Here is a 113,919-nt window from a genome sequence, read left to right on the forward strand (position 1 = left end):
CTCGGCGCGGGCCCGGGCGCGCAGCTCGAGGTGGAGCCGCTCGCCGAGCGGGCCGCCGCCGCCCGGCAGGAGCAGGGTGCGGTACAGGGCCCCGTGCGCGGCGGCGTCGGCGAGGAAGCCGGCCAGTGCGGCCGGGGGCCGGGCCGGGGCCCGCGTCCCGGGCTCCGTCTGCCAGGCGTGCAGGGCGTCGACCGCCGCGTGCACCACGTCGGCGCAGGCGTCGACGGCCAGCGCCGGGAGGTCCTCGTAGTGCAGGTAGAACGTGGCTCGGCCGACCCCGGCCCGGCGCACCACCGCCGAGACGCTGACCTCCCCGAGCGGCCGGTCCGCGCACTCGGCGAGGAGGCTCTCGCGCAGTCGCGCCTTGGTGCGGGCGGTGCGCGGGTCCTCGGGGCTCATGCGTTCTCCAGGCTCACCCGCGAGAGCCTATGCGGTCCTCGCGCTCGGACCCGCGCGGTCCGCGGGCTCATCGGGGCCCGGGCCCGCGGACCCACCGGCCCCCGGCTTCACGCGGCCAGCAGCGCCGCGCCCAGGGCGAGGGCGCCGGGCAGGGCCTGCGCGACGAGGATGCGGCGGTTGGCGGTCGCGCCCCCGTACAGCCCGGCGACGATCACGCAGACGAGGAAGAAGACCTGCGTGGCGAGCGAGTCGATGACCAGCGACCAGACCAGACCGGCTGCCAGGAAGCCGTTGTACAGGCCCTGGTTGGCGGCGAGCGGTGCGGTGCGGCGGGCGAGGTCCTCGTCGAAGCCCGACAGGGCCCGTCCGGGCGGCCGCTGCCACAGGAACATCTCCAGGACCAGGATGTACGCGTGCAGCGCGGCGACGACACCGATGAGGACCTGAGCGACCGTATGCACGACAACCTCCAGTTGACCCGATTTCCTGGACAACTGTACAGGAAATCGCCGTCGGGCCCAGGGTCAGCGCGCGGCTAGGCTGACCGCATGACTGTGCTCGTGTACGAAGACTTCGGAACCGGACGCCATCGCGAGGCCTCCCTGATCCGCCACGCCCTGGGCAGCGCCCACGACGAGGAGCTGATCGCGGGCCTGGCCGGCGGGATCGGCTTCATGTACTTCGTGTTCGAGTACGCCGGCCGGGCGCCCATCGCGACGATCGTCGCGCAGGCTCACCCCGAGCCCTGGGTACAGGTCGCGCTGCGGCGCCTGCACATCCCCTACGACGCCACGCGCGCCACCAAACCCCGCTGGGGCCGGGTGCGCGCCGCGCTCGACGGCGGCCAGCCCGCCTTCTGCGTCGTCGACCGCTCGTCGCTGCCCTGGCACGAGGCCGACGCCGACGCCGAGATGATCGGCGCCGACCCGTACACCGTCGTCATCGCCGGATACGACGGCGACGACCTGCTGATCGAGGACGGGGCCGAGTCCCCTTACCGGATCGACCGCGAGGAGTTCGGCGCCGCCTGGACCGCGCACCGAAAGGGCCGCCACCAGCTCGTCGTGCCCACCGGGCCGGCCGAGGGCGAGCCGGACGTCGAGGGGGCCATCGCGGCGACCGTCACCCGCCTCACCGGGCCGGTGCTCGGCAACCAGTTCGACGTCAACTTCGGTTTCTCCGGCATGGAGAAGCTGGCCGCGCAGCTGCGCGACCGGACCACGAAGACGGGCTGGGAGCGGCGGTTCGGCAGCCCGGAGGCCTTCCGGGCGGGCACCGCGCGGCTGTACGCCTGCCTGGAGGAGGAGTGGACCGCCCCCGGTGCCACCCGGCCGCTGTACGCCGACTTCCTCGACCTCGCCGGGCGGCCGGAGGCGGCCGCGCTCCTGCGGGATTCCGCCGGGCACTGGTCGCGGCTGGCGGCCCTGGCCCGTACGGCCGAGCCGGACTCCGACGCCGCCGCGCGGCGGGCCCTGTTCGACGAGTGCGCCGAACTCGTGGACCGCTCGCTGGAGCTGGAGCGCCGGGCCGTGGCCCTGCTCTGAGCCGTACGGGCTCGCGGGGACCCGCTCCTTGCGGTGGGGCGGTCACTCCTCCCTGATGCTGATGGCGGCGACCGGGCAGGCGCGGGCGGCCTCGCGGAGCAGCGGGCTGCCGTTGCCGTCCTCACGGCCCGGGAGCACCTGGCTGAAGCCGTCGTCGTCCTGGGTGAACACGTCCGGCGCGGTCAGGGCGCACTGTCCGGCGCCGATGCAGATGTCCGTCTTGATGTCGATGCGCTGTGGCGACATGTTCCTCACCATGCCACGGGGAGTTCGATCATGCCCTGAATGGTGTCGCCGGGTCGGAACGGGATCCGGTCCGGCTCGGCCGCCAGCCGGAGCCCGGGCAGCCGCGCGAACAGCGTCCCCAGGGCGATCTCCATCTCGGCGCGGGCCAGGTTCTGCCCGAGGCACTGGTGGACGCCGAAGCCGAACGCGACGTGGTGCCGGGCGGAGCGGTGCCAGTCCAGCGCGTCCGGCTGCTCGAACACGGCCGCGTCCCGGTTGATGACCGAGGTGGAGAAGATCACCCCGTCGTCCGGACGGATCGTCACCCCGCCGATCTCGATGTCCTCGACGGCCACCCGCAGCATTCCGTCGGCGATGGACAGGAAGCGCATCAGCTCCTCCACGGCCACCGAGATGAGTGCCGGGTCGGCGCGCAGCTCCGCCAGCTGCTCGGGATGGCTCAGCAGGGTGAACGTACCGAGCGAGATCATGTTCGCCGTGGTCTCGTGGCCCGCGACCAGCAGGATCGCGGCCAGTGCGACCAGCTCCTCGACGTCGGTCTCGCCGGTCTCCAGGCGGGTCGCGACGAGCTCGTCGAGCAGCCCTTCGCCCGGGTCGGTCCGCTTGCGCTCGATCAGATCGGCCAGGTAGCCGTTGATCTGGTCCCGCGCGGCCTCCACGTCGGAGAGCTCGGGGCCGCGCAGGAGCCGCCGGGACGCCCCCTCGAAGAACTCGTGGTCCCGGTACGGGACTCCGAGCAGGGCGCAGATCACCATCGAGGGCACCGGCAGGGCGAAGTCGTTGACGAGTTCGGCCGACGGGCCCCTGGCGACCATCGCGTCGATCAGCCGGTCCACGGTCTCCTGGATGGCGGGCCGCAGCGCCGCGGTCCGTTTCAGGGTGAAGCTCGGGATGAGCATGCGGCGCTGGGTGTTGTGCTCGGGGTCGTCGACGCCGAGCAGGGCCGTGCGGCGGTTCTGGAGCCCCTTGAACCGCTTCGTGGGAGAGGGGAAGGCCTCGTTGCTCCGGTCGGCGGAGAGCCGCCCGTCGGAGAGCAGTGCGCGCGCTTCGGCGTGCCCGGTGACCACCCAGACCGAGCGGCCGTCGAAGAGGGTGACGCGGGAGAGCGGCCGGCCCCCGCGCAGGGGGTCGTACGCGGTCGGCGGGTGGTAGGGGCAGGTTCGGTCCTGGGGAAAGGCAACGGTCTCTGACATGCAGCACCTCGTAAGCATGGTTCCGTGGGTCCGTCTCGCCGGAATCCATTACATGCCCTAGGCACCTATCTGACCTATGCCACTTTCGGCCAGATAGCCCACTTTGGCCCGCCCGGGCCCACGGCAGCCGGGACGCTCAGAGGTGGGCGTCCAGGAAGGCCCGGAGCTCGGCGCCGCTCATCGCTCCGCCGTGGCTCGCCACGGCCTCCCCGCCCTTGACGAGGACGACCGTGGGGGCGCTGGTGACGGCGAAACGCCTGGTCGGCTCGGGGCAGCGGGTCATGTCGGTGCGCACGGCCGTCAGGCGCGTGCCGTACTCCTCGGCCACCTCGGACACGAGTGCGTCCATCGCCCGGCAGGCCTCCAGGGCCTTGGGCCAGGTCCCGATGAAGTAGGCGAGAACCGGCCCCTCGGTCATGCCGAGGATGAAGTCGAACTCCTGGTTCTCCAGCGGCTGGTGTACCCGACGTGCCATGGGTGGTGCTCCTGCTCCGTGTGACGGGTGATGCGTGGGCGGGCCCATCATCGCCCTCCGGGTCCGCCGCGCCCGAATTCCCGTCCGGAACGGGTGTTTCCGCCAAGGGGCCGGTTCACCAGCGCCGAGGGCGACCAGGAGCACACGTACGCGGGCGCGCCGCTGTACGAGGTGCTGAAGAGGGCGGAGCCGCGCTCCGACCAGAGCAAGAAGAACGGCCAGCTGCACGGGATGGTCGCGGCGACTACCGCGCCGTCTTCGCCCGGGCCGAACTCGACCCCGGGTTCGCCAAGAGCCGGATCCCGCTCGCGGTCTCCGAGGACGGCGTGCCGTTCGACGACACCGGAACCTGATGGGCCAGCCCGACGCCACCGCCAACCCGGCCCGGCCGAGGACCCCGCGCAGCGGGCCCGCACCGCGCGCACCCCGGTGGACCTGGACGCCGTCCGGCCGGACGGGATCCCGGTTCGCGACCAACGCCCACGTCCGGCTGGCCGCGCCGCGCGGCAACGCCGGCGCGACGCTGCTGAGGCGCGGATGGTCGTACGGCGACGGCCTGCGCCCCGGCGGCACACCGGACGCGGGGCTGCTCCTCGTCGCCTGGCAGGCGGATCCCCGTACGGGTTTCGCCCCCGTCCAGCAGCGGCTGGCCCGGGGCGACGCCCTCGCGCGGTACACGGGGCACGAGGCGTCCGCCCTGTTCGCCGTGGCGCGCCCGGCCGTGCCGGGGGAGTACGTCGGGCAGGGGCTGCTCGAAGGCCGAGCGGCCCCGGGGCCCGTTGTCAGTGGCGGCTGTGAAGCTGGGCCCATGGACGACAGGATGCTCAGGCGCCGGGTCTACGGCGCCGACCACGACGACCCCGACCCCGGACCGCGCCCCGGCCGCCTCTACGGCGAACTCGTGGGCGGCCCGCTGGACGGGCTCCTCCTGGACATCACGGGCTGGAGTCCGCGCCAACTCGCCGAAGAGGCCCGCCTCCCCACCGAGATAGGGCGCTACGGAGCCGGCGGCCGCGCCCACTACCGGCGCCGCGCGGCCGATCCGGGGCACTGGGACTGGTCGGGCGACAGCCCCTGATCCGGGTGGGTGCGAGCCGTCAGCCGGCGGCGCCCCGGCTGACGTTCCGCGCCCACAGGACCAGCGGGACCTGCAGGGGCAGCCGGGCGAGGGTCACGGCCCGGGTGGCGGGGGAGCTCCGTCTCGCGTCGACGGCCATCTTCACGTTCGCGGGGAACACGCCGACGAAGAAGGCCGCCGCGGCCAGTGCCGCCACTCGACGGGTCCGCGGGTGGGCGACCCCGGCCGCCAGCACCAGCTCGGCCGCGCCGCTCGCGTACGTCCACTGCCGGGCGGTGCCGGGCAGGGCGCTCGGGACGATCGCGTCGAACTGCTTCGGCGCGACCGCGTGCGCGACGCCCGCGGTCGCCAGCAGGCCGGCGAGGAGCACGGGGGAAGAAGGAGTGCGTGGCATCGGAAGGAAGGTCCTCTCGGAGGGGCCGGAGCCCGCGATCCTACTCGCCGGTAGCGCTCTTCGGCCCGGAAGATTCTTATGTGAAGAAATCTCCGGGGAGCTGTCGATCCGGGCGCCTCCCGTTCGACGAAGCAGTGAGAGGCGGGGAAAGCCCCCGCCCGTCCGGCCGAGGAGAGACCATGCCGCGCTTCCTTTCCATGATCCGTATCGACGAGCAGGCCCTGCCCGCCAACACCGAGTTCCCGCCGGAGTTCGGGGAGCGCATGGGCGCGCTGATGGAGGAGATCACCAAGGCCGGGGTCATGCTCGACACCGCAGGACTGCTCCCCACCTCCGAGGGGACCCGGGTGACCTGGTCCGGAGGCAAGCTGAGCTACACCGACGGACCCTTCACCGAAACCAAGGAGGTCGTCGGCGGCTACGCCATCCTCCAGGCCAAGGACAAGGCCGAGGCGCTGGAGTGGACCAAGCGGTTCCTGGAGATCCACCCCGAGGAGTGGACGGTCGGCGCCGAGCTGCGCCAGATCGACGGGGGCTGACCGCGCCGGGATCCGCGCCGCGATCCGCATCGTGTTTGCCCTGCCTCGTCACGGCTGCTCTGATGGGTGGCCGTGACGGCAGTGAGTGCGACCCAGGCGGTCGAGACGGTGTTCCGGATCGAATCGGCGCGGATCATCGCCGCAGTCGCGCGCATCGTGCGCGACGTCGGCATCGCCGAGGAGATCGCCCAGGACGCGCTGGTCGCCGCCCTGGAACAGTGGCCGGAGTCGGGTGTCCCGGACAAGCCGGGCGCCTGGCTCACGGCCACCGCGAAACACCGCGCGATCGACCTCGTGCGCCGCAAGGAGACGTACGCCCGCAAGCTCGCCGAGGTCGGCCGGACTCTGGAGGACGTACCGCCGCCCGCCGAGCCGGCGGCCCCGGACGACATCGGCGACGACCTGCTGCGGCTGATCTTCACCGCCTGCCATCCCGTCCTGGCCACCGAGGCCCGGATCGCACTCACCCTGCGCCTGATGGGCGGGCTGACCACCCAGGAGATCGCCCGGGCCTTCCTCGCCCCGGAGCCCACCGTCGCCCAGCGCATCGTCCGGGCGAAGCGGGCCCTGGCCAAGGCGGGCGTTCCCTTCGAAGTCCCCTACGGAGCTGACCGCGAGCAGCGGCTCGCCTCGGTCCTGGAGGTCATCTACCTCGTCTTCAACGAGGGCTACTCGGCGACCGCCGGCGACGACCTCGTCCGCCCCGCCCTGTGCGAGGACGCCCTCCGGCTGGCCCGGGTCCTGGCCGGCCTGATGCCCAAGGAGCCCGAGGTGCACGGGCTGGCGGCGCTGCTGGAGTTCCAGGCCTCCCGGATCTCCGCCCGTACGGGCCCCGACGGCGAGCCGGTGCTGCTCGCCGACCAGAACCGGTCGAAGTGGAACCGGATGCTGATCCGCCGGGGCGCCCTGGCCATGCGGGACGCGGGGAGCGGCCCCTACTCCGTACAGGCCGCGATCGCCGGCTGCCACGCGGAGGCGGTCCGCTACGAGGACACGGACTGGGCGACGATCGCCACCCTCTACGGACGGCTCGTCGAGCTCGTCCCGTCACCGGTCGTGGAGCTCAACCGGGCGGTCGCCGTATCGATGGCCGAGGGCCCCGAAGCCGCGCTCCCGCTGGTCGACGCGCTCGCCGACGAGCCGGCCCTGCGCGCCTACCACCTGCTGCCGAGCGTACGGGGCGACCTGCTGGAGCGGCTGGGCCGCGGCGAGGAGGCCCGGGCGGAGTTCGAACGCGCCGCCTCGCTCACGCGCAACGCGCGGGAACGGGCCCTGCTGCTGGGGCGTGCCGCCCGCGCGTGACCACGGGCGGCCGGCACCGTCAGGAGCGGCGGAGGGCGGACGGCGCGTACGGGGCCGCGTCGTTCCGGGACGCGCCGAGCGGGCGGCGCGGCGCGGTCAGGGCCACCGGTCGCCGGAAGGAACCGTGCCGGGCGATCTCCCGGACCGTCGAACGCAGCGCTTCCTGGAAGTCGTCCATGGTGCGGCGCGCGGCGGCGGTGTCCACGTAGATCGAGTTCATGTGCAGACCGTCGGCGTCCCGCTGGAACCAGGAACAGGCGCCGTTGGCCCGGGCCGACCACACGTGCGAGGTCGGCCGCCAGTCCTCGTGCCGCTCGGCGCCGGGACACTTGCGGATGTCGATGTACGAGAAGAAGTTCACCGGGTAGGGCCAGGAGCGCGCGGCGAACTCGGCGGGCGCCAGCAGCTGCCAGGCCCGTACGAACGGCACGTCGATGTGCTCCATCATCTCGCCGAAGCCGGCCCGCACCGCCGCCATCACCTGGGTGAAGTCCCGGCCCGGCGACGCGTCGAACTCGATGGGCATGGTGTTGACGAACCAGCCCACCGAGTTCGCCCAGCCGGCCCGCCCGCGCTCGCTGACCGGCATGAAACCCCGGTACACGCCGGGTCCGCCCGCCTCGCGCAGGCAGACCGCGACGGCCGCGAGGACCCCCATGAACGGCTTGCCGTCCACCACACGGCAGGCCTTCTCGAACACCTCGGCCTCGGCCGCGTCCAGCAGCGGCGAGGCCTCGTTGACGATCGGGTACATCCGGTCCGGCTCCACGCCGAGCTCGAGCGGGAACCGGGGGAAGAACTCGCCGCCGCCGCGGGCCATGAAGGACTTCCAGTAGCCGAGGCGTTCGTCGTCGTCGGCGATGGAGAGGTAGCGGCGGCGCTGCTCCTCGGCGAAGTCCAGGTAGCTCGGCGCGGGCGGCAGATCGATCTCCTCGCCGCGGCACAGCGCCTCGTACCCGTTCTGCACCTCGTGCACGACGATCGGCATCGACAGGCCGTCGCAGACGATGTGGTCGAAGGCCAGGTAGACGGTCGTGGAGTCCTCGCGCAGCACGGCGCCCATGGTGAACAGCGGCCAGGACAGGGTGTCGATGCTGCGCTTGAACCGGTCGACGAGGAAGCCGCGCAGGGCCTCGGACGAATCGAAGTCGGCCACGGGTACGACGTCGAGGGCGAGTTCGGCGGCGGCGATCGGTTCGCACGCCAACTCTCCCGCGAGTCGGCGGAATTCACACCGCAGTACCTCGTGCCGGCGTACGAAGGCCAGCAGGGAACGCGTCAGGGCCCGCTCGTCCAGCACGCCCTTGACCTCGAAGGTGACCGCGATCCACGACGCGACGGGATCGTCGGCGCCGCGGCTCTCCTCGGCGACGGTGAAGTGCTTGTCCTGGTTGAACGAAGCCCTCCTGCCCGCCGCATCGGCCGGCACACCGCGTGGCGCATCACCCGTGCCGCCGGTGTCCGGCGCCGCCGGCCCGGCCGTGGACCGCAACCGCCACTCGACGACCCGTCCCGGTGCCATCTGGTGCATCTCCAGAGGAAACTGCCGCATTCCGTCATCCCTTCGCCCCCAGAGTCAACCCCGAGGCCCTAACGACACCCGCCCCACGGAAGTGACGCCCACCAGTTCGTTCACCGGTCGTGGCATCGCGCGTGCCGGGGCTCCCCGGGCCGGGGGTCACTCCGGTGACCCGTACGGCGGCTCAGGCGCGCCGGTCGTCGGGGTCCTCCGCGGTGTCGGGGCGGACCTCGATGTGGTCCGCGGCCAGGTCGACCGCGACGCGGTGTTCCATGCCGAGGGCCTCCAGGAACTTGTGCGGGAGCTGGACACGGCCCGTCCGGTCCAGCATCACGTACTCGCGCTCGCTCACCGACTCCGCGCCGTGCTCGTCCGTGACCGTGCGGCGCAGCACCTCGCTGCTGGTACGGCCGTCGCGGATCGCCACCGTACGGCGGACCTCGCCCGCGACGAGCGGGTCGTGCGTCACGATGACCACGGTGGCGCCGAGCTCCCGGTTGACGGTGCGGAACGCCTCGAAGATGGCGGCTCCCGTCTCGGAGTCGAGCTCGCCGGTGGGCTCGTCGGCCAGCAGGACCGCCGGGTCGTTGGCCATGGCCACGGCGATGGCCACCCGCTGCTGCTGGCCGCCGGAGAGCTCGGCGGGACGCCGGTCCGCGAGATCGGCGATCTCCAGCGCCTCCAGGAGACGGGTGACCCGGTCCGCCTGGCGGGCCGCCGCGCCGCCGCGACCGCGCCGCCCCTTCAACTGCATCGGCAGGGCGATGTTCTGAGCTGCCGTCAGGAACGGCAGGAGGTTGCGGGCGGTCTGCTGCCAAACGAAGCCCACCGCCTCGCGCCGGTAGCGGAGCCGGTCCTTCGCCGACATCCCGAGCAGGTCGAAGCCCTCGACCGTGGCCGAACCGGCCGTGGGGACGTCCAGCCCGGCCAGGATGTTCAGCAGGGTGGACTTGCCGCTGCCGGAAGCGCCGACCAGCGCGACCAGGTCGCCCCGCTGGACGGTCAGCTCCAGGCCCTGCAGCGCCTGCACCTCGACCCCGTCGGCGCTGAAGATGCGGACCAGGCGGTCGCAGGCGATGGCGGTGTCGGCCCGACCGGTGCGCGGTGCGGCGGCGGCCAGGGCCTGCCGGCGCAGGTCCTCGTACGTCGGCTGGTCGCTGTTCAACGCTGGTCTCCCGCTCTCAACTCGGTGGTGATCTGGCGCCGCCCGGATATCGCCGCCTCGGCGAGCACGGCCACGGTGACCAGGAAGGCCAGTCCCAGTGCCTGGGTCAGCAGGGGCGGTGCCGTCAGGCGCAGCCCCGTCGGCACCGTCGAGCCGACGAGGGCGGACAGGTCCATGGCCGGGCCCAGCAGGGCGACGGCCGCGGCGGCGACGAGTGCCCCGCCGAGGGTGGCGGCCAGCGCCTGGGGCAGCGCCTCCGTCAGGATCAGCCGGATGCCGTCGCGGGGACGGAGCCCCATGGTGCGCAACCGCGCCAGCAGCGCGGCGCGTTCGGGCGCCGCCCGTACCAGCGTGAGCAGGACGGCCAGCAGCGCGAAGCCCGCGGCCCCGGCCACCGATGCCCAGAACAGCCGGCCCGCCGACCGCTGGAGCGGGTCGCTGCCCAGCTCGGCGGCGGTGTCGGCACTGGTACGGACGGTGAACCGCGCGGCGGTCCCCGCCGGGGCGGTCGCCCGGACGGCCTCGCGCAGCCGGTCCCCGTCGACTGCTCCGGTCGCGAGCCACCGGTCCGGATGCCCGGTCTTGGGCAGGCGTGCGGTGGTCGGCCCGGCGGGCAGGACGACCACGGCGCCGCCCGTCCCGGGGCGTACCGGGGTCCCCTCGACCACGCCGACGGAACCGATCTGCAGCTCGCCGCCGTCGCCGAACGACAGCCGGTAGGTGCCGGCCTCCGCCAGCTTGGCCAGGTCGCTGCTGAACAGCGCCGGCAGGGGGGCGCCGGCGCCCGGGTCCTTGGCGAGCAGCGCGGGGTCGAACCGGCCTCGTCCGATGGTCCCGGCCAGCTCCGCGTACGCCACCGGATCGGCGACGACCACCGTGACCTGGGTGGAGCCCTGGACGGTGCCGAACACGAACGCCTTGTCGTCCGTCCACACGCCGACCGACGTCCGTACGCCGGGCAGCGCGGCGGCGGCCTCGGTCATCGCCGGGGGCAGGGTGCCCCCGTACGGCGCCGAGATCTGGACGTCCCCGCCGACGGCGAGGCGGGCCACTCGAAGCCGGCCGGTGTCCACCGCGTCGAGCACCGTGGCCCCGAACCCGCCCGTGGTGACGGCCAGCAGCAGGGCGATCAGCGGCAGCACCGAGGGGCGCGCCCGGCCGCCGGTGCCCCGGGCGGCGCGGGCCAGGCCGAGGAAGCCGATCAGGCCGGGCCGCCGCCCGGCCGCCCGGGCCAGTACCCCGACCAGGACGGGCTGGAGCCGGGCCAAGGCCAGGCCGCCGCACAGCGCGAGCAGCAGCGGGGCGGCGACCAGCAGCGGATCCAGGCCCTCGCCGGCGGGCGCGACCCCGCGGCTGCGGACTTCGAACACGGCCGCCGCGGTGGCGGCGACGGCCAGCAGCTCGGCCACCAGCCGGCGCCGCGGGGCCGGCCCGCGCCGCCGTGCGGACAGCAGTACGGCGGCCCGTACGGGGAAGGCCAGCAGCGCCAGCAGGGTGACGGCGGCGGCCGCGAGCAGGGACGCGGTCCCGCGCGGCGTCGGCAGCAGCCACAGCGCGAGGGCGGTCGCCAGGGCGGCGGCGGGCAGTACGGTCACCGCGCCCTCGCCGAGCAGCCGGCCGACGATCCCGCGGGGCGAGCCGCCGCGGGCCAGCAGCAGCCGCAGCTCCGACTCCCGCCGGTCCCCGGTCAGCGCGGCGGCCAGGCAGAACACCACGGCCGCCACCCCGGCGACCCCCGCCGGGCCGATCGCGGCGAGCGGCGCGACCGCCTGCTGCCGGGCCTCGGCCTGCTTGAACAGCTCCGGAAGCCGGGAGGTGATCCGCAGGTCGCTCCGCCGGGTGCTGCCGCGCAGGGCGGAGGCGGTCGGGCCGCCCACGTACGAGGCGATCTCCCGGGCGACGTCGGGCAGCAGGTCGGCGCGGAGCCGGCCGGTGTCCACCGGGAGCCGCCAGAAGTCCTCGGCGCCCTCGCCCCACAGCGCGAGCCGGTCGAGCCGGTCGGGCCCGACCAGGGCGGCGGTCTGCCAGTACCGCTGCGGCGGCACGCTGGGGGTGTTGGCCTGGCAGGCGCGGGTGAGGCAGGGCAGCCCGGCCCAGAAGACGTCGTCCTCGTCGGTGGCCCGGTAGAGGCCGACGATCTCGGCGCTCATCGGTTCGGAGTTGCTGGCGAAGGACTCCAGCACGGTGCCGACCCGGACGCCGAGGGTCTGCGCGGCCTGCCGGGACAGTGCGATCGGCACGGGCCCGTCCGGGGCGCCGCCGCTCGGCCAGCGCCCCTCCACCAGCTCGGTGTGTGCGGCGGCGTCCCGCAGGTACAGCAGGTCCATCCGCGGCGGGACGCCGTCGGGGCTGGGCAGTCCGGGGTTGGCGAGGTCGCGCTGCTTGGACGCCTGGGTGCCGTGGACGACCCCCGAGGGGGCGATGGCGAAGCCGGCGCCGGTACGGGCGAGCAGCGCGTTCCGTACCGAGTCCAGGTTCTCGGTTGACTGGTCCCCGTACCGGGCGGTGGAGGTGGCGAGCAGGCTCGTCGCGACGGGACCGCGGTCGTGGAGGAAGGAGCGCAGGGCCTGATCGGCGCCCCGGTCCACGGCGCGCGGCAGGGAGGCCGCCAGCAGTACGGCGACGAAGGCGAGGGCCGTGGCGAGCAGGGCGCTCGACGGCGCCGTCCGCAGCCGGGTCCGCACCCACGGCGCCGGCCGTACGGCGGACGGAGCTCCGGTCCGTGCCCCGGAGGGGGCCGTCGGCCGTGCCCCGGGCCCTCGGGCGGGACCGGACGCCGGAGCGTGGTCCGGCGGGCCGTCCGGTGCGCCGTGCCGCGCGCTGTCCGGGGTGTCTGCGGGCCTGGTCACAGCTCCTCCACGTGCCGCAGCCGGGCGGCCGCGTTCGAGACGTTCCGGTCGCGGCGGCCGCCGAGCACCGCCGACAGCAGCGGCACCGCCGCGATCGCGACGGTCAGCAGCAGGGTCGTGCCGTTCGGCAGGTCGACGATCACCTGCGGCACCGGGCGGCGCGCGGCGGGCGTCAGCACCACCAGCGGCACCACCAGATGGACGATCGCGGCGCCCAGCCCGACCCCGACGGCGCAGCCGAGCCCGACCAGCAGGCAGCTCTCGGCGGCCGCGGTCCGGGCCAGGGTCCGTCCGGGCGAACCGAGCGCCAGCAGGACCGCCGACTCCCGGGCCCGCTCGCGGGCGCCCGCCGCCGCGGAGGCGGCGAAGCCGATCGCCGCCAGTACCGCGCAGGCGGCGGCGAGGGCGGCCAGCGCGCTCTGCGGGCCGGCGCTCAGCGGGTCGTCCAGCAGCCCGGCGGCCACCTCCTCGCGCAGCCGCACCTGCTGCACCCCGGCGCCGGCCCGCAGTTCGGCGGCGGCGCGTGCCGGAGCGGTGTCGTCGGCGGACTTCGCGGGCAGCCACCACTCGGTGGGCGCGGGCAGTTCCCGTGCCCCGCCCGCCGCCAACAGGCGCCCCACGGTGCCCAGATCGACGGCGAGAGCGGTGTCCCCGGCCACGGGCAGCGAGCCGATCGCGGCGGTGATCCGCACCGGCACCGAGACGCCGCCCAGCGGTACGGGGATCAGGTCGCCGACGGCCCCGCCGACCCCGGCGAGGTAGGCGCGGGTGGCGATCCCCGGCACCTCGGCGGCGCCCCGCGTACCGGGCGGGGTCAGCGCCAGCTGGATTCCGCCCTTGGCTTCGTGGCCGCCCCGGTAGCGCAGTTTCATCAGCTCCGAGCCGTCCTGCGGGCCCGGCAGCAGCTCCGCGGCGGGGGAGCCGTCGGTGAGCGCGGGTGCGGACAGCGTCCAGCCGGCCGCGGCCGCCACCGGTTCGGCCCGTCCGGCCGAGGTGTCGGACGCGGCCAGCCGGCGTACGGTCAACTCCGCTGAGCCGGGACCGGATTCACCCGAACCGAAGTCCGAGCCCTCCTCGCCCGAGCCGTACGACACCGCGATGCCGGCCAGGGTCAGCGGAGCCGCGGCGGAACCGAGCGGGGCGCCGGTCAGCGCGCCGAGGTCCACCGAGGCGGTGGCGTCGCCGGTCCCGGGCAGCTGGACCATCGAGGTCCGGTAGGTCAGCCCGAACCGGTCGCGCACCAGCAGCCCGATCCCGGGACGACCGCTGCCCCGGCCGGACACCCGCAGCTCCACGTCGAGGTCGATGCGCTCAGGCTTCCCGGGCAGGGCGATGCCGCCCGCGCCGGAGGCGCCCGCCGCCGACAGGGGCGCGAAGAGCTCCCGCATCCCGCGTCCGTCGCGCAGGTCGGCGCGCAGCGGCACCCGTTCGGCCACGGCCGAGGCGTCCAGCGCGAGCACCTGCGCGGCCCGCCCGCCCGGCAGTTCCTGGGGCCCCCGGATCACCGGGATCACGCCCTCGCCGCCGGGCAGCGCCGCGTACCGGCCGCCCTGGCCCATCGCGGGCAGGTCGCTGCCGGAGACCCGCAGCCCCCCGGCGGTGGCGAACTCGGCCTGGTCGCGCTGGGAAGCGGACCAGGCCGTGTGCTGGCCGAGGGCCAGGACTCCGCTGGAGACGGCGAGTACGAGCAGCAGGACGGGCCCCGTGGCCCGCCCGGGCCGGCGGGCGAGCTGCCAGCCCACGAGCGCCGGGCCGAGTCCGCGGCCCCGGGCGGCGATCCGCCCGCCCAGCCGCGCGGCGAACGGCAGCAGCCGCAGCACCAGCAGGGTGCCCGCGCACAGGGCCAGCGTCGGCGCGGCCACCAGCACCGGGTCCACGCCGATCGGTCCGCCGCCGGCCGCCGGGCCGGCCGTGAGCCCGTCGCCGCTGTGCTGCGACAGCTGCTGGTAGGCGAGCGCGGCGAAGGCCACGAGAGCCAGGTCGGCGCCCGAGCGGGCGGCTCCGGCGACCAGGGCCTGACGGCGTCCGCTGCGGCGCAGGGCGGCTGCCGCCACCCCGCGCAGTACGGCGGGCAGCGCGGCCAGCAGCACGCAGGCCAGGGCGCAGCCGGCCGCGACGGGCCACAGCAGCCAGCTGCCGGAGGTGTCGAACGGCACCCGCGCGAGCGGGCCGAACCCGCCGAGCAGGCGCAGCAGCGGCGGGGTGAGCAGCGGCGCGAGGACGGCGGCGGGCAGGGCGAGCAGCAGCGCCTCGGCCGCGCTGAGCGCGCCGAGGCGGCGGCGGGAGGCGCCGCGGGCGGCGAGCAGCACGCGCTCGCCCTCCTGGCGCTCCGTCAGGAGGTGTGCGACGAGCAGCAGGGCGGCTCCGGCGAGGACGGCCAGCTGCAGCGCGCCGATGAGCAGGGTGGAGCGGGCGACCAGTTGGGCGGAAGCCAGTTCGCCGAGGAATTCGGGCAGTTCGGTCCTGGCCTGGAGGGACTTGGTGCGCTTCAACGCTTCGGAGGCCGCGGCCGTACGGCCGCGGATCGCCTCCGCCTCGGAGCTGCCGGTGCTGGCGAGGTCAGGGGTGAGCAGCGAGCCGCGGTTGTTCTGCACCAGCCCGCCCGCGGTGAAGGCCGTGTCGTCCACGAGCAGCGGGCCGTACGTGGTGAAACTGCCGACCTGGAGTTCCCGGCCGCCGAGCGGGTCGAGCCGCCAGTAGGGTGCTTCGGGGTCGGCCGCCCGGTAGACGCCGGTGACCAGCACGGTCAGCGGGGCGCCGCCGTACCGGTCGTCGAGCCGTACCTCGGCGGGCAGTGCCTGCGGGCTCAGCCCGAGCCGGGTCAGTGCCGCCCGGGGGACGGCCACCGGTGTCCGGCCGCCCGGGGCGCCGACGGCCTCGGGCCACTGGCCCGCCAGCAGCTTCACGTTCTTGTGGTCGAGGGCGGCGAGCAGCGTGAGGTCGGCGTCCCGGCCGGGAGTGCGCGCGCCGGGGAGCCCGTACGAACGGCTGCGCGCCATGCTCTCGACGGCGACGGGCAGCCGGCCGAACAGCTCGCCGGCGAAGGCCCGTACGGCCTCGTCGTCCTTGGAGCGGTCGGCCGTGGTGTGCTCGCCGGTCACCAGGACGGTGGTCCGGGCCCGGTCGGGCCCCTGCAGGGCCTGGCGCAGCCCGGCCTCGCCCACGCCGCGGGTGAACGCGGACAGTGCGGTCAGCACGGTCGTGGTGATCAGTACGGTCAGCAGCACGGCGGCCGCGAGCGGCACTCGCCCGCGCAGCCGACGCACGACGAAGCCGAGCATGTGCCGTTTTCCTCCCCCATCCGGACCGCTGGCACCGGATAGCGGACGATGCTGTCAGATTCGAACGCGCGACGGAAGGGGCTTGCGCGAAGGGTGGGGCGGATGAACAAATTCGAAACGAAGCGATTGAGGGCGATTGAGGCGGTTGCGTTGGCCGTCGCGGCGATCGTCGGCAGATTCCAGGGGGAGTCCACACCATGACGGAGAACCAGGTCGACACGGCGCAGCCGCCCATGGTCGTGGCGCACGGCCTCCAGCGCAGTTTCGGCAGCGGCGAGCGCGAGGTGCACGCCCTGCGCGGGGTGTCGTTCGAGGTCGAACGCGGCCGGCTCACCGCCCTCAAGGGCCGCTCCGGCTCCGGCAAGACGACCTTGCTGAACCTGGTCGGCGGCCTCGACACCCCGACCGGCGGCAGCGTCGTGCTCGACGGCACCGATCTCGCCGGACTGGACGAGGAAGGCCTGCTCGCGCTGCGCCGCGACCGGATCGGCTTCGTGTTCCAGTCCTTCGGGCTGATCCCCGTCCTGACCGCGGTCGAGAACGTCGGCGTCCCGATGCGGATGCGGAAGATCCCGGCGAAGCAGCGCGAGGAACGCGCCCGTACCCTGCTCGCGCTGGTCGGCCTCGCCGACCACGCCGAGCAGCGGCCCGGCGAGCTCTCCGGCGGCCAGCAGCAGCGGGTCGCCGTGGCCCGCGCCCTGGCCAACGAGCCGGCCCTGATCGTCGCCGACGAGCCCACCGGGCAGCTCGACTCCGAGACGGGCCGCTCGATCATGCAGCTGCTGCGCGCGGTGGTCCGCAGCGAGGGAGTGACCGCCCTGGTGGCCACCCACGACCCGGCGCTGATCGAACTCGCGGACCGCGTGGTGGAACTGCGCGACGGCCGCATCGTCGACACTTCGGGCACCTCGGACGTCTGACCGGGCCCCGGTCACGGACCGCCCGTGAGCAGCCCCGCCATCACGCCGACCGGCAGCGCGGGGTTGGCGGCCGCCGCCCGTGCCACCTCGTGATCGTCATCCGTGAGCAGGCCGACGAGGACCTCCGGTGCCATCGCCGGGTGCAGGGCGGCGAGCGGGCGGGCCCTGCGGTCGTCGAGGCAGGCGAGCAGCGCCGCGGCCGTCGCGTGCGGGTGGACGGCGATCGCGCGGAACGCGCGCCGCACCGGCGGATCGTGGCGGGCCAGCTCCTCCAGAAGGGCCGGCGGCGCGTCCGGGTTGGTCGCCACCCGCGCGAGGACCCGTACGCCGTGCCGCGCGACCATGGCGCGCAACAGCGCGTCGGGCAGACCCGGATGCGGGGCGACGGCGTTGACCACCGAAGCGTCCGGGTCGGCGGCCAGGGCGTCGCGCAACTCCGGTGCAAGATCACGGCGTTCGGCCACGAGCCGGCGTACGCGCGCGTCGGCCGACGCGGCCGCGTCCGCGAGCTCGGCGGGCGATGCGGACGCGATCCGCGGGAGCAGGACCGGACCGAGCCGCGTCACCGCGGCCAGGTGCGCGAGTACGTCGAGGGGCACCCGCGGGTTGCGTGCCAGATCGGCCGCGGTCCCGTCCGCGCCCCCGGCCGCGAGGGCGCGGATCAGGGGCTCGCCGATCGCCGGATTCCCGGCCACCTCCGAGCGCACCGCCGGTACCGGGTCCGCGGCGAGCCGCGCGTACAACTCCTGCGAGAGATCAACTCGTTCGGCCAGCGCCCAGCGGATCAGCATGGACGGATGGCCGGCGAGGGAGGCCGCGGCCGCCACCGGCGTGGCCGGGTTCCGGGCGGCCTGCTGCAGGATCTCGTGCAGGGTGGACTCGTGCCCGCCCGCGCACGCCGCGCCGCCGCGCAGGTCGCAGTCCGTCAGGGAGCAGTACGGATCGTGGGTGAAGGGGATCTCCTCGTGCTCGCAGACCAGGCAGGAAACCGCCGGAGCGATCCCCTCGCCGGTGATCAGCGCGGCGAGCGCGGTGGGCGGGGTCGCCTCGTTGGAGGCGGCCCCCCTGCGGACCTCGGCATGTGGATGCGCGGCGAGGCGGGCGGCGACGGACGGCTCGGTGGTCCACAGCGCCAGCTCGGCGACCACCTCGACGTCCGGATCGGCGGCGAGCCGTTCCACCACGTCGAGCGGCAGGCCGGGGCCGGAGGCCAGCCGCCGGCGGATCGCCCGATCCGGACGGGCCGCCAGCAGGCGGGCCCAGGCGGGCGGTCCGAGCCCCTCGCCCAGCAGGGCGAGGGCCACCGCGGGCCGGGCCGCCGGGTCCACCTCGGCGGCGTCGAGCAGGCCCGCGTAGGCGAGTTGCAGCGCGGCTCCCTCGTCGCACGCGGCGAGCGCGGCCCTCCGGGCGGGCCCGAGATCGGTGCGTTCGCTCAGGGCCGGCCCGAGCTCCTCGTCGTCCTCGTCCTCGTCCGGGCCCGTGGCCGGGGCGGCGCCCTGCTGAGAGGACGCGCGCGCGAGCGGCCCGTCCGCCAGCCGGCCGATCAGCCGGTCGAGCAGCTCGTCGGGCAGGGCCGGGTTGGCGGCGAGCCCCCGGAGCAGGTGCGCGCTCACCGTTCCACCGCCCCTGCCAGCGCCGACGCCAGAGCCCGCGCGTACGGGTGCGGGCGGCGCCGGCGGGGGGTGACCACCCCGATGTGGCGGGCGGGGCGCGGGTGGCCGATCCGCACCAGGGCCACGGCAGCGTCCGGGGCCAGGGACACCTGCGGGATCAGCGCGACCCCGACGCCCGCCGCGACCAGGGTCTGCGCGAAGAAGTAGTCGGTGGTGGAGGCGGCCACCCGCAGGTCGAAGCTCGCGCGCTCCGCGTACCGGCGCAGATGGGCCTCCGTCTTGAGGCAGCCCGACACCCAGCGTTCGGCGGCCAGTTCCGCCAGGTCGAGCGAGTCCCGGCCGGCGAGCCGGTGTTCGCGCGGCAGGGCCAGCCACAGCGGATCGTCCATCAGCGGCGTCCAGTCGAGCCCGGCCCGCAGGGGCAGCGGTCCGTCGAAGTGGTAGGCCAGTGCGAGGTCGGCGGAGCCCGTGCGCACCATCGGGACCGCCGTCTCCGGCTCGGCCTCCCGTACGGTCAGCTCCACATCGGGGTGGACGGCCACGAACCGGGCCAGCGCCGCGGGCAGCAGCCGGCGGCCGCCGCTGGTGAACGTGGCCACCGTCAGCCGGGGCCGGTCCGCCGTCAGCCGGTCGATCTCGTGGCGGACCTGATCCAGCTCGGCGGAGATCGTCTCCGCGGCCTCCACCAGCAGCCGCCCCGGCTCGGTCAGGGTGACCCCGCGCGTGCTGCGCACCGCCACCGGGTGGCCCAGGCTCCGCTCCAGCGAGGCGATGTGCTGCGACACGGCGGAGGGGGTCAGCAGCAGGGCGGCGGCCGCCCTGTTGAAGCTGCCGTGCTCGGCGACGGCCCGCAGGATGCGCAGCCGCTGCACGTCGATCATCAGTTTTCCTTCATACCGGTACAGCAGGTGATCGGTTCTGCTGGGGACGATACAGCGGCACAGTCGAGCCCATGCAGAAGATTCTCGTCATCGGCGGAAGCCGGTACTTCGGAAAGCACCTGGTCACCCTCCTGCGCGATGCGGGCGACGAGGTCACCGTCCTCAACCGCGGCTCCGCGGCCCCGCCGCCCGGCGTCGGCCACCTCGTCGCCGACCGCGACGACGAAGGGAGGCTGCGCGCCGTCCTGGGCGGCCGCACCTTCGACACCGTCGTCGACCAGGTCTGCTACACGCCTCGGCAGGCCGCCGTCGCCCGCCGGGTGTTCGCCGGCCGGACGGCGCGGTACGTGATGACCTCGACGATGGAGGTCTACGACCCGGCGCCGCCCACGCCCGAGGCCCGGGCCTACGCCGAGGGCAAGCGGCAGGCGGAGGCCGTCCTGCGCGAGCCGGGGCAGGGCGGCGGCCCGTTCGCCTTCGCCGCCGTACGGACCGCGCACGTACTCGGCGGCGGCCGCGAGGAGTTCACCGGACGCCTCGCGCACTACGTCGGGCGGATCGCCGCCGGAACCCCGGTGGACGTCCACGAAGCCCCGTACGCCACCTCGTTCATCCACCACCACGAGATCGCCCGGTTCCTGCAGTGGACGGCCGGGCAGTCCTTCACCGGCGCGGTCGACGCCGCCTCGCACGGGGCGCTCGACGCCCTGGACCTGTGCGCGCTCGTCGCCGGGCGGGTCGGCCGCCCCGCGGTCCTGCGGACCGTCGAACCCGGCGCCACCGCCTCGCCGTTCTCCTTCGACCGTGACTACGCCCTCGACAACGGCCGGGCGGAAGACCTCGGTTACCGCTTCCGCCGGGTCGCGGACTGGCTGCCGGGAGCGATCGACGAAGAGGCCGGAGCCTCCCTCTGATCGCTCGGACCCCTCATCCCTCGCCCGTACGGCGCTCCAGGGGAGTGGTTACCGCCGAGTTGCTCACACTGAACGTGACGCTGCCTGCGCGGTAGCGGTCGTCGGTCCACTCGATCGGGCGACCGGTGGCGGTGGCCGAGACGTGTCGCTGGCGCAGCAGCGGGCTCCCGCGCCGGATCTCCAGCAGCCGTGCGTCCTCGCTGCCCGCCCCGAGCGCGTCGATGAGGTGCTCGCCGTAGTGGGCGACGATCCCGGATTCGTTCGCGAGGCTGTCCATCACCGAGCGGACGTCGTCGGGCAGGGCCTCGACCGCGGCCGCGACCCAGTCGGCGTACGCGGTCCGCTCCACCATGGTGGGTTCCCCGTCGAGCAGCCGCAGCCGGACCACGGCCAGGATCCCGGTGTCCGGCGCGAGCGCGAGCCGCTCCGCCTCCTCGGCGGTGGCCGGCCGGCGGACCCGGGAGAGGAAGCGGCTGGTGACCTCCTGACCGAGCCCCTCGGCCCACTGGGCGAAGCTGTTCAGTTCGCCGAAACTGTGCCGCCGCTCGTGGCGCAGGACGATCCTGCGGGCACCCTGTCTTGAGCCGATCAGCCCCTCCGCGGCGAGCGTGGCGACGGCCTGCCGGACGGTTCCGCGCGAGGCGGACCAGCGGGTGGCCAGATCGCTCTCCGAGGGCAGCTGGGCGCCCACCGCGTACTCGCCGGCGAGGATCGCCGCGCGCAGCGCGTCGGCGATCTCCAGATACCGGATCGTGCCCATGCCGTACTCCGCCCCCACGCTGTCGAACGGGTGTCACCTGACGCGGTCGACCGTAACCCGACGCGTCCGCCGACCAGGGTGTTGAAGATCATTACACCCTCTCTGTCACGGCTTCTTTCGGTCAATCTCGTCTCTTCCTCGACTCGTGCCCCGCGGTCCAGCCCCCGTTCATCTCCCGTATAGCGGGGCCCGGCGAACTGGAGCCAACTTGTTCAGACAAGTCGACCCCCGTCAGGAACCCGTCTCCGGGAGAGACCGTGCTCAGTTCCTCCGCTCGCCGTGGTGCAGCCGTACTGCTCAGCGCCGCCGTCCTCACCACGCTCAGCGCGTGTGGCGCCGCTCCGGACAAGGCCACCGGTGCCGCCGGCGACGGCAAGTCCAAGGTCCAGCCGGGCGCCGCCGCCTCGGCGGCCGACTTCGGCGGCCTGGACGCCCTCGTCGCGGCCGCCCAGAAGGAAGGCCAGCTCAACGTCATCGCGCTGCCGCCGGACTGGGCGAACTACGGCGAGATCATCAAGGCCTTCGAAGCCAAGTACAAGATCAAGGTCAACAGCGAGAACCCGGACGCCTCCAGCGCCGACGAGATCGCCGCCGTCAAGTCCCGCAAGGGCCAGAAGCGCGCCCCCGACGTCATGGACCTGGGCATCGCCTTCGCGCGCAGCGGCGCCGACGAGAACCTCTTCGCCCCGTACAAGGTCACCGCCTGGGACAAGATCCCGGCCGGCCAGAAGGACGCCGACGGCCGCTGGTACAACGACTACGGCGGCTACGTCTCCATCGGCTGCGACGCGGCCAAGATCCCGAACTGCCCGACGACCTTCGCGGACCTGCTGAAGCCCGAGTACAAGGGCAAGGTCGCCCTCAACGGCAACCCGACCAAGTCCGGCTCCGCCTTCGGCGGCGTCTACGCGGCCGCCCTCGCCAACAAGGGCTCCTTCGCCGACATCCAGCCCGGCATCGACTTCTTCGGTCAGCTGCGCAAGAGCGGCAACTTCATCCCGGTCGAGTCCACCCCGGCCACCGTCGAGAAGGGCGAGACGCCCATCTCCATCGACTGGGACTACCTGAACGCCGGCTACGCCGAGCAGTTCAAGGGCAAGGGCGTCGACTGGAAGGTCGCCGTCCCCACCGACGGCGTCTACGCCCAGTACTACTCGCAGGCCGTCAACAAGGAGGCCCCGAACCCGGCGGCCGCCCGCCTGTGGATGGAGTTCCTGTACAGCGCCGAGGGCCAGAACCTGTACCTCAAGGGCCACGCCCGCGCGGTCCTGCTCCCGGTCCTGACCCAGGACGGCACCGTCGACAAGGACGCCGCCGCCAAGCTCCCGCAGATCCAGGGCACCCCTGCCTTCCCCGCCTCCGCGGAGCTGGACAAGGCCAAGGCCACCCTCGCCGAGAAGTGGGACAAGGCCCTCTCCTGATGTCCCCCTCCACCCCCGCCTCCCACCCGGAGGGGACCGCCGGCGGCAGCACCACCAGCCGCCGCCGGCGGCGCGGCCCGCGCACCTGGCTGGCCGCCCTCCCGCTCCTCGCCTTCACCGGGCTCTGCTTCGGCATCCCGCTCGGCGCCATCGCGTTCGGCGCGGTCACCCGCACCGACCCCTCGTCCGGCGCCACCCGGCTGACCGGCGAGCACCTCTCGCGCTCGCTCCAGGGCCCGTACCTCGACTCGCTGATCGGCAGCGTGCAGCTCTCCGCCCTCACCGCCCTGATCGGCGGCGTGCTCGGGGTCCTGATCGCGCAGGCCGTGGTCACCTCCCGGTCGCAGGCGCTGCGCAGCGCCGCGCTGACCGCGTCCGGAGTCCTCGCCAACTTCGGCGGCGTGCCGCTCGCGTTCGCGTTCATCGCCACCGTCGGCATCTCCGGAGTCGTCACCCAGCTCGCCGACCTCACCGGATTCGGCTGGAACCTGTACTCCTTCACCGGCCTGACCGTGGTCTACCTGTACTTCCTGATCCCGCTCATGGTGCTCGTGATCGCCCCGGCGCTCGACGGACTGCGCCCGCAGTGGCGCGAAGCCGCCCAGAACAACGGGGCCACGGGACGGCAGTTCTGGCGCCACGTCGGACTGCCGGTGCTCGCGCCCTCCCTGCTCGGCGGGTTCGTGCTCCTCTTCGGCACCGCCTTCGCCGCGCACGCCACGGCCGCGGCCCTGGTCGGCGGCTCCGTACCGCTGGTCACGCTCAAGATCGCCGACGCGCTGTCCGGCAACGTGCTGACCGGACAGGAGAACGTGGCCCTCGCCCTCGGCCTCGACATGATCCTGATCGCCGGCCTCGTCATGGCGGTCTACCTGCCCCTCCAGCGACGGAGCGCCCGATGGCTGCGATGACCCCGACGCCCGCGCCGACCGCCTCCGACGCCGCGGACACCGCCCCCGGCTCCGGGGCGGCGCCGGCCGGCGCCACGGCGCGGACCAGGGCCCCGCGCCGCCGCCCCCGTCCCCGCGTCTGGCGCGGAGCCGTACTCCTGCTGGCGGGCGCGTACTTCCTCGTCCCGCTCCTGGCCTCCTTCGTGTTCACCGTGCACGTGCCCGGCCAGGGCATCGACTTCGAGGCGTACACCGAGCTGCTCGCCGCCGACGGGTTCACCGAGAGCATGCTGCTCTCCCTCGGGCTCGCCGCCGCCACCATCGCCACGTCGCTGCTGCTCGCGGTGCCCGCGCTGGTCGCCGTACGCCTCGGCTCGCCGCGGCTGCGCCCGGTCGTGGAGGTGATGTGCATGCTGCCGCTGGTGGTACCGCCCATCGCGCTGGTCACCGGTATCACCACCGTGCTGCGCTGGGGCCCCGAGCACCTGTCGCGGACCCCGCTCTACCAGACCTTCCTGGCCGTGCAGGACGAGCGGTTCCCCGTCGTCCTGGTCCTCGCGTACACCGTGCTGGCGCTGCCCTTCGTCTACCGCTCGCTCGACGCCGGCCTGCGCGCCGTCGACGTGCCGACGCTGGTCGAGGCCGCCCGCAGCTGCGGCGCGAGCTGGCCGTACGTGGTCCTGCGCGTGCTGCTGCCCAACCTGCGGGCCTCGCTCGCCGGAGCGGCCTTCCTCACCCTGGCGCTGGTCCTCGGCGAGTTCACCATCGCCTCCCTGCTGGGCTTCAGGCCCTTCGCCGTGTGGATCGTCACCATCTCCGGAGCACACGCCCGGATGTCGGTCGCCGTCTCCATCCTCAGCCTGCTCATCACCTGGCTGCTGCTGCTCCTCCTCTCACGGGCCGGGACCAACCCCGCCACGGTGTCCTCCGCCCCCCGTACGTCCCCCACCTCCCGCAAGGAGTCCTGACCTCCATGTCCACCACCCTTCCCGCGGCCGGGAAGTCCGAGCGGTCCGCGGACCCCGCGCCGGGCGCACGCGTCGAATTCCGCGGCCTGCGGCGGGCGTTCGGCTCCACCGTCGCCCTCGACGGGCTCGACCTGACCATCGAGCCGGGCGAACTCGTCGCCCTGCTCGGCCCGTCGGGCTGCGGAAAGACCACCGCACTGCGGGTGGTCGCGGGCTTCGAGCAGCCCGACTCCGGTGAAGTCCTGGTCGACGGACAGGACATCACCCGCGTACCGGCCAACCGCCGCGACGCCGGGATGGTCTTCCAGTCGTACAGCCTCTTCCCGAACCTCAGCGCACGCGACAACGTGGCCTTCGGCCTGCGGGTGCGCAAGGTCGGCTCGGCCGAGCGCCGCGAGCGCGCCGCCGAACTCCTCGACCTGGTCGGCCTGCCCGACCACGGGGACCGCTACCCGCACCAGATGTCGGGCGGCCAGCAGCAGCGCGTGGCCCTCGCCCGCGCCCTGGCCCTGCGCCCCCGCGTCCTGCTGCTCGACGAGCCGCTCTCCGCGCTCGACGCCAAGGTACGGGCCAACCTGCGCGACGAGATCCGCCGGCTCCAGCTCTCCCTCGGCATCACCACCGTGTTCGTCACGCACGACCAGGAGGAGGCGCTGTCGATGGCCGACCGGGTCGCCGTCCTGAACGCCGGCCGCCTGGAGCAGTGCGCGGCCCCCGCCGAGCTGTACGAGCGCCCCGCGACGCCGTTCGTCGCCGAGTTCGTCGGCACCATGAACCGGCTGCCCGGACGGCTGACCGACTCCGGCCAGGTGGAGGTGGCCGGCGCCCGGCTGCCCGTCGACGGCCCGGTCCCGACGGCGACGCGGGAGGTGGAGGTGCTGGTCCGGCCCGAGAACGTCACCGCGACCGCCGACCCCCAGGGCACGGCCACCGTGGTCTCCGCTTCCTTCTTCGGCGCCGTGACCCGGCTCCACCTCGATCTGCCCGGCGGCACCTCCGTCAAGGCGGACCTGCCCTCGCGGGACGCGGGAGAGCTGGCGCCGGGCGCGCGGGCCGCCGTGGGCCTGGCCGAACGCCCGGTGCTCGTCGTGGCCCGGTCCGCATGAGCGGCCTCGCCGCCGTCCTGTTCGACATGGACGGCACCCTGGTCGACACCGAGGTGCTGTGGTGGCGGTCCACCGAGCGCGTCGCACAGGGCCTCGGCCACGCACTCACCGACGCCGACGCCCCCGAGGTCGTCGGGCGCGCCGTCGAGGACACCGCCGCACACCTCGTACGGGTCTCCGGAGGGGGAGACCCGTACGAGGTGGCGCGGGCCCTGACCGCGGACTTCTTCGACCGGGTCGAGGCCGGGGCGCCGATGCGCCCCGGCGCCCAGCGGCTGCTGACCGCGCTCGAAGCGCAGGGCGTGCCCTTCGCCCTGGTCAGTGCCTCGCCGCGGCTGGTCGTCGACTCGGTCGTCGGTGGTTCGCTGGCCCATGTCCCGTTCGCGTTCACCCTGTCCGCCGACGACACGGACCGGACGAAGCCGCACCCGGATCCCTACCGGAGCGCCGCCGAGCGGTTCGGCGCCGACGTACGGGACTGCGTGGCGGTGGAGGACTCGCCGGACGGCGCGGCCTCCGCGGAAGCCGCCGGATGCGGAGTGCTGGTGGTGCCGTCGCTGCTGGAGGTGCCGGCCTCGCCCGTACGCACCTTCGCGCGGTCCCTTGAGGAGGTCACCCCGGAGCTGCTGCGCGGCTGCCTCGGCGCCGTCACGGGTGTTCCGCGGCAGGACCGGCAGGACCGGCAGGACCGGCAGGACCGGCAGGACCGGCAGGACCGGCAGGACCGGCAGGACCGGTTTGACCGGTCGGACCGTCAGGAGACCAGGCCGAGCAACTCCACCACGCCGTCCACGTAGGCGGCCGTCGGGGAGCCCGGAGCGGCGGCCGCCGCGTGGCGCAGCGAGGGCAGACCGGCGCGGACGAACGCCGCGCACTGCCCGTACAGCCCGGCCTCGTGCGAGGACCCGTCGTCCTCGGTGCCGAGCAGGGACAGCAGGGTCCACAGCAGCGCCTCGCGGGTGGCCAGCCGCGGGGGGCCCGCCGACCAGACGGCCATCAGCACCCCGCACACCGCGGGCGCGGGCGGGTGCAGGCGGCCGGACAGGAAGGCGTGCCCCTCCAGGGCGCGGAAGGCGGCCGGATGTCCCTCGGCCGCCGCCCACAGGGTGTCCACGAGATGCCCCGCGCCCCGGCCGCAGCCGCAGGTGACGCCCTCCCAGTCGTGCCGGCCGATCTCCGCCCCCACCGCGTCGGGCACCAGGGGGCTGCTGCGCGGCGTGTTGTCCGTCCCTCTCATGCGAGCAGTATGGGGATAGGGAACCGGCCTGACCAGGGGGTTCCGCGAGTCGGAACAGCCCTGTGACCGCCCGGCCGGAACCGGATCACAGGGGCCTTCGTCTGAGAGCCCGTGTGGATGAAACGAAGAATCGCCGCCCTGCTGCTGGTCCTGCTCGCGACGCAGCTGGGATCCCTGATCAGCCCGGCGTACGCGTGCGGCTGCGGGGCGATGATCCCCGAGGGCTACGCCCGGATCGGCGTCGAACGCGAGACCTCCGTCGTGCGCTTCGACGGCCGTACGGAACAGATCGTGATGCGGTTCGTCGTCCGCGGGGACGCTCCGCGGGCGGCCTGGATCATGCCGGTGCCGGGGCGCGCCACGGTGGAGCTGGGCGACGGTGAGATGTTCCGGCAGCTGACCTGGCTGACCCGGCCCGAGTTCAAGACCCGCGGCTACTTCTGGCCGCGCGACCGGGACTGGCCGTTCTCCTCCACGACGGGCGACTCCGTGGGAGCCGCGCTGCCCGGCTCGGGGGATCCCGCGGTCGGCGTCGTGGGCCGCGAGCGGCTCGGCGACTTCGACGTGGCGCGCCTGACCGCGACCGACCCCGACGCCCTGCGCACGTGGCTGGAGGCCAACGGCTTCAAGCTGCCCGACGGGCTCTCCGCCGAGCTGAAGCCGTACGTGGACCAGAAGTGGGAGTACGTCGCCGTACGCCTCGCCCCCCGCGAGGCGGGCAAGCCACTGAAGGGCACCCTCGACCCGCTGAAGATCCGCTTCGACAGCGACCGGCTGGTCTACCCGATGCGGCTGTCCCGGCTGGCCAAGACCCCGCAGTCGCTGGGCCTGTACATCCTGGCCGACCACCGGATGGAGCCCGCCTCCGCGATCGGCGGTGCCAAGCCGAAGGTCACCTTCGCCGGCACGGTCACCCCGCAGGACGGCCTCGCCGCGCTCACCGGCGGCAAGCCGGCGTTCCTGACGGCGATCGACCAGGAGTTCCCGGAGCCGGCCCGCATCGACGGCGACCACGAACTGCGCGCCACCGCCGCCGATACCCCCTACCGCAAGGTGATCTACCACGGAGAACTGCTCACCGTCGGCGGGGTCCCGGCCTGGCTGCTGACGGTGGCGGGCGTACTCGCCGCCCTCGTGGCGGCCGTGTTCACCCTCCGCCGCCGCAAGTCCCGTACCGACAGCGTCTGAAGTCCGCCCGTCGGGGAGCCGGGACGGCTTCCGGATCTTTGTGCGTTCTGCCCGTACGGGGGTCCGCCGGGCTTCGGTGAGACTGCCGCCCATGACGAACCACGGGGAGAGCGGAACGATGGGCGGACAGCAGTACGACGGCATCGGTGAGGCGTTCGAGGGGTTCAAGTCCCTCCCGATGATGCGGTACGGGGAGGTGCCGAGCTTCCTGGGCCTGGTCGGGGACGTGAGCGGCAAGTCGGTCCTCGACGTGGCGTGCGGCACCGGCTTCTACAGCAGGGAGTTCAAGCGGCGCGGAGCCGCTGACGTCTTCGGCGTCGACATCTCCGTCGAGATGATCGCCGCCGCGCGGGACATCGAAGCACGCGGCCCGCTGGGCGTGCGCTACGAGGTCGGCGACGTGGCCGAACTGCCGTCCCTCGAAAAGCGCTTCGACGTCGCGGTGGGCGTGCAGTGCCTCAACTACGCCGAAGACATAGCGACGATGGAGCGGATGTGCCGCAACATCCACCGGAGCCTGGTGCCGGGCGGGGAGTTCTTCGTCCTCTCGCAGAACCCCGACTACCGGTTCGACTGCCCGTCCCTGGAGGCGTACGGCTTCCGCTGCGAGCCGACCGGCGAGGAGATCGAGACGGGCCCGCGCGTACGGGTCACGGCCCTCCTCGACCCGCAGCCGATCAGCATCGTCTCCACGGCCCCGCGCCGCGAGGTGTACGAGGCATGTCTGCGGGCGGCCGGATTCGCCGAGCCGACCTGGGTCCCGCTGGAGGTGTCCGAAGCGGGCATCCGCGCCTTCGGCAAGGAATTCTGGGCGGACCTCCTCGCGTACCCGCCACTGGAAATGCTGCGCTGCCGGGCCTGACCGTGCCACACGCCGGGTGCGGCGGGCTCCCGGACGGGCGTGGTGATCGGTGTGATCCTGAAGGGCGAACCGGAGTATTCCGTGACGAGCCATGGCAGGAGAACCCGATCATGACGAACCAGCCCGTACTCGAGCCCGCCGCCCAGGCGTTCGCCAACGCCACCGCAAAGCCGCCGTTCCTGTACGAGCTCCCGGTCGAGGACGCCCGCAAGGCTCTGGACGACCTCCAGAGCGGCGACGGCGTCACCCTGCCCGCCGTCGACGAGGAGTGGGTCACCGTACCGGGCGGCCCGACCGGCGAGGTCCGGGCCCGCGTCCTGCGCCCGAGCGGAGCCGCCGGCCCGCTCCCCGTGGTGCTGTACATCCACGGCGCGGGCTGGGTCTTCGGCGACGCCCGGACCCACGACCGGCTCGTGCGCGAGCTGACCGTGGGCACCGGCGCGGCCGTGGTCTTCCCCGAGTACGACCTGTCGCCCGAGGCCCGCTACCCCGTCGCCATCGAGCAGAACTACGCCGTCGCCCGGTGGATCGTCCGCGAGGGCGGCGGCAAGGACCTCGACGGCAGCCGCCTCGCCGTCGCGGGCGACTCCGTCGGCGGCAACATGAGCGCCGCCCTCACCCTGATGGCCCAACAGCGCGGCGACGTCCGCCTCCGTCACCAGGTGCTCTTCTACCCGGTCACCGACGCCGCCTTCGACACCGACTCCTACCGGCAGTTCGCCACCGACCACTACCTCCGCCGCGAGGGCATGCAGTGGTTCTGGGACCAGTACACGACCGACGCGGCGCAGCGCGCCGAGATCACCGCCTCCCCACTGCGCGCCACGACCGAGCAGCTCACCGGGCTGCCGCCGGCCCTCGTCATCACCGCCGAGGCCGACGTCCTGCGCGACGAGGGCGAGGCGTACGCCGCCAAGCTGCGCGGGGCCGGGGTCCCGGTCACCGCCCTGCGCGTCCAGGGGACCATCCACGACTTCGTCATGCTGAACGCGCTGCGCGGGACCCGGGCCGCGGAGCTCGCCATCGGCCTCGCGATCGACACGCTGCGCACGGCCCTGGCCCGCCCCTGACCGCTCACGGCGATGCGGCCGCGCCCCGGGATCGCGGAGATCCCGGGGCGCGGCCGCGGCCGGCCGGTCAGAGCGGCCTGGGCGGCCGGGACCGCCAGAACGCGCACTGGTGGTCCGCCCCGAACGAGGTGCCCGTCCGCGTCGCCGCCGGGTTCAGGGTGAGGACAGTGGCCCCGGACCCGGTCGGCGGCCATGCCGTCTGACCCGGCACCACGGGGGCCCCGTAGCGCGCGAACGCACCCCAGTAGCGCTTCATTCGCGTCGCGAGCGCGATCTGATCGGCCGTCAGCGGGCGCTGGCCCATGGTGAAGTCGTGCAGGTACGCCAGCTCCGCGCTGTGCGCGTTCGACTCGTCGAGGCCGGGCACCTGCGCCCCGTACAGGGTCGGCGAGTTCGGATCGTCGAACTCGTAGACGTACGTGGGGACTTGGGCGGCGAACAGCTGCGCCGTCCAGCCCGTCTGGCACGCGAACGTCGAGTCCGTCGTGAGCGCCGCCAGCGCCAGGTACGGGGATCCGTACGCCGACACCGGATACCGGGCGAGCACCTCCGGTCCGGCGGCCCCGTACCCCGCCAGGACCTGCGCGGTGTACTGCTCCTGCGTCAGGTACGGCTGCGTCAGCGCCACGAACAGGCGCGCCTCCGACCGCGTGCTCCCGATCATCACCGGCACCTTGTTCCAGTTCCCGCTCCCGATGGCCGTCGCCGGATCGACCGGCAGCAGCCCGTCACCGGACGCCGGACCCGAGGTGGGCACCGTACGGGCCGCCTCGACCAGCGCCGTACCGGAAGCGGCGCGCAGGCATGCCGCCAGTGCGGCCGGATCCGTACAGCCCGCGCCCGCGGCGAAGGCCCGCGCCTCGGACTCGGCCCGCGCGCCGTCCGGCGGACGCAGCAGGGTGCACGGGCCGCTCTGCAGCACGGCCCGGTGGAACAGGCCGGCCGCGGAGGGCGCGGCGAGCAGCGCGCAGACGGAACCGCTGCCCGCCGACTGCCCCGAGACCGTGACGTTCCCGGGGTTCCCGCCGAAGGCGGCGATGTTCTCCCGCGTCCAGCGCAGCGCGGCCATCTGGTCCATCAGCCCGAAGGAGCCGGAGCGTTGCGCGTTCTGGCCGGTGATCTCGGGCAGTCCGAGGTAACCGAGCTGTCCCAGCCGGTAGTTGATGCTGACGACGACGCTGCCGGTGAGATCGGCCATGGTGCCGCCGCCGAACTGCGTACCCGTGCCCTGGCTGTACGCACCCCCGTGCAGCCACACGATCACCGGCAGCCGGGCTCCGGGCCGGGCCGTGCGGGGCCGGTACACGTCGAGGTACAGGCAGTCCTCGCTGACGGCCGCCGGATCGCGCAGCCCGAACGGCGAGAACTGAAGGCAGGCCGGGGCCTGGACGACGGCCTCGCGGACCCCGGTCCAGCGCCGCGGCGCCTGCGGCGGGCGCAGCCGGGCGGCCCCGACGGGGGGAGCGGCGTAGGGGACGCCGAGGAACTCCTGCGCGTCGGCCCCCTCGACGGGCCGCCCCCGCAGCGCGCCCTGCGCGACGGTGACCTGCGGCCGAGGGGATCCGCCGGACGGAGTCCCCGCGGCCGCCGCGGCGGGCGGCGCCGAGGTGATCAGGGCCGCCGCCGCGCAGGCGGCGGCGAGCAGCGACCGTACCGCGCCCGTGCGCGGTCGGCTCACGGGCGGAGCCCCGCCAGCAGGGCCGCGGTGACGGCGAACTCGGCCGGTCCGGCGTTCCAGTCGGCGTTCATCGGGCTGATGGCGATCTTGTTCGCGTTCACGGCCTCCACGTCACCGCCCTTGGCGGCCGGCTGCGGGCGGAACCGCACGTCCACCTTCCAGGTGCCGTCCCCGGAGTCGGTGAAGTCCGGCTGGAGCGGAGCCTGCGGGTCCTGGAAGGTCGCGGCCACACCGGCGGCGGTGCCCTTGCCGTCCGCGCCGACGACCGGGTGGTTGACGTTCAGGCCGACGCCCTTGGGCAGCAGCGGTCCGGACCTCGCCCGTGTGCGCAGGCGGTCGATCAGCTTGACCGCGAAGTCCATGGTGGGGCCCATCGCGTTGACCGTCGTGGTGGGGTCGGGGACGGCCAGGCCGCCGGTGCTCAGGGCGATGGCCGGGACGCCGCCCTCCAGCGCGGCGACGGCGCCGCCGACCGTGCCGGAGTGGGTGGCGAGACCGGCGACGTTCGGGCCGAAGTTGGTGCCCGAGACGACCAGATCGGGGGCGTGGCCCTCGAAGAGCTCGGAGAGGCCGAACAGCACGGAATCGCCGGGGGTGCCGTCGACGGCCCACACCTTCGGCTCGGGGTGCTTCACCGCGATGGTGGGCGCACTCATCGTCTTCGTGCCGGTGCCGCTCTGGTTGGTGAGCGGCGCCACGATGGTGACGTCGTACCCGGCGGCGGTCAGCCGCTCGAACGCCTTGCGGATGCCGGGCGCGTTGTACCCGTCGTCGTTCGTGAGCAGGATGCGCAGCGGGGCCGCGGGAGTTGCCGCGGCCGGCGCCGGCGCGGGCGCGTTCAGTGGCGAGGCGACCGCGGGGGCCGTGCCCGCGAGGGCGGCCGTGCACAGGATGAGCACGGTCGGCGGCAGGACTCGCTTGCGTCTCACAGAGGGCTCCTTGGGAAAGGGAGGGAAGGAGGCGAAATGCGCTGTGGTGCGGTGAGGGTGCGGTGGGTGGGGACCGGCGGGCGCACGACCCTCGGCATGCGCCCGCCGGAGCTTGGGGCCGGGCCGCCGCGGTGCGGTGGGCGGCGGCCCGGACGGGGGAGGGGCGGGTGGCCGGCGGGGGACCGGAGGCCGGTCAGCGCACGCTGCGGATCGGGAGGATCGCGAGGGCGCCGATCAGCGAGAGGGCTCCGCCGACGAGGAAGAGCGGGGTGTACCCGCCGAGGGTGGTCACGACGGCAGAGGCGACGAACGGGGCGATGATCTGCGGCCCGGCGTTCGCGATGTTGAGGACGCCCATGTCGCGGGCGGCGTCCTCGGCCCGGGGCAGGACCAGCGTGACGAGCGCGGTGTCGACGGCCATGAAGCAGCCGAACGCCAGCCCGTTGAGCGCGCTGAAGACGAGCATGCCGGTCCAGGTGGGGCTGATCACGGGGACCACCATGACGAGCCCGGCGAGCGCGGCCGAGACGCCGACGAACACCTTCCGGCGGTCCCACCGGTCGGACAGCATCCCGCCCACCACGGTCGAGAGGGCCATCGCGACCATCGACACGGGCGTCAGCACCGCCATCGCGCCGGGCGGGGTCAGCCCGTCGGGCAGGCTGATGTGGTCGTCCAGGATGTACAGCTGGTAGCCGACGACGGAGAAGTAGCCGAGGACCATCAGCGCCCGGCCGATGAACGCCCACCGGAAGTCGTGGTTCGCCAACGCCGAGAGGAACGCCGCCAGTTGGGCCCGCTTCGAGACGGCGGCCGGGGCGGGGCCCGTGCGCGGCACGTCCCGGCACAGGGTGGTGAGCAGCAGTGCGGAGACGGCGACGATCGCGCCGAAGACCAGGTACCCGGTGGTGAGGTGCTCAGCGGTCGCGGAGGCGATCAGCACCCCGACCGTGCCGCCGATCGGCAGGCCCAGCCCGACCAGCGCGGAGGCGGTGCCGCGGCGGGCGACGGGCACCCGGTCGGGGACGATCGCGGTGACCGCGGCCTGGTAGACGTTCATGGTCGCCTGTACGAGGCACCAGCCGATGCCGACGATCAGCGCGGTGGTTGCGTAGCCGAGGAAGGCCAGCGCGGCGAGGGAGGCGAAGGCGCCTCCGAGGACCCAGGGGTTGCGACGGCCGCTGCGGTCGGAGAGGGCGCCGGCGATCGGGTTGAAGGCGGTCGCGAAGACCGCGCTGATCCCGCCGATCACGCCGAGTACGGCGACCTTGTGGGCGGGATCGATCTGCGCGACCTGGGTGGGCAGCAGGATCGACCCGACGCCCATGTAGACCGCCAGCAGGGCGGAGTTCGCGACCAGCAGCAGGGGCAGGAGCGCACGCTGGCGGGGAGGTTCCCCCTCCGCCTGGGCGGGCGGGTCGATGGTTTCGTTCTGGGCCATGACGACTCCTCGGGGGACGGAGCGAGAAGGGGGAGCGGAGGTGCGGCGCGGGGGAGGGGCGCAACCTGCGGGTGTGGCGGGTGTGGCGGCGTCCCGGGGTGGCCCGGGGATGGCCCAGGGGTGGCCCCGGAGGGCGATCGCAGTTCGTTCACGTGATGTTGTTACACGTGTCACCTTCGGCGCTTGGACACTGTGTAGCACCCATTCCGGAGCCCCGCTAGAGGCTGTGGCGATGTGGTGTGCTGATCGTGATCGAGGCGAGGTTCTTGGCGCGAGGACGTGTAACCATCCCCTCAAGGCCACTGAGCAGGCCCGTTGCGTCCGAAATCCCTCTTGCGCTTGTGGCGATGGTCACGGATCCGCAATACTCCGTGCCGCGTCGCGTCGACTTCCCGCGCCGCTCACGGCAACCCCCCGTGGCCGACAGCCCGGTACCCCGAAGTCCCGGCCGTCGGCACCACCCCCCGGCCCGCCGGTCCGCCGCCCCTCCCGGGCCCGCACCCCTGGCCCGGATCCCCGCCTCCCGCTTCGGGGGCGTTGGTCCCCGATCCCCGCTTCCCGGGGGCCCGGATCCCCGCCTCCCGTGTCCCGGGCCCGGATCCCCGCTCCCTCGTGGGTCCCGGGGCCCAGATCCCCGCCCCCGCGTCCCGGGCGCTGATTCCCGATCCCCGCGTCCCGGGCGCTGATTCCCGATCCCCGCTTCCCGGGCCGTGGTCCCCGATCCCCGCGTCCCGGGCCGTGGTCCGCGATCCCCGCTTCCCGGGACCTGGTCCGCGGCCCCGTCGCTCGGGGCATGGTCCGGCATCCCACCTCCCGGACCCGGTCCCCGCCCGCGTCCCCGCAAATCCTCCACCCGGCTCCGTCCCCGCCCTCGTCCCTGCGAGGCCTCCACCCGCTCCGCCCCGCCCTCGTCCCTGCGAGGCCTCCACCCGCTCCGCCCCGCCCTCGTCCCCGCGAGGCCTCCACCCCGCTCCGTGCCTGCCTGCTCCCCGCTTGCCCCCACCGTCCGGGGAGACCACCGTGAAAGGCCCGTCATGTCACGTCCCTCCGCCGTGCCCCCGCCCGCGCACCGCGTGCCCCGCTCCCTGATCCCCGCTCCCCGGCACCACCTCCCGGCGGCCCCGCCCCGCCATGCGGTCGCCGTCGGGTCCGCCCTCCTCCTCGGCGCGCTGTTGATCGGCCTCGTGATCGCCGTCTCCGAACGTCCCTCCTTCCAGGGGCTCGACGATCGCTGGGCCGCGTCCCTGCACAGCTCGCGCGGCGGCTCGTTCACCGGCTTCGCGGGCGTCCTCGACCGGCTCGGCGGCCCGCTCGGCACGGTCCTCCCGCTCGGCCTGACCGGCTGCCTCTGCGTCTACGGGCGCTGGCGGTCGGGGCTGTTCGCCTTCAGCGCCGCCCTCGTGACGAACGTCCTCGTCGTGCTCCCGCTCAAGCAGTCCGTCGACCGTCCCCGCCCGCCGCACCCGTGGGTCCTGGTCACCGACGGCTCGTTCCCCTCGGGGCAGGTGTTCAGCGCCGTGACGCTGGTCTTCGTGGCCGGTGTGCTGGTGTTCCCCCCGCGGGCCCGGCGCTGGTGGTGGCTCTTCGCCGCGCTGTACGTCGTCGCGATGATGTTCAGCCGGACCTGGCTGCACGCCCAGTGGCTCAGCGACACCGTCGCCGGGGCGCTGGCCGGCGCCGGCAGCTGCATGCTGCTGTGGAGGGCGTTCGAGCCGCTGCTGAGGATCGAGGGCGAGCGGACGGCTGCCGACAGCCTGTGGCTGTGAGCGTTGCGGGCTCCACGAAATATCGAGAATCATTGACGGTCGTCCAATATTCGCCAAACCTCGTGACCGGGGCCGGTGTGCGTCCACCGCGCCCGCCGGCCCCCGGAACGACGAAGGAAGGGCCCCATGGCACACACCGAGCACCGCACTCCGCCGCCCGCCGTCGAAGTCGACCTCCCCGCAGGGCGACTGCGCGGGGCGCTCGAAGACGGGCTCTCCGTCTTCCGGGCCGTCCCGTACGCCGCGCCCCCGGTCGGTGACCTGCGCTGGCGGCCCGCCCGCCCCCACCCCGGCTGGAGCGGTACCCGCGACGCGAGCGCCGACGGCCCCAGCGCCCCGCAGATGTACGTGGAAGGCGGGGACCCGGTCCTCGGCGGCCACGGCTCACCCCCCTTCGACGAGGACTGCCTCACGCTCAACGTCTGGACGCCCGGGACGGACGACGCCCGCCGTCCGGTGCTGCTGTGGATCCACGGCGGCGGCTTCGTCTCCGGATCCGGCTCGCTGCCCGGCTACGGCGGCGAGACCTTCGCGCGCGACGGCGATCTGGTGTTCGTCGGCATCAACTACCGGATCGGGCCGCTCGGTTACTTCTCCCCGGACGAGGACGGCGAGGCGGCCAACCCCTGGCTCTCCGACCAGCTCGCCGCCCTGCACTGGGTACGGGAGAACATCGCCGCTCTCGGCGGCGACCCCGACGACATCACGGTCGCCGGCCAGTCCGGCGGCGCCGTCTCCACCGCCGCCCTCGCCGGACACCCCCGGGCGGCGGGACTGATCCGCCGGGTGATCCTGCAGAGCCCGCCCTTCGGGCTGGACCTCCCCGACCCCGACGCCTACCGGGAGCGCACCGCCGCCTTCCGGGAGCTGGCCGGCGCCGAGACCGCGCAGGAGCTGCGCGCCCTGCCCTGGCAGGCCCTGATCGGCGCGACCGGCGGCCTGTTCGCCCGCACGACGCGCTGGGGCTACTGGCCGACGCCCTTCCTGCCCGTCGTCGACGGGGTCACCCTCGGGCGCCACCCGGTCGAGGCCCTGCTGCACGGGGCCGCGGCCGACGTCGACGTCATGATCGGCTGGACCCGCGAGGAGGCCAACTTCGGCTTCGGCCTCGACGAGGGGTACGCCGCCGCCACCAGGGAGCGGGTGACCGACCGGATCGCCGAGACCTTCGGGGCCGAGGCCGCACCGGCGGTCTACGCCGCGTACGAGGCGGCCCGCGCCGGCGCCCGCCCGGCCGACGTCCTCATGGACCTGATCACGGACGAACTCTTCCGCGTCCCCTCCGTCGGACTGGCCGAGACCCGCGCCGACTCGGAGCACCCCGTGTGGGCCTACCAGTTCGACCTCCAGGCGGCGGCGTACGAGGGCCGGCTCGGCGCCGCGCACTGCCTCGAACTCCCCTTCGTCTTCGACAACTTCGAGCAGTGGTCGCACGCGCCCTTCCTCGCCGGGATCACCCCCGCGGTACGCGACGGCCTCGCCCGCACCATGCGCGGGGCGTGGATCGCGTTCGTCCGCACCGGGGACCCGAACCACCCGGGCATGCCGCAGTGGCGGCAGTACGACGCGAAGACGCGGACCACGATGCGCTTCGACTCGGCCGTCACCGCCCTCGACGACCTCGCCGGAGCCTCGCGCCGCCTGCACGAATCCCGCCGGGCCCCATGATCTAACTCGTGTAACCTGGGGAGGAAGGCGGACGGTCTACCCGAGGAGCGCCGAGGACCATGCCCAGGGAGCCCAAGGCCAGTGTGACGAGCAGCCCCGCGTCACCCGTGTCGATCACCAGCGCGGACGTGGCCCGGCTGGCCGGGGTGTCACGCGCCACCGTGTCGTTCGTGCTGAACGACACCCCCGGCCACCGCGTCAGCGCCGCCACCCGTACGCGGGTACTCGACGCCGCCCGGCAGCTCGGCTACGTACCGCACGCCGCGGCCCGGTCCCTGCGCGCCGGGCGGAGCAACCTCGTCCTGATGCCCGCCTCGGTCTCCGCGATCGGCCGGCTCGTCAGCGACTGGGTCGACGACCTGCACAGCGAGCTGGACCGGCACGGCTACACGGCCGTCCTGCACGCGGGCCGCTTCACCGACCCCCTCGACGCGGCCCGCGCCTGGGCCGAGCTGCGCCCGGCCGCCGTCATCGCCCTCGACGGCGACCGCTTCACCGCCCAGGCCGCCGAACTGCTGAGCCGCGCCGGGGTGCGCGGGCTCCTCGCGTTCGCCGCCCGGCCGGTGGCGGGCGTCCACACCATCGGTTTCGACCACGCCGACATCGGCGCCACCGCCGCCGAGCACCTCATCGCCCGGGGCCGCAAGCGGATCGGCGTGGTCCTGCCCCAGGAGCGCGGTCTCGGCACCCTCGCCCGCCCGCGCCTCGCCGGGGCCGAATCGGTCGCCGCCCGGCACATGGCGACGGTGACGCCGGTGGAGCTCGCGTACACCCGGGAGTCCGCCACCGCCCTCGCCCGGCGCTGGCCGGGCCTGGGTCTGGACGCCGTCTTCGCCTACAACGACGAGTACGCGACGCTGCTGCTGCACGCCCTCCAGGCCGAGGGCATCGCGGTACCGGACGAGGTCGCGATCGTCGGCTCCGACGACCTGGTCCTCTCCGCCCTCCAGCAGCCGGCCCTCACCACGATCCGCCTGGACCTGCCTTCGCCGGCCCGCGTCGCCGATGCCCTGCACGAGCTGATCGAGACGGGGACGACGCCCCCGGTCCCCGCCGTCGAGGCGCTCCTCGTCCACCGCGACACCTCCTGACGCACCCGCGTCACGTCCGGCCTCCCCGCGGCACGGGACGCCGACGGGGCGGGCTCCGGATGATGCCGCCCAGGGGGTGTCTTGCCGATCAGGCCGGGCTCGCGGTGGCGGGCCCTGATCCGGCCCCATCGGCAAGACGCCCCTAGTCTCCTAGTGAACCGGTTTTGAGGTCTGGGCTCGCCTCGTGAGTCGTGTTCTGTTTCAGATCTTGGGTTTTGCCTGACGTGACCGGCTTGCGGGGGCTCGAGGCCCGGCCCTTCAAGTGGACCAAGACCGCCGACCAGATCCTCGACCGCATCTGCCGCTACTGCGACAGGATCTCCAAACCAGGTCACTAGCTAGGCCGTCCCGGCGCGGGCGGGGCCGTCTCAGGGCGTGTATCGCCCGCCGCGCCCGGACCCGCTGCCACCCTCGTGGTCCATGGATGTCAGTACCTTCTACGCCCTCTTCTCCGCCACCTGCTTCACCCTGGTCGGCCTGTGGTGGAACGTCGTCCAGAGCCATGCGGCCTGGATGGGCGACCCCGCCCTGCGGCGCGTGGTCGGCGGGATCTACCTCTCGTTCCTGCTGCCCGCCCTGATGGGTCTCTTCGCCCAGGTCGGCGGCACCGAGCAGCCGCAGGTCTGGCGGGCGGCCTTCGTCGCCCTCTCCGTGGTCGGCTGCGCGTGCACCCTGCGGCTGCTGGCCCGCGCCCGGGGCGACCGGTTCGTCACCTGGCAGCAGGCCGGAGCCGCACTGCTCTACGCCCTCATCGCCGTCGTCGGTGCCCGTCCCGAACTCGCCCGCCACCTCGGCCTGCGGCCCATCCAGGCCGAAGCCCTGCTGCTGATCGGACTGATCGTCCTGGGGCACGCCCTGGTCTGGCGGTTCATGGCCGGAGAAGGGCGCGCCGAGAGCGAGACGGCCTGAGGGCCCGATGGCTCGGGGGCCTCCGCCGGATCAGGGCCGGGGCCGCGGCAGGCGGCCGCGTTCCCGGGCGAGGGCGGGGGAGAAGGCCCACCACGCCAGCAGTGCGGCCCCGGCGCCGGCCGCCGCTCCCGCCACCGTGTCGCTGAGCCAGTGGGCGTGCAGCCAGGTGCGGCTCCACATCATGGCCAGCGTGAACACCGTGCCGCCGACCCACCAGGCCCGCCGCCGGGCGGCCGGGACCAGCAGGACGCCGACCAGGACGACGAGCAGGGCCGCCCCCGCCGCATGGCCCGACGGGAACGAGCCGTGGTCGACGCGGACCATCGGATCCGCCGGGCGCGGGCGGTCCACCAGGTGCTTGAGCCCCTGCACCACCAGCATGTTGCCCACCAGGTAGACCCCGAGCAGGAACCCCGCAGAGACCCAGCGCCCGCGGACGAGCAGGAAGACCAGCAGCGAGAGCGGTACGGCGACGCCCAGCGGGCCGCCGAACCAGTTGAGGAAGGTCGCGACGGCCGCGGGGAACCCCTCGTGGGGGCCGCCCATCCAGTCCAGCCACCGCTCGTCGGCGCCCTGGAACGGCGGGCTCACGACGTCCGCGCGGACGGTGAGGGCCAGTGCCGCGGCCGAGCCGAGCAACAGCACGGCCAGGAGCAGGGTGCCGGGCGGGCGGCGCGGGTCCGCCGCCCGCGGCCCGGCCGCGGCGGCCCGCGGCGGAGTGAGTGTGTGCCGGGACATGACTGCCTTTCGACGTGCGCGTGGGGGCGCGGCCGGGCCGCACCCCCACGAGGGACGGCTGCGGGCCGGGGGTGGTGCTCAGGCCCCCGCACCCAGGTGGCGGACCAGGAACGCCACGCTCTGCGCGACGATCGCGGGGATGTCGGGGGAGCCGAGGAAGATGTGGTCGGCGCCCGCCACCGGCTGCAGCGTCACCGCGCCCCCCGCGCCCGTCAGCGCCTGCGCCAGGGTCTCGCTCTGGCTGTACGGGACGAGCCCGTCCGCGGTCCCGTGCACCAGCAGGAACGGCGGGGGGTTCGAGCCGGGGACGGCGTACGTGACCGGGCTCGCGACCCGGGCCGGCTCCGCCTGCTCGGCCGCGGGAACGCCCAGCAGGGCGTCGTACGGGTTCGGGAACTCGACGCCGGTCGGCATCGGCAGCGGGTGCGCGGCCAGGGCGGGCAGGTCATGGACCCCGTACCAGTCGACGACGGCCAGGACGCCGGTGTCGCCGGAGCCGACCCCGTGGGAGCCCTCCAGCGCCGCCAGGGTCTCGGCGTCGGCGGAGCCGGGGCGGACGAGGCCGGCGAGCGCGGCCAGGTGACCGCCCGCCGACTCGCCCCAGACGCCGATCCGTTCCGGGTCGATGCCGAGGGTCGGGGCGAACTGCCGCACGTAGCGGATCGCGGCCTTCACGTCGTGCAGCTGCGCCGGGAAGGGGGCTTCGAGGCTGTGCCGGTAGTCGATGGAGACGAGGGCCAGCCCGGCGCCGAGGACCGCTCCGTGCAGCAGGGCGGCGGGCACGGTCGGCGGCGGGTAGCGCCGGTCGCCGTCCAGCCAGCCGCCGCCGTGGATCCAGACGACCGCCGGGAAGGGGCCCTCGCCCGCCGGGAGCTGTACGTCGAGGAGGCGCGGGCGGTAGCCGGGGGTGGTCGCGTACGTGATCCCGTCGAAGCGGCGCACGCCGTCCGCGCCGGTCACGGGAGGGACGGGCCGCTGGTACGCCGGGGGCGGCCAGGTCATGTCGGCGATGTCGAACTCGGCCGGGGGAGATTGCGTCATTGAGCTCTTCCCAATTCGGTGTGCGGCCTCGTCGGCCGGCGGGTCCGGTGCGGGCTGCCCAGGCTTCGTAACGTTTTGTCCGAAATGCTTGCGCAGGCACCGGGGGAGGCTTAGCGTGTTACACGTGTAATCACGACTCTAGCGACGCGTTTCCGCTGACCACAAGCCCACGGGGCATCTGAGTTCCCGTGGAGTTACACGAGATACCCGGCGGCGTCGCCTTCCCCCTCCGGGAGCACGTCATGTCCACCACCGCCACCCTCCCCGCCGGGGCGAGCGCCGCGGACGCCCCCGCGAGTGCGCCGGCTTCCGACGCCCCGGCGGGCGTCCCGGCCGCACCCCGCGTCCGAGGCTTCGCCTACTGGCTGGCGGAGCCCGCCCCGGCCGCCGTCCCGCTGCTGCGAAAGCGCGTGCGGGCGGTCCTGGCGGGCTGGGCGGTCCGCGCGGAGGTGGCGGACGTCCTGCTGCTCGCCGTGAGCGAGCTCGCCGGCAACGTCGTCCAGCACGCCGCCGCAGGTGGCCGGATGCGGATCGGGCTGGCCTTCGACGGTGGATGGCTGCGGCTGGAAGTCGCCGATCAGGGTGCCGGCTCGCCCCGGCTGCCGAATCCCGCCGAGGAGGTCGACCCGGATTCCGAGAACGGTCGCGGACTGCTGATCGTCCAGCTGCTCGCGGTCGAGGCGGGTGGTGAACTCCGCTTTCTCGCAGGCGAGTTCGGCGCCTCCGTATGCGTGCTCCTGCCTGTCGCCTGAACCCGTCCGCCGGTGCGCCGGAGCCTCCCGGAGCCGGTTCGGCGGGGGCCTGGGGAGGATCGGTCGCCCGTCAAAATATCGAGCAATGTTGACGGGCGCAAAAATATCGAGATAACGTCCATGCGTCTCCCCCGCTGCTCCCTGATTGAGGTGCCGCCCCATGGAGCTCTCCCCTTCCGCCCACGCCGACTCCTTCTGCAGGGACCGGCTGCCGGCCTTCCCCCTCTGGCCCGAACTCCACTTCGACCTCCCCGAACTGGACTACCCGGACCGCCTCAACTGCGCCGCACGCCTGCTCGACGAAGCCGTCGAGCGCTGGGGCCCCGACCGCCCGTGCCTCCTCACCCCGACCGAGCGCTGGACGTACGGCGAGCTGCAGCAGCGCGCCAACCAGGTCGCGCAGGTGCTCACCGAGGACTTCGGCCTCGTGCCGGGCAACCGCGTACTGCTGCGCGCCCCCAACAACCCCTGGCTCGTGGCCGCCTGGTTCGGCGTCCTCAAGGCGGGCGGCGTCGCCGTCACCACGATGCCGCTGCTGCGCGCGGCCGAGCTCGTCGAGCTCGCCGGGATCAGCCGCCCGACCGTCGCCGTCTGCGACCACCGCTACGTCGACGAGCTCGCCGCCGCCGTCGCCCAAAGCCCCGAGGACCTGCCGGTCCTCACGTACGGCGGCCCCGGCGTCATGGACCTGACCGCGCGCTGTGCGGCCAAGAGCGGTGTGTTCGCCACCGTCCCGACCGCCGCGGACGACGTGGCGCTGATCGCCTTCACCTCCGGCACGACCGGGCGGCCCAAGGCGACCCTGCACTTCCACCGCGACGTCCTCGCCAACGCGGACACGTTCTCGCGGCACGTGCTCAAGCCCCGCCCCGACGACGTCTTCACGGGCACGCCGCCGCTCGCCTTCACCTTCGGGCTCGGCGGGCTCGTGGTCTTCCCGCTGCACGTCGGGGCCGCGACCCTGCTGATCGAGCAGGCGGCCCCGGAACAGCTGGCCGATCTGGTCGCCGCGCACGGCGTGACCGTCCTCTTCACGGCGCCCACCGCCTATCGCGCGATCATGGCGGCCGGCGCGGTGGGCCGACTGGCCGGGCTGCGCCGCTGCGTGTCCGCCGGTGAGGCGCTGCCCGCGGCCGTGTGGGAGGAGTTCCACGCCGCCACCGGGCTGCGCATCATCGACGGCATCGGCGCCACCGAGATGCTGCACGTCTTCATCTCCGCGGCCGACGAGGACATCCGGCCCGGGGCCACGGGCCGGCCCGTACCCGGGTTCCGCGCCGCGGTGGTGGACCAGTACGGAGATCCCGTCCCCGACGGGCAGCCCGGCCTGCTGGCGGTCACCGGTCCCACCGGCTGCCGCTACCTCGCCGATCCGCGCCAGACGGCGTACGTCAGGAACGGCTGGAACGTCACCGGCGACACCTACATCCGCGACGCGGACGGCTACTACTGGTACGTCGCCCGCAGCGACGACATGATCGTCTCATCCGGGTACAACATCGCGGGCCCGGAGGTCGAGAAGGCCCTCGCCGCCCATCCGTACGTCGAGGAGTGCGGGGTCGTCGGCGCCCCCGACGACCGGCGCGGCATGCTGGTCAAGGCGTACGTCGTGCTCGGCGCCGGGGTCCCGGCGGACGAGGCGACGGCCCGGGAGCTCCAGACCCACGTCAAGGGGGCCATCGCCCCGTACAAGTACCCCCGCGCCGTGGAGTTCGTCCCGCGGCTCCCGCGCACCGGCAACGGAAAGCTCCAGCGCGGCGAACTGCGCGAGTGGGCCCGGGCCTCCGCCGCGGCGGAGGCCCGGCCGGACCGGACCGCCCGGCCGCGACCCGTCGAGGCGCCCGCTCAAGCGCCGGTTCAAGCGCCCGCTCAAGCGACGGCCGGAGCCGCCGCCGAGGGTGACGCGGGCTGCGCCGCCGGCTGCCCCGAAGCCCTCGTCCCGCGCCTCCCGAGCGTGGTCGTCGAGCGCCGCGTCGAATGGCCCGACACCGATGCCGCCGGGCACTACCACCACTCCACCGTCGTGCGGTGGGTCGAGGCGGCCGAGGCCGTGCTGCTGCGCCGCCTGGGTCTGGCGCACCTCTTCGGCAGCACCCCGCGCGTCCACTTCGAGGCCGACTACCGGGCCCGCCTGTGGTTCGGCGAGGCCGTGCGCATCGAGCTGAGCGTCGCCAAGGTCGGCTCCAGCTCCCTGACGTACGTCTTCACGGTCCAGGGCGAGGAGGGCGTCGAAGCCGCCACCGGGCGGATGGTCATCGCCCACTCCGCCGCCCGCGCGACCGGGACCACCCCCTGGCCCGCCGACGTGCGCGAGGTCTTGACGAAATCGGGGCCGCAGGCGCCCGAGCTCTTCGCCCTCCCCACGAGAGATGTCGAGCATTGTTGACGGTCGCCAATTCTGCAACATATGTTGTTCCGGAACCACTAGGAGGTACGCCGTGCGCGTAGCAGTCATCGGAGGAGGGCCCGGCGGGCTGTACTTCGCAGCCCTGGCCAAGCAGCTCTCCCCCCACTGGGACGTCACCGTCTGGGAGCGCAACGCCCCCGACGACACGTTCGGCTTCGGGGTCGTCTTCTCCGACGAGACCCTCGACGGCATCGCGCAGGCCGATCCCGAGATCTACGCGGCCATGTCGGCGGAGTTCGCCCGCTGGAGCGACATCGACGTCACGTACCGGAGCCGGACCCTCACCTCCGGCGGCCACGGCTTCGCCGCCCTCGGCCGCCGGCAGCTGCTGCGGATCCTCCAGGAACGCTGCGCCGCCCTCGCCGTGGACGTCCGCTACCGCACGCAGTCCCCGCCCGCTCCCGAGCTGGCGGCCACGTACGACCTCGTCGTGGCCTGCGACGGCGTGCGGTCCGCCACCCGCGCCGCCTACGCGGACACCTTCGGGCCCGACCTGGACGAACGCTCCGGCCGCTACATGTGGCTCGGCACCGACAAGGTCTTCGAGGCCTTCACCTTCCTCGTCGAGGAAGGGGACTTCGGGACCCTCCAGGTGCACGCCTACCCCTACGACTCCACCCGCTCCACCTTCATCGTGGAGATGGACGAGGCCGCGTGGCGGCGGGCGGGCTTCGCGGAGTTCGCGGACTGCGACCACCCGCCCGGCACCAGCGACCTCGACAGCATCGGCCGCTGCGAGGAGCTGCTCGCCGCACACCTGGACGGGCACCGGCTCCTCCCCAACAACTCCAAGTGGCTGCGCTTCACCACCGTGCGCAACCGCACCTGGCGGCACGAGAACGTGGTCCTGCTCGGGGACGCCGCGCACACGGCCCACTTCTCGATCGGCTCCGGCACCAAGCTGGCCATGGAGGACGCCCTGGCCCTGGCCGCCTGCCTGCACGAGCACCCGGACGTCCCGGGCGCGCTCGCCGCGTACGAGGACGAGCGGCGCCCCGTGGTGGAATCCACCCAGCGCGCCGCCCAGGCCAGCCTCGAATGGTTCGAGAACATCGGCCGCTACACGGCCCAGGAGCCGCCGCAGTTCGCGTTCAACCTGCTGACCCGCAGCCGCCGCGTCACCTACGACAACCTGCGGGTGCGCGACGAGGAGTTCACCACCGCCGTCAACCCCTCCGCTCCCGTGCCGCCGATGTTCCGTCCCTTCCCGCTCGGCGGACTGCTGCTGCGCAACAGGGTCGTGGTGCCGCCCACCGCCCTCGGCACGGCGCGCGACGGTGTCCCGGGGGACTTCGACCTCGTCCACCTCAGCACCCAGGCCCTCGGCGGCTCCGGCCTCGTCCTCGCCGGGATGACCGCCGTCAGCGCCGGGGGCCGGGCCACCCCCGGCTGTCCCGGCCTGTACACCGACGAGCAGGAGGCCGCCTGGCGGCGGATCACCGACTTCGTCCACGGCCAGTCCGACACCTGTCTCGGGGTCCAGCTCACCCACGCCGGCCGCCGCGCAGCCGCCGGGGACGGCCCGCCGATCGCCGCCTCGGCCGTGGCCTGGGACGAGCGGAGCCGGGTCCCCCGCGAAGCCACCGCGGCCGATATGGACCTCGTCGTACGGGACTTCGTGCGCGCGGCCCGGCGCGCCGACCGGGCCGGCTTCGACGTACTGGAACTCCAGTACGGGCACGGACAGCTGCTCTCCGGCTTCCTCTCGCCGCTGACCAACCTGCGCACCGACCGGTACGGCGGTGACCTCGACGGGCGGCTGCGCTTCCCGCTCGAAGTGCTCCGCGCGGTACGGGAGGTGTGGCCCGCCGGCAAGGCGCTGCTCGTCCGGATCTCCGCCGCAGACTGGGCGCAGGGGGGCCTCTGCGAGGCGGACGCCGTGGCGATCGCCCGGGCCCTCGCCGACGCGGGCGCCGACGGGATCGACGCCTCCACCGGCGAGGTCGTCTCGCACGAGCGGCCCCGCTACGGCCGCAGCTACCAGACCCCGTACGCCGACCTGATCCGCAACGCCACCGGGGTGCCCACCATCGCCGTCGGCGCGATCTCCACGTACGACGACGTGAACTCGATCATCCTGGCCGGCCGGGCCGACCTCTGCGGGGTGGGCCGGGCCCAGCTCCACGACCCGCTGTGGACCCTGCATGCCGCGGCCGCGCAGGGCTACCGCGGGCCCGCCGCACCCTGGGCCCCCGGCTGGCAGGCGGGCAGCGGCAGACCGCCCGCGGCCCGCACCGACCGGGTCCCGCCGCGCCTGGAGCTGCTGCGCCGGCCCGCCGCGCCGGTGCACCAGCGCTGGCTGCCGCGCCTCGCCGCCACCGCGCCGGCCAACTGAGGAGACCCCGATGGAAACCCCGCCCCCGAACGGCTCTCACCCGAAGGCCCCGGCCCCGGCCCCGGACCCGGACCGCCCGCCCCTGCCCCTGAGCCACCTGCCCCGCTTCACGGCGGCAGCCGTCCAGGCCTCGCCCGTCTACCTCGACCCCGCCGCCACCGTCGACAAGGCCGTCGCGCTCATCGCCGAGGCGGCCGGGAACGGCGCCGAACTCGTCGTCTTCCCGGAGGTGTTCGTCCCCGGATACCCGTACTGGAACTGGACGATGAACCCCGTCCAGGGCTCGCCCTGGTTCGAGCGCCTCCAGCGCGCCTCGGTCGACGTCCCCGGCCCGTACGTGGACACCCTGCGCGCGGCGGCCCGCCAGTACGGGGTCGTCCTCGTCATCGGCGTCAACGAGCGCGCCGCGCACAGCCTGGGAGTCCTCTACAACACCCTGCTCACCATCGGATCCGACGGCCGGCTCCTCGGCGTGCACCGCAAACTGGTGCCCACCTGGGCCGAGAAGCTCACGTGGACCGGCGGCGACGGCAGCTCCCTGCGCGTGCACCCCACCTCCGTCGGCCCGCTCGGCGCCCTCGCCTGCGGCGAGAACACCAACACGCTGGCCCGGTTCACCCTCCTCGCGCAGGGCGAACTCGTCCACGCCTCCTGCTACATCGCCCTGCCCGTGGCACCGGCCGACTACGACATGGCCGACGCCATCGCCGTCCGGACCGCCGCCCACAGCTTCGAGGGCAAGGTCTTCTCCGTCGTCGCCTGCTCCACCGTCTCCCCGGAGATCGTGGACCTGCTCGCCGGGGACGACGAGGAGCTGCGCGCCCTGTTCCAGCGGCCCCGCAGCGCCCTGTCCGGGATCTTCGGCCCCGACGGCCGCCCGGTCACCGAACCGCTCGTCGACGACGAGGGCATCGTCTACGGCGAGATCGACCTCGGCCGGTGCATCCAGCCCAAGCAGATGCACGACATCACCGGCCACTACAACCGCTTCGACATCTTCCACCTCGAAGTCGACAACCGCCCCCGCCTGCCGGTGACGTTCACCGCGCCGCCCGCCGGCCCCCGGATCACCACGCCTGAGGAGGACGTATGACCATCGAGCAGGACGACACCATGCTCGGCCGCGCCCGGGTCTCCGACACCCCCGAGCTCACCGCGTACTACGGCGAGCTCGAAGCCCTGGACGCCGGCGCCCTGTGGACCGTCGCCAACGACATCGAGCCCTGGTACCCGCAGCCCAAGTCCGTTCCCGTGCTGTGGCGTTACGAGGAGCTGCGGCCCCTCGTCCACAAGGCCCTCGGCATGGTCAAGGCCGACGACGCGGGCCGCCGCGTCGTGATGCTCGTCAACCCCGGCCGCAAGGACGTCAGCGCCGCGGCCGGTCTCCTCTACACCGGGCTCCAGATCATGGGACCCGGCGAGGCCATGACCGCCCACCGCCACCAGGCCGCCGCCCTGCGCTTCGTCCACGAGGGCACCGGCGCCTGGACCATCGTCGACGGCCAGAAGCTGCGGGTCGGCCCGCGCGACTTCGCCATCACCCCCAACGGCACCTGGCACGAGCACGGCAACGACGGCGAGGACGGGCCCGTCATCTGGCAGGACGGCCTCGACATCCCGCTCGTCAACGCCCTGGACGCCGGGTTCTACGAGGTCCACCCCGAGCTCCACCAGACGCCCGGCAAGGTGGTCAACTCCTCCGTGCTCGAGTACGCCGCGAACCTGCTCCCGTACGGCTCGCAGCGCTGGAGCCGGCCCTACTCGCCGCTGCTCGCCTACCCCTGGGAGCCCACGTACGAGGCCCTGCTCGGCCTCGCCAAGGCGAGCGAGGGTTCCCCGTACGACGGGATCATCGCCGAGTACACCAACCCGGTCACGGGCGGCTCCGTGATGCCCACGATGGGCGCCCACATGCAGCTGCTGCGCCCCGGGCAGGCCACCCGCGCCCACCGGCACACCGGCTCGGTGGTCTACACGGCCGCCAAGGGGCACGGGGTCTCGGTCATCGCCGGGCAGCGCTTCGAATGGCGCCAGGGCGACATCTTCTGCGTCCCCTCCTGGGCCTGGCACGAGCACCACAACCTCGACCCGTCCGAGGACGCCTGCCTGTTCTCCTTCAACGACTTCCCGGTCATGCGCTCGCTCGGCTTCCACCGCGAAGAGGCGTACCCGGACAACGACGGCCACCAGCCGATGCCGCCCGCCGCCCCGACCGCCACCGCCTGACCACCCCGAGGAGCCCCCCATGCGTCTGCTGACCTTCACCACCGCCACCACCGGCGATCGCGCGCCCCGCCTCGGCGCCGACGTCGACGGCCTCGTCCTCGACCTCGGGGTCCTGGCCGACCACGCCGGCGTCGGCCTCCCGCGCGATCTGCTCGCGTTCGTCCAGGCGGGCCCCGCCGCCCTGGAGGCCGCCCGGCGCCTCGTCGACGCCGACCCCGCCGCCCGCCCGGCCGGGGCCGTCCACCGGCTCGAAGACGTCACCCCGGCCGCCCCGCTGCGCCCCGGGAAGATCATCGGCGTCGGCCTCAACTACGTCGAACACGTCGAGGAGTCCAGCCGCAGCCTGGACACCGACAAGGAACTCCCGCCCCGCCCCGTCCTGTTCAGCAAGCCCGCCACCGCCGTCACCGGCCCCGGCGCGCCGATCCTGCACAACGGCGACCTCACGCAGCAGCTCGACTGGGAGTGCGAACTGGCCGTCGTCATCGGCCGTACCGCCTTCCGGGTGAGCGAGGAGGACGCGTACGGGCACGTCTTCGGCTACAGCATCGTCAACGACATCAGCGCCCGCGACCAGCGCCGCTCGGGCCAGTGGTTCTTCTCCAAGGGGCAGGACTCGTACGCGCCCTTCGGCCCGGTGGTGGTCACGGCGGACGAGATCGCCGACCCGATGGACCTCGACCTCTCGCTGCGCGTCAACGGCGTCACCAAGCAGAAGTCGAACACGCGCCACATGCTCTTCCCGATCGCCCGCCTCATCGCCGACATCAGCTCCGGCGTGACCCTGGAGCCCGGCGACGTCATCGCGACGGGATCGCCGTCCGGGGTCGGCGCCGGCATGGTGCCGCCTGAGTTCCTCGTCCCGGGCGACACGGTCGAGGCGACCGTCGAGCGGATCGGCACCCTGGCCAACCCGGTGGTCGACGCCCGGTGACCCCCCTCGCCGGCTGACCCCCGTCGCCCGCTGAACCCCGTACGCCGAGCAAGCACCGAGGAGTACCCGTGCCGCCCCGCACCTACCGCATCGGCCAGATCGTGCCGAGCTCGAACGTGACCATGGAGACCGAGGTCCCCGCCATCCTGCGGGCCCGCCAGGCGGTCCTGCCCGACGAGAGGTTCACCTTCCACTCCAGCCGGATGCGCATGACCCATGTGACACCGGAACAGCTCAAAGCCATGGACGCCGACTCCGACCGCTGCGCGGTGGAGCTGTCCGACGCCCGCGTCGACGTGCTCGGGTACGCCTGCCTGGTCGCGATCATGAGCATGGGCCTCGGCTACCACCGCACCTCGGAGCAGCGCCTGCACACCCGTACGGTGGAGAACGGCGGCCCCGCACCCGTCGTCACCAGCGCGGGCGCCCTCGTGCACGGACTGCACACCATGGGCGCGCGCAAGATCGCCCTGCTCGCCCCGTACATGCGCCCGCTCACGCGGACCGTCGTGGACTACCTCACCCACGAGGGTATCGAGGTCCTCGACTACGAGGCCCTCGAGATCCCTGACAATCTCGACGTGGCCGCCCACGACCCGGCCAGGCTGCCCGGGCTCGCCCGCGCGCTGGAGCACGCGGACGCCGACGCGGTGGTGCTCTCCGCGTGCGTGCAGATGCCCTCCCTGGGGGCCATCGAGGAGGCCGAACAGCTGCTGGGCAAGCCGGTGGTGTCGGCGGCCGTCTGCACCGCCCACCAGATGCTGCGCGCCCTGGACCTGCCGGCGGTGGCCCCGGGCGCGGGCCATCTGCTCTCCGGCGCGTACGCGCGGACACCGCTTCCGCGGTAGGGGCCGGGGCCATGGGGGAGCAGCTGGATATGATCGCGACCGCGCACTACGGAAGGCGATCATGTCGGACAGCCCCCTCAGGCCCAGCTCGTTGATCAACACGGTCTACGGAGCGTTCCTGCGCCCCCTCGGCGGCTGGATCTCCATCGCGGACCTGATCACGCTGATGGGCGAGTTGGACGTCGACGGGCCGGCGGTGCGGTCGGCGATCTCGCGGCTCAAGAAGCGCGGCGTGCTGGAACCGGAGCGCCGGGGTGCCACCGGGTACCGGCTCAGCCCGGCCGTGCACCCCGTCTTCGACGAGGGCGACCGCCGCATCTTCGCCAGCCTCGAACCCGCCGACCTGGCCGACGGCTGGGCCATGGCGGTGTTCTCCGTACCGGAGTCCGAGCGCTCCCACCGCTACCAGCTGCGCACCCGGCTGACCTGGCTCGGCTTCGGCAACATCGCGCCGGGTGTGTGGCTGGCCCCCGGGCGGCTGCTCGACGACGCCCGCGCGATGCTCGTACGGCTGGGCCTCAGCGAGTACGTCCACCTGTTCGCCGCCGACTACGCCGCGTTCAGCGACCTGGCGCAGACGGTGAGCGATTGGTGGGACTTCCCGGCGATCCAGACCCAGTACGCGGCCTTCACCGACACGTACGCCCCCGTCGCCGCGCGCCTCGCGGCCGAAGGGGAGCCCGACCCGGCCGAGGCCTTCCGCCACTACGTGCCGCTGCTCACGCAGTGGCGCCGCCTCCCGTACCTCGACCCCGGCCTGCCGAGCGAACTCCTGCCGGCCGACTGGAACGCGGTGGCGGCCCGCCACCTCTTCCAGCAGCTCCACGCGGTCCTCCAGACCCCCAGCCTCCACCACGTCCAGGAGATCACTGGTCTGACGGCGGACGCCCCCTAGTGCCGTATCGTTTTGATCTCGCGCGGCTCGGGCAGGGTGAAGGTTCCGGGCCGGCCGCCGAAGTACGGCCGCCCGGACAGAGCGACGGCCACGCGCCGCCCGGCACAGCACCGGAACGGCGCGTCACATCATCACGGGGCAACCGTTGCCTGATACGGCACTGGCTACGCGAGAGCTGCCGTGAGGGGGGAACGGGGCGCGCGCCCCAGGAGCCGGCGCAGGTCACCGGTGGTGTGGGACAGGAATCCGGCGGCGATGGCGGAGTACGTGCCCACCAGCATCGGCACCTGGAAGGCTTCGGCGCCGGAGGCGGCGATGCCTGCACGGGCCCCGGCGAGCGTCCCGGGCTCGTACGTGACGTGCGGCCCGTGAGCGCGGGCCAGATCGGCGCCGCCGACGGCCCGTTCGCCGACGAGTTCGTAGACGCGTCCCGCATGGGCGGGGGCCTCCACCGCCACACGTGCCGCGACGTCGGCCAGATCCGCCCGTGCGACGGCTGCCAGCCGGCCCTCGCCGAGCGGTGCCGTGATCCGGCCGTCGGCGGACGGCGCCGCGATGGCGGCGAGCAACTCCGCGTAGAGACCGTTGCGCAGGACCGTCCAGCGCAGGGCGCTCTCCCGGAGCCGGCGCTCGGTCCAGCGGTGGGGCAGGGCGTAGGGGAGGTGATCGCCGGCGGCGGTCAGGCTCGTGTAGACGACCTGCCCGACACCGGCCTTCTCGGCGGCGTCGACGGCGGCGCCGTGCCGGGCGATGACGGTGTCGTCCTCGCCGTAGCCCGCGGAGACCAGCAGTAGCACGTCCACGCCCGCGAAGCCCTCGACGAGGGTGCCGGGGTCGTCGAAGTCGACGCGGCGGACCGGCAGCGAGGCCTCCAGCTGCCGGGGATCGCGCGTTCCGAGGACGGTGTCGCCGCGGCCGGACAGCCGCTCGGCGATCAGCGAGCCCAGGGCGCCGGTGGCGCCGGTAACCAAGATCATCAGGGTCTTCCCGTTCCGGTAGGTTCTCTTCGGTAACCGGGTTCATCCTGCGGGTTCGCCCCGAAGGGCGTAAGGAGGCACTTGCATGTCAGCAGGGCACACGGCGGTAACCACCCCACCCGTCGTCAGCTGTGGCGAGGAGCACGAGGACTGTGGGATCCGTGACGTGCTCGACCGGATCGGCGACAAGTGGTCGGTCCTGGTCGTCGTCGAACTGGCCCAGGGCATGCGCCGGTTCCGGCAGCTGCAACGCGCCGTGCCCGGCATTTCGCAGCGGATGCTCACGCTCACCGTGCGGCGGCTGGAACGCGACGGCCTGATCACCAGGACCGTGCACCCGACGGTGCCCCCGCAGGTCGAGTACGAACTCACCCCGACGGGCCACAGCCTCACGCATCTGGTGAAGGCCCTCGCCGACTGGTCGGCGCAGCACCGCGATGCCATCGCGCGAGCCCGCCGGGACTGGGACGCCGCACATCCCGACGCCGGAATCCGCTGACCCGGCGGCCGCCCGATCGACAAGACGCCCCCTAAGGGCTGTCCCGTAATCCCCGGCGGGCGCGCGGCGCCAGCTACGGCACCTCGCCGCGTGGTCGGGATCGCCCGAATACGCCCAGTACGAGGACGGCCCTCCGCCCCGCCCTGCGATGCACCGCATCTGACGCCGCGCGCTGACCCACCGCGGATTACGGGACAGCCCTCAGACGAGCAAGTCCCATGCTGTTCCAGGCCCAACTGTCCCTTGATCGTGTTGTTCACCGACTTGATCAGCCGGCGAACGGACTTGAGCAGTCTCGCGCCCTTGCGCATCTTCTCCCGCTTGAACCACGGCCTCAGCAGCTCGATGCCCCGCATCGCGAGATCGTTCTCGAACTCCTCGGAGGCGAAGCCCTCGTCGGAGATCAGGAGGCGTGCGGGCCTGTCTGTGACCAGGCCGGCCTCGACTCTCCGAACGTTTCGCTGTCGGCCGGGACATCCCGCACGGCACTGGTGTCGAGTCGACGATCCAGCGGTTGTCGAACCAGAAGTCCGTGTCCACGGCGAGCACCTCGTGTGTTCCCGAACGCACCGCCAACCTGACATGGCTGGGGTGGACTCAATGCCTGACCAGCCACAAGACCCGGTCCCACGACAGCAGGTGGTACACGACCAGCACACCGGCGAGCACCACGGCGAGAGTGCGGGATCCCGCCGCGTACAGCGCCGCCGCACCGCCGAAGAACACAGCCAGCTCCAGCAGGAACCGCAGCGGACCAGGTGTCGCAATCACGGTCCCCCCGGACCGGGATGCATCGTCTGGGGTGGCGAAGACCCCCCACAGCACGGCCACGATCAGGGGAACGGCAACCACGCAGACATACCGCAGGGAACCAGGCACGACAGCCCATGCCCAGAGCCCGAAGCACACCAGGGCCACCAGCTCCAACACGAACCTCAGACCGAGCGACAACGGGTGAAAGCCATACCCGGACGACATACGCGCAGTTCCCTCCGTCGTAGTCCCTCCAGGATCACAGACCGCCGCACGGGAAGTTCAAGAACCACCGGTTCAGACATCGGACCTGTTCATCTAGGGGAGCGGTGCGATGGTGTAGGTCGGGATCGAGGGGTCCTTGAAGTCGGGCTTCCACGGAGTCCAGTCCGGTGTCGGGACGTGCGTCGGCGCCGGCGGGGGGTTGGGGCCGCGGTTCGGGTTCTGCGGGATCCGCGCGGCGCTCGACGGGGGCGGGGACTTCGGGCGGGCGCCGGGGGTGGCCGTCGGGTCCGGGGTCTCGGCCCGCTCCGCGGAGGCGGAGGGCGTGGCCGTGGGCGTGGCCGTGGGCGACGCCACGGTCGGCGGGGCCGTCGCCGTCGGGCCGGCGCCCGTAACCGGCGTCGGCGAACCGGACTTCTCCGGTGCCGGGGACGTGCCGCCGGAACAGCCGCCGAGCAGCAGGCCGCCCGCCAGCAGCGCGGTCACGGACATCGGCACTCTGCCGTAAGGGCTGACGCCCACCGGCCACCTCCTGGAACACGATCCGGTCAATGCGCGCAGAGCGTAGCTCAGACCTGCGCGGACGCTCCCGGCAGGATGATCGTGACCCCGCGCCCGGGCGCCGTGCCCATCGCGGCCAGGGCGGCGGGGGCCGCGTCCAGGGCGATCGTCGAGGTCACCAGCCGGTCGGGACGCAGGGCGCCGGACCGCACCAGCTCCATCATCGGCGGGTACGCGTGCGCGGCCATCCCGTGGCTGCCGAGGACCTCCAACTCCCAGCCGATCACCCGCTCCATCGGCAGTACGGTTTGCCCCGCCTCCGTCGGCAGCAGCCCCACCTGTACGTGCCGCCCCCGCCGGCGCAGGCCCGCCACCGAGGCCGCCGCGGTCGCCGGCGAGCCCAGCGCGTCGAGCGAGAGGTGAGCTCCGCCCCCCGTCAGCTCCCGCACGGCCCCGGCGGTACCGCCCGCCCGCGCGTCCACGCAGTGCGCCGCCCCGAACTCCCGCGCCAGCTCCAGCGCACCCGGCGCCGTGTCCACCGCGACCACCCGCGCCCCGGCCGCCACGGCGACCATCACGGCCGACAGCCCCACCCCGCCGCACCCGTGCACGGCGACCCACTCGCCCGGCGCCACCCGCCCCCGTGCGACCACGGCCCGGAACGCCGTCGCGAAACGGCAGCCCAACCCGGCGGCCGTCGCGTACGAGAGTTCCTCCGGCACGGCCACGAGATTGACGTCCGCGTGCTCCAGGGCCACGTACCGCGCGAACGACCCCCAGTGCGTGAACCCGGGCTGCGTCTGCCGCGCGCACACCTGCTGCTCCCCGGCCGCGCAGTCGGCGCAGCTCCCGCAGGCGCACACGAACGGCACGGTGACCCGGTCCCCGGCCCGCCAGCGCACCACCGAGGAGCCCACCGCCTCCACCACACCGGCGAGTTCGTGCCCGGGCACGTGCGGCAGCACGATGTCCGGATCGTGCCCCATCCACCCGTGCCAGTCGCTGCGGCACAGCCCCGTCGCCTCGACGCGCACCACCACCCCGCCCGGGGACGGGCTCGGATCGGGCACCTCGCGGACCTCGGCCGGCCGCCCGTACCGCTCGAACACCACCGCGCGCATGGAAACCGCCCTCCACTCGACCGCCCGCCCGCACGCTACCCCGCGGGGCGGCGCCGCGTCAGGGGGCGCCCGTACCCGCCCGGGCCAGGGCGACGACGCCCACGCAGACCAGAGCCACGCCCAGCAGCTGGGGCAGCACCCACCAGCCCGTCCGCAGGTGCTCCTCGTACAGGACCACGCCCAGCGCGACGCTGACGCTCGCGTCGCCCAGCGTCAGCGCGGGCTGCGAGGCGACCAGCGGCCCGCCCTGCATGGCGTGTTCGAGCAGCAGCAGGGCGCAGACGCCCGTCGCACCGAAGGCGTACGTCTGCCACGCGGTCAGGAACCCGACGATGCCGTGCTCGGTCAGCACGAACACGGAATGCTTCATCAGGGCGGCCGTGATCGCGTAGCAGACGGCGGTGGCCGCGCCGAGGCAGCCTGCCCGGGCGCGCCCCGGCGGGCGGCGCAGCCCGGCCACCGCCAAGGCCGCGACGACGGCCGCGCACGCCACGAGGGCCGGGATCCACCGGTCCGACGGCACGTGCGTCCGGTTCCCGGCGGGGGAGGCCGCGGCCATGGCCACCCCCAGCCCGGCCACGACCCCCGCCACGGCCAGCCACAGGGCCCGCGGCAGCCGCTGCCGCGTCAGCAGCGAGGCGATCAGCAGCGCGAGCGGCAGCTCCAGCACGAACAGCGGCTGTACGAGGACCAGCGCGCCGGTCGCCAGCGCCGCGGCCTGCCCCACCCCGGCCGCGATCACCGCCAGGATGCCGGCGACCCACACGGGCCGCCGCAGCAGATCGAGGACCAGCCCGAAGCGGAAGCCCTTGCTCTGGGGCACGGTGAGCGCGGCCCGCCGCTGGAGCACGGTGGCCAGCGCGTTGCTGAGCGCCGCGAACAGCGCGAAGAAGACCGGCAGTACGACGCCCATCCGCCGATCCTCACGGCGCCCGCGCCGGCTCCGGCCCGCCGACACGCCCGGCGGCGCGGATTCCCCCTGTCCGGTCCTCGGAAGAGGATCAGCGGGGAGCCGCGGCCCGGTCCAGGGCGAGGGCCGCCAGGGCCTCGGGGGCGCCTGCCTGGCCCCGGATCCCGGGGAAGGCGTTGACGTCCACGATGAGCGGGGTGCCGTCGCCGGTGTCGATGAGGTCCACCCCGTAGACGTCGAGCGAGAACACCTCGCCGGTACGGCGGACCACGTCCGCCCAGCCGGGCGGCAGTTCGGCCGGGGCGAGCGGCCGCGTCGGACCCCGGCCCTCCGGTGCGAGTTCGGAGCGGCGCAGGGCGGCGAACACCCGGTCGCCGATGGCCCACAGCTTGTGGTCCCAGCCGCTGTTGGGCGCGAACTCCTGCACCACGACCGGCTCCTGCGGCCAGGCGTCCGCGAGTTCGCGCAGCCGGCCGCCGTCGTCGACCCGGGCGACCAGGTCGTGCCGGCGGCTGTGCCGGCTCTTGACCACCAGGGGCGAGCCGCCGAGCGGCGCGCCGGCCGCCCAGGCGGCGAGCGAGTCGTACGTACGCGTGCCCGCGAACGGCAGACCGCCGCTCAGGGCCAGTTCCGCCATCCGTGTGCGGTCCTGGCAGAGCGCGGTCGCCGCCGCCGAGTTCACCACCGGGGCCCCGCGCCGCTCCAGCTCCCGCGCGAGGTCCAGCGCCCGCGGCGTCCGCGCCTTCAGCAGGTATGCGTCGGCCAGGTCGCCGGGGGCCGCCTCCGCCGCACCCGGATCCAGCGACTCCACCCGGTGCCCGGCGGCCTCGAGCAGCGCCGTCGCGGCGGCGAGCAGCGGATGGCCGGGCTCCGGAGTGACCAGGCAGATCCTCACAGGGCGGCCTCGCCGGCCCGCGCGGACGCCGGCGCCACCGAAGCCGGGGCTCCGGTCGCCTGCGCCGGGATCGGCAGGGGCAGCCCGTGAGCCGGCGGACGGCAGGCCGAAGCCGCCGCCGGGCTGCCCGCACGGGCCAGTCCCAGCACGGCCCGCCCCACCCGGGCCGCCGCGTCCGGGACCTGACGGAAGCTCGGGAAGTCGTTCACGTCCACCACCACCGGCCCCTCCGGCCCCAGCAGCACGTCCACCCCGTACAGGTCGAGCCCGTACACGGCCCCCACCTGCGCGGCGATCGCGGCCACCTCGGCCGACAGCGGCACGCGCCGCTCCCGCACCGCGGGATCCGGGTGCAGGGGCGAGCAGCGCTCGGTGGCGAAGAGCTCCCCGCCGACCGCGTACACCTTGATGTCGGTGCCCGAATTGGCCACGTACGGCTGGGCGATGAGCATGTGCTCACCGGCCAGCTCCGGGAGCAGCGCTTCGAGCTCCCCGGGCGCGGACACCAGGTGCACGCCCCGCCCGGAGCTGCCGTCCGCGGGCTTCACGACGAGCGGGTACTCCGCCGCCGGTATCTCCCGCAGGAGTTCCGGGCGCGCCACGGCGTACGTCGCGGGCATCGGGAGCCCCCGGGTCCGGCCGATGGCGGCGGCCAGCGCCTTGTCCCGTACGCCCCGGATCGAGCGGGCGTCGTTGACGGTGGTCATGCCGGCCGCGGCCGCGGCTTCGAGCAGGGTCAGCCCGGGCCCGCCGGACACGGTCTTGAGCACCCAGGCGTCGTGCGCGCCCGAGGCGACCACCTCTCCCATGCGCAGCAGCGAGCCGCCCGGCCGCACCACGTCCACCTGGTGTCCCCATGCGGTCAGCTGCCGGATCACCTCGTTCGGCATGCCGTCGTGGCGGTAGTGCTCCTCCACCAGGAAGCAGAGCCTCATCGACCTTCCCCATATTCCCCGGACGTCCGCCGATCCCGTCCGGCGAGTTGTGACGTCACAGGATGTCATGGAGCGCAATGTGATGATCGGTCCGGTTGGGGAGCGGTTCGCCGAGCGCGCCGGCCCGAAGACGACGGGGAGCCCGGGCGGGCCGTCCTCACGGCCGCCCGGGCTCCGTTCCGCGACGCCGGGGGCGCGCGTCACCGCGGGGGAACCCCGCGGCGGTCACACCGCGGGCCCCGGTGGTCAGACCGGCATGGGCACCGACACGAACCGCTTGCCCGACTCGTTCTCGACCACGACCTCCTTGACGTCGGTCGGGTCCACCGCCGCCGAGCCGTCCAGCGACGCGCCCTTGCCCTCGCCGTTCTGGCTGCCGACGACCCAGCTGCCGGCGGACGTGCGCTTGCCGTCCTTGCCGACCACGATCAGCAGGCAGCGCTCGCCCGGCGGGATCCCCGCCACGGCCGCGTGCACGCGGACCCACTTGGCCGCCGGTGTCACCTGCACGGTCATGCGCGCATTGGTGCGCGCGTCGGTCGCCGAGGCCACCTTCGTACCCGCCGGCGGCGGCGAAGGCTGCGCCGAGACCGACGGCGAGGGCGTCGGAGGCAGGGCCACCGGCGTGCCGTCCGCCGAGCCCAGCTGCGCCCCGGCCCAGAACACGGCGGCCAGCGAGGCCGCAGCGGCCAATCCCGCGATGCCCCATCGGCGGCGCCGCTCGCCCGACGCCTCGCCCCGCACCTGCCGCAGCGTGCGCTGGAGCAGCAGATCGCCGCCCTGTGGCGGACCGTCGAGGAAGGCCTCCTGGGGCACCTCGCCCAACGCAGCTTCCATTTCGCGCAACGCGTTCACCTCCTCACGGCATTGCACGCAGCCGCTCATGTGCGCCTCGACCCGGCGGAACTCCTCCGCGTCCAGGACGCCGAGAACGTACGGGCCGAGCAGCTCCTCCTCCTCGTGCCGCTGCCGGTTCATGCCACCACCTCCTGCAGTCCAGCGCCCTGCCGGGGCGGCCTGCCCATTCGTCTGCCCGCTCGGCCCTCCGTGGTCCCGCCTTGGCGGAACACCTCGCGCAGTGCCTTGAGCGCGTAGTGCGCCCGTGATTTGACCGTGCCCGCCGGGATGCCGAGGCTGTCGGCCGCCTCGGCCACGCTCAGCTGGCGGTAGTACAGCTCCTTCAGCACGTCCCGGTGTTCCGGGGACAACTGGTCGAGAGCGCCCAGCACGGTCATCGTGTCCACGATGGAATCCGCGTGGTCCAGCTCCACCGGGGGAGCCGCCGCGTCCCCGGAAACCTCGGCGGGGCGTGCCGCCTTGGCCCGGTAGCGGTCGGTGATGATGTTGCGGGCCACCGTCAGCAGCCAGCCGCGCACCGAACCCTTCCCGTTGACCAGCACCTCGGAATGCCGCCAGGCGCGTATGAGCGTCTCCTGGACGACGTCCTCGGCGGTTGCCCGGTCTCCGGTCAGCCGGGTGGCGTACGCGAGCAGTGCGTGGCCGTGCTCCTCGTACACCGACCTGATCAGTGCCTCATCGGTCGATCCCCGCCGTGTACGGGGCCACAGTGGTCCGGCCATCTCACCCTCTCCGTCTTCCTCGCCCATCTGGTGCGGTCAGAACACGAGCCCCGGCGGGACCCGGTTCATGTGACCCCCGTCACTTCCGCGTGACGGTGCTCAGGTGCGGCACGTGCGCCCCGCGTTGAGGCAGCCGACGACGGCGGCCATCTGCGCGTCCGTCATGGCGTCCACGAACATCGCGTGGTCCGTCTTCGGGCTGTGCCGCTGCTCGGGGAAGGAGTCGACGGCGATCGCAACCCCCGCGGGCACGTCGTACGCGAGGGAGATGCGCAGCTGGGGCACGGCGAACGTGCCCTGCGGGCAGACCCCGTTGGCCGCGGGGAAGAGGATGTGCGCGCGGTGTCCCGGGCTCTCGGTGTCCAGCCCGTTCCAGCAGCTGGGGAAGACGAGCGTACGGGTGAGGCGCTCGCCGGCGGCACAGCGCGGGTAGCGGGTGGTGGACCGGTCCGGGGAGCCGGAACAGCCCCAGCGGGCGCGCACGTCGGCGTCGCTCGGCGCGGTGTACGCCACCGCGTCGCCGGTCATCGCGCGCAGGAAGCGCGGCATCGGCACGACCTTGCCCACCGGGTTGCCGCGGAACTCCACGGAGACGGTCGCCTCGGGCAGGATCTCGCCCGCGTTGCCGTGCCCGGCGGAGCTGTCGTGCGGGTGGCCGCCCGCCCGGTCCGTCCGGCGCAGGACCGGCCAGTAGTACGTGGAGCGGTCACCGCCGCGGCAACTGGTCGCGGCGGCCGCCAGGGAGGCGTCGGTCGACATCGCGTCCGTGGTCAGGTTCCCCACGTACGCGTGGGTGTGGTGGGCGCCGGAGCGCAGCCCCGGGGACACCACGAGGTTGTCCTCGTTGTAGTGACGCTCCTCGTTGCGCCCGCAGTCCACCGTCACGGTGCCCGTCGAGGCGTCGGGTCCGGTCGCCGACGGCTCGCGCGGGCCGGCGGGCACGTCCTGTATGTCCACGTAGTCGCGGGAATTCATCCCGGAATGCGAGGTCCCGTCGGGGCCCGAGGCCCGGGTGGCGCCCAGCACGGCGGCCGTCAGCCCGATGCCGAGCACCAGGCAGACGAGCAGCGTGAGCAGTCGGCGTTCGTTCCGCATGCGGGTCACGGTCGCCGCTGCGCGCCGCAGCGTCAACCTGACGTCCCGGATGCCGGGCGCAGGCCCGCCGCCGGGCGGCCCGCGACCTTGCCGAGTCGCCGTCGGGCCGCGCAGAGTGACCGGCATGACACCCGCCCAGCTCCTGCACGCGTTCGCCCGTACCCGCGCCTCACTCGACGGCGCCGAGGTGACCTTCCGGTGGTCCGGGGACATCTACTCCTGGGCCCCCGACCAGCCGTACCGGCGCCTCTTCGGCTTCGAGGGCCTCAACGTCGCCCGGCTCGTCCCGGACCCGGAGACCGACGGCTTCCAACTGCTCACCCGGGAGGCCGCCTTCTTCCTGGATCCGCAGACCCGGGAGATCCTGGAGACCTGGGAGGACAAGCCGGTCGTCCACATCTGGAACGATCCGGCCAATCTGAGGCTGCGGCCCTTCCCGGTCCCGCTGACCGAGCTCGGGGACCAGGTCTGCTTCAGCCTGGAGATCCCGCTCGCCTACCCGTCGCCGCTGCCGGTCGCCGACTACCCGCTGAACTCCGCCGACGACACCTACCGGGCGCTGGAGCTCTTCCAGTTCTTCGCGCCGGCCGCGGTACTGACCACCGACGAGCCGAGCGTCCCGAGCACCATGTCCTGGACGCGGATGTCCCCGTGGATGCCGTGGATGGAGCAGGGGCAGCGCCCGGGCGGCCTCACCTTCCACTGCCGCGGCCACAAGCTGGGTTCCTACGCCGAGGTCCCGGAGCGCACCCGCGCGTACATCGCGGCCCGTCACCCGGAGTACGCCCACGCCCCGGAGAAGTGGACGGAGCCCAACGAGACGAGCTGGACCTACTTCCGCACCCACCACACCCGCCCCTGACCGTCACCGTCGGGTGCGGGGCGGCCGCGCCCACCCCGGGGAACACGGTGACCCATGGATACGTGGCGGGCCGCCCTGAGACGGGGCCGGCCGGGAGGGGATCGGGGGGTTCGTCCCGGGTTGATCCGCAGGGGCGGCCCGGGGGGTCCCGGCGGGGGGTCCCGGCGGTGGGGGATACGGGGGACCTGGGGGTCGGGGGCGTGGAGGGCGGGGGGTAGGGTCCGGGGGAGGTGTAAGGGGGCGGCAGGGGTGCGGACAAGGGTTTTCCCTGTATCGGGTTCATCCCCGCGTTGCCTACTGTCTGCCCACCGGCGATCTCTCCCGCTCCGAACGGACCCCGCGCCAACCCCACATGGTGTGAAGCCGTCCGGGCGGGTGGATCGCCCGCACCGCCGTTGCCCCAGCCCCGCCGAAGCGGCCGGGACAACGCGGCGAGCAGCGGTGGCCGGGACGGGATTGACCGACCCGTCCCCGGCCCCGTAGCCGCCGGTTCACCTCCCACACTGCTCAACCGCCCGCTCCGGCCTGCCCGGAACCGGGCCCGCGAAAGGGAACACCGTGCACGCAACGAGACGAAGCAGGCTCATATCCGTGGTGGCGATGTCCGTCACCCTGCTCGCCGGCTCCGCCACCGCTTCCGTCGCCCTGGCCGGTTCGGAGCCCGCTCCGGCTCCGGCCGCCGCCTCCACCCTGCCGGCCGCGGGGGCGCCGGCCGCTCCGGACGCCGCTCCGGTGCAGAACCTGATCGTCGGCTACAAGTCCTCGGCCACCGAGGCCAGCTCCAACAAGGCCGCCGCGGACGACGCGACCGCCAAGGGCAAGAAGGCCGGCAAGAAGGCGAAGTTCGACCGCCGTCTGGGCACCGGTGCCGCCCTCGTCAACCTGGGCGGCTCCGTCGCCCCGGCCGCCGCGGCCGACGTGATGGCCCAGTTCCGTGCCGACCCGGACGTCGCCTACGTCGAGGCCGACTCCCGCGCCTACGCGATGGCCACCCCGAACGACACCGAGTACGCCAAGCAGTGGGACCTCTTCGAGCCCACCGGCGGCATGAACGTTCCCGCCGCCTGGGACAAGACCACCGGCTCCGGCGTCACCGTCGCCGTGATCGACACCGGCTACGTGACCCACTCCGACGTCGCCTCGAACATCGTCGCCGGCTACGACTTCATCTCCGACGCCACCGGCGCCCGTGACGGCAACGGCCGCGACAACAACCCCGCCGACGCGGGCGACTGGAGCGCGGCCGGCGAGTGCGGCACCGGCTCCCCGGCCAGCGGTTCCTCCTGGCACGGCACCCACGTCGCGGGCACCATCGCCGCCGCCACCAACAACGCCAAGGGCGTCGCGGGCATCGCGTACAACGCGAAGATCCAGCCCGTCCGCGTGCTCGGCAAGTGCGGCGGCACCACCTCCGACATCGTCGACGCCATCACCTGGGCCTCCGGCGGCACCGTCTCGGGCGTCCCGGCGAACGCCACCCCCGCCAAGGTCATCAACATGAGCCTCGGCGGCTCCGGCGCCTGCACCGCGAGCTACCAGAACGCCATCAACGCGGCCGTCGCCCGCGGCACCACCGTCGTGGTCGCCGCCGGCAACAGCAACGCGGACGCGGCCGGCTTCTCGCCCGCCAGCTGCAACAACGTGGTCTCCGTGGCCGCCACCAACCGCACCGGTGACCGCTCGTTCTACTCGAACTTCGGCAGCCGCGTCGACGTCTCGGCCCCGGGCGGTGAGACCCGCCGCGCCACCGACACGCCCGGCACCGTCACCACCCCCGAGAACGGCATCCTCTCCACGCTGAACAACGGCGCCACCACCCCGGGCTCGGAGATCTACAAGCCCTACCAGGGCACCAGCATGGCCGCCCCGCACATCGCGGGCCTCGCCGCGCTCGTCGTCGCCGCCAAGCCCTCGCTGACCCCGGCGCAGGTCGAGTCGGCCATCAAGGCCAACGCCCGCCCGCTGCCCGGCACCTGCACCGGCGGCTGCGGCACCGGCATCGCCGACGCCGCCGCGACCATCGCCGCCGTCACCTCGGCGCCCGCCCCGGGCTTCGAGAACGGTACGAACGTGAACATCCTCGACAACACGACCGTCGAGAGCCCGATCACCGTCAGCGGAGTCGCGGGCAACGCCCCGGCCGCGCTCAAGGTGAACGTGAACATCGTGCACACGTACATCGGTGACCTGAAGGTCGACCTGGTCGCCCCGGACGGCTCCGTCTACACCCTGCACAACCGCGCGGGCGGCAGCACCGCCAACATCAACCAGCAGTACTCCGTGAACGCCTCCTCGGAGGTCGCCAACGGCACCTGGAAGCTCCGCGTGAACGACAACGCGGGCGGCGACACCGGCTTCATCGACTCCTGGAGCCTCGGCTTCTGAGGACCTGAAACCCGCGCCGGCCAGCAGCACCCGGCCGGCCGCGCCAGTACGGACCGATGACCCCGCGGACCTGCCGATACACCTCGTATCGGCAGGTCCGCAGCCGTTTCCTGACAGCTGACTGAATTCTGCGTCACAATCCGGGTCCACCCGGCATCCGACCTCGTATTGTCGCGTCTCACAGGACGTGCACAGGAGTGGGGACGAGAGGCTGGTGGCTGTTGCGTGGTGGCGGCGACGGGGAACGCTGACACGACCGTCGGACACGGTGAACTGATCAAGGAGGTCGAACGTGCCCTGACCACACACGGGCGGGCCCTCCTCACCGGACCCGCCGGCGCGGGCAAGACCGAGGTGGCCGGGGCCGTCGCGGCCGCTGCCGCGGCCCGCCACGAGACCGTGCTCCGCCTCGCCCCCGAGGCCGCCGACCAGTGGATACCGGAGGCCTCGGCCGCCGCGCTCCTCGCCTCCGTGCCCGGCGCCGCACTGGACCGGCTCTCCGGACCCCAGCGCACCGCCATCGCCCTCCTGCGCCGCGAGGCCGACGCACCCCGCGCCGGCCGAGACCACGTCGCGCTGCGCCTCGCCGTCGTCGAGGTCCTGCGCACCCTCGCCGCCCGCACCCCCGTCCTGCTCGTCCTCGACAACGCCCAGTGGCTGGACGCGGAAAGCACCGATCTGCTCCGTTTCGCCCTGCGGCTGACCCCGCCCCGCGTCCGGGTCCTCGTGGCCGAATGCGTCCAGGGCGGCGCCCCCGTCGGCGGCCCCCTGTGCGGCCCCGGCACCCCCGCGATCCGCGTCCCCGCGCTCGGCGCCGACGAGGTCGCCGAACTCCTCGCCCGCCACGGCCTCCCCGCCCGCCTCGCCGGCCGCATCCACCAGGCCAGCGGCGGCAACCCGCGCCTCGCCCTCGCCCTCGGCCACTCCCTCGCCGAAGCCGCCGAGGCCCGCGACGCCAGCGCCCACCACGCCGACCCCCTGCCCCTGTCCGGCCAGGCCCGCGAGGTCGCCCGCCGGCTCCTCGCCGAAGCCCCGGCCCCCGCCCGCCGCACCCTGCTTCTCGCCGCCCTCGCGGCCCGGCCGACCACCGCACTGCTGCGCCGGGCCGGACGCCCCGACGCCGAGGCCGAACTCGCCGAAGCGGAACGGGCCGCGCTGGTCACCGTGGGGGAGGACGGCGCCGTCGCCTTCACCGCCGGGGCCCTACCCATGGCCCTGGCCGCCGACGCCGGCTGGCCGGAGCGCGCCGCCGGACACGCCGCGCTCGCCGCCGCCGTCGACGACCCCGTCCAGGCCGTACGCCACCGCGCCCTGGCCGTGGACACCCCCGACGAGTGGCTCGCCGCCGAGATCACCGAGGCCGCCGCGGCCTGCCGCAGACGCGGCCAGCGCGCCCTGGCCGCCGAGCTCGGCCTGCTCGCGGCCGAACGCACGCCGGCCCATCGGCCCGGGGACGAACTGGCCCGCCTCGTCACCGCCGCCGAGGACGCGGGCTGGGCCGGCCGCGCCGACCTCGCCCGCCGCGCCACCCGCGCGGTACTGGCCCGCGACGCCTCGCCCGCCGACCGGGTCCGGGCCCGGCTCGCCGTGATCGACGCCGCGGGACAGGCCCTCGCCGCCCTCGACGAGACCTTCGCGCACGCCATGGACGACGCCGCCGGAGATCCCGCGCTCCAGGCGGCCGTACAGCTGCGGATCGCCACGAAGTACAACCTCAGCGACGGTGACCCCGTCCGCTCCCGCGACGCCGCGGCCGCGGCCGGCGCGCTCGCAGCCCTCGGCGGCGACCAGGTCGCCGAGGCCATGGCCCTGACCGTACGGGCCCGGATGGGCCGCATCCTCGGCGATCCCGACGCCGAGGACATCCTGGCCGAGGCCCTGGCCCTGCCCGCCCCCGAGGTGCCGCTCGGCATGCGCAACGCGCCGCAGTACCTCGACGTACGGCACGCCCTGTTCGACGACCGCCTCGACGACGCCCGGCGCCAGCTCCTCGTCCTGCTCCCCGCCGTCCGGCGCACCGGATCCGCCGAGGACGTCTTCGAGGTCCTGCGCAGCCTCACCGAGGTGGAACTGCGCCGCGGCCGCTGTACGTCCGCCTCCGCGCACGCCCGCCGGGCCCTCGAACTCACCATCGAGGCCGGCCTCTCGCCCGGCCCCGCCTGGTACGCCTCCGCGATGGCCGAGGCCATGGGGGGCAGCTTCGCCCGCGCCGCCGGCTACGCGCGGCGCGGCATCCAGGCCTCCGAGGAGGAGCACGACCAGGTCTTCCTCTCGCGCAGCCTGTACGCACTGGGCCTGACGGAGCTGGCGACGGGAGAGGCCGCCAGAGCCGTGGCCACCCTGCGCCGCGTGGCCGAACTGGAGGAGGCCCAGCAGGTCGTCGACCCCTCGATCCTGCGCTGGCACGGAGAGCTGGCCGAGGCGCTGGTGGCCGCCGACGCACCCGACGAGGCCGCCGAACTGATCGGATCCGTCCGTGCGGTGGCCCTCGGTCTGGGACGCACCGGAGTGGTCGCCGCGCTGGACCGGGCCCGCGGCCTGTGCCTGTCCGCGCACGGCGAGGCCGACGCCGCCGTGGAGCTGCTGGAGGCCACGGCGCGGCGGTTCGCCGAGCTCGAGCTCCCGGTGGAGCGGGGCCGTACGCTGCTCGCCCTGGCACGGGTGGAGCGGCGCCGGCGCCGGCGCGCCCCCGCCCGCGCCGCGCTGCGCGCGCGCCGCGCCGCCGCCCGCGCCGCGCTGCGCGCCGCCGCCGAGGTGTTCACGGCGGCCGGTGCGAAGCCCTGGGCCGAACTCGCCGCGGAGAACCGGGAGGCGGCCTCCACCCCGGGCGGCGGCCCGGCCGTGGCGCTGGCGGCGCTGACCGAGGCGGAGATCCGGCTCGCCCTGCTCGTCGCGGAGGGTGCCAGCAACCAGGAGGCGGCCGCGAAGCTGTTCGTCAGCGTCAAGACGGTCGAGGCCCGGCTGACGCGGATCTACCAGAAGCTCGACGTCCGCTCCCGGGCCCAGCTGGCCACCACCCTGCGCACCCGCTGAGGGTGCGCAGGGGCCAGCGCGACGGCGGCCTCAGCAGCCGAGGTTGCCGCCCGGGCTCACGCCCAGGATCTGCGTGAACGACTGGTAGGCGTTGATCCGGCTCTGGACCTGGGCGGGGTTGCCGCCGTTGCACTCCAGGGAGCCGTTGATGGAGCGGATCGTCTCGCCGAACCCGGCTCCGTTGACCATGGCGGCGTGGGCGGTCATGGTGCCCGGGCCGTTCTGGGTGTTCCAGTACCAGAGGGCGGTCTTCATGGCGACGGCCGGATCCTGCTCCACGAGGTACGGGTTGGCGAGCAGGTTGATGCCGAGGGCGTCGCCCGCCGCCTTGTAGTTGAAGTTCCAGCTGAGCTGGATCGGGCCGCGTCCGTAGTATGCGGCCTGCCCGGCGGGACAGCCGTACGGCTGGCTCGCGTCGCAGTAGTGGGGGTAGTTGGCGGTGTTCTGTTCGACGATGTACACGAGCCCGCCCGTCTCGTGGGAGACGTTCGCCAGGAACGCCGCCGCCTCGCGCCGCTTGACGGTGTCGTCACCGGTGTTGGCGAAGCCGGGGTACGCCGACAGGGCCGCGACCAGGCCGTTGTACGTGTAGAAGGGGTTCCGGTTCGGGAACATCTGGTTGAACTGGGCCTGGGAGACCACGAATCCGGACGGATTGCCGGGGTCCGGGTCCTGACCGCCGCCACCGCCGCAGGTGCCGAGATCGGACCAGACGCCCCATTGCCCGGTGGTGCCGGGCGTTTCGCCCTGCGTCCACCACTTGGCCTGCCAGTTGTGCCCGCTGTACGAGGCGCTCATGCCGCCCGTGTAGACGGCGGACGAGGACCACGGGGAGACGCAGGCCGCGGCGGCGGAGGCGGGCGAGGCGGGGAGGGCGACCGCGAGGCCGATGGTGGCGGCCGCGGCGGCGGCCAGGGCGAGTGCTCGGCGGCGAAGCGCACGTATCACGTAACTGCTCCTTCAGTGGGGGGAATTGCCGTGGGGGGCATTCCTGGCCACTGAAGCGAAGCTGGTCTGGACCTGTCAAGGTCTAGACCATCATTCATCCGGTTCGGACAACATCCGGGCCGTCCGCTCCGGCAAAGGGGCAGGGCCCGTACGCGCCATCGCGCGTACGGGCCCTGCCGGCCGTCCGGGAGCGGTCAGCTGCCGGCGGAGAGGTTGCCGGAGAGGACCGGGATGTTGTCCACGATGTGGGAGAGCGACTCGTCGCCCTTGGCCTGGGTGGAGTTCTCGGTGCACTGCTGGTTCATCGGGTTGGACAGGACGTTGATGTCCTGGACGCCGATGTTGGCGAGGACGGCCACCAGCGACTGGGCGTTGACCTTCGCCGGCAGGCCGACGCAGAGCTTGTTGAGGGAGCCCTGGACCGCGCTGAGCTGCGGGCTCATCGCGCCCTTGGTCTCCTGGTTGCCGTAGATCTGCGCGGCGTCGTTGCCGTTGACGGTGTTGATGCCGTTGTCGTTGCCGATCGCCATCGCCGGGGCGGCAACCGCGGCACCGAGGCCCAGCACGGAGGCGGTGACCGCAGTGGTGGCCATGAGCTTCTTGAGCATGAGGATTTTCCTTCTGTAGCGCTGTTGCATGGGATGGCTGCCCCCGGCGGGACGAGCTGATCAACTGCAATCCGCGCGCTTGGTTATCCGCTGTCACCCGAGTGGCCCAGCGCGTCCGTCGTGACCGGGGGCGCGCAAAGGGGCCGCCTCCCGCTGTGTGAGCGGGAGACGGCCCCTTCGTCCGACATCTTCAGGGCGCGCCGTGGAGACGGCCGCGGGCGGTCAGCCCGTCTTGCGGCGGGTCTTCTTGTTCTTGCCGCCGGCGCCGCCGCTGGCGCCCTGGATCTTGGCCCGGCTCTGGTGAGCCTGCTGTGCGTGGGCACTGCGGGCATTGCGGTCGAGGGCCTCCCGGAACTTGCGCTTGGCCTCCTCGGCCGGCGATTCGTCCTGCGGGGTGTCCGACTCTTCTGCCATGTGTCCTCCTGGGTCGACCTGAAGCCGCCCCAGTGTGTCACCCTCCGTCGCCCCTGACCAGCGAGTTCGGTTCCAGGGGCGCGGGCCGCGCCGGGGCGGGGCACCTTCCGGGCCCGGGGCGACGGCCCCCTCCGGGGCCGGCGCGGGGTCCGCACAAGCGAAGTCCCGGGCCTCGCGGGGAGACCCGGGACTTCACTGGTGCACTTCGCTTGACCGCCGTGTTCAACGACGGACCGCTGCGGAGGTCACGCCCGGGACGTCAGGCACCGTTCCGGGCCGGCAGCACCCGCCGCTGGTGCACCCGCAGCTGCAGGGTGGCGAGGTCCAGCAGCGGGGTGGGGACGCCGAGTGCGCGGGCCCGGGCGATCAGGTCGCCGAAGACGTGCTCGACCTCGGTGGGCCGGCCGGAGACCAGGTCCCGGTACATCGACGGGGTGAGCGGGGAGCCGGGCGCGGTCACCGTGCGCGCGGTGACGGCGAGTTCGGCGTCCGGGACGGGATGTCCGGCCGCGGCGGCGACCGCCGCCGCCTCGGCGAGTACGGACGGCCCGAGGCCGGCGCCGCCGGGCACGGCGCCGACCTCGCCGACGGAGCCGCGCCCCAGGCAGGTGACGGCCGCCAGGGTGCTGATGAACACCCACTTGTGCCACATCGAGCCGACGACGTCCGCGGTCCCGGGGCTGTCGATGCCCGCCGCGGTCAGCGCGGCGCGTACGGCGTCCACGCGCGCGGAGGGGCGGCCGTCGAGTTCACCGGTGATCACCACGGACGGCGGGGCCATGCGCACGATGTCGCCGTGCTCGTTCAGGGTGGTGACCACCTTGGCGACACCGCCGAGGACCTGCGCCCCGCCGAAGCGGTCCGTGAGGTGATCGATATGGGCCATGCCGTTGAGCAGGGGCACGATCGCGGTCCCCGGCCCCACCGCCGGGGCCAGGTCCTTCGCCGCACGGTCGAGGGCCGTGGACTTCACCGAGAGGAGGACCAGGTCGTACGGGCGCGAGAGCGCGTCCGCGGTCACCAGCTCGGGAGTGAGGGCGAGGTCTTCGCCGAGGCCCGTCACCCGCAGCCCGCGCTCGCGCAGGGCGGCGGCCCGCTCCGGGCGGACCAGGAAGGTGACGTCCTGCCCGGCCCGGGCGAGGCGGGCGCCGAACCAGCCGCCGACGGCGCCGGCGCCGACTGTCAGGATTCTCATACGGGACAGCCTGTCATGTGACCGCGCCGTCCCGCCGCCCCCGCCGGGGGAAAGCCGCGTCAGCTCTGCGAGACGCGCAGCGCGTCGCCGACCAGGCGTACCGCGCGGGAGAGGCGGCCCAGCTGCTGGAGCTCGACGGCGTACATCCGGATGGAACTCTCGATGACGGTCTCGGCCACGCCCATCGCGGGCAGTTCGGCCCGGCTGGTCTCCAGGGCGACCCGGACCGCGCGCATCTCGTGCTGGAGCTGGAGCTGGGCGTGCCGGGTGAGGAGGACGGGGCTGCGGGTCAGCGTCGAGTAGCTGCCGTAGCGGGCCGGCAGCAGATCCCGCAGCCAGCGCATGGCCGTGCGTTCCCAGTCATGGGTACCGGGGGTCTTGACCTGGCAGGGCCAGTCCGGGCTGAGCGTGGTGGAGGCCATCTGGCGCATTCTCGTCGCTTCCGAGTGGTGTGGAACTCTGATCGAGACGTTTGGTGGGCGGCCTCGGCCCAGGGGTTGACCGAGGCCGCCACAAGCGCTCTGGTGGATACCGGCGCCGGGAACGGGCACCCTGCGCGGGGCGTGAGGAGGAGCCGTCCCGCGCGGGTGTCCGTTCTGAGAGGGCGTGGGGTCGCCCTCCTTGGCGTCCGTGGATCCGGCGCGCTGCTCAGTAAACATATATACCGTCGAGTAGACAAGAGAATGAAAAATTACATACGCCTACGGGGCGTGAAAGTGGAGCATCTCGTACCGGTTGAAAATCGGCCTTACAGGAAGAAGCCGTGCTGGTCGGCGACCTGCTCGTACCCTTCGAGCCGCGCCTGCGTCCGCTCGGGATCCGCGTCGGCCATCGCCTGCAGCAGCGCCGCCGACAGCATCCCCGGAGCCGCGTACGAGTCGAAGACCAGCCGGGCACCCGTCCCGGCGGTCAGCGCCACGTCCGCCTCGTCCACCAGGGGGCCCAGAGTGGTGTCGGTGATCAGTGCGATCTTCAGACCGGCGCTGCGCGCGGCCCGCAGCGCCGACAGGGTCTCCTTGGCGTGCCGGGGCATCGCGAAGGCCAGCGCCCAGGTCCCGCCGGCCTCCCGGGACTGGAGCAGCGCGTCGTAGGCCACGCTGCCACCACGTGTCACCAGCCGGACATCGGGGTGGATGCGGCGTGCCGCGTACGCGAAGTACTCCGCGAGCGAGACCGAGATCCGCAGGCCCAGGACCGTCAGCGGCACCGAGCGGGCCAGCTCGCGGCCGATGTCGAGCACCTGGTCGGTGTCGGCGAGCAGGCGCCGGACGTTCTCCAGGTTCACGATCTCGGCGTCCACGGCAGCCTGGAGCTCGTTGCGGCGGAACTGCTCGCGGCTCTCCGGGGAGCCCGCGACCGCGCTCAGCGCCATCGGCTGCAGGGCGTCGCGCAGGGCCGGATAGCCGCTGAAGCCGAGGGAAGTGGCGAAACGTGTCACCGACGGCTGGCTGACCCCCACCCGTTCCGCGAGCTCGGTGATCGAGAGGAACGCGGCCTCGGTGAGGTGGTCGACCAGGTACTGGGCGATGCGCCGCTGCCCCGGGGACAGCCGGTGGCCGTCGAAGAGGGCGCGGACCCGGTCACCGGGGGCCCGTTCATGGACCGGCGGCGCCTGCCCACTCGGCGTGATCGCAGCCGCCTGTGCGCGTGCCTGCTGCCCCGATGACACCGATGGGCCTCCCTCTCATGTCACTCGTCTTCAAACATAGCTCACGCCCTGTGGTCGGGCCGGGCCGGTGCCGGGCCCCGGGGCGCATCTCTCGCGACCCCCGGATGGCGGAAATATGATGTGGTCGGCTCTCCGGCGCAGCGTCCACCGCGAAAGCCGGGATCCGAGTGCCGAGAGCAGGGACGTGAGCAGGGACCTATGGATGCACCCGGGAGCGGTCCATGAGCCCGCGCCGACCCCCGAAGTCGGTGAGCGCGGCCGACCTCCTGAGCACCCTGGGGCGGCTCACCGCCCGGGCCCGCGCGGGGGCGGAACTGCAAGTGGCCAGGGTGGAGCTCGCCGAGGCCCTGCAGCGCGAGATGCTGCCCGGCTCCCTGCCCGCCCTGCCCGGGCTGCGCAGCGCGGCCCGGTACGTGCCCGCCCGCCACGGCCTGGACATCGGCGGTGACTGGTACGACGGCTTCCGGCTGTCCGGAGGCGGGCTCGCCTTCTCCATCGGCGACGTCCAGGGGCACGATGTGGAGGCGGCCGCCTTCATGGGGCAGGTCCGCGTCGGCGTGCGCGCGGTGTCCACCGTCCTCGTGGATCCCGGCGAGGTGCTGAGCCGGGCCAACGACGTCCTGCTGTCGATGGACTGCGAGCTCTTCGCGACCTGCACGCTGCTCCGCTTCGACCCCGAGACACGGGTGCTCGAGAGTGCCCGGGCCGGACACGTGCCCTCCGTCTGGGCCACCGTCGACGGCCGCTACGGCATCACCGACGACGAGGGCGGCCTGCCGCTCGGAGTGGAGCCTGGCGCCCGGTACGCGGTCACCCGGCGCCGGCTGGACCAGGCGGGCTCCATCGTCCTGCTCACCGACGGCGTGGTCGAAGGGCCCTCGTTCCCCATCGACGTGGGACTGGCCCGGGTGGCCCGCGTGGTCCGGGAGGCGGCGGGCGCCGACCCCGACGAGATCGCCGCCGAAATCATGAAGGTGGCCGACTCCACCGGGCACGCGGACGACGCGGCGGTGCTCGTCCTCAGCCACGACGCGGCAGGACCCCCGCGCCGTTAGGGGGGGGTGTCCGCAAAGTCCCGCCCGCCCCGTGGCACCGCCCTCCGGGCGCACGGCGCTACTTCGCGGCCACCCCGTAGCGCGTGTCACGGGCCGCCCGGAGGCGGCGGTTGTTGTCTGATGCTGTGGTGCGCACCGAGGAATGGCGACGGTTCGGCGGAACCCTTCTCGGGATCCTCATCGTCGCCACCGCCTACTACGCCTCAGGACGGATCGGCCTCCTGCTGCGCGTGGTGGTCGACGGTGCGGTGGTGACGCCCCTGTGGCTGCCGACCGGCATCGCGGTCGCCTCCCTGCTCTGGTTCGGACTGCGGATCTGGCCGGGCATCGCCCTCGGAACGTTCCTCGCCATCGAACACCTCGCCACCTTCCAGCTCGCCGACGTCGCCATCATCGCCGGGAACACCCTCGCGCCGGTGTGCGCGTACCTGCTCCTGCGCCGCGTGGGCTTCCGCGTCGAGATCGACCGGCTGCGCGACGGCCTGGCCCTGGTGTTCCTCGGCGGCCTGGTGCCGATGCTGATCAGCGCGTCCATCGGCGCCGGGGTGCTGGTGGCCACCGGGACCCTGGAGCCCGCCGGGTTCTGGCCGGTGTGGTCGGCGTGGTGGGCGGGCGACGCGATGGGCGTGCTGGTGCTGACCCCGCTGCTGCTCGTCCTGCCCCGGGTACGGATGCCCCGGGACGCCTACCGGGTCGCCGAGGGGGTGGGGCTCGCCGTGGCCGCCGGGGCCGTCGTCCTCCTGGCCACGCGGAGCTCCCTGTCGCTGCTCTTCCTCGTCTTCCCCCTGCTGATCTGGTCGGCCGTACGCTTCCAACTGGCCGGCAGCGCGCCCTGCGTCCTGCTCGTGTCCGTCCTCGCGATCTCGGCGGCGACCGACGAGGTCGGCCCGTTCGCCGACCACACCCTCTTCGAGGTCATGGTCAACCTCCAGGCGCTCAACGGCTCGGCGGCCCTGACCGCGCTGCTCCTGTCCGCGCTGGTCACCGAACAGAACAACGTCCGCACGGAGATCGAGCGGGCGTGCGAGGAACTGGCCGAGGTCGTCGAGCGGCTCGCCCCGGGCCGGCCGGGGGAGTGACCGGTCCCGCTCACGTACGGGCGCCCGCCGGCGGCAGCGCCTGCGCGACGGCGCGCGCGAGGGCGTACGGAACCCCGCTCGGCCGGGTCGGATGGCCGGTCGAACGCGGCCCTGATCCGCCGCAGCAGCACCCGGGAGTGGCTGGCCAGGGCCTGACGGGCCGTGTCCACGAGGCGCGTAGGCGGCGCAGTTGCGGATCGTGCCCAGCGCGTACGGGGCGTGCGCCCAGGAGGTCGACGGAGGCCGCCGTACCGTCCTCGTGCAGCGGCCTCGTCAGGTACGTCGCGCTGTCCCCGAACCGGACGCGGCGGCCGGCTCCGGTCGGATGGTGGCATCGGGGGTCCTCCCGTCTCGGCGTACCCGGGGGGCGCCGGCCCGATAACGCCGCCGGGGCTGGGAGGTGACGGGCCGGCAGGTGCCTGAGGCCCGTACCGCCGGACCGGCTCCTCCTTCCGGGCCGGTCCGTGCGGCGCCTTCACCACCGGCGGTCCGACCGGCGATGGGGGTGCAAACGCGCCCACCCGGCGGCGGAGGGGCTCCGCTGCCGGGTGGGCGGTGGGGAGAGGAGAGGGGAGAGGAGCGGCCTCACCCCCTCGGGCACGAGGCCCTTGGGGACTCAGCCCTTGGGGACCTGGATGACGACGGTGTTGCACACCTTGTCGGCGAAGGTCTGCTTCTTGTCGTCCCACAGCGGCCACAGGAAGCCGATGTAGCAGGGGATGCCGTCGAGGGCGTGGGCCAGCTTGCGGACGAAGGCCATGCCGAACCCGAGGAAGGCGCCGTCGGCCTCGCGGCGCAGGCTGATGCCCACGACCTTCTTGCCGATCGTCTGGCCCGTGGTGCCTTCCTTGTAGAGCTGGAAGATGGCCATGCCCAGCGCGTACAGCCAGCCGATCATGAAGAACACGCCGGGGCCGGAGTTCGCGGGGTCGCTGCTGATGGCCAGGTCGATGAAGCCGAGGGCGTACATCGGACCCGCGATGATCAGTCCGTCGAGCAGGTACGCACCGAAGCGCTGACCCCAGTGCGCGAGCGGCGGCATGCCCGAGCCCGGCATGCCCGGCATGCCGGGCGGCGGGTAGGCGCCGTACGGCGGCGGGGTCTGCTGCGGGGCCTGCTGGGGGTAGCCGTACTGGGGCGGGACGCCCTGTGGAGGCTGCTGCGGGTAGCCGTACTGCGGGGGCACGCCCTGCGGGGCCTGCTGCGGGTAGCCGGGCTGACCCTGCGGGGGCTGCTGGCCGTACGGGTTGTTCGGGTCGCCGAAGCTCATGGCGAAAACTCTCCGGTGTCGGAAACGGGGACGTAGCGGATGGATCGGAGGAACATCACCATGTATCCGGTTTGCCCCCCTGAGCTGCCGCGATCTAGCGCGCATCATCGTGGTCGTTCCATCGACCACTTGTCCAATCCGGCCAGATGGGCCTCTTTCGGCCCGGTCGCGCGTGTCGGCCGCGCAGCGGTGGCCGAATCCGATATGCGCGAATTCCCCACGCGTCTGACCCGGTGGTAACTTCCGCGAGTTGATCTTGCCGGTCGCCCCCTCGCGGCGACGGCGATCCCTCTCGCAAGGAAGTCACCGTGCACCGCCATACCCCCGCCCTCCGGCGCCCGTCCGCTCACCGTCCGTCAGTCCTCGCCGCACGCACGGCGGTACCGGCGGTCCTGCTGGCGCTGTTCGCCGCCGTCCCGGCCTCGGCCGCTCCGCTGGCCGGCTCCGGGGGCGCCACCGCGGCGCCCCACCTCGACGCGGTGGAGCAGACCCTGCGCCAGGTTTCCCCCGGCCTCGAAGGCCAGGTGTGGGAACGCACCGCCGGCAACGTGCTCGAGGCCGGGGCACCCGGCGGCGCCGACTGGCTGCTGCAGACCCCCGGTTGCTGGGGTGATGACAAGTGCACCGCGCGCCCGGGGACCGAGCAGCTGCTCTCGAAGATGACGCGCAACATCTCCCAGGCGACGCGCACCGTCGACATATCGACCCTGGCACCGTTCCCCAACGGCGCGTTCCAGGACGCGATCGTCTCGGGCCTCAAGTCCTCGGCCGCGCGCGGCAACAAGCTCAAGGTGCGCGTGCTGGTCGGCGCCGCGCCGGTCTACCACCTGAACGTACTGCCGTCGAAGTACCGGGACGAGCTCGTCGCCAAGCTCGGCGCCGACGCCCGCAACGTCGACCTCAACGTGGCCTCGATGACCACCTCGAAGACGGCGTTCTCCTGGAACCACTCCAAGCTCCTCGTGGTCGACGGCCAGTCCGTGATCACCGGCGGCATCAACGACTGGAAGGACGACTACCTGGAGACCGCCCACCCGGTCGCCGACGTCGACCTCGCCCTGCGCGGCCCCGCCGCCGCGTCCGCCGGCCGCTACCTGGACGAGCTGTGGTCCTGGACCTGCCAGAACAAGAGCAACATCGCCAGCGTCTGGTTCGCCTCCTCCAACGGCGCCGCCTGCATGCCCGCGATGGCCAAGGACACCGCCCCCGCCACGCCCGCGGCGGCCCCGGGCGACGTACCGGCCGTCGCCGTCGGCGGACTCGGCGTCGGCATCAAGCGCAACGACCCGTCGTCGGCCTTCCGGCCCACGCTGCCCAGCGCCCCCGACACCAAGTGCGTCGTCGGCCTGCACGACAACACCAACGCCGACCGCGACTACGACACGGTCAACCCGGAGGAGAGCGCCCTGCGGACGCTGATCTCCAGTGCGACCCGGCACATCGAGATCTCCCAGCAGGACGTGAACGCGACCTGCCCGCCGCTGCCCCGCTACGACATCCGCGTCTACGACGCCCTCGCCGCGCGGATGGCGGCCGGCGTCAAGGTCCGCATCGTCGTCAGCGACCCCGCCAACCGCGGAGCCGTGGGCAGCGGCGGCTACTCCCAGATCAAGTCGCTCTCGGAGATCAGCGACACCCTGCACGACCGCCTCGCCCTGCTGACCGGCGACCAGGGCGCGGCCAAGGCGACCATGTGCTCCAACCTCCAGCTGGCCACCTTCCGCAGCTCCCAGAGCCCGACGTGGGCCGACGGCCACCCGTACGCGCAGCACCACAAGGTGGTCTCCGTCGACGACTCGGCCTTCTACATCGGCTCCAAGAACCTCTACCCGGCGTGGCTCCAGGACTTCGGCTACGTGGTGGAGAGCCCGGCGGCGGCCGCCCAGCTGAACGCGCAGCTCCTGGCCCCGCAGTGGCAGTACTCCCGCGCGACGGCCACGGTCGACCACGAGCGCGCCCTCTGCCAGTCCTGACCCCCTCCCGCCACCCACGCGAAACCGCCCCCGGCAGCCACTGCCGGGGGCGGTTTCGCGTGCTCTACGGGTCAGCCGTCGCTGCGCGCTAGGGGAGCGGTACGGGCAGCGGGGCGGTGCTCAGCGCCGGGATGGTCCAGCGCTGGGGGTTGGTGGCGTTGCAGTCCCAGAGGTAGAGCTGCGTGCCGGTGTTCATGTTGCTGGTGTCGAGGCAGCGGCCCGACTTGGGGTGGTAGATCGTGCCGTCGGCGTGGGGCAGGAACTGCTGGCCGTAGCTGCCGTTGCAGGGGTAGAGCCAGATGAGCGTGCCGTTGGTGGTGCCGGCGTAGGCGGCGTCGATGCACTTGCCCGCGACGCGGATGGTGCCGTCGGCCCGGATCTCGAACTTCTGGGCTTCGCCGCCGTTGATCATGTTGCAGTCCCAGGCCTGGATCCTGTTCCCGTCCGTGGTGCGGCCGTTGTCGTTGTCCAGGCAGTGGCTCGGCTTGGCCGCCAAGGACATCGGGCCGGTGGCTCCGGGCGCGGTGAGGGTGGCCGCGTAGGGGTAGACGGCGAGGTTGCTGATACCGCCGGTGAAGCCCCCGAAGTAGTCGGGCGCTCCGTTGACCTTGTAGCGGCCGGACACGAGCGAACCGCTGGGGGCGGGGCTGGTGGAGGCCACGTGGTGGCCCGTCGCGCCGAGGGCGCCGTTGACGTAGAGGCTCATCAGGGCCGTGTCGGCGTTGTAGACCGCGGTCAGCTGCGTCCACGCGTCCGGGACGAAAGCGGCCGAGTCGTTGACGCCCGCGTCCGACCAGTCGTAGGCCCAGCCGTCGACGTCGCCCTTGGCCAGGGCGAACCGCCACTGCTTGGTGGCCGGGTCGGCGTAGAGGGTGAACGCGCTGTTGCGGGTGTTGTCCTGGCTGAGGACCAGGGCGCCGGTGCCGGAGACCTTCGCCCACGTACTGATGGTGAAGCTCTTGCGGGTGTCGATCACCGACTTGCCGGTGGTCATGGTCGCCTGACCGCCGCCGAACGCCGCGTACGCGGTGCTGCGACCGCCGATGGTCGCGGTGGGCCAGGTGACCCCGCTCGTGGTCGCGGGGTAGTCGCCCACGGCGCTCGGCGTGATGCCGCCGCTCTGCCCGGTGAGCTTCCACTGGGCGGCGGGAGCGGAGAGGTTGCCGAGGAACGCCGGCGTCTGGCTGATGCCGGTGACGTTCAGCGGCTGGGCGGTGCCGGTTCCGGCGAGGGTGGCGAGCTGCCGGTTGGCGCTGACGGCCCACAGGTCGGCGAGCTTGTCGCCCGTGACGTCGCCCGAGGTGCCGATGGCAGGGAAGGCCGCCTGCTCCAGGCCCGAGGCGATCTTGACGCGGCCCGCGGCGTTGCCCCAGGTGGTGGGGTCCACGTTGCCGTCGGAACCCTTGCTGCCGTAGGTGCGCAGCAGGTCACCGGTGGCGTTGTCGCGCAGCCACAGGTCGGGGATGCCGTCGCCGTTGAGGTCGCCGGGGGCGGCGACGGTGAACTTGTCCCAGTCGCCGTTGCCGACGAGTACGGGCTGGCCGTTGCTGTCGAGGGTGCCGAAGATGCTGGTGTAGTAGGCCCAGAGCTGCTTGCCCTGCTTGACGAGGAGGTCGGGTACGCCGTCGCCGTTGAGGTCGCCGGGGGCGATGATCTGTTCGGCGTTGTACCAGTGGTCGTCGCCGTTCCAGTCGTCGCCGTAGTCGCAGCCCGTGGTGGGGTCCTTGACGGGGCAGGCGACGGTCAGCTCGACGGGGTTGTTGACCGCGGTGCCCTGGCCGTTGTTCGAGTAGGCCCAGAGCTTCTTGGTGTTCATGCCGGACGGCTGCTGGAGGGCGACCAGGTCGTTGTACCCGTCACCGTCCCAGTCGCCGAAGGTGTCGATCTGGGCGCCGCCGAAGGACACGCCGCCGTCGGCGGCCGGCGCGAACTTGCCGTTGCCCTGGCCGGCGTACATGAGCAGGGTGCCCCGGGAGTCGACGGTCCAGATGTCGCGGTTCCCGTCGCCGTTGAGGTCCTTGGGGCCGTCCACGGTCTGCGAACGCGTCGCGTAGTACAGGTAGGACGTGGTGTCCGAGCGGTTGCCGGCCTTGTCCACGCTGTAGGCGTAGATGTAGTGCGGGCCGGATCCCGAGGGAGCGATGGTCACGCTGCCGCTCGCGGGCACCGGGCGGTTCCACGGTTCGAAGTCCGTCGAGTAGATGATCTCCTTCACGTCGGTGACGCCGTTGGCGCTGAAGGTGAAGGTGCCGGGGGTGCGGGCCTTGCCGGTGGTGGCGGGCCAGCCGTTCCGGCCGTCGGGGAACTGGGTGGAGCTGATGACCGGGGGCTTGCTGGGCCGGTTGCGGTCGACGGAGAACTTGCAGCTCGGCGACCACACGGAGGTGGCGCCGTCGCCGTCCTTGGCACGGACCTGCCAGGTGTAGTCGCCGCTCGGCAGGCTGGCGTCGGGGATGCTCCAGGTGGTGACCTTGCCGTTGTTGGCGGGCAGGGTCTGGGTGGCCACCGGGGTGCTCTGGCCGGCCTTGAAGACCTGGTACTCGGCGTTCAGGTTGCCGGCGTCACGGTCGGAGAAGGTGGCGTAGAGCCCGACGCGGGTGTTGCCGATCGCCCCGCCGTTGGCGCAGGAGGTGGAGGGGGAGGTGCCGAGCGCGGACGGGGTGTCCGGCGGGTTGTTGTACTCGGTCTCCAGCGTGATCGTCTTCGGGTCGAAGCGCTTCCACTGGTACTGGTCGCCCTCGTTCGGCGCGTAGAGGCCGAGCGTGATGGAGGACCAGCCCTTGGAAGCGGACTCCTTGGCGAGGTCGGTGGCGTTGAACTCGAGGTTGCCCGCACCGCATTCGGCGCGGCCCTTGGCGGCCGTCACGGTGTCGAGCTTGCGGCCCTTGCCGGGCTGGTTGTTCCAGGTCGTCTTCGGCGAGATCGCCCCGGTGCTCCACAGCTCGACCGGAGTCGCCGTGCACGACCAGGACCAGGTCTCCTTCACGCGGAACGTGGACTTGGTGACCTGGGCGCCCTTGAGATTGGCGGTGTCGAGCTGGAAGAACGACCGCGACAGGCCGTTCGTCTCGCTCTCGTAGCCGACGCGGACGTCCTGCTTGGTGTTCCAATACGAGTTGTTCGGCCAGCTCCGGTACGCCCAGGCCCAGTTCTGCCGCTCGCCCCAGGCGACGGAGGGGTCGATGAACACGGGGTACTTGGTGGCCGCACTGGTCAGGAGGGCCTGGTCGGGCTTGATCTCCAGATTGCCGCCCGACACCGTCGTCGGCATCTGGGCGTCCTTGGCGCCGGAGGGCGGCACGAACGCGTCGGCAGGTGCGGGCTGGGTGTCGCCGGTGGCGGCGGCGAGCATGCTGGGTGCCGCGGTCTTGGACTTCAGGAGTGGGGTGCTGCCGCCGCTGGTGCCGCCGGGGGTGGTGGTGGAGTCCCACATCATGGGGGTGGAGGCGGTGAAGACGCTCTGTCCGGCGGGGTTGACGGCGTTGATCAGGCCGGTCGTGGCGTCGGTGGAGACGTTCAGGCCGACGGTGTCGAGTTTGAACTTGAGCGTGGCGAGGTCGGGGTGCTGGGCGGCGGCGGCGGTTTTGACGACCAGGAGCTGGGAGAAGCCCTCGACTTCGGCCTTCAGCTGCAGGTCCACGTCCGGCAGGACGTTGGCGTAGGTGGCGACGTTCCCGGCGAGGGTGGGCTTGGGCAGTGCCCTGGGCCAGGTCAGGGACAGGGTCCGGCCGTCGCGGACACCGGTCAGGAGCGCGCCGGTGCCGCCGCCGGAGAAGGTGACCGAGACCGCTGAGGCCTTGGGGGTGACCCGTCCGTCGGGAGCGAACTGCAAGGTCGCGTCCGTGGGCAGCCACACACCGGCGCGCAGGATCCGCACGGTGGTTCCGTGCCGGTTGACCGACCACTTGCCCGTCGGCAGCGCCCACGTGTCGGACGACTCGGTCCGCGCGGACATCAGCTCGTAGGGCTGACCCGTCTCCTTGGCCTTGGCGAGAGCGAAGTCCTTCGCACTCATCGAACCCTCGGCCACCGGATCCGACACCGCGGCGGAAGCCGACACCGCAGGATGCAGGACACTCAATCCGGAAGCAGCAATTCCGCCTGCTAGGGCTACGGAAGCGAGCCGCGAAATTCTGCGCCGATGGGTCTTTTGGTGAGGGCTGGTTTTCATTGCCACGCAAACTCCAGTTGTCAGATATTCGGGGCGACTCTACTTGAATGCGGGGAGGCAACCTCCACTCTGACCTGCACTTTCTATGTCGCGCTTACCCCAACTGCCCGATTCGTCAACAAGATCCATTTTGCTGCGATTGGATATTTGAGGGGCGATCTTCCGTGAGATGTCCGGAGTGCCGGTTGATGCAATTCGGCCTGTTAATCTCGCTCCGGAAATTGCACAGGAACATGAGGTAAGTGTGAGAACATTTCGCATGCGGGGACTCTCTGTGGCATTGGCCGCAGCAGTCCTCTCAGGCATGCTGCCCGGCGCCGCCGCCGTGGCAGACAGCAAAGACAAGCCGCCGTTGCCGGGTCTCAAGCAGCCGAAGGCCGTACCGGTCGATCGGGTCCGTGCGGGCGGCGAGAAGAAGAAGGACGAGGCCGACACCGGTCCCTGGAAGGCGCCGAAGGTCGTCTGGCCGGCAGCGGGATCGGCCGAGGTCGACCTCGCCTCCGGCCCCGTGTCGAAGTCGTTCCTGTCCGGCTCGGCCCGGACCCCCGCCATCGGCTCCGGCCCGCAGAAGGCCGGCAGGCTCCCGGTCGCGGTGGACGTCCTCCCCGGCAAGGCCTCCGAGGCCCCGGCCAAGGTGAACGTCACCGTCACCTCGCACGACGCCGCACGCAAGGCCGGCGTCGACGGCGTCCTGCTGTCGGTGGGCCGCGCGGACAACGCCACCAAGGCGGCTTCCGCGAAGGTCGAGGTGGACTACAACTCCTTCCGCGGTGCCTACGGCGGCGACTACGCCGCGCGCCTGCGGCTGGTGGAGCTCCCGGCCTGCGCCCTGACCACTCCCGACCGCGCGGAGTGCCGTACGCAGAAGCCGCTGGCCACCGAGAACGACACCCGCGGCGGCACGCTGACGGCCCAGGTCACCACGCCGGGCGTCACCGGGCAGTCGGCGAAGTCCGGCCCGATGTCGAAGTCCGCCCCGGCGGCCGCACCGGCGGCAGGGGCTCCCGCCATGGTCCTCGCGGCCACGGCGGCCGCGTCCGGCCCGACCGGCGACTACAAGGCGACCTCGCTGCAGCCGTCCGGGTCCTGGAACGCGGGCGGTTCGACCGGAGGGTTCTCCTGGTCCTACGACATCGGCACTCCCTCCGTGCCCGGCGGTTTCGCGCCGAAGATCTCCCTCGGCTACAGCTCCCAGGCGGTCGACGGCCGCATGGCCGCGTCGAACAACCAGGCGTCCTGGATCGGCGACGGCTGGTCGTGGGAGCCCGGCTTCATCGAGCGCCGCTACAAGTCCTGCGAGAACGACAAGGCCGGTGGGACGAACACCACCAAGGTCGGCGACCAGTGCTGGTTCAACGACAACGCCACGCTGTCGCTGAACGGCAAGTCCACCGAGCTCGTCTTCGAGCAGGGCAAGGGCTGGCACCCGGCCGCCGACACCGGCGAGAAGGTGGAGAAGCTCACCGGCGCCGTCAACGGCGACAAGGGCACCGCCGGCGTCGACGGGGTGGGCGAGCACTGGAAGATCACCGCCACCGACGGCACGCAGTACTTCTTCGGTCTGAACCGCCTGCCGGGCTGGAAGGACAACGGCACCGCGGCCGACGATCCGACCACCAACTCCACCTGGACCGTCCCGGTGTACGGCAACCAGACGGGCGAGCCCTGCTACAACGCCTCGTTCGCCAGCGGCTGGTGCCAGCAGGCCTGGCGCTGGCAGCTCGACTACGTGGTCGCGCCGACCGGCAACGCGATGGCGTACTACTGGAAGACCGAGACCAACAACTACGCCCGCAACTTCTCCCCGACGACGGGCAAGGGCACGGTCACCCCGTACATCCGCGGCGGCTGGCTCGACCACATCGACTACGGCCTGCGCTCCGACTCGGTGTACACGGCCAAGGCCATGGGCCAGGTCACCTTCGACGTCTCCGAGCGCTGCCTGACCGGCTGCGGCACGTTCGACGAGACGAACGCCAAGAACTGGCCCGACGCCCCCTACGACCTGTTCTGCAAGGACGGCTCGACGGAGTGCAAGGACCAGTTCTCGCCGACCTTCTGGTCCCGCAAGCGCCTGACCGGCATCAACACCAAGGTCCTGACCGGCGGGGTGTACAAGGACGCCGACTCCTGGACCCTCGACCACAGCTTCCCGCCCGCCGGTGACGGCATATCGACCCCGCTGTGGCTGAAGTCCATCACCCGCACCGCCAAGGCCGGCGATGCGACGGACGTCGCCATGCTTCCGGTGACGTTCGCGGGCGAGCAGCGTCCCAACCGCGTCGACGCCCTCGGCGACGGCCTCGCCCCCTTCGTCCGCCTGCGCATGTACCAGGTCACCACGGAGACCGGCGGCACCATCGGCGTCACGTACTCGCAGCCCGACTGCACCGCCACGACGCTGCCCAAGCCGGACGCGACGAACACCACCCGCTGCTATCCGGTCAAGTGGGCCTGGGAGGGTGAGACCTCCAAGGTCGACTGGTTCAACTCGTACGTGGCCACCCAGGTCGTCGAGGGCGACAACCTGGCCTCGACGCCCGACAAGGTGACCTCGTACAGCTACCTGGGCGGAGCGGCCTGGGAGAAGAGCACGGACGAGTTCGCCAAGCCCGACGACCGGGTCCACTCGCTCTCCCGCGGATACGAGCTGGTCCAGACCCGTACCGGCGCAGCGTCCGATCCGAAGACGCTGAGCGAGAAGCGCTTCTTCCGCGGCATCGACGGCAAGGACGTGAAGGACTCCGCGGGGGTCGCGGTCACCGACCGCCCGGAGTTCGCCGGCATGCCCAGGGAGACGGCCACCTACGACGGTGACGACACCGGCAAGCTGATCTCCGCCACCTCCAGCACCCCCTGGCGCTCGGGGGTCGTGGCCAAGCGGACCCGCAGCGGCCTGCCCGACCTGGTCTCGTACAAGACCGGTACGGAGAAGCAGTCCACTCGCACCACCGTCACGGGCGGTACCCGTACGACCGAGACCGTCCGCCACTACGACGACTACGGCATGGTCGACTGGGAATCCCAGCTCGGCGACACGGCCAAGACCGGTGACGAGCAGTGCACCACCACCAGCTACGCGCGCAACACCGCGAGCTGGATCCTGGGCAAGGTGAGCCGCGTCGAGACGGTGGCCGTGCCCTGTGGCACGGCAGCGAGCCGTCCGGCCGACGTCATCGCCGACTCCCGTACCTACTACGACAACGGCGCGATCGACACCGTTCCCGGCCCCGGCCTCGTCACCAAGGCCGAGAAGATCAACGCGAAGGGCGACGGATACGACCCCGAATCCTCCGTCCCCAGCACCTGCGGTCCGGCGAACAACCAGCTCTGCTACGACATCTACGGACGGCAGCTGGTCGCGGCCGACGCGTACGGCAAGGTCACCACGACCGCGTACACCCCGGCCACCGGTGAAGTGCCGACCGCCACGCTCGTGACCAACCCGAAGGGGCACACCGCCTCCTCCGAGCTCGACCCGGTGCGTTCGCAGCCGACGAAGACCACCGACGCCAACGGCAAGGTGACGACGACGGCGTACGACGCCCTCGGCCGGGTCACGAAGGTGTGGCTGCCGAACCGGCCGACCGCGACGTACCCCGACGCTCCGAGCCGGGTCTTCGACTACACGATCCGCAACGACGGACCGAGCGTCATCACCAGCAAGTCGCTGACCCACGACTACAAGTACTCCGTCAGCTACTCCATCCAGGACGGCCTGCTGCGCGAGCGGCAGACCCAGACCCAGTCACCCGACCTGTCGGGACGTCTGCTCACCGAGACGTTCTACGACACGAGGGGCCTGGCCTGGCGCAGCTCGGGCACGTACTACGCCGACGGGGCCCCCGAGCCGCAGCTCGTGACCGGACAGGAGACCAACTACCCGGCCTCCACGGACACGGTCTACGACGGCGCCGGCCGGACCACGGCCGTCATCTCGAAGAAGTACGGGGTGGAGACCAAGCGGGCCACCACCCTCTACACGGGCGACACCACCACCGTCATCCCGCCCCAGGGCGGCACCGCGACGACCACGGTGGTCGACGCCCTCGGCCACACGGTCGAGACCAAGCAGTACACGGACGCGGCCCGCACGGCGTCCCAGTCCACGCTGTACACCTTCAACAAGCTGGGGCAGCTGGCCCAGGTCACCGACCCGGCCAACGCGAAGTGGACGTACACCTACGACGTCCGCGGCCAGCAGATCGAGTCGAGCGACCCCGACAAGGGGGTCACGAAGACCGCGTACGACGCCGGCGGCAGGATCACCGACGTCACCGACGCGCGGGGCGTCACGCTGCACAGCGAGTACGACGAGCTGGGCCGCCCCGCCGCCCTGAAGCAGGGCGAGACCACCCTCAGCGCCAACGTCTACGACACGGTGGCCAAGGGGCAGCTGACGAAGTCGGTCCGCTACGTGGACGGCAAGGCGTTCGAGTCGGAGGTCACCGCCTACAACGACCTCTACCAGCCGCTCACGTCGAAGACGACGATCCCGGCCACTCCCGACACGGGCGCCCTGGCCGGCACCTACACCTGGACCAACACCTACAACATCGCCGGCCAGATCCTGACGACCAAGCAGCCGGCCATGGGCGACCTGCCGGCCGAGACGGTCGGCAGTACGTACAAGAGCGTCTCCGGCCTGCTCAACAACATGGCCGCGGGCAGCAGCCGCCTCGTCTCGGCCATGACCTACGACCACTACGGCCGCACCTCCCGTCAGGAACTCGGCGCGCTCGGCCAGCGGATCTACCGGTCGACCGAGTACGACGAACACACCGGCGCCACCACCCGCTCCTACACGGACCGCGACGTGGCACCCCAGCGGATCGAGGACACCCACTACACGACCGACCCCGCGGGCAACCTCACGTCCATCGCCACGGCGTACGGCCAGGACACGGCCCGTACCACCGACACCCAGTGCGTCAACCTGGACGCGCTGCGCCGCATCACCGAGGCCTGGACCAACAAGGGCGAGACCTGCGCCGCCGCACCGTCGACGACGGTCATCGGCGGTGAGGACCCGTACTGGACGACGTACACCTACGACGCGGTCGGCAACCGCAAGACCGAGACCAAGCACAAGACGGCCTCCGGTCCGACGGCCGACACCGTCCGCACGTACGCGGCGCCCACGGCGGGCAAGCACGACCTTGCCAAGGTCACCCAGACGGGCACCGGTGCGCACGACGAGGTCTTCACCTACGACGCGTCGGGCAACACCAAGACCCGCAAGAGCGGCACCGACGAGACGCAGTACCTGACCTGGGACGCCGAGGGCCACCTCAAGTCCCTGGACCAGGGCCCGGCCAGCAGCTCGTTCACGTACGACGCTTCGGGCCAGCGCCTGATCCGCAAGGACTCGGCGGGCACGACGCTCTATCTGCCGGGCGGCAACGAACTCCGCCTCGACAAGGCGGGGACCGTCAAGGGCACCCGCTACTACGGCGACGTCGCCATGCGGACCGGCGGGAAGCTCACCTTCACTCTCGCCGATCACCACGGCACCGGCACGACCCAGGTCAGCGCCGATGCCACGCAGGCCGTGACGCGGCGCAAGACGGGGCTCTTCGGCGAGGAGCGAGGGGCCAAGCCCACGGGCTGGTCGGGCGAGAAGGGCTTCGTCGGCGGCACCAAGGACGCGGACAGCGGACTCACGCACATAGGCGCCCGCGAGTACGACCCCCTGATCGGCCGCTTCGTCTCGGTCGACCCGATCATGGACCTGAAGGACTCGCAGCAGCTCCACGGCTACACCTATGCGAACCAGAACCCGTTCACGTTCTGGGACCCGACCGGCCTGGCCCTCGAAGAGTGCGCCAGCGGCATGTACAAGTGCCACAACGGCAACGACCCGTACGCCTACGGCAACCGCTACGAGACCATCGTGGAATCCGTCGGCGGAACCGTGTCGGACGACTACGTCCGCTACAAGCACTACGGGTGCGCGGACTTCACCTGCAAGAAGGGGAGTTCCTGGAGCACCGGAAGCTCCGGAAGCTCCGGAAGTTCCCACACGAGCAAGCCGGCTCCTCCGAAGCCCCCGAAGAAGCATGACTTCAGCTGGTCCAATCCGGTCAGCGAGGCCTTCTACGGAATCATCGGAAACGTCGCACACGCCTCCTCCATGTTCGGCTGGATAGCCGACGGAGACTGCTGGAACGGCGGCGCGGGCGCTCCCGGTTGTGACTACGGGGGCGACTACGAGGAGTGGCTGCAGGACCAGGGAATCGATACCTCCAGTGACTGGTATCAAGTTCCCGTGTTCCTGGGGGCGATGTTCTCCCATCGTGAACCGGTCGGTGGCGGCGCGATCCGCGGCGGAAAGAATTGCTTCCTGGCCGGGACGCTCGTCATGATGGGCGACGGATCGACGAAGAAGATCGAGGACATCGAAGTCGGCGATCAGGTCCTCGCGACGGACCCGAGGAGCGGTGAGTCCGCACCCCATGCGGTCACCGAGCTGATCCGGTCGGAGGGGCAGCGGGACCTCAGCGCCTTGTCGATCGAAACGCCGACGGGTGTCGAGGAAATCACCGCCACACGTGACCACCCGTTCTGGTCCTCCAGCGTCGGCGGGTGGGTGAACGCCGGGGACATCGCTCCCGGCATGACCCTCCTGACCGATGAGGGCGTGGAGGTTCGTGTCACGGCCAACCGTCAACACACCGAGTTCGTGAAGACGTACAACTTCACCGTCTCGGACGTGCACACGTACTATGTGCTCGCTGGGAAAACTCCGGTTCTCGTGCACAACACGTGCGGAATCACGACGCGAACCGAGAAGGCTGGTGATGTCGGCAAATACACCGAGGGGCAGAAGACCCGGGATCCAGCGTCGCAGTGGTATCACGAGGAACTGAGCAATGAAGAACTTCTGGATGGGATCAACAAACCTGGTGAAGGAGATGGACTTCTCGTCTCGCGCGACGGCACGATTCTTGGTGGGCACCACCGTTGGGACGAACTCCAAACAAGAGTCAGAGACGGGCGCATTGACCCAGATACGTCCATTCGCATTGACGTCTACGACCCGAAGTAGTGCCTGATGCCTCTGATCCATTCAACCGACCCCGACTTTCGTGTGTGTCAGATCAGCTTCGATGCCCTGCTCGCGATCCAGTTGGAGGCGGAGAGGCGAGGCTGGGCGACTCGATGGTCCTCGGTAGATGCGCTACGCAGTCAGGTCAGGGATAGCTCGGTCGTCCTCCAATCGATGATGCGCGAGGAGCGCGGAGGGGTTGTGTGGGCATACCGGTGTCTCGTGTTGTTCTCAGCGACGGATGGCGAGGAAGCCGGCGGAATTGCCACGATCGATCTTGATCCGGCAACGTTCGAGTCGTTGGAACGACTCGATCGAGACCCGGACACTCGAAAGGCTTTTGTGCGAATGTTTTCCCTTGCGAGCGGCGGGATTTCGATGGTTTCGAAGAAATAGCGAGATCTGTCAATGATCAACAATTGGCGGAGCGGTTGCGGGGCGAGTCGGTGTTTTTCTCGTCCCCCGAGGTGAGGAACTGATCTCTGGCGCGAACCTTGGCCGCCCAGCTGGGAGAGTTCCCCGTCGATAACGGTCAGCGATGACCCCAGAGGCCCCACTGGAATGATGTTCCGGTGGGGCCTCTGGGGTGTCTGACGGCAGTAGTTGACGGCAACGTCAGCGGACGGGGGTTGCGCAGAGGGGCGGTTTGTTGCTGTCGTCGGGCTTGCTGGTGATCTCGGTGGGGGTGCGGAGGGCGTGGCCGAGGAGGTCGATGGCGTCGCGTTGGAGGCGGAGCCGGACATGGGCGTACACGGTGGCGGTGACGCCGATGTGGCCGCGCCCCAACAGCTCCTTGTTCACGACGAGTTCCACTCCCTGCTCCAGCAGGAGGTCGCCGCCGAGTGGCGAAGGTCGTGGAACCGGATGCGGCGGAGCCTGGCCCGGTGGAGCAGGGTGTTGAAGTGGCTGGTGAGGGTGGCTCCTTCGATCGGGGAGCCGTCGGGCCGGGTGAAGACGAGCCGCCGAGGCGTTCGATCTGTTGCTGTGTGCGTTCGAAGTCGGGGTGGTTGACGAGGTGGAGCAGGTCCCGTACGGCGGGGCTTGCCACGTGGCGCAGGTCCAGGGTGACCATTCGGGGCGTGTCCCTTCTGTTCGGGTGAGGCCCCGAGCAGCAACCAGCCGGATCTGTAGGCGTGTTGGTGCTGCTCGGGGCATGACGAACCAGACCCAGGAGCGGGCGTGGGTTCAGCGAGGGGATGTGGCTGGGGAGGGCCGGGGCTCAGAGCTGAGCGAGTGCGGTGGTGGCGACTGGCAGGGCGACGCCCATGCGCGTGCCCAGGTGGGCGGCGCTGATCGGCGATCCGTGCTCGGCGCGGTGAGTGTCCGCGATGGGCCGGGCCGCGTCCAGGAGGACGGCCGGCAGGACCGGGCCGGAGGTGGGCCGAGTCGTCTTGGCGACGGGTGGAGCGGCGGCCGGAGCCGGGGCGGGCTGCGGTTCCTCGGCAGGGGAGGCGGCGACAACCGGGGCGGGCGTCGGGGGCTCGCCCCAATGGCTTCCATGTGGCCGTCTTGCAGTGGTAGACGCTGCCGTCGGCGCGGATGCGGCGGGAGGCGGGGTGCTGCGGGGTGTGGTCATCAGGCGGCGTCCTGTTCGAGACGGGTGCGGATGAAGTCGGTCGGCGCCTGGGCGGGGATGCGGCGGGTGCGGCCGAGTGGGGCATCGGACGCGCACCGGTGGCTCATCCCGGCTGCGTCACCTGAACCGCATGCCTGCCGGGCAAGGGTGGCTTCGTGGGTGCTGACGTCCGTCGTGCAGAGGTCCCACCGGTGCTTCCGGTGGGACCTTCGCGGTTCCCGGACTCCTTTCAGAACGCCCCCGGCCGCCGCGCCCGCTTCATCCGGCGTTCGTCCGGGGCGCGCAGGCTCGGGCGGGGAAGACCCCCTCACATCGGCCACCACCGTGGCCCCCGCCCGGGAGCGACCATGACCTCCTCTGCCCCGACGCCCTCCGCCCGGCCGCGCGAACAGCGCCCGCGCCGGTACCTGATGTGCCGCCCCTCCCACTTCGAGGTGGTGTACGCGATCAACCCCTGGATGGACCCGGAGAAGCCGGTCGACACCGGCCTCGCCGTCCTGCAGTGGGAGCGGCTGCGCGAGCTGTACCTCCAGCTCGGGCACACCGTCGAGCTGATCGAGCCGGTACCCGGTCTGCCCGACATGGTGTACGCGGCCAACGGGGCCACCGTCGTCGGCGGCCGCGTCCTCGGCGCCCGCTTCCGCAACGCCGAGCGCGTCGCCGAGGGACCGGCGTACCTGGACTGGTTCCGGGAGAACGGCTTCACCGAGCTGCACGATCCCGAGTACGTCAACGAGGGCGAGGGTGACTTCCTGGTCACGGCCTCCCACGTCCTGGCCGGGCACGGGTTCCGCAGCGACGAGCGTGCCCACGGGGAGGCGGAGGCGTTCTTCGGGCGGCCCGTCATCGGCCTGGAGCTGGTCGACCCGCGCTACTACCACCTCGACACGGCGCTCGCCGTGCTCGACGGTGACGAGATCATGTACCACCCGGAGGCCTTCGCCCCCGCCAGTCGCGCGCTGCTGGAGACGCTCTTCCCCGACGCGCTGCTCGTATCCGCCCAGGACGCCGCCGTGTTCGGGCTGAACGGCGTCAGCGACGGGCTGAACGTGGTGCTTCCCGAGGCCGCCGAGGGGCTGGCGGCGCAGCTGCGCGAGCGCGGCTTCCACCCCGTCGGCGTGGACCTGTCCGAACTGCTCAAGGGCGGCGGCAGCGTCAAGTGCTGCACCCTCGAGATCCGGCCCTGACCGTCCGGCCCTGACCCTCCCGGCCCGCGCCGGTGTGCCGCGGCCCGGGAGGGGCCGCGGCACGTACGGGGTCAGTGGAACAGCATCGAGGCGTCGCCGGCCGCCGTCGCGACCGAGCCGGGGCACAAGAAGCTGCCCGAGGTCTTGGTCGCGGTGAAGGCCTGGTTGACGTACTTGCGGGTCGCTCCGTCACGGTTCCACGTGATGTTCGTGGCCTTGTAGCGGCAGGAGATGAAGCTCATCTTGCCCGTGATGTCGATGGCGTCGGTCCGGGCGAGGCCGGCGGCGTCGTCGAAGGTGAACGCGGGATTGTTGTTGAGGGAGGCGGTGATGCCGCCGCCGCAGGCGAGATTGCCGCCGGGGGTGTTGATGGTGGTGCGGTCGACGGTCAGCGCGCCCGGGGGGTTGGCGCTGGTGCGTGCGTTGGTCCACGTACAGGTGTTGCCGGCGACGACGATGACGCCGTCGAGCTGCTGGTCCGCGGTGGAACCGAGGGCCGTCGCCGACGTCGCCGCACCGACGATCACCGCTGCCGCCAGTACGGCAGCGCCCGGCCATGTCGAGATCTTCATGCTGTCGCTCCTCTTCGCCACGTCCTCGTGGGGTGTGAAGCGGGGCCCTGGGGGGCCTCGCCGGCGTGCGCCCGGCCCGACGGAGGCGGTTTCCGCGCCGGCCCGGGGAGAGAGCTTTCGAGACACGCCACGGAAGGTCCCACAGGGACCTTGAAATGTCAGGCCCATGTCAAGTGATTGGCTGGAGTTCGTCATGGGCCCCCTTCGTCACGTGCCCGGCCACGGTCGTCCCGCCCGGGCGGACGCCCGGGATGGCGTGAAAGGGGTGCGAGCATGCCGGCGGATTCCCGTTCTCCTGCGAACGGTGTGGAACGGATCGGGTCCCGTTGCGGTCTAGCCTTGTGCGCCCGTACAAGCGGCGCCGCCGGACCACAGGTCCGTGCCGACCGGCCAGCGCAGAGAGTTACCCCGATCCGTGAGTCTCACCAGCAGCACGCTCCTGCTCCTCGTCCTCCTCGCCACGGTGCTGGCCTTCGCCGCCGCGGTGTGGCTGTGGCCACGCCTCGGCCGGCGGGGCGGGCGGCCGGTGCTCGGCCGGGTCGGCGTCGTCGTGGTGCTCCAGGTTCTGCTGCTCGCCTCCGTCGGGCTCACCGCCAACCGGACCTTCCTGCTCTACGGTTCCTGGGCGGACCTCGCCGGGGCGGAGCGGGCGATGCCCTCCATGGGCGAGGACGCGCCCGGAGGCGCGGCGGTCCGCGTCCTCGGCCGGCAGCCCACGGACGTACCCGGCGGCGGAACGCCCCGCATCGGCGGTGAGATCGAGAAGATCACCGTGCGCGGCGAGGGGTCCAAGGCCGTGGTCCAGGCGTACGTGTACCTGCCGCCCGAGTACTTCCAGAAGGGGAACGAGAACAGGAAGTTCCCCGCCACGGTGGTCCTCACCGGCTTCCCGGGGATGGCGGAGAACCTGCTCAAGGGGCTGGACTACCCGAAGACGGCGTGGAGGCTCGCCAAGCAGAAGAAGATGCCGCCGATGGTCCTGGTGATGATGCAGCCCTCGGTGATCCCGACCCGCAACAGCCAGTGCGTCGACGTGCCGGGCGGCCCGCTCAGCGAGACCTTCTTCGGTACGGACCTGCCCAAGGCGGTCTCGGGCGCCTACCGCGTCGGCACCTCGCCCTCGAGCTGGGCCGTCATGGGGGACTCCACCGGGGGCTACTGCGCGCTGAAGATGGCGTTGGAGCACCCGGAGCACTACGCGGCCGGAGTGGGCCTGTCGACGGACTACAAGCCGGAGCTCGACCAGTACTCCGGTGATCTCTTCCACGGGAACGCCGCCGAGGAGAAACGATCCGACCTGCTGTGGAGCCTGGACAACCTGCCGCAGGGCAAGTCCTCCTTCCTGGTGGCGAGCTCGAAGCAGGGCGAGCCGAACTACAAGGACACGCAGAAGTTCGTCGCGAAGGTGAAGGAACCGGCGCGCGTCTCCTCGATCACGCTCGACAGCGGCGGCCACGGCTTCAACACCTGGCGCCGGGAGATCCCGCCCGCGCTGGAGTGGCTCGGCGGCCGCATCACCGCCGAGTGAGCCGGCCTGGGCGGGGCCGGGTCCCGGCCGCGTGAGCCGGTCCCACCCGGGCGGACCGGCTCGCGGCCCCGGGCCCACCCCACCCCGCCCCGGGCCCACCCCGCCCCGCGCCGGTCCCGCCCGGATGCGGGCGCGCCCGTCCGGGCGGAGGCTGGGGCCATGCACCACACGCCGATCCTCGTCCACCCGATCGCCCCGGCCGGCGGCCGCCGCGTCTCCCTGCGCGCCGGGGGCCGGGACACCGTCCTCGGCCTGGCCTTCGACGACGCCGACGTGATCGAGTTCCTGCGCCGGGCCGGCGTACCCGACCCCGACGACACGGTCCTCGGCGGCTCGGAGCTCGTCGAATGGCAGGGCGACGAGCCGCACGCCTTCGAAGCGGAGCCCTCCGACACCGACATCCCGTGACTCCCCGTCCCGAACCCCCACGCCCGGGCGACCGGGAGGGCACCATGGGGGGCGGTGGCTGATCCGAGCCGTCCGTTCGGGAGATGAAGGGGAAGACGGCATGCTGAAGGCCTTCGCCGACCTGTCCACGCCGCTCGTGGCCGACGCCTGCGTCCGTACGGGCGTGCCGCTGCGCGTGGCACCGCCCGGCATCCGCACCGTGCTGCCCGGCCACCGGGTCGCGGGCCGCGCGCTGCCGGCGCGCCACTACGGCAGCGTGGACGTGTTCCTGGAGGCGTACGGATCCGCCGAGCCCGGCGACGTCCTGGTCGTCGACAACGGCGGCCGTACGGACGAGGCCTGCGTCGGCGACCTCACCGCGCTCGAGGCCGAGACCGCCGGCCTGTCGGGCCTCGTCGTGTGGGGACTGCACCGCGACACCCCCGAGCTCGCCGAGATCGGCCTCCCCGTCTTCAGCTACGGAAGCCACCCGCCGGGGCCGGTGCGACTGGACGAGCGCGAGCCGGAGGCGCTGGTCACCGCCCGGTTCGGGCCGCACCTCGTCGGCGGCTGGGACTTCGTCTTCGGCGACGCGGACGGGGTGCTGTTCGTGCCCGCCGACCGGGTCGAGGAGGTGCTGGACACCGCGCTCGCGATCCGCGAGACCGAGCGCGAACAGGCCCGCCGGATCCGCTCGGGCGAGACCCTGCGCAGCCAGACGGCCTTCACCGACTACCTGGTCCTGCGCGACGCCGACCCCTCGTACACCTTCCGCCGGCACCTGCGCCGGATGGGCGGCGCCATCGAGGAGTGACGGCGCCTCCGTACGGGGGTGCTCCCTACGGAGGAGCTCCCGTACGGAGGCCCCCCGAGGGAGGCGCCGCCACGGCCGGTCACCCGGCGGCGGGCCCGATCACCGCCGCGCCGCCGGGCACGCGGTGTCCCCGGCCGGCAGGGCGCCGTCCAGCAGGTAGCCCTCCACGTACGCGTCGACGCAGGCGTTGCCGTTCTGGAACTGGCCGTGGTCGCCGCCCTCGACGGTGACCAGCCGAGATCCCGCCAGTCCCCGGTGGGCGCGTACGGCGGCCTCGTAGTACGTCGCCGGGTCGTTCTTCGAGTTGAGCATCAGCACCGGCGGCAGCCCCTCCCCGGTGACCTTGACGCGCGGAGCCTTGGAGCGCGGCCAGTTCGCGCAGACCGAGGCGAACGTCAACTCCCTAGCCCCGGCCAGCGGATGGGTGCGCGTGGCTTCGGCGCTCCGCTCCACCCAGTACCGGCCGTCACGGTTCCACGGGGTGTCGCCGCAGGTGACCGAGAAGAAGTCGGCGATGAACTCCGCGCCCATCAGGTGCTTGAGCTTCCCGGCCACGGCCTTCCTCGTCTCCGCCGGAGCCTGCTCCGGATGCTCCAGGAAGCCGAGGAGCGCCGCGAGGTCCGCGAACTGGTGCGTGTTGTACAGGGCGCTCGTGGCGGCCCCGTCGAGGTGGTCGGGCGTGATGACCGTCCCCTCGACGTCCAGCGGCCGCTCGTGCAGGGCGGCGCGCACCCGCTCGTACGAGGCCCGCGCCTCCTCCGGGGTTCGCCCCTGGTGGTAGGTGGCGTCGTTGGCGGCCAGCCACGGCAGGAAGTCCTGCTCGAAGCGGCGCTGGAAGCTCATCGGCTGCCCGGTCAGGAAGGACTGCCAGTCCCCGGTGAAGTCGATGTTGCTGTCCAGGACGACCCGCTCCACGCGGCGGGGGAACTCGGTCGCGTAGTACGCCCCGAGGAAGCTGGCGTACGAGGGCCCGTAGTAGGAGACCTTCTGCTCGCCGAGCAACTCCCGGTACAGGTCCATGTCGTGGACGGCCTGATCGGTGGTGATGTACGGCAGCAGCGGGCCCGAGTTGCGCTCGCAGTCCCGTACGAACTCCCGCGCGCGGTCGAAGGTCCGTCGGACGGCGGCCGCCGAGCGGTCGCGCAGGTCGCCGCCGCCGAACATGGCGTCGACCTTGTCCTGGTCCGAGCAGACGACCTTCGTACTGGCGCCCACGCCCCGCTGGTCGAAGCCGACGATGTCGTACGCGGCCGCCAGCTTCGGGCTGTACGACGCGAGCCGGGCCGGCCGGGGGAGCCCCGAGGCCCCGGGACCGCCTGCCGCCATCATGAGCACGCCCCGGCGCTTCGCCGGATCCGCCGCGCGGCGGCGGGAGACGGCGATCGTCAGGTCCGGGCCGGAGCCCGGGTGGTACCAGTCCCGCGGTACGGACATCGAGGCGCATTCCAGCGCGCCGTCCGCGCAGGGCCGCCAGTCGAGCCGTTGCAGCCGGTACCGGTCCGGCACCGGCGGGGTCGCGGGGCTCGCCGCCATGGCGTTCGTGGCGGCGGCGTTCGTGCCGGCGGCGGCGTTCGCCGGGCCGACGGGCAGGGCGGTCGCGGCGAGCAGCCCGCAGGCGGCCGCCGCGAGCCACCGCGCGGGCTTCTTGAACACGTGCATGTCTGAACTCCCCCTGGGATCCGGCTGGTCCCCTTGATCGTGCCGCGCCGGCCCCCGCGCCTCGATATCCCTGCCATCCGCATCCGGGGTGGCACCAGTACCACCCCGTGCCAGTGCCACCCCGTGCCACCGCCGCCCCGTGCCGGGCCACCCCGGCGGCGGCTTTGCCTCTGGCCGGGGAGTCCGTAGCAGAACCGATACTTCACGCCTCTGTGACGTGTGTCGCACGCAGCGCTACATTGCCCACGCCCCGCGGCTGCGGGGAGGTGCGGGCCGTACGGCCGGGGGAGGGGCATCGACGATGGGCTCTGGAGTCTTCGCGAAGCTGGGGAGCGCGGTCACCGTGAAGACCGCCGCCGTGGCCGCCGCGGGCGCCTTGGTGGTGTCCGGCGCGGTGGGGGCCGGCGTATGGGCGCTCGGAGGGGGCCCGCGGCTGGCGGTCGTCCAGCGCAGCGTCTCCGTACCGGTCGCGGCGGGCGGCGAACGGTCCGCGGTCGCCGCCTGCCAGAGCCATGAGAAGGCGCTCGGCGGTGGATACGCCATCACCGGGACGGGCTTCGCCACGAACAGCCTCTTCGTGGGCGATGCCTGGCTGGCGGCCGCGTACAACCCGGACGCCGCGCCCGCCACGCTCACCTCGTACGCCCTGTGCGTCAACGCGAAGCCCGAGTTCCTGGGCGGCGGCTGGTCCGAGCAGGTGCACGCGTACCAGGACCGGGGCAACAAGATGACCAGCGCCAGCGGTGGCGGGTCGATCCGCGACCTCACGACCGACGGGCCGTTCGCGGACGCGGCCAAGCACGGCTCCGCCTCGCCCTCCTGCCCCGGCGACTTCACCTCGCTGGGAACGGAGTTCAGGTCGGGCCGCACCGTGACGGGCCGCGGGGTGGCGCCGGTCCCGCTCGACAGCCTGACCACGAAGTCGGCCTACTCCGACTCCGCCAAGGCCGTGCCCTACGTCAGGCTCAATCCGGGCAGTCGGCTGAGCGAGGCCACCTTCCCGATCCACTCGTCCGACTTCATCACGCACCAGACGCGGATCGTGGACCCGCAGCCGCCGGAGGCGAACTACGCCGTCACCGTCCGCCCGATCTGCGTCCGGCTGGGGAGCGTGTCCGTGGCCACCGTCAAAGTCGCGGTGACCGCGGGGGGCAGCGTGGACGCGGCGGTGTCGTGCCCCAAGGGGAAGCTGGTGGTCGGCGGCGGATTCCAGTTCCCGGCGGCCAACGAGTCGGGCGGTTCGGAGGCCCCGGTGCGCTTCTTCGGCGACGGCTGGCTGTACGCACCGGCCGACGCGCCGGCGGCCGGTGAGCCCTCGGGCCACAAGGTGACGGCCTGGCACGTCACCGGCAGGAACGGGCAGAAGGCCGGTCTCGACTACCACAACTCGGTCTGGGACGAGCACAGCGACCCGGAGACGCGCACCGGGAACGGCTACTTCGACACGCACCGCCGCGGTCCCGACGACCAGGAGCTGCACGTCTCGCCGGTGCCGGACAGCCAGGAGCTGGTCGCCAGCGCGGTCTGCGCGAAGATCGACGCCAAGCCCACCGAGCCGGCCAAGGCCCCCGCTCCGCCGTCCGTCTCCCGGCCGGAGCTGCCGCACGCCCTGGACCCGGCGCCGGGCGGCACGGGCTCCGCGCCCCCCTCGTCCTCGCCCTCCGTCCCGCCGGCCGGCGCTTCGCCGTCGGCGAGCCCGTCCGCCCCGCCCGGTACGACGCCCACGCCCGGCGGCCCCGACAGCCCGGGGACCCCGACCAAGGCCGGCCCGACCCGTCCGGGCACGCCGTCGCAGAGCGGTTCGCCGACCCGGCAACAGCCGCAGGCCCCGGCGGTGAACATCCAGCAGCCCTCCGCAGGCGGCCAGTTGAGGCGCGGATGCGAGGAGTCGTTCGCCGGTACGGCCCGGACCCGCCCCGGCGACCAGCCCTTCACCGACCCGCAGTACACGAGCTGGCGGATCACCGGGCCGAACGGACCCGTGGCGCTGGGCGCGGGCGCCTCGGGCAGGTTCCTGGTTCCCCTGCTGCCCGACGGGACGTACAAGCTGGTGTTCTCCGCGACCGATCCGGCGGCCGGACTCACCGGCAGCGCGGAGGTCTCCGTAAGGATCGTCGGCTGCATCCGCTGAAGACCGGGAACGCAAGACCGATCACCGAACACCCCTGGGGGAACGGCGGCAGGAGGGTGGCCGGGGGGCCGGACGAAGAGGATCATGAGGGGGCGCCGGCCCGCCGGGCCCCGCCCCGCCACCGAGTCCAGGAGGTACGTGTGTCTGCCGCGTCGAACACCGCGTCGTCGAGCTATGCATCCGGGGTCTTCGAAGTACCGCTGCTGGGCGACACGATCGGCGAGAACCTGGACCGCACCGTCCGCCGGTTCCCCGACCGCGACGCCCTCGTCGACCTCGCCGCCGGGCGCCGGTGGACGTACGCGGAGCTCGCCGCCGACGTCGACGCCCTCGCTCTCGGCCTGCTGGACCTGGGCATCGGCAAGGGGGACCGCGTCGGCATCTGGGCACCCAACCGCGCCGAGTGGACGCTGGTGCAGTACGCCACCGCCAAGATCGGGGCGATCCTCGTCACGGTCAACCCGGCGTACCGCTCGCACGAGGTGGAGTACGTCCTGCGCCAGGCCGGGATCCGGCTGCTCGTCGCGGCGGAGCGCTTCAAGTCCTCCGACTACGCCGGGATGATCGAGGAGGTCTCCCCGCGCTGCCCGGACCTGGAGTTCACCGTACTGCTGGAGGCCCCGGAGTGGGCCTCCCTCCTGGAGCGGGGCCGCGGCGGTGATCCGGCCGACCTCGTACGGGCGGCGGCGGAGCTGAGCCCGGACGACCCGGTCAACATCCAGTACACCTCGGGGACGACCGGCTTCCCCAAGGGGGCGACCCTCTCCCACCACAACATCCTCAACAACGGGTTCTTCGTCGGGGAGTTGTGCCACTACACCGAGCAGGACCGGGTCTGCATCCCGGTCCCCTTCTACCACTGCTTCGGGATGGTCATGGGCAACCTCGCCTGCACCAGCCACGGCGCCGCCATGGTCATTCCGGCGCCGGCCTTCGACCCGGCGGCCACGCTCGCCGCGGTGGAGGCGGAGTCGTGCACCTCCCTGTACGGGGTCCCCACGATGTTCATCGCCGAACTGGCCGCGCCCGGCTTCGACTCGTACGACCTGTCCAGCCTGCGCACGGGCATCATGGCGGGCTCGCCCTGCCCGGTCGAGGTGATGAAGGAGGTCATCGACCGGATGGGCATGCGCGAGGTGTCCATCTGCTACGGGATGACGGAGACCTCGCCGGTGTCCACGCAGACCCGCGCCGACGACTCCGTGGAGCGCCGGGTGTCGACGGTGGGCCGCGTCGGGCCGCACCTGGAGGTCAAGGTGGTCGATCCGCAGTCGGGGCGGACCGTGCGGCGCGGTGAGCCGGGGGAGCTCTGCACCCGCGGCTACTCGGTGATGCTCGGCTATTGGGGCGAGCCGGAGCGGACCGCCGAGGCCGTCGACGCCGCGCGGTGGATGCACACCGGTGACCTCGCGGTGATGGACGAGGACGGTTACCTGAGCATCACGGGTCGCATCAAGGACATGGTGATCCGGGGCGGGGAGAACGTGTACCCGCGCGAGATCGAGGAGTTCCTCCACGGCCATCCGGACGTCCTGGACGTGCAGGTCATCGGAGTCCCCGACGCCAAGTACGGGGAGGAGCTGATGGCCTGGGTGCGGATGCGCGAGGGGGCGGGGCCGCTGACGGCGGCAGCCGTCCGCGCGTACTGCGACGGACGGCTGGCTCACTTCAAGATCCCGCGGTACGTGCACGTCGTGGAGGAGTTCCCGATGACCGTGACCGGCAAGGTCCGCAAGGTCGAGATGCGCGAGACGTCGGCCCGGCTGCTCGGGCTCTCCTCGTAACGGCGGCGGCGCCGGAGCGGGCGGTTCAGCTACGGGGGGACAGCTCGGCCATGGCGCTCCAGCCCTGGCCGGGCACCTCGACGTGGATGATCTCCGGCGTACTGGCGATGGCGCCGGCGAGGGTCTCCATACCGGCCTTGAAGTGGTCGGACGCCACGTGCGCGGCGCCGGCCTCGGCGTCGGTGAAGGCCTCCAGGAGGGTGTACTTGGTGGGGTCGTCGACGCTGCGCGACCAGTCGTAGAAGAGGTTCCCCGGCTCGTTGCGGGTGGCCCGGGTGAAGTCGTCGACGAGCGTGAGCCAGTCGTCGCTGTGCTCCGGGCGGACGTCGAACCTGACGGCGATGAAGATCATGCCGACCAGCCTGGCACCCCGCGGCGGCCCCCGCATCCCCATCGCACCGTATTTCCGGCAGGGCCGGAAAACGGCCCCGGACGTCGGCGCGCGGGGAGGTCTCAGGCGCAGTCGGCCGCGGCCCGCGCGAGCGCCGTGCGGATCTCCCGCGGCCGCCGCCGGAACTCCTCGGTCGGCAGCGACACCGACAGGGCGTGCACCGCGTCGCCGTCGTGGTCCGGGTCGCGCCGCAGGGCGACGGCCAGGCAGGTGTACGCGGGATCGGCCTCGCCGATCGAGACGGCGAAGCCCTGCCCGCGGACCCGGGAGAGCTCCGCCTCCAGCAGCTCGGCACTGGTGATGGTGGCCCCGGTCAGGCGGGCCATCCCGTGCTCGGCCAGATACCGCCGGCGCAGCGGCCGGGGGAGCTCGGCGAGCAGCGCCTTGCCGTGCGCGGTGGCGTGCGCCCGGGTCTCCCGGCCGGGGGTGAACGGATTTCCCGCGTCCGTGACCGGGGCGGTGGTGTCGACGACCGTGATCAGGCCGCCCCGGTAGGCGGTGTAGTACGCCTCGGCGCCGGTGGTCCGGCGCAGCCGGGTCAGCAGATCGGCCATGCGCGGGGCGGGCTCCAGGTGGCGCAGCAGGCTCCGGTGCAGCCCGGGGATCCGCGGTCCCAGCACGTACCCCTGCGCGGTGCGGGCGAGGTATCCGCGGGCGGTGAGCGGGGCCAGCAGGTGGTAGGCGGTGGACAGCGAGCACTCCGTCCGGCGGGCCAGGGCCTTGGCGCCGACCGGTCCGGGCGCGTCGGCGACGGCGTCGAGGATCGCGAGCGCGCGGTCGGCGGACTGAGGGCCGGTGGGGGGCATGGTGCGGATCTCCGGAGGCGGTGGGTGGGTGTGTCCCCGAGCTTATGCCGCAGTGGACGGGCGGCGTTCATCGGACGTTGACCCGACGCTGACACGGGGCGCGCACAGTTTTCCCATGGACAGGGAACACGTCGCCCCCGCGCGGCCGTACGGCCAGGCGGCCGCCGATCTCACACGCGTCCGGGTCGCCCACCGCGCGATCCTGGCCGACATCGAGCGCCTGGCCGGGCTGCTCGCCGCCCTCGCCGCGGCCGCCGAGCCGGCCGAGCCCGCGCGGGCCGAGGCCATCGCCGGGTACGTCCACCGCTACAACGACGTCGTACGCGGCCACCACCGCGAGGACGAGATCCTGTGGCCGGTCGTCCTGGACGCCGTTCCCGACGCCGCCGAGGCGATGGCCGGCATCGTCCGCTTCATCGCCGATCACGAGGCGCTCGACGCGCTCCGGGCCGACTGCGATGCCGTCGCGGCCCGCTTCGCCGCCGAACCCGACCGCCACGCGGGACGGTTGGCGGGGCTCCTCGCCGCCCAGCGGGACCTGCTGGCCGCGCACCTCGAAGCAGAGGAGGAGCACGTCCTCCCGGTGATCGCAGGCCAGGTGCCGGCCGCCGCCTACGCCGCGGCGCAGGCCCGCATCCGCGGGGCCGACCGGTCCGCGGACCCGGCCTGGTCCCGCGCCTGGCTGCTCAGCCACGCCACCGAGGAGGAGGCCCGCCGCCTGCTGCCCGCGGGCGCCGGGCCCCCGGCCGTCCTGGAGCCGCAGCTGCGGGCGTACGCCGCCGAGGCGTCGGCGGTGTTCGCGGGCTGACCGGCCGGGTCAGGACTGCGCCCACCGCCGGGCCAGCGAGGTGAAGGCTCGGGCGGCGGCGCTCTCGTACGCGCTCTCGCGGCGCAGCAGGACCACGGTCCGCGCGGGGAGGGCGGGGTCGAGCGGGACGGGGTGCAGTGGGGTGCCGTCGCGGGTGAGGGCGTCGGGGAGCACGGTGGCCAGCCCGGTGCGCCGGACGATCTCGGTGAGGGCGCTGATGGAGTTGGCCTCGACGGCGATCCGCGGTTCGACGCGGTGCCGGCGGAAGTACGCGTCGATGTGGGCCCGCGTGGCGAAGTCGCCGCTGAGCAACGCGAGCGGGTGGTCGCGGAGTTCGGCTACGGGCAGGGGTTCGGTGCGGCCGGCGTGCGCATGGTCGGGGCCCACGACCAGGCCGAGGGTCTCGGTGAACAGGTCGGTGGGGCCGATGCCGGGCAGGTGCGGGCCCGCGAAGGCGATGCCGAGGTCGACGGCGTCGTCCAGCAGCGCCGACTCCAGCTGATGCTGCGTCATTTCCTTGACGTTCAGGCTGATTCCGGGGTGGAGGGCGTGCATCCGGGCGGCGAGCGGACCCAGCAGGTACGTGGTGAAGGTCGGGGTCATCGCGAGGCGCAGGCTGCCGCGCGACAGGTCCGCCACGTCCAGTACGGCCCGCTCGGCGGCGGCCAGGTCCTGGATCGCGCTGCGCGCGTACGGGACGAAGGTCGCGCCCGCGTCGGTCAGGCGCACGGCGCGCCCCGTGCGGTCCAGGAGTTGAACGCCGACGGTCCGCTCCAGCTGCTTGATCTGCTGCGAGAGCGTGGGCTGCGAGATGTGCAGCTCCTCGGCGGCGCGGGTGAAGCTGCCGTGTTCGGCCACGGCCAGCAGATAGCGCAGATGGCGCAGTTCCAGGGGCATGAATCGAGTATAGATCGCAGCAATAGCAATCATGCTCAACATGTCTTGGACACTATAGATGCAGCTCATGCATGGTGGATCTCGTCAGGCCGACCCAGGCCGGCCCCACCGAAGGGAGTGACCGTGCAAGACCTCACCGAGGGCCTCGCGCACTTTCAGCAGGACGTCTTCCCGGCGAAGGCGGCGCTCTTCGCCCGTCTGGCGACCACCCACCGGCCGCAGACGCTCTTCATCGGCTGCTCCGACGCCCGCGTCGTCCCCGAGCTGATCACCCAGCGGGAGCCGGGCGAGCTCTTCGTGATCCGGACCGCCGGCAACCTCGTACCGGCCCACGAGGCCCTCGCGGAAGACGCCGGCGTCGCCGCCAGCATCGAGTACGCGGTCGCCGTCCTCGGTGTCGGCGACATCGTGGTCTGCGGGCACTCCGCCTGCGGCGCCATGACCGCACTCGCCGCCCGCCAGGACCTCGCGGAGCTGCCCGCCGTCGCCCGCTGGCTGCGCCACGCGGCCCCGGCCGCCGCGTCGCGGCACGAGCCGGCGGCCCTGATCCGCGGCAACGTCGCCGCGCAACTGGCGAACCTGGCCACACACCCCGCGGTGGCCCGCGCCCTGGCCGCCGGGACCGTCACCCTGCACGGCTGGGTCTACGACATTCCCACCGGCACGGTCGAGCGGATCGACCCGACCACCGGCCGGTCCGCCGTCCTCGCGGCCTGAAGCCCGCACCCAAGGCTGTGCACCACCCCACTTCGAAAGAGGAACTTCCCGTGATCCACGCCCAGTTCGACCCCTCCGCCCGCCAGGCCCTGGCCGTCGCCGCCGTCGACGCCAAGATCCGCAAGGACCTCTCCTGGCAGCAGATCGCCGACGCGGCCGGCCTGTCCGTCGCCTTCGTCACCGCGGCGGTGCTCGGCCAGCACCCGCTGCCGGCCGCCTCCGCCGAGGCCGTCGCCGCGCTCCTCGGCCTCGACGCCGACGCCGCACGTCTCCTGCAGACCATCCCGACCCGCGGCTCGATCCCCGGCGGCATCCCGACCGACCCGACGATCTACCGCTTCCACGAGATGCTCCAGGTGTACGGCACCACCCTCAAGGCCCTGGTCCACGAGCAGTTGGGTGACGGCATCATCAGCGCGATCAATTTCAAGCTCGACGTCAAGAAGGTCGCCGACCCGGATGGCGGGGAGCGCGCCGTCATCACCCTCGACGGCAAGTACCTCCCGACCAAACCCTTCTAGGGGCCTGGCCTTTCCGGGGGCCAAGTCTTCAGGGAGGAACGCCGATAGGTCCTGGAGGGCTCCCTGCGGGGCCTATCGGCGTTCTTCCCGCACCGCAGTTCCCCGGTCCAGAACTGCAGTGACCGCCGCCACGAGCCTCGCGCCCGCACGGTCGACGCTGCCGTTCTGCGCACTGATCTGGGCGCCTTCCAGGAGGAAGGTGATCTCCGCGGAGACGTCGTCGGGCGCGTGCGCACCCGCCCGCTCGCACATGGCCGTGAGGCGGCGCCGCTGATCGGCCTTGTGGGTCTCGATCAGCAGGCGGGCCGGATGGCCGGGATCGCCCAGCCCGGCGATGGAGTTCACGAACGGGCAGCCCCGCCGGACGATGTCCGGCAGCCCGTCGGCGACGAAACGTGCCACGCCGAGTACCTGGGCCCGGCCGTCGTCCGCATGCTCGCCTTCCAGCCGGTCGAAGGCGGTCGAGTACCCCGCCGCGACGATCCTGAGCCACTCCTCGATGAGCGCGTCCTTGGTGGCGAAGTGACGGTAGAGCGCCATCTTCGTGGTCTTCGCCCGCTCGGCGATGGCCTGGACTCCGACGGCCCTGACGCCCTCACGCAGGAACAGTTCCTCGGCCGCGTCGAGGATGCGCTCGCGCGGCGGGAGGCGGGGGACCCTCGAGTCCCGCCCCGGCCTCGGGGTGCTGCTCGTCATGGTGTGCCTCGCTTCGGTCGCGCCGGCCGGCGTCTCTCGGGCCATGTTACGTTACCGACCACCCCCAAGTGATACCGATCGGTATCGCACGGGACCGATCGGATGCAGAGGTGGAATTCCGTGGAGCTGCACGAATACACGCGGTACGACGCGGTGGGACTGGCCGGGCTCGTGGCCCGGGGGGAGGTGACCCGGGCGGAGCTCACGGACGCGGCCCGGGCCGCGATCGCGGCCGTGAATCCGCGGATCAACGCCGTCGTGGAGAGCTGGCCCGCCGAGGACGCCCCGGCCCCGGGTGGTACCCCGCTCGCCGGCGTGCCGTTCCTCATCAAGGACGTGGCCGTGTCCATGAAGGGCAAGCGCGTCGAGTTGGGCAGCCGCCTCGCCGCCGGCAACGTGGCGGGGGAGGACTCCTTCCTGATGCGGAGGTTCCGCCGGGCCGGCCTGGTGACGCTGGGCCGCACGGGCACGCCCGAATTCGCCTTCAGCACGACAACGGAGCCGGTCCTGTACGGAGCCGCCCGCAACCCCTGGGACCTCACCCGGACACCGGGCGGCTCCAGCGGCGGGTCGGCCGCGGCCGTCGCCGCCGGCGTGACTCCCCTCGCGCACGCCACCGATGCCGCGGGCTCGATCCGGGTACCGGCCGCCAGCACCGGGCTGTTCGGGCTCAAGCCCACCCGGGGCCGGGTCTCCCTGGGGCCGGAGGCCGACGAGGTCTTCAACGGCCTCGCGGTGCACGGCGGACTCAGCCGGACCGTGCGGGACAGCGCCGCCCTGCTCGATCTGATTCAGGGACCGGAGACCGGCGACCCCTACTTCGCGGAGCGGCCGCGCCGCCCCTACCTCGAAGAGGTCACCAGGGAACCCGGCCGCCTGCGCGTCGGCCTGGTGACCGCCCCCGGGAGCGGACGTGCCGTGGAGCCGGCCGTGACCGCGGCCACCCTGGCCGCCGCCCGGCTGCTGGAATCACTCGGCCACCGGGTCGACGTCACCACCGTGGACCTCGGCGTGAGCTGGGAGGAGTTCGTCCTCGCGAACGCCCGCCTGTGGTGCGCGAACCTGGTGCAGTGGATCGACGGCTTCGCCGAGGCGTTCGGCCGGCCCGTGGACGACTCCACCGTCGAGCCCGAGATGCTCGCGAGCTACGCGTGGGGACTCAAGGTGAGCGGCGCGGAGTTCGTGCGCGCCCTCGACGTGCGCAACCGGGTCGCCCGCTCGATCGGGGCCCACTTCGAGGCCCGGGACCTGCTGCTGACGCCCACGCTCCCCGAACTGCCCGTGGCCCTGAACACCTACGGACAGGGGGCGGAGAACGCCGACGGGCTGGGCTGGGTGGAGCACCTGTTCCACCGCTCGCCGTTCACCGCCGCCTTCAACGTCGCCGGCACGCCCGCCATGTCGGTGCCGCTCGGATCCGACCCGGCCACCGGCCTGCCGATCGGTGTCCAGTTCGCCGCGGGCTACGGACGCGAGGACCTGCTCTTCCGGCTCGCCGCGCAACTGGAGGAGGCCGACCCCTGGGCGGAGCGCAAGCCCGCCGTGTGGGCCGGCGACACCCGCTAGCGGGTGTCCGCGCCGAGCAGCGTCTCGGCGACCGCGGTGCGGGCGTACAGGACCGAGCGGCCCGCACGGTGCGCGCTGACCAAGCCCGCGTCGCGCAGCGCCGTCAGGTTCTGGGACACCCCGGCCGCCGACAGCCCCGTACGCCGGGCCAGTTCGGTGGTGGAGGCCGGGGCATCCAGCTCCGTCAGCAGCAGGGTCCGCGAACGGCCCAGCACCGCGGCGACGGCCTCCGCCTTCGCGGTCGGCGGCCGGGAGGCCCACAGCGATCCCACCCCGCGCGCCGGGTACGCGATCTGCGGCGGATCCGGCGGGGTCATCCGGGTCAGCAGGCCCGGCCCGAGGAAGGCCGAGGGCACCAGCAGCAGCCCCCGGCCGGCCATCTCCCGGGTCAGCGGCCGGGTACGGCGCACCAGACTCAGCACGTCCTCGTCCCAACGCACCGCGCTGTGGAGTTCGTTGATGACCTGGCCCGCCCCCTGCTCGGCCGCCTGCCGGGCCCGGTGGAAGACGTCGGCCTCCAGCACCGTGCGGATCCGCGCCCAGTACGGGGCGAGCGCCAGCTTCCAGTACGCCTCGATCTCCTGCGCCAGCCGCGGCAGTCGGGCCGCCGGGTCCGCGTACAGGGCCCGGGCGCGGGGGCCGAGCGAGTCCTGGTGGTAGCGGAGGTGGTCGAGGTTGCGGCGCACCGTTTCGGGGGGCGCCGCCACCAGCTCGGCCAGCTCCGTCGCCAGTACGGGGGCCGGTCCGGCGGGCGCGGGGTTCAGGAAATGCGGCACGTACTTCGATGACGGGATCAGCTCGCAGAGCCAGCCCCGGTCCAGCCCGGCAGCCGCCAGCCTGGGCCGCACCTGCGCGGCCCACGGCCGGTACACGGGCGACACGGCGCCGTCGTTCAGCAGCCGCCGGAAACTGGTCACCACCTCCCAGAGCGGCGAGACGGCGAACCGCATCTGCGCCAGATCACCCGCCGAGAACGCCAACTCCGCCAGCAGGACCACCCCTTGGACTCACCCGGACGGACGTGGATTCAGCCATGCCTGAATCAATGGCCCCGACCCTACCGCGCACAGATCATTCCGGCATGACCTCCATGACCTCCATGACCTCCATGACCTCCATGACCTCCATGACCTCCACGACCTCCATGGCCCCCACGACCTCTCAGGCCGTCACCGCGGCGGCCTCCGGCACCTGGCGGCTCGGCGACCTCGAAGTCAACCGCCTCGGCTTCGGCGCGATGCGCCTGACCCAGGACGGCCCGGCGTTCGCCCCCGGCGCCGCCCCCAGCGACCGCGGCCGGGCGATCGGCGTGCTGCGCCGCGCCGTCGAGCTCGGCGTGAACCACATCGACACCGCAGCCTTCTACTTCTCCCCGCTGCGCTCCGCGAACGAGCTGATCAACGCGGCCCTGGCCCCGTACCCGGACGACCTCGTCATCACCACCAAGGTCGGCCCCGGCCGGGCCCTGTCGGGGGAGTTCCTGCCGCACGCCACCCCCGAGCAGTTGCGCGGCCAGGTCGAGGAGAACCTGCGCCAGCTCGGCCGCGACCACCTCGACGTGGTGAACCTGCGGATCGTCGGCACCGATTCGATCGCCGAGCGCTTCGGCGCCCTGGCCGAGCTGCGCCGGGAGGGGCTCATCCGCCACCTCGGCCTGTCCAACGTACGGCCCGGGCACCTCGCCGAGGCCCAGGCCATCGCGCCGGTGGTCTGCGTACAGAACCTGTACGGGCTCGGCGCCACTCCCGAGCAGGAGGCGTTCCTGCGCACCTGCGGGGAGCAGGGGGTCGCGTACGTGCCGTTCTACTCGATCGCCGGCACGGGACGCGAAGCGGGCGCGAGCGGCGCCGAGCACCCGCAGGTGCTCGCCGTGGCCCGCGCCCACGGGGTGGGCGCCGCCGAGATCCGGCTGGCGTGGACCCTGCACCGGGGACCGCACGTCCTGGCCATCCCCGGGACCGGGAACCCGGACCACCTCGCCGCCAACGTGGCCGCGGGCGCCCTGCGCCTCTCCGCCGAGGACCTCGCCGCCCTGGACTCCGTCAGCGGGACGGACTGAGGGCCGGGCGCAGGGTCAGCGGGGCCCGGCCGGACCCTGCCCGAGGACGGTGTTGCCGGTGACCGCGCCGTCGGCGCCCGCCAGTGTCACGGCGTGCCGGACCCCGTCCGTACCGAGGACGACGGCCAGCCATGCGCTGCCGCCGCCTTGCTGGGCCACGGCCCGCAGCGATTCGACCTTGCCGCCCTCGACGGCGGCCGTGGCCTTCTCCACCGCCTGGGCCGCCGCCAGTGCGGGCAGCGGAACCGGGGCGCCCTTGGCGGAGCCGCCCACCCGACCGCCGCCCGGACCGCGGCCCATCGCTCCCTTGCCGCCCGGGAGGTCACGGTCGCCGTCGACGACCTCGGGCTCGCCGCCCCGGTGCGGCAGCGGGCCCGCCCAGCCCTCCGCCCGCTCCTCCCCGGGGCCGTGTGCGCGGGCCTTGGCGGCGAAGCCGCCCCGCATGTGGTCGCCGTGGCCGTGCTCGGCCGCCGCCACCGCGGCCAACCCGCCACCGATCACGACGACCGCCCCGAGGGCCACCCATCTCGTGCGCCCCTCACGGGTCAGCCGGACCAGCCGGCCGCGGCGGCCCGCCGCCGCACCGGTCGGTCCGGCCGCGGTCGTGGCCCCGTCCACGGTCTTTGCCCCGTCCGGGTCCACGGGCGGTTCGGCGGGCTGGGGACTGGACTGAGTCATCGACATGCTCCTCGCGTTCTGCGGGCACGCTGCCCGGCAGGGCAGATCGTGCGCGCCGGATGCTGAAGCTCCGCTGAAGCCGGCTGAAGACCTCTTCAGCAAGCGGCCGGGGCGACCTGAGAACCTGTCCCCATGCGCGTACTGGTGGTCGAGGACGAACGGCGGCTCGCCGCTGCCCTCCAGCGGGGTCTGCAGGCCGAGGGCTTCACGGTGGACGTCGCCCACGACGGGCCGCAGGGCCTGTGGCTGGCCGGCGAGCACGACTACGACGCCATCGTGCTCGACATCATGCTGCCCGGACTCAACGGCTACCGGGTCTGCGCCCGGCTGCGCGCGAGCGGCTGCGAGTCGGGGATCTTGATGCTGACCGCGAAGGACGGCGAGTACGACGAGGCCGAGGCCCTCGACACCGGCGCGGACGACTTCCTCTCCAAGCCGTTCTCCTACGTGGTCCTCGTCGCCCGGCTGCGCGCCCTCATCCGGCGCACGGGGCGCCGCAGCCCGCAGGTCATGGAGTTCGGGGACCTGGTGATCGACCCGGCCGGGCAGCGGTGCACGCGGGCCGGGACCGAGGCCCGGCTGACCTCGCGCGAGTTCGCGGTCCTCGTGCACCTGGCCCGGCGGGCCGGGGAGGTCGTCCCCAAACGGGAGATCCTGGAGCACGTCTGGGACGCGGCCTACGAGGGCGACCTCAACGTCGTCGAGGTCCATGTCAGCGCCCTGCGCCGGAAGATCGACGCACCCTTCGGCCGGGCCGCCGTGGAGACCGTCCGCGGGGCGGGTTACCGGTTGGCGGCCGACGGTGGCTGACCGGAGGACCGGCAGCGCCGCCGCCCGCTTCCCGGCCCGCTTCCCCGGCCGCCCGCCGCTGCGGGTCCCCGGCCGGATCCGCGACCTCGCGCGCAGCCCGCGCCCGAAGTCCGTACGCGATCTGCTGCGCCGTCTGCGTCCCGGCTCCGTCCGCGCCCGGGCCACGCTCGGTGCCTCCCTGGTGGTGGCCCTGGCCCTCGGGGCCGCGTCCTTCGCCCTGGTCGGGATCCTGGACGGCAACCTGATGCGGGACGCCCAGGCCGCGGCCGAACGCCAGGCCCTGTCCACGGCCGGGCTGGTGGCCGCGGGCCGGTTCGACACCGTGGTGACCCCCGGGCGGGGCACCGACTTCGTCCAGGTCGTCGACGCCCAGGGCCGGGTCCTGGCCGCGAGCCCGAACCTGGCCGGCCGCCCCGCCCTTTCCCCGGCCCGTCCGGGCAGGCCCGGCACGGTCCGCGACACCTGGAAGGAGGGTCCGGCGCGGGGCGACCGCCGCCACCGCGTCGTCCAGGTCACCACCGTCACCGCGGACGGGCTGGTCACCGTGTTCGCGGGGACCTCCCTGCGGGAGGCCGACACCGCCGACGACGTCATCACCGGAGTGCTCGCCGTCGTGGTTCCGCTGCTGGTGCTCACCGTGGCCCTGGTCACCTGGCGGGTGACCGGCTGGGCGCTGCGGCCCGTCGAGGCGATCCGCGCCGAGGTCGCCGCGATCAGCGACCGCGATCTGCACCGGCGGGTCCCGGTGCCGCGCAGCCGGGACGAGATCGCCCGGCTCGCCGTCACCATGAACGCCACCCTCGACCGGCTGGAGGCGGCCGGGATCCGCCAGCGCCGGTTCATCGCCGACGCCTCGCACGAGCTCCGCAGCCCGATCACCGTGCTCCGCACCCAGCTGGAGGTCGCCCAGGCCCACCCCGACCCGGAGCTGTGGGGCGAGCTGGTCAGCGGGGCCCTGGAGGACACCGTACGACTGCAGGACCTCGCCGCCGACCTGCTCCTGCTGGCCCGCCTGGACACCGGGGAGCCGCCGCCGGCCGCCGCGGTGGACCTGGCGGACGTGGCCCGGGAGGCGGCCCGTTCGCGGCGCCGGGACCGGATCCCCGTCGACATGGAGATCGCTCCCGAGGCCGTCGTGCGCGGCAGCACGCTGTGGCTCTCCCGGCTGGTCACCAACCTGCTGGACAACGCCCAGCGCCACGCCGACCGGCGGGTCCGGCTCGTCCTGCGGGTGGACGGGTTCCGGCGCACCGCCGTGCTGGAGGTGCGTGACGACGGGCCGGGCATCGCGGCGGCCGACCGGGAGCGGGTCTTCGAGCGGTTCACGCGCCTCGACGACGCCCGCAGCCGCGACGAGGGAGGCTCGGGCCTGGGCCTGGCCATAGCCCGCGACATCGCCACCCGCCTGGGGGGATCGCTTGCCGTCGAGGACGCGCCGGCCGGCGCCCGCCTGGTGGCCCGGCTACCGCTGGGACCTGACGCACGAGGGGCGGACACCGGCTTCTGATTGTTCCCCGTTCTGCTTTTTTCGCGCCTGTCCAACTCTGTTCACTCCATGCTTGCTTCGGCTCCTGAAGGGGGGCGTGGCAACGCCATGAGCCGGATCCCGGACAGACACCGAGCAGGCGCGAAAGCAGCCAGAGGACGGCGCGATGAAGAACAACCGGATGATCGTCACCGTGGTGGCGCTCTTAGCGATCTTCGCTTTCAGTGTGGTCATGGTGGTGGCGGGGCAGCCCGTCGCGGCCGTCACCGCCCTGATCCCGTCGGTCGCACTGGCCGTGCAGCAGATCGTGCAGGCGGGCACCGGGGTGGCCGAGAGCCGTCGCGAGCGGGCCGCCGCACAGGTGCCCGACCGGGACGAGGAGGTGCGGGGATGAACCTCCACTCGGCACCCCAGGACCTTCCCCAGGGGCGGCGCGGCAAGCCCGGCCGGCCGCTGGGTCCCATCGCCGAAGGCACCGGACCGGCGCACCGCGCCTGGCTGGAGCCGCTGCGCGATGCCATCCACGGCAGCGGAGTGACCCTGGACGAGCTCCAGGCGCGCACCGGCCGGGACAAGGGGCACATCTCCGAACTGCTGCGGGCCGTCGGACGCTACCCCCGCTGGGTGTTCGTCCGTACGGTGCTCCTCGCGCTGGAGCGGCCCGGCCCGCGGTACGACACGATGCGGCTGCGCTGGGTGATCGCGGCCCAGGACATCGGCAAGCGCACCTCGTGGATCAAGGACTGCCTCCACGAGGGCGGCGCCCGCCACCGCACCGCGACCGCCTCGGCCCCGCTGGACTTCCGGGCCTTCCAGCAGATGCACCGGCCGCAGTACGCCGGCTACGCCTCGGCGTTCCTGCGCCGGACCGGCCTGGTCGAGAAGGCGGTCGACGACGTCTTCACGCTCCTGCTGATGCTGTGGCACGACGCGCTCGCCAGCGAGAACCCCGAGCGGTTCGCGTGGCCGATGCTGCGCCGGACGGTGCTCGAACGCGCCCCGAAGGAGAACGGCCGTCCCTCCCTCGTCGCGGCCGCCTTCGACACGGTCGCCCTGGACCTCGCCCCCGACCCGATCGGACAGGTGGAGGAGTCGATGGCCCTGTTCCGGGCCGTCGGTGAGCTCGCGCCGATGCAGCGCGACGTCATCGTCCTGCTGTACCTGTGCGGGCTCGACGAGGCCCGGGCAGCGGACGAACTGGGCGTCTCCGCGGCCTCCGTACGGTCCACCGCACGGCACGCCAAACGCAACCTGCATGCCGCCCTTTACCCGGACACCACCACCGAGGAGGAGGTCTCCGGTGACCTCGACCATTGACCAACTCCTGGCCCGCGCCCGCCTCCACGCCGCCTCGGACGCACCCGCCGACATCGCGGACGCCGGCGGCGCGCCGCACCACCGGGCGGGCGCACGGTCGCCCGCCGCGGCGGGCGAACCGCAGAAGGACATGCGGGGAGCCGCCCGCGACCTCCAGGCCCTGTGCGAGACGGCCGTCACGGGCACCGCCGTCGAAGCTCTCGGAGAGTTCCTCACGCACAAACTGCCCCAGCCCTCCGGGGCCCGTGTCCTGGGCTGCATCCTGCTGCTCACCGACGCCGAGGACTCCGCCCGCTTCTGGTGGCAGTACGCCGCCGGCGCCGGGGACTCGATCGCCTCGTACTGCCTGTACCTCCACCACCTCGCGCTCGGCGAGAACCACGAGGCCGTCTGGTGGCGCCGTCAGACGCCGCCGCCGGCGACCGCCGAGGCGGCGGGCCCACCGGACGCGGCCACGGTCGTCTTCGACGGCGCGGAGCGCGACCTCGCCGCCGATGCGAGCCTGCCCACGACCCTGCGCGTCCTACGGGCGCTGCGCCCCGGCGGCGCCGGGGCCCGGCGCGGCACCGGCACCGGCACCGGCACCGTCAAGGCCGTCATGGAGTACGTCTCGGCCGCCGTCAGCTACGTCGACGACGACCTCGAACTCCCGCTTCCCGACCCGGACTTCACGGACCGCATCCGCGACCTGACGGCTGCGCCCACCCGCCCCCCGAAGCCGGGCCACCGCACTCCGCCCGCCCTCCCGGCCCGGCTCCGGACCACCTGACCGGGCGCGGCCGACGCGGCGGCGCAGGAGAAGGATTTGACGGACCGTGACCCCGCGCCACATCATTCCACTAAGGCATTAGTGGAATGA

At 73.0% G+C, this 113,919-nt stretch carries 95 protein-coding genes and 4 pseudogenes; 52 read left to right on the forward strand and 47 right to left on the reverse strand.

All coding sequences use genetic code 11. From position 1 onward, the window contains the following. Both K7B10_RS34660 and K7B10_RS34665 read right to left on the reverse strand, forming a co-directional pair. A partial coding sequence (locus K7B10_RS34660; protein WP_229342804.1) for a TetR/AcrR family transcriptional regulator occupies positions 1-399 on the reverse strand: 399 nt, incomplete at its 3' end. Between the two features lie 107 nt (positions 400-506). Further along, entirely contained in the window at positions 507-860 is a 354-nt protein-coding gene (locus tag K7B10_RS34665; RefSeq protein WP_229342805.1) for a DUF1304 domain-containing protein, read from the reverse strand. An 87-nt stretch (positions 861-947) separates the two neighbouring features. Between K7B10_RS34665 and K7B10_RS34670 the strand changes: the two genes are divergently transcribed. After that, positions 948-1,943, forward strand: coding sequence for a BtrH N-terminal domain-containing protein (locus tag K7B10_RS34670; protein WP_229342806.1), 996 nt, complete (start codon positions 948-950; stop codon positions 1,941-1,943). Between the two features lie 42 nt (positions 1,944-1,985). On the opposite strand, the gene K7B10_RS34675 is transcribed toward K7B10_RS34670, so the two are convergent. The 3 genes from K7B10_RS34675 to K7B10_RS34685 all read right to left on the reverse strand — a co-directional run bounded on the left by K7B10_RS34675 (position 1,986) and on the right by K7B10_RS34685 (position 3,857). Then, a complete protein-coding gene (locus K7B10_RS34675) occupies positions 1,986-2,189 on the reverse strand; it encodes a ferredoxin (RefSeq protein ID WP_099894249.1) in 204 nt (67 codons plus the stop codon). 5 nt (positions 2,190-2,194) lie between these two features. Continuing rightward, entirely contained in the window at positions 2,195-3,382 is a 1,188-nt protein-coding gene (locus K7B10_RS34680) for a cytochrome P450 (protein ID WP_229342807.1), read from the reverse strand. A 136-nt stretch (positions 3,383-3,518) separates the two neighbouring features. Beyond that, complete coding sequence (locus tag K7B10_RS34685; RefSeq protein ID WP_229342808.1) at positions 3,519-3,857, reverse strand: thioredoxin family protein; 339 nt, start codon at positions 3,855-3,857, stop codon at positions 3,519-3,521. A 352-nt stretch (positions 3,858-4,209) separates the two neighbouring features. On the opposite strand from K7B10_RS34685, the pseudogene K7B10_RS34690 reads away from it, so the two are divergent. Together K7B10_RS34690 and K7B10_RS34695 are read left to right on the forward strand one after the other, a co-directional pair. Continuing rightward, positions 4,210-4,506 (forward strand): annotated as a pseudogene (locus K7B10_RS34690) (hypothetical protein); the annotation flags it as partial. A gap of 159 nt (positions 4,507-4,665) precedes the next feature. Continuing rightward, complete coding sequence (locus K7B10_RS34695) at positions 4,666-4,935, forward strand: hypothetical protein (protein WP_229345637.1); 270 nt, start codon at positions 4,666-4,668, stop codon at positions 4,933-4,935. Between the two features lie 19 nt (positions 4,936-4,954). Here the strand turns inward: K7B10_RS34695 and K7B10_RS34700 are convergent, their stop codons facing one another. Further along, on the reverse strand, positions 4,955-5,329 hold the full coding sequence (locus K7B10_RS34700; protein WP_229342809.1) for a DoxX family protein: 375 nt from the start codon (positions 5,327-5,329) through the stop codon (positions 4,955-4,957). Positions 5,330-5,508: 179 nt separating this feature from the next. Here K7B10_RS34700 and K7B10_RS34705 point away from each other — a divergent pair, with 179 nt between their 5' ends. Both K7B10_RS34705 and K7B10_RS34710 read left to right on the forward strand, forming a co-directional pair. Beyond that, positions 5,509-5,868, forward strand: coding sequence for a YciI family protein (locus K7B10_RS34705; protein ID WP_030864852.1), 360 nt, complete (start codon positions 5,509-5,511; stop codon positions 5,866-5,868). 81 nt (positions 5,869-5,949) lie between these two features. Next, positions 5,950-7,170, forward strand: a complete 1,221-nt coding sequence (locus K7B10_RS34710; protein WP_229345639.1) for an RNA polymerase sigma factor — start codon at positions 5,950-5,952, stop codon at positions 7,168-7,170. 19 nt (positions 7,171-7,189) lie between these two features. Here the strand turns inward: K7B10_RS34710 and K7B10_RS34715 are convergent, their stop codons facing one another. The 4 genes from K7B10_RS34715 to K7B10_RS34730 all read right to left on the reverse strand — a co-directional run bounded on the left by K7B10_RS34715 (position 7,190) and on the right by K7B10_RS34730 (position 15,984). Then, entirely contained in the window at positions 7,190-8,722 is a 1,533-nt protein-coding gene (locus K7B10_RS34715) for a condensation domain-containing protein (protein ID WP_229342810.1), read from the reverse strand. A gap of 151 nt (positions 8,723-8,873) precedes the next feature. Further along, entirely contained in the window at positions 8,874-9,854 is a 981-nt protein-coding gene (locus tag K7B10_RS34720; RefSeq protein ID WP_372481503.1) for an ABC transporter ATP-binding protein, read from the reverse strand. After that, positions 9,851-12,703, reverse strand: coding sequence for an FtsX-like permease family protein (locus tag K7B10_RS34725; protein WP_229342811.1), 2,853 nt, complete (start codon positions 12,701-12,703; stop codon positions 9,851-9,853). Before K7B10_RS34725 ends, K7B10_RS34720 begins: the two co-directional genes overlap by 4 nt. Further along, complete coding sequence (locus K7B10_RS34730) at positions 12,700-15,984, reverse strand: FtsX-like permease family protein (protein ID WP_229342812.1); 3,285 nt, start codon at positions 15,982-15,984, stop codon at positions 12,700-12,702. The genes K7B10_RS34725 and K7B10_RS34730 overlap by 4 nt, the downstream gene beginning before the upstream one ends. 197 nt (positions 15,985-16,181) lie before the next feature. Here K7B10_RS34730 and K7B10_RS34735 point away from each other — a divergent pair, with 197 nt between their 5' ends. Further along, positions 16,182-16,904 carry an ABC transporter ATP-binding protein gene (locus tag K7B10_RS34735; RefSeq protein WP_229342813.1) on the forward strand — a complete coding sequence of 241 codons (723 nt, stop codon included), beginning with the start codon at positions 16,182-16,184 and terminating at the stop codon, positions 16,902-16,904. An 11-nt stretch (positions 16,905-16,915) separates the two neighbouring features. Here the strand turns inward: K7B10_RS34735 and K7B10_RS34740 are convergent, their stop codons facing one another. Both K7B10_RS34740 and K7B10_RS34745 read right to left on the reverse strand, forming a co-directional pair. After that, on the reverse strand, positions 16,916-18,517 hold the full coding sequence (locus K7B10_RS34740) for an amino acid adenylation domain-containing protein (protein ID WP_229342814.1): 1,602 nt from the start codon (positions 18,515-18,517) through the stop codon (positions 16,916-16,918). Then, complete coding sequence (locus K7B10_RS34745) at positions 18,514-19,398, reverse strand: LysR family transcriptional regulator (protein ID WP_229342815.1); 885 nt, start codon at positions 19,396-19,398, stop codon at positions 18,514-18,516. Before K7B10_RS34745 ends, K7B10_RS34740 begins: the two co-directional genes overlap by 4 nt. A 71-nt stretch (positions 19,399-19,469) precedes the next feature. On the opposite strand from K7B10_RS34745, the gene K7B10_RS34750 reads away from it, so the two are divergent. Then, the gene (locus K7B10_RS34750; protein ID WP_229342816.1) at positions 19,470-20,312 is read left to right on the forward strand and encodes an NAD-dependent epimerase/dehydratase family protein; all 843 of its coding nucleotides are present in this window, start codon (positions 19,470-19,472) and stop codon (positions 20,310-20,312) included. A gap of 13 nt (positions 20,313-20,325) precedes the next feature. Here the strand turns inward: K7B10_RS34750 and K7B10_RS34755 are convergent, their stop codons facing one another. Then, positions 20,326-21,072 (reverse strand): GntR family transcriptional regulator, encoded by a 747-nt coding sequence (locus tag K7B10_RS34755; RefSeq protein WP_229342817.1) that lies wholly within the window; start codon positions 21,070-21,072, stop codon positions 20,326-20,328. Positions 21,073-21,329: 257 nt separating this feature from the next. On the opposite strand from K7B10_RS34755, the gene K7B10_RS34760 reads away from it, so the two are divergent. The 5 genes from K7B10_RS34760 to K7B10_RS41030 are packed head-to-tail and all read left to right on the forward strand — an operon-like array spanning position 21,330 to position 26,254. Further along, the gene (locus tag K7B10_RS34760; RefSeq protein WP_372481504.1) at positions 21,330-22,493 is read left to right on the forward strand and encodes an ABC transporter substrate-binding protein; all 1,164 of its coding nucleotides are present in this window, start codon (positions 21,330-21,332) and stop codon (positions 22,491-22,493) included. Next, a complete protein-coding gene (locus K7B10_RS34765; RefSeq protein ID WP_229342818.1) occupies positions 22,493-23,404 on the forward strand; it encodes an ABC transporter permease in 912 nt (303 codons plus the stop codon). The genes K7B10_RS34760 and K7B10_RS34765 overlap by 1 nt, the downstream gene beginning before the upstream one ends. Next, positions 23,401-24,351: an ABC transporter permease gene (locus tag K7B10_RS34770; protein WP_372481572.1), complete on the forward strand. Its 951-nt coding sequence runs from the start codon at positions 23,401-23,403 to the stop codon at positions 24,349-24,351. Before K7B10_RS34765 ends, K7B10_RS34770 begins: the two co-directional genes overlap by 4 nt. Positions 24,352-24,356: 5 nt before the next feature. Next, the gene (locus K7B10_RS34775; protein WP_229342820.1) at positions 24,357-25,457 is read left to right on the forward strand and encodes an ABC transporter ATP-binding protein; all 1,101 of its coding nucleotides are present in this window, start codon (positions 24,357-24,359) and stop codon (positions 25,455-25,457) included. Next, positions 25,454-26,254: an HAD family hydrolase gene (locus K7B10_RS41030; protein WP_267501533.1), complete on the forward strand. Its 801-nt coding sequence runs from the start codon at positions 25,454-25,456 to the stop codon at positions 26,252-26,254. Before K7B10_RS34775 ends, K7B10_RS41030 begins: the two co-directional genes overlap by 4 nt. On the opposite strand, the gene K7B10_RS34785 is transcribed toward K7B10_RS41030, so the two are convergent. Further along, the gene (locus K7B10_RS34785) at positions 26,212-26,694 is read right to left on the reverse strand and encodes a hypothetical protein (protein WP_229342821.1); all 483 of its coding nucleotides are present in this window, start codon (positions 26,692-26,694) and stop codon (positions 26,212-26,214) included. The genes K7B10_RS41030 and K7B10_RS34785 overlap by 43 nt on opposite strands. Before the next feature lie 117 nt (positions 26,695-26,811). Here K7B10_RS34785 and K7B10_RS34790 point away from each other — a divergent pair, with 117 nt between their 5' ends. From K7B10_RS34790 to K7B10_RS34800, 3 genes are all read left to right on the forward strand, one after another. Further along, positions 26,812-27,882, forward strand: coding sequence for a DUF2330 domain-containing protein (locus tag K7B10_RS34790; protein ID WP_229342822.1), 1,071 nt, complete (start codon positions 26,812-26,814; stop codon positions 27,880-27,882). Between the two features lie 118 nt (positions 27,883-28,000). Further along, positions 28,001-28,744, forward strand: a complete 744-nt coding sequence (locus K7B10_RS34795; protein WP_229345645.1) for a class I SAM-dependent methyltransferase — start codon at positions 28,001-28,003, stop codon at positions 28,742-28,744. A 110-nt stretch (positions 28,745-28,854) separates the two neighbouring features. After that, positions 28,855-29,814 carry an alpha/beta hydrolase gene (locus tag K7B10_RS34800; RefSeq protein WP_229342823.1) on the forward strand — a complete coding sequence of 320 codons (960 nt, stop codon included), beginning with the start codon at positions 28,855-28,857 and terminating at the stop codon, positions 29,812-29,814. A gap of 67 nt (positions 29,815-29,881) precedes the next feature. Here K7B10_RS34800 and K7B10_RS34805 read toward each other — a convergent pair whose 3' ends face one another. The 3 genes from K7B10_RS34805 to K7B10_RS34815 form a co-directional block, all read right to left on the reverse strand. After that, positions 29,882-31,492 (reverse strand): carboxylesterase/lipase family protein, encoded by a 1,611-nt coding sequence (locus K7B10_RS34805; RefSeq protein WP_229342824.1) that lies wholly within the window; start codon positions 31,490-31,492, stop codon positions 29,882-29,884. Next, positions 31,489-32,421, reverse strand: coding sequence for a 5'/3'-nucleotidase SurE (gene surE, locus K7B10_RS34810; protein ID WP_229342825.1), 933 nt, complete (start codon positions 32,419-32,421; stop codon positions 31,489-31,491). Before surE ends, K7B10_RS34805 begins: the two co-directional genes overlap by 4 nt. A gap of 193 nt (positions 32,422-32,614) precedes the next feature. Next, positions 32,615-33,862, reverse strand: coding sequence for an MFS transporter (locus K7B10_RS34815; protein WP_229342826.1), 1,248 nt, complete (start codon positions 33,860-33,862; stop codon positions 32,615-32,617). A 1,034-nt stretch (positions 33,863-34,896) separates the two neighbouring features. On the opposite strand from K7B10_RS34815, the gene K7B10_RS34820 reads away from it, so the two are divergent. The 4 genes from K7B10_RS34820 to K7B10_RS34835 all read left to right on the forward strand — a co-directional run bounded on the left by K7B10_RS34820 (position 34,897) and on the right by K7B10_RS34835 (position 39,296). Further along, positions 34,897-35,628 (forward strand): phosphatase PAP2 family protein, encoded by a 732-nt coding sequence (locus K7B10_RS34820; protein ID WP_229342827.1) that lies wholly within the window; start codon positions 34,897-34,899, stop codon positions 35,626-35,628. Positions 35,629-35,754: 126 nt separating this feature from the next. Then, a complete protein-coding gene (locus K7B10_RS34825; protein ID WP_229342828.1) occupies positions 35,755-37,296 on the forward strand; it encodes a carboxylesterase/lipase family protein in 1,542 nt (513 codons plus the stop codon). Between the two features lie 59 nt (positions 37,297-37,355). After that, positions 37,356-38,387 carry a LacI family DNA-binding transcriptional regulator gene (locus K7B10_RS34830; protein WP_229342829.1) on the forward strand — a complete coding sequence of 344 codons (1,032 nt, stop codon included), beginning with the start codon at positions 37,356-37,358 and terminating at the stop codon, positions 38,385-38,387. Between the two features lie 420 nt (positions 38,388-38,807). Further along, positions 38,808-39,296, forward strand: a complete 489-nt coding sequence (locus tag K7B10_RS34835) for a hypothetical protein (RefSeq protein ID WP_229342830.1) — start codon at positions 38,808-38,810, stop codon at positions 39,294-39,296. Between the two features lie 30 nt (positions 39,297-39,326). Here K7B10_RS34835 and K7B10_RS34840 read toward each other — a convergent pair whose 3' ends face one another. Continuing rightward, positions 39,327-40,034, reverse strand: coding sequence for a phosphatase PAP2 family protein (locus K7B10_RS34840; protein ID WP_229342831.1), 708 nt, complete (start codon positions 40,032-40,034; stop codon positions 39,327-39,329). Positions 40,035-40,112: 78 nt separating this feature from the next. Beyond that, positions 40,113-41,075, reverse strand: a complete 963-nt coding sequence (locus K7B10_RS34845; protein WP_229342832.1) for an alpha/beta hydrolase — start codon at positions 41,073-41,075, stop codon at positions 40,113-40,115. Positions 41,076-41,317: 242 nt separating this feature from the next. On the opposite strand from K7B10_RS34845, the gene K7B10_RS34850 reads away from it, so the two are divergent. The 9 genes and pseudogenes from K7B10_RS34850 (at position 41,318) to K7B10_RS34890 (ending at position 51,472) form a co-directional block, all read left to right on the forward strand. After that, positions 41,318-41,827 (forward strand): ATP-binding protein, encoded by a 510-nt coding sequence (locus K7B10_RS34850; RefSeq protein WP_229342833.1) that lies wholly within the window; start codon positions 41,318-41,320, stop codon positions 41,825-41,827. A 160-nt stretch (positions 41,828-41,987) separates the two neighbouring features. After that, positions 41,988-43,604, forward strand: a pseudogene (locus tag K7B10_RS34855) (AMP-binding protein); the annotation flags it as partial. Beyond that, the gene (locus K7B10_RS41035; RefSeq protein ID WP_267502629.1) at positions 43,590-44,213 is read left to right on the forward strand and encodes an acyl-CoA thioesterase; all 624 of its coding nucleotides are present in this window, start codon (positions 43,590-43,592) and stop codon (positions 44,211-44,213) included. The pseudogene K7B10_RS34855 and the gene K7B10_RS41035, both read left to right, overlap by 15 nt. A gap of 52 nt (positions 44,214-44,265) precedes the next feature. Next, the gene (locus K7B10_RS34865; RefSeq protein WP_229342834.1) at positions 44,266-46,569 is read left to right on the forward strand and encodes an oxidoreductase; all 2,304 of its coding nucleotides are present in this window, start codon (positions 44,266-44,268) and stop codon (positions 46,567-46,569) included. A 10-nt stretch (positions 46,570-46,579) separates the two neighbouring features. Further along, positions 46,580-47,662 (forward strand): carbon-nitrogen hydrolase family protein, encoded by a 1,083-nt coding sequence (locus K7B10_RS34870; protein ID WP_229342836.1) that lies wholly within the window; start codon positions 46,580-46,582, stop codon positions 47,660-47,662. Further along, positions 47,659-48,795, forward strand: coding sequence for a cupin domain-containing protein (locus K7B10_RS34875; RefSeq protein ID WP_229342838.1), 1,137 nt, complete (start codon positions 47,659-47,661; stop codon positions 48,793-48,795). Before K7B10_RS34870 ends, K7B10_RS34875 begins: the two co-directional genes overlap by 4 nt. A 19-nt stretch (positions 48,796-48,814) precedes the next feature. Then, the gene (locus tag K7B10_RS34880; protein ID WP_229342840.1) at positions 48,815-49,729 is read left to right on the forward strand and encodes a fumarylacetoacetate hydrolase family protein; all 915 of its coding nucleotides are present in this window, start codon (positions 48,815-48,817) and stop codon (positions 49,727-49,729) included. A 122-nt stretch (positions 49,730-49,851) separates the two neighbouring features. Next, positions 49,852-50,577 carry a maleate cis-trans isomerase family protein gene (locus K7B10_RS34885; protein ID WP_229345649.1) on the forward strand — a complete coding sequence of 242 codons (726 nt, stop codon included), beginning with the start codon at positions 49,852-49,854 and terminating at the stop codon, positions 50,575-50,577. A gap of 61 nt (positions 50,578-50,638) precedes the next feature. Then, complete coding sequence (locus tag K7B10_RS34890; RefSeq protein WP_229342842.1) at positions 50,639-51,472, forward strand: PaaX family transcriptional regulator; 834 nt, start codon at positions 50,639-50,641, stop codon at positions 51,470-51,472. Positions 51,473-51,636: 164 nt separating this feature from the next. Here K7B10_RS34890 and K7B10_RS34895 read toward each other — a convergent pair whose 3' ends face one another. Then, positions 51,637-52,449 (reverse strand): NAD(P)H-binding protein, encoded by an 813-nt coding sequence (locus tag K7B10_RS34895; protein ID WP_229342844.1) that lies wholly within the window; start codon positions 52,447-52,449, stop codon positions 51,637-51,639. A gap of 85 nt (positions 52,450-52,534) precedes the next feature. On the opposite strand from K7B10_RS34895, the gene K7B10_RS34900 reads away from it, so the two are divergent. Beyond that, positions 52,535-52,948, forward strand: a complete 414-nt coding sequence (locus K7B10_RS34900; RefSeq protein ID WP_229342846.1) for a winged helix-turn-helix transcriptional regulator — start codon at positions 52,535-52,537, stop codon at positions 52,946-52,948. 188 nt (positions 52,949-53,136) lie between these two features. Here the strand turns inward: K7B10_RS34900 and K7B10_RS41825 are convergent. The 10 genes and pseudogenes from K7B10_RS41825 to K7B10_RS34945 form a co-directional block, all read right to left on the reverse strand. Further along, positions 53,137-53,497: pseudogene (locus tag K7B10_RS41825) on the reverse strand (IS982 family transposase); the annotation flags it as partial. Between the two features lie 48 nt (positions 53,498-53,545). After that, positions 53,546-53,926 carry a YrdB family protein gene (locus K7B10_RS34905; RefSeq protein ID WP_229342848.1) on the reverse strand — a complete coding sequence of 127 codons (381 nt, stop codon included), beginning with the start codon at positions 53,924-53,926 and terminating at the stop codon, positions 53,546-53,548. 93 nt (positions 53,927-54,019) lie between these two features. Further along, positions 54,020-54,445: a hypothetical protein gene (locus tag K7B10_RS34910; RefSeq protein ID WP_229342849.1), complete on the reverse strand. Its 426-nt coding sequence runs from the start codon at positions 54,443-54,445 to the stop codon at positions 54,020-54,022. A gap of 47 nt (positions 54,446-54,492) precedes the next feature. Beyond that, on the reverse strand, positions 54,493-55,545 hold the full coding sequence (locus tag K7B10_RS34915; RefSeq protein WP_229342851.1) for a zinc-dependent alcohol dehydrogenase family protein: 1,053 nt from the start codon (positions 55,543-55,545) through the stop codon (positions 54,493-54,495). Between the two features lie 58 nt (positions 55,546-55,603). Next, positions 55,604-56,458 (reverse strand): DMT family transporter, encoded by an 855-nt coding sequence (locus K7B10_RS34920; protein ID WP_229342853.1) that lies wholly within the window; start codon positions 56,456-56,458, stop codon positions 55,604-55,606. Positions 56,459-56,546: 88 nt separating this feature from the next. Beyond that, entirely contained in the window at positions 56,547-57,350 is an 804-nt protein-coding gene (locus K7B10_RS34925) for an ATP-grasp domain-containing protein (RefSeq protein WP_229342855.1), read from the reverse strand. After that, positions 57,347-58,285, reverse strand: coding sequence for an ATP-grasp domain-containing protein (locus K7B10_RS34930; RefSeq protein WP_229342857.1), 939 nt, complete (start codon positions 58,283-58,285; stop codon positions 57,347-57,349). The genes K7B10_RS34925 and K7B10_RS34930 overlap by 4 nt, the downstream gene beginning before the upstream one ends. Positions 58,286-58,531: 246 nt before the next feature. Continuing rightward, the gene (locus K7B10_RS34935) at positions 58,532-59,263 is read right to left on the reverse strand and encodes a zf-HC2 domain-containing protein (protein WP_229342859.1); all 732 of its coding nucleotides are present in this window, start codon (positions 59,261-59,263) and stop codon (positions 58,532-58,534) included. Beyond that, positions 59,260-59,865, reverse strand: coding sequence for a sigma-70 family RNA polymerase sigma factor (locus tag K7B10_RS34940; RefSeq protein WP_229342861.1), 606 nt, complete (start codon positions 59,863-59,865; stop codon positions 59,260-59,262). The genes K7B10_RS34935 and K7B10_RS34940 overlap by 4 nt, the downstream gene beginning before the upstream one ends. A 99-nt stretch (positions 59,866-59,964) precedes the next feature. Beyond that, positions 59,965-60,960 (reverse strand): DUF1996 domain-containing protein, encoded by a 996-nt coding sequence (locus K7B10_RS34945; RefSeq protein ID WP_229342863.1) that lies wholly within the window; start codon positions 60,958-60,960, stop codon positions 59,965-59,967. Positions 60,961-61,084: 124 nt separating this feature from the next. Between K7B10_RS34945 and K7B10_RS34950 the strand changes: the two genes are divergently transcribed. The 3 genes from K7B10_RS34950 (at position 61,085) to K7B10_RS34960 (ending at position 67,240) form a co-directional block, all read left to right on the forward strand. After that, positions 61,085-61,822 carry a DUF1838 family protein gene (locus tag K7B10_RS34950; RefSeq protein ID WP_229342864.1) on the forward strand — a complete coding sequence of 246 codons (738 nt, stop codon included), beginning with the start codon at positions 61,085-61,087 and terminating at the stop codon, positions 61,820-61,822. A 600-nt stretch (positions 61,823-62,422) separates the two neighbouring features. Then, a complete protein-coding gene (locus K7B10_RS34955; RefSeq protein WP_229345651.1) occupies positions 62,423-64,207 on the forward strand; it encodes a S8 family peptidase in 1,785 nt (594 codons plus the stop codon). Between the two features lie 225 nt (positions 64,208-64,432). Next, positions 64,433-67,240 carry a helix-turn-helix transcriptional regulator gene (locus K7B10_RS34960; RefSeq protein WP_229342866.1) on the forward strand — a complete coding sequence of 936 codons (2,808 nt, stop codon included), beginning with the start codon at positions 64,433-64,435 and terminating at the stop codon, positions 67,238-67,240. A gap of 30 nt (positions 67,241-67,270) precedes the next feature. On the opposite strand, the gene K7B10_RS34965 is transcribed toward K7B10_RS34960, so the two are convergent. The 6 genes from K7B10_RS34965 to K7B10_RS34990 form a co-directional block, all read right to left on the reverse strand. Beyond that, entirely contained in the window at positions 67,271-68,188 is a 918-nt protein-coding gene (locus tag K7B10_RS34965) for a glycoside hydrolase family 19 protein (protein WP_229342868.1), read from the reverse strand. Between the two features lie 194 nt (positions 68,189-68,382). Then, positions 68,383-68,796, reverse strand: coding sequence for a rodlin (locus K7B10_RS34970; RefSeq protein WP_229342870.1), 414 nt, complete (start codon positions 68,794-68,796; stop codon positions 68,383-68,385). A 222-nt stretch (positions 68,797-69,018) separates the two neighbouring features. Continuing rightward, a complete protein-coding gene (locus K7B10_RS34975) occupies positions 69,019-69,210 on the reverse strand; it encodes a DUF5302 domain-containing protein (protein WP_030860847.1) in 192 nt (63 codons plus the stop codon). Positions 69,211-69,469: 259 nt separating this feature from the next. Then, a complete protein-coding gene (locus tag K7B10_RS34980; protein ID WP_229342872.1) occupies positions 69,470-70,405 on the reverse strand; it encodes a ketopantoate reductase family protein in 936 nt (311 codons plus the stop codon). Positions 70,406-70,464: 59 nt separating this feature from the next. After that, a complete protein-coding gene (locus tag K7B10_RS34985) occupies positions 70,465-70,827 on the reverse strand; it encodes a hypothetical protein (protein WP_229342873.1) in 363 nt (120 codons plus the stop codon). Between the two features lie 326 nt (positions 70,828-71,153). Further along, positions 71,154-72,074 (reverse strand): MurR/RpiR family transcriptional regulator, encoded by a 921-nt coding sequence (locus K7B10_RS34990; RefSeq protein ID WP_030160961.1) that lies wholly within the window; start codon positions 72,072-72,074, stop codon positions 71,154-71,156. Positions 72,075-72,295: 221 nt separating this feature from the next. On the opposite strand from K7B10_RS34990, the gene K7B10_RS34995 reads away from it, so the two are divergent. Together K7B10_RS34995 and K7B10_RS35000 are read left to right on the forward strand one after the other, a co-directional pair. After that, on the forward strand, positions 72,296-73,129 hold the full coding sequence (locus K7B10_RS34995) for a PP2C family protein-serine/threonine phosphatase (protein WP_229342875.1): 834 nt from the start codon (positions 72,296-72,298) through the stop codon (positions 73,127-73,129). A gap of 125 nt (positions 73,130-73,254) precedes the next feature. Further along, positions 73,255-74,208, forward strand: coding sequence for an MASE1 domain-containing protein (locus K7B10_RS35000; protein ID WP_372481573.1), 954 nt, complete (start codon positions 73,255-73,257; stop codon positions 74,206-74,208). A 616-nt stretch (positions 74,209-74,824) separates the two neighbouring features. Here the strand turns inward: K7B10_RS35000 and K7B10_RS35005 are convergent. Next, the gene (locus K7B10_RS35005; RefSeq protein ID WP_229342879.1) at positions 74,825-75,478 is read right to left on the reverse strand and encodes an RDD family protein; all 654 of its coding nucleotides are present in this window, start codon (positions 75,476-75,478) and stop codon (positions 74,825-74,827) included. Positions 75,479-75,786: 308 nt separating this feature from the next. Between K7B10_RS35005 and K7B10_RS35010 the strand changes: the two genes are divergently transcribed. Then, the gene (locus K7B10_RS35010) at positions 75,787-77,451 is read left to right on the forward strand and encodes a phospholipase D-like domain-containing protein (RefSeq protein WP_229342881.1); all 1,665 of its coding nucleotides are present in this window, start codon (positions 75,787-75,789) and stop codon (positions 77,449-77,451) included. An 88-nt stretch (positions 77,452-77,539) separates the two neighbouring features. On the opposite strand, the gene K7B10_RS35015 is transcribed toward K7B10_RS35010, so the two are convergent. Then, on the reverse strand, positions 77,540-81,466 hold the full coding sequence (locus tag K7B10_RS35015) for a ricin-type beta-trefoil lectin domain protein (RefSeq protein ID WP_229342883.1): 3,927 nt from the start codon (positions 81,464-81,466) through the stop codon (positions 77,540-77,542). Between the two features lie 481 nt (positions 81,467-81,947). Here K7B10_RS35015 and K7B10_RS35020 point away from each other — a divergent pair, with 481 nt between their 5' ends. After that, positions 81,948-88,670, forward strand: coding sequence for a polymorphic toxin-type HINT domain-containing protein (locus K7B10_RS35020; RefSeq protein WP_229342885.1), 6,723 nt, complete (start codon positions 81,948-81,950; stop codon positions 88,668-88,670). A gap of 615 nt (positions 88,671-89,285) precedes the next feature. Here the strand turns inward: K7B10_RS35020 and K7B10_RS35025 are convergent. Further along, a pseudogene (locus K7B10_RS35025) lies at positions 89,286-89,629 on the reverse strand (tyrosine-type recombinase/integrase); the annotation flags it as partial. 964 nt (positions 89,630-90,593) lie between these two features. On the opposite strand from K7B10_RS35025, the gene ddaH reads away from it, so the two are divergent. Further along, positions 90,594-91,433 (forward strand): dimethylargininase, encoded by an 840-nt coding sequence (gene ddaH, locus K7B10_RS35035; protein ID WP_229342887.1) that lies wholly within the window; start codon positions 90,594-90,596, stop codon positions 91,431-91,433. Positions 91,434-91,504: 71 nt separating this feature from the next. On the opposite strand, the gene K7B10_RS35040 is transcribed toward ddaH, so the two are convergent. Further along, positions 91,505-92,005: a hypothetical protein gene (locus tag K7B10_RS35040; protein WP_229342889.1), complete on the reverse strand. Its 501-nt coding sequence runs from the start codon at positions 92,003-92,005 to the stop codon at positions 91,505-91,507. Between the two features lie 415 nt (positions 92,006-92,420). On the opposite strand from K7B10_RS35040, the gene K7B10_RS35045 reads away from it, so the two are divergent. From K7B10_RS35045 to K7B10_RS35055, 3 genes are all read left to right on the forward strand, one after another. Further along, entirely contained in the window at positions 92,421-93,533 is a 1,113-nt protein-coding gene (locus tag K7B10_RS35045; RefSeq protein WP_229342891.1) for an alpha/beta hydrolase, read from the forward strand. A 159-nt stretch (positions 93,534-93,692) separates the two neighbouring features. Next, entirely contained in the window at positions 93,693-93,941 is a 249-nt protein-coding gene (locus tag K7B10_RS35050; protein WP_229342894.1) for a hypothetical protein, read from the forward strand. A gap of 100 nt (positions 93,942-94,041) precedes the next feature. Continuing rightward, positions 94,042-94,734 (forward strand): RraA family protein, encoded by a 693-nt coding sequence (locus K7B10_RS35055; RefSeq protein ID WP_229342896.1) that lies wholly within the window; start codon positions 94,042-94,044, stop codon positions 94,732-94,734. 99 nt (positions 94,735-94,833) lie between these two features. On the opposite strand, the gene K7B10_RS35060 is transcribed toward K7B10_RS35055, so the two are convergent. Next, entirely contained in the window at positions 94,834-96,393 is a 1,560-nt protein-coding gene (locus tag K7B10_RS35060; protein WP_229342898.1) for an alpha/beta hydrolase, read from the reverse strand. 301 nt (positions 96,394-96,694) lie between these two features. On the opposite strand from K7B10_RS35060, the gene K7B10_RS35065 reads away from it, so the two are divergent. Next, positions 96,695-98,524, forward strand: coding sequence for a hypothetical protein (locus tag K7B10_RS35065; RefSeq protein WP_229342900.1), 1,830 nt, complete (start codon positions 96,695-96,697; stop codon positions 98,522-98,524). A 140-nt stretch (positions 98,525-98,664) separates the two neighbouring features. Beyond that, the gene (locus K7B10_RS35070) at positions 98,665-100,308 is read left to right on the forward strand and encodes an AMP-binding protein (protein ID WP_229342901.1); all 1,644 of its coding nucleotides are present in this window, start codon (positions 98,665-98,667) and stop codon (positions 100,306-100,308) included. A 25-nt stretch (positions 100,309-100,333) separates the two neighbouring features. Here K7B10_RS35070 and K7B10_RS35075 read toward each other — a convergent pair whose 3' ends face one another. Further along, complete coding sequence (locus K7B10_RS35075) at positions 100,334-100,660, reverse strand: putative quinol monooxygenase (protein ID WP_229342903.1); 327 nt, start codon at positions 100,658-100,660, stop codon at positions 100,334-100,336. Positions 100,661-100,761: 101 nt separating this feature from the next. Continuing rightward, the gene (locus K7B10_RS35080; RefSeq protein WP_229342905.1) at positions 100,762-101,505 is read right to left on the reverse strand and encodes an IclR family transcriptional regulator; all 744 of its coding nucleotides are present in this window, start codon (positions 101,503-101,505) and stop codon (positions 100,762-100,764) included. Positions 101,506-101,620: 115 nt separating this feature from the next. On the opposite strand from K7B10_RS35080, the gene K7B10_RS35085 reads away from it, so the two are divergent. Further along, positions 101,621-102,313 (forward strand): hemerythrin domain-containing protein, encoded by a 693-nt coding sequence (locus K7B10_RS35085; RefSeq protein ID WP_229342907.1) that lies wholly within the window; start codon positions 101,621-101,623, stop codon positions 102,311-102,313. 9 nt (positions 102,314-102,322) lie between these two features. Here the strand turns inward: K7B10_RS35085 and cynR are convergent, their stop codons facing one another. Next, a complete protein-coding gene (gene cynR / locus K7B10_RS35090; RefSeq protein WP_229342909.1) occupies positions 102,323-103,210 on the reverse strand; it encodes a transcriptional regulator CynR in 888 nt (295 codons plus the stop codon). Between the two features lie 123 nt (positions 103,211-103,333). Between cynR and K7B10_RS35095 the strand changes: the two genes are divergently transcribed. Continuing rightward, positions 103,334-103,927, forward strand: coding sequence for a carbonic anhydrase (locus K7B10_RS35095; RefSeq protein ID WP_229342911.1), 594 nt, complete (start codon positions 103,334-103,336; stop codon positions 103,925-103,927). 50 nt (positions 103,928-103,977) lie between these two features. Beyond that, on the forward strand, positions 103,978-104,448 hold the full coding sequence (cynS, locus tag K7B10_RS35100) for a cyanase (protein ID WP_229342913.1): 471 nt from the start codon (positions 103,978-103,980) through the stop codon (positions 104,446-104,448). A 72-nt stretch (positions 104,449-104,520) separates the two neighbouring features. Here cynS and K7B10_RS35105 read toward each other — a convergent pair whose 3' ends face one another. Then, entirely contained in the window at positions 104,521-105,144 is a 624-nt protein-coding gene (locus tag K7B10_RS35105; RefSeq protein ID WP_229342915.1) for a TetR/AcrR family transcriptional regulator, read from the reverse strand. A gap of 120 nt (positions 105,145-105,264) precedes the next feature. On the opposite strand from K7B10_RS35105, the gene K7B10_RS35110 reads away from it, so the two are divergent. Continuing rightward, entirely contained in the window at positions 105,265-106,710 is a 1,446-nt protein-coding gene (locus K7B10_RS35110; protein ID WP_229342917.1) for an amidase, read from the forward strand. Here K7B10_RS35110 and K7B10_RS35115 read toward each other — a convergent pair. Beyond that, positions 106,707-107,660 (reverse strand): ArsR/SmtB family transcription factor, encoded by a 954-nt coding sequence (locus K7B10_RS35115; protein WP_372481574.1) that lies wholly within the window; start codon positions 107,658-107,660, stop codon positions 106,707-106,709. The genes K7B10_RS35110 and K7B10_RS35115 overlap by 4 nt on opposite strands. A gap of 194 nt (positions 107,661-107,854) precedes the next feature. Between K7B10_RS35115 and K7B10_RS35120 the strand changes: the two genes are divergently transcribed. Then, entirely contained in the window at positions 107,855-108,769 is a 915-nt protein-coding gene (locus K7B10_RS35120; protein WP_372481575.1) for an aldo/keto reductase, read from the forward strand. A 15-nt stretch (positions 108,770-108,784) separates the two neighbouring features. Here K7B10_RS35120 and K7B10_RS35125 read toward each other — a convergent pair whose 3' ends face one another. Further along, positions 108,785-109,447, reverse strand: a complete 663-nt coding sequence (locus K7B10_RS35125; protein ID WP_229342919.1) for a hypothetical protein — start codon at positions 109,445-109,447, stop codon at positions 108,785-108,787. 132 nt (positions 109,448-109,579) lie between these two features. Here K7B10_RS35125 and K7B10_RS35130 point away from each other — a divergent pair, with 132 nt between their 5' ends. From K7B10_RS35130 to K7B10_RS35150, 5 genes are all read left to right on the forward strand, one after another. Further along, the gene (locus K7B10_RS35130) at positions 109,580-110,257 is read left to right on the forward strand and encodes a response regulator transcription factor (protein ID WP_229342921.1); all 678 of its coding nucleotides are present in this window, start codon (positions 109,580-109,582) and stop codon (positions 110,255-110,257) included. Positions 110,258-110,390: 133 nt separating this feature from the next. Continuing rightward, on the forward strand, positions 110,391-111,764 hold the full coding sequence (locus K7B10_RS35135; protein WP_443735382.1) for a sensor histidine kinase: 1,374 nt from the start codon (positions 110,391-110,393) through the stop codon (positions 111,762-111,764). Between the two features lie 145 nt (positions 111,765-111,909). After that, entirely contained in the window at positions 111,910-112,137 is a 228-nt protein-coding gene (locus K7B10_RS35140) for a hypothetical protein (protein ID WP_229342923.1), read from the forward strand. Next, positions 112,134-113,060 (forward strand): sigma-70 family RNA polymerase sigma factor, encoded by a 927-nt coding sequence (locus tag K7B10_RS35145; RefSeq protein ID WP_229342924.1) that lies wholly within the window; start codon positions 112,134-112,136, stop codon positions 113,058-113,060. The genes K7B10_RS35140 and K7B10_RS35145 overlap by 4 nt, the downstream gene beginning before the upstream one ends. After that, the gene (locus K7B10_RS35150; protein WP_229342926.1) at positions 113,044-113,829 is read left to right on the forward strand and encodes a hypothetical protein; all 786 of its coding nucleotides are present in this window, start codon (positions 113,044-113,046) and stop codon (positions 113,827-113,829) included. The genes K7B10_RS35145 and K7B10_RS35150 overlap by 17 nt, the downstream gene beginning before the upstream one ends. The last annotated feature ends 90 nt before the right edge of the window (positions 113,830-113,919 follow it).

Origin of the sequence: Streptomyces flavotricini, from assembly GCF_020639365.1 — a bacterium.
Lineage (GTDB): Bacteria > Actinomycetota > Actinomycetes > Streptomycetales > Streptomycetaceae > Streptomyces > Streptomyces flavotricini.

Bases quoted from the DNA above. Each gene is read 5' to 3' on its own strand.
- K7B10_RS34670 (WP_229342806.1), top strand. From the start codon at position 948: ATGACTGTGCTCGTGTACGAAGACTTCGGAACCGGACGCCATCGCGAG.
- K7B10_RS34675 (WP_099894249.1), bottom strand. From the start codon at position 2,189: ATGTCGCCACAGCGCATCGACATCAAGACGGACATCTGCATCGGCGCC.
- K7B10_RS34680 (WP_229342807.1), bottom strand. From the start codon at position 3,382: ATGTCAGAGACCGTTGCCTTTCCCCAGGACCGAACCTGCCCCTACCAC.
- K7B10_RS34685 (WP_229342808.1), bottom strand. From the start codon at position 3,857: ATGGCACGTCGGGTACACCAGCCGCTGGAGAACCAGGAGTTCGACTTC.
- K7B10_RS34695 (WP_229345637.1), top strand. From the start codon at position 4,666: ATGGACGACAGGATGCTCAGGCGCCGGGTCTACGGCGCCGACCACGAC.
- K7B10_RS34700 (WP_229342809.1), bottom strand. From the start codon at position 5,329: ATGCCACGCACTCCTTCTTCCCCCGTGCTCCTCGCCGGCCTGCTGGCG.
- K7B10_RS34705 (WP_030864852.1), top strand. From the start codon at position 5,509: ATGCCGCGCTTCCTTTCCATGATCCGTATCGACGAGCAGGCCCTGCCC.
- K7B10_RS34715 (WP_229342810.1), bottom strand. From the start codon at position 8,722: ATGCGGCAGTTTCCTCTGGAGATGCACCAGATGGCACCGGGACGGGTC.
- K7B10_RS34730 (WP_229342812.1), bottom strand. From the start codon at position 15,984: ATGCTCGGCTTCGTCGTGCGTCGGCTGCGCGGGCGAGTGCCGCTCGCG.
- K7B10_RS34735 (WP_229342813.1), top strand. From the start codon at position 16,182: ATGACGGAGAACCAGGTCGACACGGCGCAGCCGCCCATGGTCGTGGCG.
- K7B10_RS34745 (WP_229342815.1), bottom strand. From the start codon at position 19,398: ATGATCGACGTGCAGCGGCTGCGCATCCTGCGGGCCGTCGCCGAGCAC.
- K7B10_RS34750 (WP_229342816.1), top strand. From the start codon at position 19,470: ATGCAGAAGATTCTCGTCATCGGCGGAAGCCGGTACTTCGGAAAGCAC.
- K7B10_RS34755 (WP_229342817.1), bottom strand. From the start codon at position 21,072: ATGGGCACGATCCGGTATCTGGAGATCGCCGACGCGCTGCGCGCGGCG.
- K7B10_RS34765 (WP_229342818.1), top strand. From the start codon at position 22,493: ATGTCCCCCTCCACCCCCGCCTCCCACCCGGAGGGGACCGCCGGCGGC.
- K7B10_RS34770 (WP_372481572.1), top strand. From the start codon at position 23,401: ATGACCCCGACGCCCGCGCCGACCGCCTCCGACGCCGCGGACACCGCC.
- K7B10_RS34775 (WP_229342820.1), top strand. From the start codon at position 24,357: ATGTCCACCACCCTTCCCGCGGCCGGGAAGTCCGAGCGGTCCGCGGAC.
- K7B10_RS41030 (WP_267501533.1), top strand. From the start codon at position 25,454: ATGAGCGGCCTCGCCGCCGTCCTGTTCGACATGGACGGCACCCTGGTC.
- K7B10_RS34785 (WP_229342821.1), bottom strand. From the start codon at position 26,694: ATGAGAGGGACGGACAACACGCCGCGCAGCAGCCCCCTGGTGCCCGAC.
- K7B10_RS34790 (WP_229342822.1), top strand. From the start codon at position 26,812: ATGAAACGAAGAATCGCCGCCCTGCTGCTGGTCCTGCTCGCGACGCAG.
- K7B10_RS34795 (WP_229345645.1), top strand. From the start codon at position 28,001: ATGGGCGGACAGCAGTACGACGGCATCGGTGAGGCGTTCGAGGGGTTC.
- K7B10_RS34800 (WP_229342823.1), top strand. From the start codon at position 28,855: ATGACGAACCAGCCCGTACTCGAGCCCGCCGCCCAGGCGTTCGCCAAC.
- K7B10_RS34815 (WP_229342826.1), bottom strand. From the start codon at position 33,862: ATGGCCCAGAACGAAACCATCGACCCGCCCGCCCAGGCGGAGGGGGAA.
- K7B10_RS34820 (WP_229342827.1), top strand. From the start codon at position 34,897: ATGTCACGTCCCTCCGCCGTGCCCCCGCCCGCGCACCGCGTGCCCCGC.
- K7B10_RS34825 (WP_229342828.1), top strand. From the start codon at position 35,755: ATGGCACACACCGAGCACCGCACTCCGCCGCCCGCCGTCGAAGTCGAC.
- K7B10_RS34830 (WP_229342829.1), top strand. From the start codon at position 37,356: ATGCCCAGGGAGCCCAAGGCCAGTGTGACGAGCAGCCCCGCGTCACCC.
- K7B10_RS34835 (WP_229342830.1), top strand. From the start codon at position 38,808: ATGGATGTCAGTACCTTCTACGCCCTCTTCTCCGCCACCTGCTTCACC.
- K7B10_RS34840 (WP_229342831.1), bottom strand. From the start codon at position 40,034: ATGTCCCGGCACACACTCACTCCGCCGCGGGCCGCCGCGGCCGGGCCG.
- K7B10_RS34845 (WP_229342832.1), bottom strand. From the start codon at position 41,075: ATGACGCAATCTCCCCCGGCCGAGTTCGACATCGCCGACATGACCTGG.
- K7B10_RS34850 (WP_229342833.1), top strand. From the start codon at position 41,318: ATGTCCACCACCGCCACCCTCCCCGCCGGGGCGAGCGCCGCGGACGCC.
- K7B10_RS34870 (WP_229342836.1), top strand. From the start codon at position 46,580: ATGGAAACCCCGCCCCCGAACGGCTCTCACCCGAAGGCCCCGGCCCCG.
- K7B10_RS34875 (WP_229342838.1), top strand. From the start codon at position 47,659: ATGACCATCGAGCAGGACGACACCATGCTCGGCCGCGCCCGGGTCTCC.
- K7B10_RS34880 (WP_229342840.1), top strand. From the start codon at position 48,815: ATGCGTCTGCTGACCTTCACCACCGCCACCACCGGCGATCGCGCGCCC.
- K7B10_RS34885 (WP_229345649.1), top strand. From the start codon at position 49,852: ATGGAGACCGAGGTCCCCGCCATCCTGCGGGCCCGCCAGGCGGTCCTG.
- K7B10_RS34890 (WP_229342842.1), top strand. From the start codon at position 50,639: ATGTCGGACAGCCCCCTCAGGCCCAGCTCGTTGATCAACACGGTCTAC.
- K7B10_RS34895 (WP_229342844.1), bottom strand. From the start codon at position 52,449: ATGATCTTGGTTACCGGCGCCACCGGCGCCCTGGGCTCGCTGATCGCC.
- K7B10_RS34900 (WP_229342846.1), top strand. From the start codon at position 52,535: ATGTCAGCAGGGCACACGGCGGTAACCACCCCACCCGTCGTCAGCTGT.
- K7B10_RS34905 (WP_229342848.1), bottom strand. From the start codon at position 53,926: ATGTCGTCCGGGTATGGCTTTCACCCGTTGTCGCTCGGTCTGAGGTTC.
- K7B10_RS34915 (WP_229342851.1), bottom strand. From the start codon at position 55,545: ATGCGCGCGGTGGTGTTCGAGCGGTACGGGCGGCCGGCCGAGGTCCGC.
- K7B10_RS34920 (WP_229342853.1), bottom strand. From the start codon at position 56,458: ATGGGCGTCGTACTGCCGGTCTTCTTCGCGCTGTTCGCGGCGCTCAGC.
- K7B10_RS34930 (WP_229342857.1), bottom strand. From the start codon at position 58,285: ATGAGGCTCTGCTTCCTGGTGGAGGAGCACTACCGCCACGACGGCATG.
- K7B10_RS34935 (WP_229342859.1), bottom strand. From the start codon at position 59,263: ATGAACCGGCAGCGGCACGAGGAGGAGGAGCTGCTCGGCCCGTACGTT.
- K7B10_RS34940 (WP_229342861.1), bottom strand. From the start codon at position 59,865: ATGGCCGGACCACTGTGGCCCCGTACACGGCGGGGATCGACCGATGAG.
- K7B10_RS34945 (WP_229342863.1), bottom strand. From the start codon at position 60,960: ATGCGGAACGAACGCCGACTGCTCACGCTGCTCGTCTGCCTGGTGCTC.
- K7B10_RS34950 (WP_229342864.1), top strand. From the start codon at position 61,085: ATGACACCCGCCCAGCTCCTGCACGCGTTCGCCCGTACCCGCGCCTCA.
- K7B10_RS34955 (WP_229345651.1), top strand. From the start codon at position 62,423: ATGTCCGTCACCCTGCTCGCCGGCTCCGCCACCGCTTCCGTCGCCCTG.
- K7B10_RS34970 (WP_229342870.1), bottom strand. From the start codon at position 68,796: ATGCTCAAGAAGCTCATGGCCACCACTGCGGTCACCGCCTCCGTGCTG.
- K7B10_RS34975 (WP_030860847.1), bottom strand. From the start codon at position 69,210: ATGGCAGAAGAGTCGGACACCCCGCAGGACGAATCGCCGGCCGAGGAG.
- K7B10_RS34980 (WP_229342872.1), bottom strand. From the start codon at position 70,405: ATGAGAATCCTGACAGTCGGCGCCGGCGCCGTCGGCGGCTGGTTCGGC.
- K7B10_RS34985 (WP_229342873.1), bottom strand. From the start codon at position 70,827: ATGGCCTCCACCACGCTCAGCCCGGACTGGCCCTGCCAGGTCAAGACC.
- K7B10_RS34995 (WP_229342875.1), top strand. From the start codon at position 72,296: ATGAGCCCGCGCCGACCCCCGAAGTCGGTGAGCGCGGCCGACCTCCTG.
- K7B10_RS35005 (WP_229342879.1), bottom strand. From the start codon at position 75,478: ATGAGCTTCGGCGACCCGAACAACCCGTACGGCCAGCAGCCCCCGCAG.
- K7B10_RS35015 (WP_229342883.1), bottom strand. From the start codon at position 81,466: ATGAGTGCGAAGGACTTCGCTCTCGCCAAGGCCAAGGAGACGGGTCAG.
- ddaH (WP_229342887.1), top strand. From the start codon at position 90,594: ATGACCTCCTCTGCCCCGACGCCCTCCGCCCGGCCGCGCGAACAGCGC.
- K7B10_RS35040 (WP_229342889.1), bottom strand. From the start codon at position 92,005: ATGAAGATCTCGACATGGCCGGGCGCTGCCGTACTGGCGGCAGCGGTG.
- K7B10_RS35050 (WP_229342894.1), top strand. From the start codon at position 93,693: ATGCACCACACGCCGATCCTCGTCCACCCGATCGCCCCGGCCGGCGGC.
- K7B10_RS35055 (WP_229342896.1), top strand. From the start codon at position 94,042: ATGCTGAAGGCCTTCGCCGACCTGTCCACGCCGCTCGTGGCCGACGCC.
- K7B10_RS35060 (WP_229342898.1), bottom strand. From the start codon at position 96,393: ATGCACGTGTTCAAGAAGCCCGCGCGGTGGCTCGCGGCGGCCGCCTGC.
- K7B10_RS35065 (WP_229342900.1), top strand. From the start codon at position 96,695: ATGGGCTCTGGAGTCTTCGCGAAGCTGGGGAGCGCGGTCACCGTGAAG.
- K7B10_RS35075 (WP_229342903.1), bottom strand. From the start codon at position 100,660: ATGATCTTCATCGCCGTCAGGTTCGACGTCCGCCCGGAGCACAGCGAC.
- K7B10_RS35080 (WP_229342905.1), bottom strand. From the start codon at position 101,505: ATGCCCCCCACCGGCCCTCAGTCCGCCGACCGCGCGCTCGCGATCCTC.
- K7B10_RS35085 (WP_229342907.1), top strand. From the start codon at position 101,621: ATGGACAGGGAACACGTCGCCCCCGCGCGGCCGTACGGCCAGGCGGCC.
- cynR (WP_229342909.1), bottom strand. From the start codon at position 103,210: ATGCCCCTGGAACTGCGCCATCTGCGCTATCTGCTGGCCGTGGCCGAA.
- K7B10_RS35105 (WP_229342915.1), bottom strand. From the start codon at position 105,144: ATGACGAGCAGCACCCCGAGGCCGGGGCGGGACTCGAGGGTCCCCCGC.
- K7B10_RS35115 (WP_372481574.1), bottom strand. From the start codon at position 107,660: ATGCGGTTCGCCGTCTCGCCGCTCTGGGAGGTGGTGACCAGTTTCCGG.
- K7B10_RS35120 (WP_372481575.1), top strand. From the start codon at position 107,855: ATGGCCCCCACGACCTCTCAGGCCGTCACCGCGGCGGCCTCCGGCACC.
- K7B10_RS35125 (WP_229342919.1), bottom strand. From the start codon at position 109,447: ATGACTCAGTCCAGTCCCCAGCCCGCCGAACCGCCCGTGGACCCGGAC.
- K7B10_RS35130 (WP_229342921.1), top strand. From the start codon at position 109,580: ATGCGCGTACTGGTGGTCGAGGACGAACGGCGGCTCGCCGCTGCCCTC.
- K7B10_RS35140 (WP_229342923.1), top strand. From the start codon at position 111,910: ATGAAGAACAACCGGATGATCGTCACCGTGGTGGCGCTCTTAGCGATC.
- K7B10_RS35145 (WP_229342924.1), top strand. From the start codon at position 112,134: ATGAACCTCCACTCGGCACCCCAGGACCTTCCCCAGGGGCGGCGCGGC.